The organism is Clostridium sp. C2-6-12 (assembly GCF_009928485.1).
Lineage (GTDB): Bacteria > Bacillota > Clostridia > Clostridiales > Clostridiaceae > Clostridium.
The window spans coordinates 1-115,343 of the sequence record NZ_JAABNP010000002.1 but is presented as its reverse complement, the minus strand read 5'-3'; the positions used below and the strand labels follow the sequence as shown (position 1 = coordinate 115,343).

Below are 115,343 nucleotides of genomic sequence, written 5' to 3'. Positions count from 1 at the left end.
TATGAATTAGGACTTGCAGATATTTATATTGGTAAAGGAGTATTAAGTATAACTCAGGCTAATATAACAGATTTAAGATTAGATGCTACAAAATGCGGCATAGTACATGGAACTGTTGAACAGGTAGATACAGCAACATTATTTAATCAATACCAAACATGGATTGCTGAAAAGAAAACACAATATAATGCAGACATTACAAATTGGACAGTTCAAAAACAAGCAGAATATGAAGCTTGGTTTGATGCAACAACTGCAGCAGATCAATCTGAATTTGATATTTGGTTTGATGGAATTAAAGGTATATTTGAAGGTGACGCCGTTGGAAACTTAACAAATAAGGTTAATTCAATTCCCATATTTCAAACAGATCAAGGTACAGCAAATGCAATAATATTAACTGATTTTGATTTAATTGATGGAAATTCAAAAACTTTTATAGTTGCTTATAATAACAGTGGTGCTGCGACTACTATAAACGGAAAAAATTTATATAAACCAAATACAACTAATTCACCAACATTAACAGCAGGAAAAGCTGTCACAGTCTGGTATAGTACAGCAAATGATTGTTTTTTTATCAAGGCTAGTGCTGAGGGGAATACTATTGCTGCCCATGTACTAGCAGGAGATATTTTTAGCAATGATGTGGATACTGGATTGGTTGGAACTATGCAAAATAATGGAGCAATGACAATTACACCTGCAGCAACTACGAAGACAATACCTCAAGGATATCATAATGGATTAGGAACAGTTGCCACAGATTCAAATTTAATAAGTGCAAATATTAAGGCAAGTAAAACTATATTTGGAGTGAGCGGAAAATCAAGTGTTGTAGAAACATCAGATGGAACTGCAACATCTGAGCAAATGTTAAGCGGCTCAACTGCCTATGTTAATGGTTCTAAAATAACAGGAAATATTGTAAGTAAATCAACAACAAATTATACACCAAGTACTTCAAATCAGATAATTTCAGCAGGACAATATTTATCTGGTGTTCAAACTATTTTCGGAGATTCAAATTTAATCCCAAGTAATATTGTAAGTGGAAAAAGTATATTTGGAATTGCTGGAAATGTTACAATACAAAGTTTAGGAGGAAAAGCCTATTCTAGTGGAGTTTTATATAGCGATTATAATTCATCTGGTTCGTGGTATACATCTGTTACATTACCGTTTACTCCAGCGTTTGTAGTTGCTAGATATAATAATACTAACTATGCATATATAGCAATAAATGCACCATCAATAGTTGGATTAACCAAAGCTGTTGAGTGGAATTCAGTTCCTACATTAGATTCAAGTTCATCATCGGCAACAGTCACGGCTGTAAATCCAGCAACATATCCAAATTATCCAGGGATTAAGATAGTCGGGAATGTAATAACATTTGGGTATCAATCCAGTAATCATTATTATAATTGGATTGCATACGGAAATTAATATAGGAATAGAAAGGATTTGATTGAGTGAAAACATTAGTGATTTATGATAATACAGGATTTATTTATTCTCAAATGGAAGGGTATTATGTGATTCCACAAGGAGGAGTTCAATATTTAGAAATAGAAATTCCAGAGAGAAAAATGTTAGAAAAAATTGATTTAACAGCGAAAATTCATCAACCAATTTTTATTGATATGGAATTAAGCGAAACGGATTTAATAAAGAAAAAAATGGAGGAACAAGAGATAGCAATATTAGAATTAGCTTCAATTGTTGGAGGTACTGAATAATGGTTAGTATATATATTAGAAGAATTAATAATGGATTAATGACTATTGAAGAAGTTCCTATAAAATGGAGAAGTGAAGTTGAAAAAGAATTAGGAATATAAAAATGATATAGGGTAATACATAAGGACTTTTAATTGAAGTCTTTTTTCTTGCCCTTTTTTACTATGAAAAAAGTGGGTGAGGTAATGGATGAGTTAATAAATATGGCACTAAAACAGGGACTAGGATATGGAATGTTTGCTTGTTTATTAGTTTATGTTTTGAAAACTACAGGAGAACGAGAAGTACGATATCAAAATTTATTGGATAAGCTAGCAGAGAAATTTAACTTAGTTGAGAACATTCAAGAAGATGTAAAAGAAATTAAAAAGAAAATAAATGAAAGAAAGTAGGTATACAGATGATAAAAATAGATTGGAAAGCAAGATTTAAAAATAAGGCATTTTGGGTGGCACTAGTAAGTGGAATTGTTGGATTTACACAATTATTTGGAGTTAAAGTATTTCCAGATAATTGGGCAGATATACTTAATACAATCTTAGGAGTGTTAGTTGGACTTGGAATAATAGTAGATACAAGCACTCAAGGCTTGAGTGATAAGAAAGAGGTGTAAGTAAAATATGATAATAGGATTAAGAGGTGGACATTCAGCCAATTGTATTGGAGCTGTAGGGATTGTTAATGAGTATGAGCAAATGCAGGAGTTTTTTAAGCATATTAGTAATGTATTGACTTCATATGGGCATACAGTTATTGACTGTAATAGTAATGGTAGCTCTGCAAATGCAGAATTGAGTGAAGGTGCTGCAAGGGCTAATAATGCTAATGTTGATTTATTTATATCACTACATATGAATGCATTTGATGGTAATGGAAATGGTACAGAAGCACTGGTTAGTTCAGAAAATAGCAAAGCTCTCCCATATGCTAAGAAGTTATGTGAAAATTTTAGTCAATTAGGATTTAAGAATAGAGGAGTGAAATTTGAAAAACTATATGAGATGAATCATGTAGATGCTCCCAATATTATATTTGAGATTTGCTTTTGCGATAGTCAGAAGGATAATGAAATATATAATAAACAGTCATGGGAGCAGTTAGCATATATATTTTGTAACGTAATAGATTCAAAGATACCTTTTAAACCTGTAGATAAAGGCTATGTCGTTACGAACTATTTACCACCCGACTCTGCTTCATATGACGGGGTTAATATAAATAGAGTCTTAGAGTATTTCAAAGGGATTACGTGCTACGTAAGGGGTAATACAAAAGGGGTATGGATTGAAACACAATATTTATCATTGGATAAGTGTGAAGAGTTAAAAAAAACATTAAGTTCATGGTTTTATGAGATTAAGATGTAGAATAATTTTAAAACACCTAAAATTAAAATATGTGTTTTTAAGTGGTATATACATCTGTGTTAAATAGTGAATTGATAAAACAAAAAAATAATGATATACTAAAAAATGATTTATTGTGCCTTTTTTTAACAAAATATATATTTGGAGGATGCGAGTATGAGTACAATCATGGATATAATTGCATCAGAAACAAATGGAAAAAGCTTTAAAACATTTAAGTATAGTTTTGATGGGGTAGATGTACCATCTTTTGATTATGATGATAATAAAGAAATAACTTGGGAAAGATATGGGGAAACAGCACCGCCTAATGGGTCACTAAATTTAAAACCATATGCGGATTGTATAATAAAAGAAAGAACATGTTTTTCGTATTTTTTAGATGGTTCTCGTAGAACTTTTAAAGTAGATGATATTGCTTATAACAATCAAGTATATCCTGTTATTGCAGGACAAGTTGGAATTGGATGTTGCACAAGAATTAATAAAGAAATGAGACCTTTTGCTTTTGAGAGGCGGTTAGCAATAGCACTTCCCAAAATTGCAAATCAGGAAGATTGGCGAAGAAAGGAAATGTTTTTTTCTAACTTAAAGAAAAAGGTTAATATGAATTCAAGGTTGCATGCAAATAAATTAGAGTTGACAGATATTTTATCTTATAACAGTAAAAAGGATGATGGAGAGAAACTGGAGAGTAAAGGAATCGCTGTTATTCAGGATTTAATGATAAGTTGTGAAGTGAATATGGTAAGCAAATTAGTTGCAAATGGCCAAATTAACTATGAGAACTATTTACTAAAAGATGGCTCTTTGGAATATAAAATTGATCATCTTAAGAATGATAGAGATATAAGAAAATTTCAAAGTAATTTTAGATGGGTAGTTGGAGCATCAAAGTCATTCAATCCAGAAAATTGTAAAGATAAAAAAGGAAAAAATAATTCGAATGTTATTGCAGATTTGCCATTGTTTCATAGAACTCCAGTTAATATGTATAGTTCACCTCGTTTAGAAGGAATGAAATATGCAGTATGGTATGTAAGAATTAGGGAAAAAAAATATACAACAAATGCATTTGATGGAGTTTTAAAAATTGAAAAAATTCTTGTTACAGATAATCAAATAAAAAATGGTTTGGATACAGACGAAGTTGATTTAATTACAGCCAATATAATTAATGAGAGAAATCCAGTATGTTATGGTTCGGATTTTAGATGGGCTAATCATATTTATCCAATATATGTAACAGAAAAATTTGCTAAAAGTAAATATTTAAGTAATACAATGTTTTTAAACTTGTTTTAATTTTGGAGGGAATATTTATGGGGAAAGTTATTGGAAAAGTTATTGCTACTGAAAAATTTCCGTCGACTATTGATGATTTTTATTTTTGGACTAAACAGGAAATGATCCTTAATCCATTTGATATAGTAAAAGTTAATCATATAAGAAATAGTGTATCGTATGGTGTTGTCGAAGAAATATCACATATTACAGATACAGCTAACTTTTTAGCAGATTATATATCAAATGATTTCGGTGATGTGGATGCTGTAGAAAATACATATAGAATAGGAATGAATTACGTTAGAGTGAAGGTAATTGGTAATTCTGAAAATATTTATATTCCATTAATTAATAATACACAGGTGCAACTTGCTAATGAGGATGAAGTAGCAGAGGCTTTAGGGTTGAAGAATGTAAAAAATCCAGTTACTTGCGGTTATTTAGAAATGTATAATGGTACAAGTGATTCAGATAAAGTAACATTACCAGTGAAAATGGATTCAAGGTTTCTAATTGGACCAGAGGGAGCTCATCTTAATATTTCAGGTATTTCTGGATTAGCAGCAAAGACATCATATTCTATGTTTTTGTTAAAAGCCATACAAGATAAATGTATTAATGGTGATTTAGAGGATGATGAGGATGTAGCATTTGTATTGTTTAATGTTAAAGGAAAAGATTTATTAGCACTAGATGAGTTTAATGGATTTGATAGCGAAGATGAAAAAGAAGAAACTTTTGAGGTATATAAAAAATTAGGAATGACTCCAGAGCCATTTAAAAATGTAAAATATTATTATCCATATTCTTGTAATAAGATAGGAAACACATATTTATCAAAAGAATGTGTTCAGGATCAAAAGTGCTTAAATAAAGCCTTAATGTATAAATATTCCTATGAAGATGATAAGGAAAATTTGGATCTAATGTTTGCTAGCTTAGATGACCCTACACAATCTATAGATTCGATATTGAATTATATAATATCAAATCAAGGTGGTTTTGGTCGCTTAAATGATTGGGATGATTTTTTAGAAGAAGTTCAAGAAAAGTGTAAAGCAGGTACCCAAGGAGATAAGGAAATCACGGTAGCTAGTTGGAGAAAGTTCAATCGTATTGTTCGAAAATCAATATATAATAACGAAATTTTCGGTACTGTCCACGGTAAAGAAGAGATTCGAATGGGTGAAGCTTTGAAATACATTAAAAAAAATGAAGTGCATGTAATAGATATTGCTAAACTTAATGAAGAAATGCAAGGATTTGTATTTGGAAATACTATTAGAACAATTTATGATTTACAGCTAGGTCAATATAATGAAGAAGAGAATGTTAATCCACCAAAAAAGATTGTTATTTTCATTGATGAATTAAATAAATATGCATCACAAGATACACCTAAAAGCTCTCCTATATTGCGTCAGATATTAGATATTGCAGAGAGAGGACGTTCGTTAGGCATTATATTATTTTCTGCGGAACAATTTAGAAGTGCAATTCATTCAAGGGTAACTGGAAATTGTTCTACACATGCATATGGAAGAACAAACGCAATTGAAATTGCAAAATCAGATTATAAATATGTTCCACAAGTTTATAAAAATATGATGACTCGTCTAAAACAAGGAGAATATATTGTACAAAATCCAGTATTTAGGTCATTATTAAATATTAAATTTCCAAAACCTATTTACAAGCAATATAAATAATATCAAAGAGGTGCTTTAATGGCTAAGATAGGAAAAAATGTAATTGAGAATTTGACAACAGCAATGTATGAGAATAGCTATATAATATATCGTGAATATATACAGAATGCTGCAGATTCAATTGATAAGGCAATTTCACAGGGAATTTTAACTAAAGAAGAAGCTCGTATAGATATTGATATCGAATATAGTAAACATAAAATTTCTATTTATGACAATGCAGTGGGGCTTGGTAAAGATAAATTTAAATGGACGTTGTCTAATATTGCAGATTCAGAAAAAGATAGAAATGAAGATAAAGGTTTTAGAGGAATAGGAAGATTAGGCGGACTTGCATATTGTAATAAATTAATATTTTCTTCGTCTGTCGCTGGTGAAGATGTAAAATCTATTATGGTATGGGATGCAAAATTATTAAGAGAAATTATAAATGATAATAGTAAGAAACCTTCAGCATCAGAACTAGTTGATATGGTAATTACATGCAAAGAGGAAAAGTGTGATAGGGAATTACATTTTTTTGAAGTTGTATTAGATGAAGTTATGGCAGAAAGCAATGAGTTATTAGATGATGAAAAAGTATGTGAATATTTAGAAGCAGTAGCACCAGTGCCATATGCAAATTCATTCATGTATAGATCGAAAATATATGAATATGCAAGAAATGAAGGGTTATCAATAGATGAATATCATGTAGATGTAAATGGAAATCAGTTATTCAAACCGTATACGAATAAATTATATGAAGGCACATTAGATAATAAAACAATGTATGATGAAGTAAGTGATCTTATTATAAAAAAATTTGTTTCCAAAAGTGGTGAGCTTTTAGGATGGATGTGGTTTGCGGTTACTAAGTATGAAAAGCAAATCCCTATTATTAACAAAATGCGAGGTATCAGAATAAGAAAAGAAAACATTCAAGTAGGAAATGAGGAAACATTGTCATATCCTAAATTTTTTAAAGAACCTCGTGGTAATTTTTATTTTATAGGAGAAATAATTGTGGTCCATAATCAATTAATTCCTAATGCTAGAAGGGACTATTTTAATACAAATTCTATATTAAGAGAATTTGAAGAAGCAATTAAGCCGACATTTTATGATGAATTTTATAAAATATATCACTATGCAAGCAGAGTAAAAAGCTCATTTAAGAGAACTGTTGAATATGAAAAGAAAAAACAGGTATTTAATGAAAAAGAAAAAAATGCTGGTTTTATTGATGCGGAAACAAAAGAATCTGCTAAAAAAGAATTAGAAGTTGAAAAAGAAAAAGCGATTAAGGCAAACCGCGAATTAGAATTGAGAAAAAAAGATGCCGAAGTAAGCAAAGTTTTTCAACGCGTATATAAAGAAATAGAAAATCAATATAACGTAAAAGAAGAAGAAAAAGTACCAGAACAAGTAATTAATGATAATGAGAATAGAAAAAATAAAAAATATATGTCACAATCGTTATCGCAATATAGTAGGAAGGAGCAAAAATTAATTAGTAAAGTATATGCAATAATTACTGCAATACTTCCAAAGGATATGTCAGAAATGGTTGTGGCGAAGATACAGGAAGAATTAAGCAAATGAATAGAAAAATTTTACTCATTGAACCAAATTATAAAAATAAATATCCTCCAATGGGCTTGATGAAAATTTCAACTTATTACAAGAAATTGGGAGATAATGTTACTTTTTTTAAGGGGAATTTAAAAGAATTAGTTTTAAATGATACATATGAATCGCTATTAGAACAGTTATATGCCAATAATAATACTATATTTTGGGAAAAATATAAGCCGCAAATTTGTAATTTCATAAGAAGAGGAAACAAAGAATCATTTGATGAAATACCTTTAGTTAGAGAGAATCCAATTATTGTTGAATTACTAAAATATTATAGAAAGTATTTTTATAATAAAGAATATTTTTTGCCAGAAAATAGAAAGTGGGATAGAGTAGGTGTTACAACACTATTTACATTTTATTGGGATATTACAATTGAAACTATAAATTTTGTAAAACAATTATGTAAATCTGAAAATGATGTAATGATAGGTGGAGTTATGGCTTCTATACTTCCGGATAAAGTGGAAGAAGCTACTGGTATTAGACCGTATGTGGGAACATTAAGTACTGCAGGGGTTCTGGATGATAATGATCTAATTATTGATACTTTACCATTGGATTATTCTATTTTAGAAGAAATAGAGTACGAATATCCAGCTAGTAATGCGTATTACGGATATATGACACGTGGATGTGTTAATAAGTGTAAATTTTGTGCTGTTCCTAAGTTAGAACCGGAGTATAAAAGTCATATACCGATTTCAAAGCAAATAAAAATAACAAATGAAAGATTTGGCGAAAAAAAAGATTTATTACTATTAGATAACAATGTTTTAGCATCTTGTGAATTTCATCAAATTATTGATGAAATAAAAAAGGCTGGATTTACTAGAGAAAGTAATTTTATTCCACCTAATATGTTCGAAATTGCAATTAAAAATTTAAAAGATGGATATAATGATAAAGGTTATATTAGAAATGTTGTTAAGCAGTATAGAATGTTGTTGGATAAATATGGGATAAATAAAATGCAACCCATTTACGATTTATTAGATGAAAAAGGATTATTAGAATTTCATACAGCAAAAAAAGAAACAATACTTGAAATTTATGATGAAGTAAAGGATCTGTTTGGTGAATTTTATAATAGAAAATCTAGAAAAAGATTTGTAGATTTTAATCAGGGAATAGATGCAAGATTGATAAATGATGAGAACATGGAAAAACTTTTTGAAATTCCGATTCGTCCAGTACGAATCGCATTTGATAGTTGGAAGCTACATAAAGTTTATGAAAAGGCTGTAAGGACAGCTGTTAAACATGGACATAAAGAGTTATCAAATTATATATTATATAATTTTGAAGACTCTCCAGTTGAATTATACAAGAGATTAAGATTAAATGTTGACCTTTGTGAAGAACTTGGTGCAAATATTTATTCATTTCCAATGAAGTATCATCCAATTGAAGATCCTGATTACTTTAGTAATCGAGACTATATAGGGAAACATTGGAATAGAAAATTTATTAGAACTATACAGGCGATTTTAAACTCTACTAAAGGGAAAGTTGGAAAAGGTCATACATTTTTTTGTAAAGCATTTGGAAATAACGAAAACGAGTTTGAAAAACTTCTTTATATGCCAGAAGCAATGATAATATATAGATTGCATTTCGAAAATAATGGTTTAACAGATAAATGGTGGAGTTGTTTTTCTAATCTTTCAAGTGAAAAATTAGAAATAGTGAAACCTATAATTGAAAAAAATAGTTTCTTAGAAATTGAATCTTTATCAGAGGATAGTGAGATACTACAATTACTTAGTTATTATACAATTAAGCGTGAAGATGCTGAGAGAGAAATGAATAATTAAGAAAATGAAGTTTGAGGGCAATATATTTTATTCTAAATTTTCACTTATTTTAAGTTCCGTTAATGAAACTTAAAATATTAAACAAAAGTTCTAAAAATAGAAATCAAATAAGTTTCAAATTTGGAACTGCATATATTACTTAAGTTTAAATTAATTAATTAGTATCTTGTAACAACAGCAGCAATGAGAAAAGACTAGGAGTTCGCTCTTAGTCTTTTTTTTGATGCCATTCAATGGTATAGCCTATAATATCAGCTATTTGTATAATCTCATTATATCTTAAAGTTTCGTTATTAATTTTTTTGCTTAAATTTTGCATTCCGAAATTAGTACCATTTCTCTTATTAAGTTCTTCTTGAACTTTAGAAATAGTCCAACCAGATTTAACTATATAAGACTTTATGTCTTCTTTAACACCCATGTGATCACCTCAAATTAAATTATATTACAAAGTTTACTATTATTCAAATATAGATAAGATTCAACTTAAAAGTTGAAAAGTATATTGACTTGTTATAAATAAAAGTATATTATTAAACCATAAGGTTGAATAATAATCGTTTTAGAATAATGCTGAGGTGAACAAAAGATGACTAAATATTATATAAAGTTTAGAAATGCAGTAAAAAAAGATAAAAATTTATCATTAGAAGAAGGATATATGTTGGAACTTATCTATGACTACCATAATATATCTGTAGGATATGCTTATCCATCCTACGACGTGTTAATGTCAGATTTAAAAACCAAAAGAAGAGCAAAAGTTTCTAAGTTGCTAAAATCTTTAGTAAATAAAGGTTATATTCAAATTAATAAAGTTGGCAAAAAGAATACATATAAATTGCTTAAATATCTCTTTTTAAGCCAACCAGTAGATAGTAATGGCAATAAACCAATAGATGGACAAGTGCATTATATTGAAGTTACAGAAGATGAAACAAAGGTAATTGATGTTACTGGCTTTACTGAAAAACAAGCTAAAAATCTATTGCAAATTGCAAAAGATAAAGTTGATAAAGTAATTGAAGCATTTAATTATGCAACCGAAAAGGGAGCAGATAATATTTATAAATATACTATATGGGCTATAAATAACATAAATAAATTACAAAATTGCTGTAAACCAATAGATAGCCAAGGCTGGAAGCCTAAGACTAAGTTTGATAATTTTGAACCAAGGCAATATGATTGGAGCTCATTAGAAAATAAATTACTAGGATGGGAATGATAATGGCAAGTAATTAAAAAATATGTTTAATCAATAAGTCTAAGGTCTAAATATTATTAGAAAAGCGAGATAGTTAATATCCCAGCTTTATTATGCAAGGTTATCAACTATCACTGTAGAAATGCTTAAGAGTGCTAAAACAAGTAAAAGTATGCCCATTATACATAGAATTATTAAAAAGTATTTAGTTCTTTTTTCATCACGCATATCATATTGCTTTTTTGTAAAAAATGGTTTGAATATCACTAACAAGAGAGTTTCAACGGATTCGCCCACGTTTTTGGGGTCAGCAAAATATTGTCTTACACCTTCGTGTTGAAATCGAATTAATTTAACCTTGTTAGCACCTAAGTTCTTTACCTTTTGGATTTTAAAAACAACGATTCCTGCTAAAAAAGCCATTATTATCATACCAATAAAAATTCCAGCACAAAAAATTATAGTATCTTCAAAGTGGACTACTGACTCATAACCAAATTCGCTACACAACCAATTTTCGAGCATAATAAAAAATTTTTTCATAGATAGTCACTCCTTATTAATTAAGTCATTTGCTATTTTATATATTTGTTTAGCAAATTCTTCTTTTTCTTCAGATGTCAATTTTTCATCAACAGAAATTTCAGTAATTATCTTTTTAAGTGATGGAATGGCAGTTAACTGCTCAGATGTTGGGGGGACAATTCTATCGTATAACTTAAATAATTCAGGTGGATCAACTTGGTAAAACTCAGCTAAATTAAGTAATACTTGATCAGATGGCGCACTTTCCCCACGTTCTAATGTTGCTAAATATGGTCCAGTTATATATGTTTTTCGAGCAACTTTATATATAGATAATTTTGTCAACTTTCTTATTTCTCTTAATTTCTCACCAGCTTGTTTCCACTTTGTATCCATAATATTTAAGCTCCTTTAAGTAGTTCATTAAAGATCATGTCAATATTAGTATAACTTACTATAAGTTTTTTATTTCTTTTATTAACAAGGGAATGTATACTTTATAAACCACAATTTACATGCGATGATTTTAAGAATAAAAGTATATTTTTTTATTTTCCCATGTTAAAATTAAGACAAAGTAAGAAATAGAAAACTAGATTCATATACATGAATATTTTAAAATCTTACTTTAGATACAATTGCTGAAACAAGCAACAGAATAACTAAAGAAAAAATATATCAAAAGGATGTGTAAATTAATATGGAATATAGAATTTATGAAAGTGACAATGAATATATTTTAGATGTTCTGGAAGATGAAGAAGAAAGATTAAGAGAAGAATTAGGTGGGATAGTATGTTCTAAAATAAAGTATCTATTATATAGATATATATCAGTTAGAGATACTATGGAAAATATAAAATCAAAAATTAAAAAATAAATAAGGTTTAAAAGAGGTCTAGAAATTATCTAGATCTCTTTTTATGTATAATTAATTCAATATTTTTGCATTTAGGAAGTTGGAGATTCAGTTCCTACGTCTGTTAAAATCGCCTTTGCTTTATTAGTAGGCATTGTATATCTTTGATCTAAATATCTAAGTGCAGCACTTAGTTCTCCGTCTGGCCCACCGTATTGAGTTATTAAATATTTAGCCATATTAAGATCTTTACATTTTAAGTTGACTGGATATTCTAAAGTCTTTACATAATACCACATAAAATTCTATTCCTCCCTTTCATAATTTTCCCAAGGCCATGGTTGATTAACCCAAGCTTTAGGTTCTTGTACAAAAGCCGAACCAAAGTTTGTTAATGGTCCATAAGCTTTTTCATAATCGTGAACTAAGCTTGTTAATTTGCAGGATACTTTGTCATAATCTTCTCTTGCATTTTTATCATTAGGAAAATTATCAAGGTATAAATTAAGCTCTATTGCACAAAATTGATAAATTCTTATATTATCTAATAAATCTTTCACACACATAATATATCACCTCTAATATTTACATTTTTTACATTCATGATATGGTCTATAAAGATCTACAAAAATAGTTCCTTTAAGAAAACCTTCCTTACATGAATATAAATTTTCGTATTTTTGAGGTAATATATATGCACGCGCATATTCCATTGATTTATGCATATGATCATGCATGTGTTCATGCATACAATCCTCTTTCATTTTGCAAATAGGCATTTCTTTTGATTCATCCATAGAATTTTCATGTGCTTTACACATACACTCATCGTGTTTGTACATAAGTTTTTGCTCCTTTATTTGTTATTCACTTACAAAGTAATTTATGAAAGATTTCAACAAAATGTGATAATAAAATTATATAAATAAAAATTAAGGAGAACAAATTTTAATATTTAGCTAGTATAAAATTTTAATGCTATCCTTATGAATAATGTTAATAATATATAATTTTTTACGGGAACGCTAAAAGTTACCGTAGTACATAGTTCATGAAGAATACAAAGCGATTTATTTATTACATAAATCTAGATATTACAATAAATAGTATTATTGTAATAACAAACACCCAAATAATTGGATTTGCAAAGTTTACTGTAAAGCCAAATCCATATGCTTTTGGAACAAAAAAATTAGAATCTTCATCATTATAATATATAATGCGACTATGTATTTTTCTATACTCTTTAATCTCTGCATTAGACCATTTCCTTTTATTCATATATTATTCCTCCGATCTTTCATTTGCCTAAGTTTACAATTGCTACTTTATTTGGTTATACGGTTTACTTAATTTTACTTCTAACCTCTTTAACAAATGAAGCTAATACCAATACTTCTTCAAGGTATGAAGTATTTCTTCTTGTTCTGCTGCAAAGGCTCTATTTGTATTTTTAAAGATTCTAAATTTTGCTTAATAAGACATCAATAATTATTAGGTTAGTTTTATTGTATATAATTTTAAATGCTGTAGTCAATTTTCAATATTATTCTTTAACAGAGGGAAATTTAAAAGTAAATATATATTTTCCTATTACAGCATTCAAAAATACTGCGATACTTTTGTTATATTGCCTGATAAGACGAAAGTTTACTGATAATTGAGTGATGAGTATAAAATAATTAACAAATTTATGTTCAAATTAATATGATAATAAAATAAGATATTTCGTTGAAGGAGATTATATATGGGCTACTATGTTAAAGTAGAACCTGATGTGAAGATTTATGTAGAAGACCTTAATGAAGGCGCTGGAAAAACAATTTTATTTATACATGGATGGCCAGGAAGCCATAAATTGTTTGAATATCAATTTGATATATTGCCCAAACTAGGTTATAGATGCATTGGTATAGATACAAGAGGATTTGGAGATTCAGATAAGCCTTACAAAGGTTATAATTTCGATAGGTTGTCAGATGATGTTAGGTATATAATTGATTTGTTAAAGTTAAAAAATATAACACTAGCAGGACATTCAACTGGAGGAGGAATAGCTGTAAGATATATGGCTCGTCATAAAGGTTATGGAGTATCAAAGCTGGCTCTTGCTGCTTCAATAGCTCCAAGTCTTATTAAACGTCCAAATTTTCCTTATGGCTTAGAGAAGGAAGCAGTAGTACAACTAATTAAAGGAACATATAATGATAGACCGAAGATGCTTCAAGATTTTGGAGATATGTTTTTTTATCAACATATTACTGAAGCTTTTTCAAATTGGTTTTTCCAATTGGGATTACAGGCAGCAGGGTGGGCAACTGCAGAAATTGCAAATGCATGGATAAATGAAGTTTTCTTTTCTGATTTAGAGCAAATAAATGTCCCAACACTAATTATTCATGGAATTCATGATAAAGTTGTACCTTTTGAATTAGGAGAAATACAAGAAAAATATATTAAAAATTCCAAGCTTATACCGTTTAAGTTTAGTGGACATGCATCTTTTTATGATGAAAAAGACAGGTTTAACAAAGAACTTATGAAATTCGTTGAAGATACAGATGGTTTTAATAAGGAGTATATTAATATTATACCATAAATTAGAAGTGAAATACAGACTTACAGTTTATGGATTATTCCCTTATAATAGGTTTATTGCTATTTTAAAGGGGGAAACAAAATGAATAAGTACCAAGAAAATAGAAATTTTATGAAATCCCAAATAAGTGACACTGATTATAAATTATCATCAGATATGTCACTTGGGGTTCCACAACCTCAATTTCAGAAAACTATTCCTGAAAATGCAGCAATTATAAACTTACCCGAAATCAATTCTGAAACAGCTCCTAAAGCAGATTTCTTTACCTGCACTTCAAGTAGAATTAGTAGAAGACAGTATTCAGCTGAGCCAATGTCAATATTGGAGTTGTCCTTTCTCTTATGGTGTACACAAGGGGTTAAAAAAGTAATAGGAGGATATCGGAGATATTTAAAAGATGGCTCGGGGAGAAATTATTTACGTCCAATAGCCGTGGCTGGAAATTCATATGAAACATATATTTCTATAACTAATGTTAAAGGGATTCAAAATGGAGTATGGAGATACTTACCATTATCACACCAAATTGTCTTTTTAAAAAGTGTTGAAAATTTGCAAGAAAGAATTTCTGATACATTTACAAATCCAAGTCAAAATCAAAGTTATACAGCTAAAGCTCCAGTTATTTTCTTCTGGGCATGTTCCCCATATAAAGGTGAATGGGCAGGTGGAGCAGCCTCGCATAAAAATATGCTTTTGGAATTAGGTTATATATCTCATCAATTATATTTAGCAGTTGAAGCTTTAGGATGTGGATGCTGTGCAATAGGAGGTTATTATCAGGAAAAAGCAGATGAGCTTATAGGAGTTGATGGCATAGATGAATTTACTGTTTTATGTTCCTCTGTTGGATATGCATTGCCTGAAGAGAGGAATTGGGTGGAAAGGTATCCAGATGCTCGTATAAATCCCGAGTTTTATAAATAAATAGATAGATAAGGAGCTTGATATTTCAATTACTATAGAAGAAAGCTATAAAGAGATACTTATATTTTAAGTTAGGAATGAACAAAATAATAGCAAATTGTAAGATTGGATTATTCTAGAAAATGAACAATTCAATTTTACAATTTATGCTATAATTAATTCGTAATGGTATATTTTTTTGATATCTAGTTTAGGTGTGTAGGGTCATTTTATGAAAATAATATAAAATACACCATTTATATGTTGACACGTGTGACAATTTGCATGGAAAGTAAAATATACAAAAGACAAATTGAACGAAATTATTATAAGTAAGATAATTAAGCTATAAAATTAAAAATTAATATGAAGAGATGAATTGGGTAGATTATAACGTACTAAAATAATCAAAATAGGGAGATAAATATATGCTTAAAGAAATTCAAATGCGTAGAAGCATAAGAAAATATATTGACAAGCAAGTTGAAAATGAAAAAATTACTGAATTACTGGAAAGTGCAAGATTGGCTCTATCAGGTAATAACACACAACCTTGGCATTATATAGTAGTAAAATCTGAAGAAATGAGACGAAAAGTAATGGAGGCTTCTCATAATCAAAAGTGGATGCTAACAGCACCTATTTTTATCGTATGTGTTGCAGATGTGCGTTGCAGAATAAAAGAAGATATAGATGTATATTTAGATGATAAAAGTCCACAAGATGAAGTGAAAAGAATAATTAGAGACACATCAATTTCAGCAGGATACATGTTGCTGGAAGCTACTAATTTAGGTCTTGGAGCTTGCTGGGTTGCAGAGTTTACACAAGAAGAAATTAGACCAGTTTTAAATATACCCCATGATAAATATGTAGTAGGAGTAATAACTGTTGGTTATTCTGACGAAACTCCTAAAGCACGTCCAAGAAAGAAAATTGAAGATATAGTGCATTATGAACTTTGGTAACTTGAATTTGAAATTTTTTTGTGTGAAATTTTAAAATGCTGTAACATGTAATGATGATTTAGCGTAGTAGAAAAGTAATGAAATCATATATTTTACATTCTCGCAAATATGGTATAATTTGTCTGACATGGAATGTATAAATATTTATATGATTTTATACTTGTATTTCAGGAAGGAAGATTTTAAATGAAAAAAATCGCTAATATTGTGTTAACGTGTATGATATGTATACAGATGATCGGTTGCAATAATCAAAATGCAAATTTAAATGACAAATTAGTTGATAATAAAGAGAGTAAAATAAATTCGGTTACTAGCGAAAATTATATAATAAAAGCTGTTGACTACAGTGAAGCATTTAGTGGTATTGAAGGGTGCGCAGTATTTTATAATAATGATAAAAAGGAATATCAAATTTATAATGAAGAAGAATGCAATAAAGAGGTGTCACCCTGTTCCTCATTTAAGATAATTTCAACATTAATCGGTCTCAAGAACGGAGTATTAGCTTCTTCTGACACAAAAAAGAGCTATAACGGAACTAAATATTCTATAGAAGCATGGAATAAAGATTTGAACTTAAAAGAGGCATTTCAAACATCATGTGTTTGGTATTTTAGATCTGTTATAGATAAAGTTGGTCAAGAAACTATGCAAGAGGAACTTAATAAAATTCATTATGGTAACTGTGATATAAGTGAATGGAAAGGTGGAAACATTAATTTATTGCCAGAATTAAATGGTTTTTGGTTAGAATCTTCTTTGAAAATTTCACCTAAAGAACAAGTAGAGGTTTTAACAAATATTTTTAACGGTAAAACTGATTTTTCTAACGAAACTATTGAAACTCTTAAAGAAATAATGTTAGTAGATAAAAATAACAATGTTTACATATACTGTAAAAAATGAACTGGGAGTAAAAATAATGCATGGTTTGTTGGAATGATTGAGAATGGAAGTGAAAGATATTTGTTTTCAGTTCATTTAAGTGGCGGCAAAGGTAATGACATATCTGCACAAAAGGCAAAAGAAATTGCACTTAAAATTATAAGTAAATATTATGAATAAATTTTATTTGTAAGATATAAATGAGGAGGCTATCAATATAAAATTATAGAAAAGTGAAAGTATTATATTTACAAAATATGTTATAATTAATGCATAATACTAAATTAATATACATAAAAAGGAGCATTAAGCAATGTCCGGACAGAGATTTGATTTTCTAGTAGATGATGAAAAGTTTTTAAAAGGTAGAACATTAATTGATTTACCATTTAATGTATGGGAAGTATTTGGAGTTAAAGGTGTTATTGCAGTTAAAACAGTAATAAATGGAGTTGAATTTAAGTTGAATCTTGTGCCAAGAGGAAAGGGAAATTATTCATTTTTTCTTAATAGTGTAATGAAAAAACATTTAAAAATTCAAAAAGGTACTTTATTAAATGTTTCAATAAATATTTTAGATAATAAAGTGAAGGAAGGAGTAGAAGTTGCGAGCAATGAAAAACCTACAAAAACCTACAAAAATCTATCGCAAAATTGACAAGATATCTTATGTTTCAGAGCCTACTAATGTAATGTGTGGTCAAGCATGTGTTGCAATGCTGGCAGGTATAGGTATTGATGAGGTAGCAAAAGTAATGGGGTCAAGAGGTCCTACAACAATAGGACAAATAATAGATGCGTTAGATTATTATAATATTAAGCACTCAGAAAAAAACATTAGATTATCAAAAAGGAATCCTCATTTCTCAGAAATAAGTATTCTCACAGTACATATGCCAACATATACTCACTGGATATTATACTATAAAGGCAAATTTTACGATCCAGAATTTGGCATGTTGGATGAATGCCATTCTGAAGGTAAAATTACATCTTTCCTTGAAATAATTGGATAGATAAGAACGAGTGTAAGAAAATGCTAGTATATATTATTTTGATAAACTCAATTAATTATAATGGTAGAGAATATATTACATCATATTGGAAAAATAAATAAGAGTAAAGTGAGGAATAAAAAATTATGGATATGAGACGAGTTTTATGTGGCTTGGCCAATATAATATTAATAATCGGAATAGTTTCATTGTTGCATTAATTTCGTAAAGGATGAAATAAAGGAAGAGAAATATGGCATTAAATAAATTATTTAACTTGAAAAATATTTATAATAGTAGAATTTCTAATTTAGTTCTCATTATTATTATTATTATTATGATTGTAATATTAGGGAATTGCTTTACAGGATGTGGCACTAAAAATACTAAGGAAATTAAAACAGCTAAAGAAGTAAGTAATAAAGATATGAATGATGTTATAAAAGCAATTAAAGAATCACAAATCGCCTGTTTTACTGAAATTATATATGCTTCGAAAAATGAAGTGATTTTTTATGGACCTAATGGTTTAATTGTTTATAATATAGGAAATAAACAAATTTATAGAGCAATAGACTTAAAATCTATTAATATGAATTATGTTCAAGGTGATACTGTTACTATCTTTAATGTAAATAAAGATGAGAGTAAGATCTTAATGTATAATAATTACGGAGATGATAAAAATATATACTTATATGATATAGAAAAAGATACCTTAGAAAAAACAGATAATAAAAAGTTTACACCTAATGATAATGCATCAAAATATTGTGAACTTGAAAAATTTGATGATGATTATATGATTGCTGGATCTAATTGTGTCCAAATTGATGATAGTAATATATGTTTTTTAATTTATCCTAAGGAATTGGATGGAAATAAAGGAACATCAGGGATGCAGATTGTTATATTAAATAAAGATACAAATAAAGCAGAAAGATATAATGTTTTTAGTTAACATAAAAGGAGAGAGATAAATGTCAAAAGTTGTTATTTTCAATGGTAGTCCAAGAAAGAATGGATATACTTCTAAATTATTAGTACAAGTTGCAAAAGGAGCTGAATCTAAAGGTGCTGAGATTATTGAATTTGATTTAAATGATTCTGGAATTCGTGGATGTCAAGGCTGTTATTATTGCCGTACTCATGACGGATGTGCTGTTAAAGATTATTTGCAGCCAATGTATGAAGCTATTAATGAAGCTGATGCAATTGTATTTGGTTCACCAATCTATTATTATCAAATTACAGGTCAAGCAAGAGTTTGGATAGATCGTACTTTTCCAATGATTGAGATGAGTGGACAAACTATTACACCTAGACATCCAGATAAAAAGTTAATAACTATATTTGTTCAAGGAAGCCCAGATCCTAAGGTAGGAGAAGCAGGTATTAAATTTGCTAATAATATTTTGGAGAAATATGGTTGGAGTTTAGAAGATACTATTCATTACTGTGGAACTAGTAATAATACTGATTTAGAAATGCTAGAGGAGTTGTTTTTGAGAGCATTTAAAGATGGGGAAAATTTGGTTGGATAAATTAAGGGGAGTTAAAGTTGAATATAAAGAATAAACTTGCATTAGCTATATGTATAGTATTTTTATTTAGCACTATTAGTGGTTGCAGAGTAAGCGATAATAAGAAAAATACATATGGAAGCACATATAACGATAATGAAAAGATTGCACAACAATCTGAGAGTCACACACATACAACATATAATATTAGTAATAATTCTAATAATAGTATAGAATTCCAATATGGTGGCTTTTTTGGAGTTGATACAATTTGGATTTTAAAATCAGTAGATGATGAGGAAATTACATTAGATTATGATTCAGATGTTAACAGCGGTGATTTTAAGGCTGTTTTGGTTAATCCAAAAGGAGAAATAGAAAATATATTAGAAGGAACAGATAAAGGCAATAAAACAATAAAGTTAACAAAAGGAGAGTATAGATTTAAACTGGTTGGAAATGATGCTAATGGAAAAGTAAAACTTTCAATTGCTCAAAACAAAAATGTTGAGATAAAAAGTGCATTAAAATAGATAATATACTAAAAATCGCATTATTCATGATTATATGAATTTGCGATTTTTTTAATCAAGTAGAGTCCTTGAAAAGGTAGGCTTTGTTAAAGAGGGTATTTTAAGAGAACGTAGTTATTTAAATGATGGTTGCCATGATATGATAATGTATTCTATCTTAAAGAAAGAATCTTGCTTTAGTCAAAAATAGATTAATATTTTAAAAGAACATTTGTATTGGTTCCTATTGAGGACTTAGACAGTTATCGCTTATGAATAATGGTAAAATTAAAAAACTTGTGAGAATGAAAGAATCTGTTTGGAAAATATTGTTTGACAAGCGAACTTACATTCGATAAAATATACATTAACTGGGTAAGTTAAGTACCATTTACATAATTGTGAGGAAAAATAAACGTAATTAATAGAAGTTATAAAGAAAAAATTATATTATATCAAATCAATGATTTGCAGTATTTCTTGCAATAATTATAAAAGGGAGGATTTTGTATGTTCAGATCAATAATTCAAATTTATACTAAGGGAAGTGATGAAGCTTTTAAGTTTTATAAAAAAGCTTTTGATGCCAAGATTGGATTTCAGGATGTAGACGAAAATGGCACAGTCATTCATAGGGAGCTTGATGTTTGCGGTCAGGCAATCGCAGTAGGTGAAGCTAATGATACTAATCAGTCAGGTGGAAATAGGAGAATTACTGGCAATACCATGCAGTTTTGTCTTCAGTTTGGTGAAGGGCAGGAGGAGAAGGTAAGAAAAGCATATGAAATCCTTGCAGAAAGCAGTGAAATAATTACGCCGTTTGGCGAATTGTTTTTTAGCCCATGCGGTGTGGAGCTAATTGATAAATACGGTGTCTGGTGGTGCCTTTTTGTTTAATATACACATTATAAATAGGAGGGGTAAAAATGAATGAAAAAATTATTTCAAAAGCTGGGAAAATTGTTGAACAAAATACTGGGGAAAGAAGTTATTGCGAATTGTCGCTTATTGATTTAGAGGGTTATCCGACAGTTTCAACCATCACAGCTTCCAAAGCAGATGGAATTAATTGGTTAACGTTCTGTACTGGAATTGGCAGTGATAAAGCTAATAGAATCAGAAAGTGTAATAGGGCAGGAGTTTGTTTTAATTCCGATGAGTATAATATAACACTCGTAGGTACAATTGATATAATTACTGATCCAGATGTGAAAAAAGAAATGTGGTATGGTGGTCTTTCTAATCATTTTAGTGATCCTCAAGATCCTAATTATTGTGTATTACGTTTTAAAACAGAACGCTATAACCTTTTGGTTGACTGGAAGGAAGTTAAGGGAAGATTATAAATATTTATACAAAAGGACATTTCAATTATTATAAAAATTGCAGTTATTAAGTTAACTGCATTTTTTTGACTATTTTTTCTAAGAATATCAAAGTTATGAAGGTTTTTACATAATTTTATAGAATATTATATCAATATGTATTTTTGAGGAGTTTAAGGAAGTATTAATATGAGAGGAATGGGAGGTTTGTTTTAGAGGAATGTAATTATATTACATATTTTTAGAAAAAATAAAAATGAAAAGTATGTAAATAAGCTACCAAAAGATAAACGAAAATATGAGGGGATAGAGGGCGAAAAATGTTAGTATAATATAATTTTTGCCTATAATACTTACTATAATTTATTTAGCTCTTTAGAAATAATATTAAAATAATTTGGTAAAGAATTAATTTAAGTAAAAATTGGAGGGATGAAAATGCTTAAATCTATAAAAGGTAAGTTAATAACATTAATGACATTTTTAATTTTAGCAATGATTTCTTTGGGAATATACTCTATCAATAACTTAAATAAAGTAAACCAAATCTCAACAGATATAACAGAAGACTATATTCCTGGGATAATTCAATCTGGAAATATTAATACAATGACATCTGATTATAGAATTTTAGAATATGAGCATATAATTTCAACAGATAAAAATGAAATGAGTCAAAAAGAAAAAGACATGGAAGCTAAAAATAATCAAATCAGTAAGGAAATGACTTTATATGAAAAAAGTTTTCATAGTTCAGAAGACAAAAAATTGTTTGAAACTTTTAAAGCTGATTGGAATGAATATTTAAAAATACATGAAAAGGTAATAACTCTAAGTAGAGAACTCAAAAGTGAAGAAGCAATGAAAATAATGAATAGTGATTCAAAAAAACTTTTTGATACAGCATCAGATTCATTATTAAAATTAGTTGAGTATGATCAAAAAGTTTCAAATGATTATAGTAAACAAGGAGATGAAACGTACCTAAGAGTTAAATATATATCTATAATTGTAATAATAGCTTTAGCATCTGTTTCAATCATAGTTGCATTTATATTAATAAAACAAATAGTTGACTCATTAAGTAGTATCAAAAAAGAACTTGATGATCTTGCTGAAAGAGGAGGAGATTTAACAAAGGACATTAAAGTTAAATCAAAAGATGAAATCGCAGGGTTAGCAAGCAGTTTAAATAAATTTTTATCTAATTTAAGATATATAATTAAGGGTGTTAATGATAGCACTGAAAATGTAATAACTATAAATAATGATATAAATAATAAAATTAATGAATTATCAAAGAGTATAGAAGAGGTTTCAGCTAATACTGAAAATATAGCCGCTGGAATGGAAGAGACAGCTGCATCTTCTGAAGAAATGTTAGCAACTTCTCATGAAATTGAAAAGGCAGTGTCTGGAATTTCAGATAAAATCCAAGATGGATTAATTTCAGTAGAAGGAATACAAAAAAGTGCTGTTGATGTAAAAAAACAAACGCTTAAATCCCAAGAAACTGCTGAAAATATATTTAGGGAAACACAAAGTAGCCTTGAAAAAGCAATCGACAATTCACAGGTTGTAGCCAGAATTAGTATATTATCTCAATCTATAATAGAAATAGCAGCTCAAACAGATTTATTAGCATTAAATGCAGCCATAGAAGCAGCAAGAGCAGGAGATGCAGGTAGAGGCTTTGCAGTTGTTGCAGAAGAAGTAAGGAAGTTAGCTGAAGAATCTAAGAATATAGTTTCTGAAATTAATAATGTTACTCAAAAGGTTACTGATTCAGTAAAAGATCTATCAGATAATTCATCAAAATTATTAAAATACATTTCAACAAATGTAAATGATGATTATAAATCTATGATTGACGTATCTAATAAATATAACAGTGATGCACAATTTGTAAATAATTTAGTAACTGACTTTAGTGCAACATCAGAAGAACTTCTAGCATCTATACAAGATATACTAAAAACAATAGACCAAGTTACAGAAGCGTCAAATGATGGAGCAGAAGGAACCACACAAATTGCATCTAAAGTAATAGATATAAAAGAAAAAACAAATGCTGTAATTTCTAATGTACAAAATTCAAAAGAAAGCACAAATAAGTTAATTACTGAAATATCAAAATTTAAATTTTAAATATTTTTTATAAGTACAAAATATTAATCCAGTTTTTATAAGATATAATTAGGATAAAAGTATAGAAATAACTCAGTTAAATCTATACTTTTATTTTGCGTTACGAAAGAACCAGTGTCTGATAATGTTCATGGTCACTAATTCTAATGAATATATATGATGACTGTTATTATATGAATCTAATCTTCATAGTTCCATATAAAATAAAAAATTTTATATGGAACTATTTACAAATCGAAACATATAGTATAATATAAATACATAATATCAATTTGATAATATCTAAGTGATAGAAAGTAACTCGTTAGAATAATAAATTATTAATGCAAAATCCAATATATAGAAGTAATATAGAGTATACAAAGGAATATAATTATTTTTGCGATAGAGGTGAAGGTTTTGTGTAAAAAAAAGATTATTAATGATGAAGAAGAATTTTTAAAGCAATATAATCCTGAGATTTTTGATAGGCCAAGTGTTACAAATGATGTAATAATATTTACGACAGATGATATAAAAGAAGAAAATTCACGTAAGGTTCCTAAAAAGGGATTACAGGTGCTGCTTATTAAGAGAGATGATTATCCAGCTAAAGGAAAATGGGCTATTCCAGGAGGATTTGTAAATACTAGCGAAAGTTTGGAAGCTGGAGCAATAAGAAAATTAAAAGAGGAAACAGGAATTGATAATGTTTATATTGAACAATTATATACCTTTGGAGAAGTTAGTAGAGATCCTAGAACACGAGTTATAAGTGTTGGAAATGTAGCTTTAATATCAAAAGATAGAATTAACTTTAATAAAGATGATTCTGTTAAGGAAACTAAATGGTTTTGGATAGAAAAAAAATTAATTAAAACAGAAGATGATGAAAAATATATAGTAAGAAAATACTTATTAATATTTGAAGCTGAAGATATAAAAGTAAATTATGAGGTTACAGAAAAAATTGAAAAAAGTATTTTAAGAAGAAAAGATATTTCTTATAAGTATTTAGAGGATAGTACTGAGGAGTTAGCTTTTGATCATTATGAAATAATTGACTATGCAATTGATAGAATTCGAAATAAAGTTGAATATACACCAATAGCTTTGAATTTACTTCCAAGATTGTTCACAGTTAAAGAACTTCAAAATGTATATGAAGCAATTATGGGAAGAGAAATATTAAATTTTAGAAGAAAAATGGAAAATATGATTGTAGAAACAGATGAAACAATAGAAGGAAAGCCATTTAGACCTGCAAAAGTATTTAAGTTTAATGAAAAATGGGAACATAATTTTTAATTGAGAAAGAGGGGGAGAAAATGATTTATTTAAATGAAGAAAAGGTAGAGGTAAAAAAATTTCCTAATGGTGAGAGCTTAATAAATAGTGAAAATTTGAATATTAAGATGATTGAAGTGAATAAAATAAAATTTAAATTTGAAAATGATGAGGATATTACACATTTGATTTTTTTAAAAGGACATTTAGATGGATTAAATACAAAGTGTAGTTTAGAAATTTTATATATGCCATATAGTAGAATGGATAGAACAGAAGGAATGACTGTGTTTACATTAAAGCATTTGTGCAGATTAATAAATTCCTTAGCATTTGAAGAAGTATTAATTTATGAACCTCATTCAGATGTATGTGTTGCATTGCTTGATAGAGTGAAAATTATAAATATGACAAAAGTTTTGACAGAGAAATTGTTAAGTGAAATTGATGGAAATAAAGATGACTTATACATTATTTATCCAGATGCAGGTGCTGCAAAAAGATATGGAAAGCAAATAAAATATGAGAAAGTATTAACTGCAAACAAAGAAAGGGATTTTAAAACAGGTTATATTAAAAAACTTGAAATTAATGGAGAAGTATCAAGGAAGGAATTTAGAGCTATAATTTCAGATGATTTATGTTCTAAAGGCGGTACATTTATATTAACAGCTCAAAAGCTAAAAGAAATGGGTGCGGTTGAAATATATTTAGTTGTAGCTCATTGTGAAGATACCATATTTGACGGAGATATATTAACAACTGATTTAATTACTAAGGTATATACAACGAATAGTATTTTATCAAAGGAACATGAAAAGTTTGATATTATGAAGGTTATTTAAGTTTAAGAAGAAAATTAATGTTTAAGTTTCCTATGGAATCAATGAATTAGAGAGATAGGAGATTAGAATTATCAATAACTAATTGGTAAAATAAAAGAAAATTGGAGGAGAGTATTATGAATAAATTATTAGTTGTAATAGATTATCAAAAGGATTTTGTTGATGGAGCCTTAGGATTTAAAAAAGCCGAAACTTTAGAAGATGGAATATATAATAAGGTAAAAAAATATTTAGATAATGGCCATAAAGTAGTATTTACCTATGACACTCATTATGAAAATTATTTAGAAACTAGAGAAGGAAAGAGCTTACCAGTACCACACTGTTATATAAATACTGAAGGGTATAAGCTTTATGGTAAGCTAAAGGAATTTGTAGGTGTAGAAAATACTTATCATTATAATAAAGAAGCATTTGGAATTTCACCTAAAGGTATGCTTAAGCTAGTTGATGATATTGGAATGGATATTGATGAAATAGAACTAGTTGGAGTTGTGACAAATATGTGCGTAATAAGCAATGTTGTTACATTTCAAGCTCAATATATAAATGCTGAGTTAAGTGTCGATGGAACTCTTTGCGCAAGCTTTGATGATAGTTTGCATGATAAGGCTTTAGATGTAATTGAAGCTTTAAGTGTTAAGGTTACACGATAAAAAGTGAAATATCCAATATTTCCCAGGGGTCAGTCCCCCTTTTAAGGGAGACTGACCCCTGGGGAGATTTTCCATATCGAGAGGAGAGATATAGATGATAGATCCGTTATTATTAACAGATTTTTATAAAACAATACATCATATGTGTTATGCACCAGGTTTAACAAAGCTGGTAAGTTATTGGACACCTAGAATGTCTAGAAAAGAAAATATGAATAAGGTTGTTATGTTTGGTCTGCAATCTTTTATGAAAAAATACTTAATTGAATATTTTAATGAAAATTTCTTTAAGGTTCCTAAAGAGGAAATTATAAGAGAATATAAAAGAGTGATTTCTAATACATTAGGGAAAATGGCAGCAGACACAGTGCATATAGAAAAACTACATGATTTAGGATATCTTCCAATTCAAATTAAGGCTGTGTCAGAAGGAACAAGAGTTAATATTAAGACTCCAATGATAGAAATTACAAATACTCATGACGAATTTGCTTGGCTTGTAAATTATCTTGAAACCTTTATGAGCTGCAATATATGGCAGCCTATGACAAGCGCTACTATTGCTTATAGATATAGAGAAATAATTGAAAAGTATTTTGATTTAACTGTTGAAAACGGAGATGTTACTAAAGCTTGTGGTGACTTTAGTATGAGAGGTTTTAGCTCAATAGAAAGTGCTGAGGTCAGCAGTGCTGGACATTTACTTTCATTTACTGGAACTGCTACAATTTCATCTATTCTTTATTTAGAAAAATATTATAACTGCAATGTTGAGAACGAAATTGTAGGACTTGGGAATCCATCTACTGAACATAGTGTTATGTGCACTTATGGAACTGATGAGCTTAAAGCATATAAAAGATTAGTTACTGAAATATTCCCAAATGGAATTTTAAGTATTGTTTCTGATACTTATGATTATTGGAATCTTATAACTAATATCCTTCCTATATTAAAAAAAGACATTTTAAATAGAGATGGAAAGATTGTTATTAGAGGGGATAGCGGAGATCCTATTAAAATAATATGTGGAGATAATGAAGCAGAAAAAGATTCTCCAGCCTATAAGGGAACTGTTGAACTTCTTTGGGAGATATTTGGCGGAGAAGTAAATTCAAAAGGATATAAAGTTCTTGATTCCCATATTGGAACAATTTATGGAGATAGCATAACTGTAGAAAGATGTGAAGAAATCTGCAGACAATTAGCTGAAAAAGGCTTTGCAGTAAGCAATTGTGTCTTTGGAATTGGATCATATACTTATCAATATAATACTCGTGATACTTTTGGTTTTGCACTTAAAGCTACTCATGCAGTCATAAATGGAAAAGAAAAGTTTATATTCAAAGATCCAAAAACTGATACAGGAAACTTTAAAAAATCCCAAAAGGGTATGTGTTATGTATATAAAGAGGGGGATGATGTTCTTTATAAGGATGAACTTACTATTAAAGAGCAAGAGGAAAGTACAGATAATTTATTAGAAGTTGTATTTAAGGATGGAAAGTTAATTCGCGATTACTCATTAAAAGAAATTAGAGATAGATTACACTATGGGAAATAGTAACCATTATAAGGTATTTGAATGGAGTATTTACATTTGCCAATTTGAAAATAGAAGGAAGTGAAATAAATGAAAAAAGAATTAAGAGTAGCAGCTGCTCAAGATACATTAAAGTATTTAAAGGATGGCTACTATATTATAGATGAAAAAAGAATAGATATTTCTGCTATTCATAAAAAGTCAGTAGAAGAAAGTATTCTTATTTCTCCAGAGGATGGAGAATTATTAACAGAAAAATATAAAAACTCCTTAAACAATAATCTAGCAAAAATCAAAATATTAAATGTGCCTACAGTAAAGGCTGTATTAGATTTGGTAGGTAAAAACCTTAAAGATATTGGAGTTTTAAATTTTGCAAGTGCTAAAAATCCAGGTGGAGGATTTTTAAATGGAGCATTAGCTCAAGAAGAAAGCATTGCAGTAGGAAGTGGGCTATATGACACTCAAATTAAAAATGAAAAGTATTATTTAGAAAATAGAAACTGCAAAACTATGATGTATACAGATTATATGATTTATTCACCAGAGGTTATATTCATCCGTGATGAATCATTAAAGCTACTGGAAAATCCAGTTACAGCAAATGTAATAACAGCACCGGCTGTAAATTTAGGTCAAGTAATATTAAAAAAAGAAGATACAGAATTAGCAAAAAAAGTTATGAAAATAAGGATGAGAAAAGTACTAGCTCTTTTTGCAGAAAAGAATAATAAAAATTTGATTTTAGGAGCTTATGGTTGTGGTGTATTTAGAAATGATCCAAATCTAATTTCAGATTATTGGAAAGAGTTACTGTATGAAGAAAACTATGCAAGTTATTTTGATAATATAATTTTTGCTGTATTTGATAACTCAAAAGATCAAAATTGCATAAGAGCATTTGAAAAATTAGCAAGATAAAACTCTTATTAATATTAGCTATTACAGAACTGAGGTGAGAATATTGCTTAATGTTGATGAAATCCTTCAAATGAAATATCCGTACCAATTATTTACTGGTGATAAGGAAATAGCTAAAAAAGAACATATTGATCTTCTTAAGATGTTTCATCCAGATTTGCATATGAATTCTGAAAAATATAAAGAAGTTACAAGCAAGATTAATGAATTGTATTCTGAGGCTAGTAAATTATTTGATGATGGCATTTGGATGGAAGATAAAATGATTAAAATGACAAGTTGTGATGGAGAAAAATACACTATGAAATATAATGTTGAGTATTCATTTGAACTTGGAAAATATTATATTGGAAATAAATCAGTTTTATATTTAATTAATAAAGAACATTTAGATTTTGCATTAAATGCATTAAACAAAATTAATAATTTAAGATATGAAGATGAGAGAATGAGCTTAGAATTTAAAAAGTATTTTCCTAAAATACTAAGAAAATTTGAGACAATAAATGAAAAAATAGGGATACTTATAGAAAAAATAGAAGATGCTTATACACTAAGAGATATACTAAAATACTATGAAGGCAAGGTTCCACCAAGACATGTTGTTTGGATATTAAGCAGTATGTACAATATAGCTTGTTTTATGCATTATAATCATCTATCACACAATGGAATAACAATTGATAATTTTTACATTTCCCCATCATTACATTGTGGATTTTTATTTGGAGGATGGTGGTATACAGTTCCTCAAGATGAAAAAATGCTTGGAGCCTCAAGTGAGATTTATAACATAATGTCTCTAGAAATGAAAGCATCAAAAAAAGGAACATACCTCTTAGATTTAGAAGCTATAAGATTAGCAGGAAGAACTCTCCTTGGAGATAAAACTGGAATAAGCCTTATGAATGATTTGGATATTCCTAAACCACTTATTGACTGGGTTAGAGGCGTTCCTGTAAATAATCCTATAGAGGAATATAAGCTTTGGGATAATGTTATTAAACAAAGTTATGGAGAAAGAAAATTTATAGAAATGAATATTGATAAAGAAAAAATATATAAGAAATTATTTGACTACAATGTATGAGCATTTAGGTTACTAATAATAAATGAGTATTAAAATTAATAATATATGAATGTTAAGGAGTGAATAAAATGGGAACTGGAAGATGGGATTCAAGAGCTTGGGATAGTTATGCGGATTCAACAATTAAAGGAAAAGCTACTGTTGATGATGTATTTGTAGCAAGAGGTTTAGATAAAACATTAGATCCATACAAGGTTAACTTTAGGGAAAGTTGTGACAGTGATGATAACCCAAACTCAACACCAATTATTATTGGATTAGATGTAACTGGCTCCATGGGAATGATTGCTGATAATATTGCAAGAGTTGGTTTAGAAAAATTAGCAACTCAAATATATGATAGAAAACCTGTTTCCGATCCACATATTATGTTTATGGGGATCGGAGATGTGAAGTATGATTCAGCTCCTCTTCAAGTAACACAGTTTGAAGCAGACATTAGAATTGCAAAAGAATTAACTAAAATTTATGTCGAACATGGTGGCGGGGGAAATAGTTCTGAAAGTTATACTCTGCCATGGTGGTTTGCTGGAATGCATACAAAATGTGATAATTTCATAAAAAGAGGACAAAAGGGTTATCTATTTACTATAGGTGATGAAGAATGCCCTAAATCAGTTCTTAAAAGTGAAATTAAAAAGGTTTTTGGAGATACTATACAAACAGACAGTATGTCTGCTGAAGATTTATTAAGACTAGTATCTAAGCAATATGAAGTGTTTCATATTGTAATTGAAGAAGGAAATCACATGAGATATCAACCTGATGAAGTTATGAAGTCATGGACAAGTATCTTGGGCCAAAGAGTTCTAAAATTATCAGATTATACAAAACTGCCTGAACTAATTGTATCAACGTTGCAAGTATTAAATGGAGAAAATAAAGATTCAGTTTCTCATAGCTGGGATGGCAGCACAAATTTAGTAATAACAAATGCTATAAAGGATTTAATTCCTAGCTTTAAATCAGATAATGATCTTGTAAAATTCTGATAATAAACCCCTATTATATGTTTTTTATAGTAGGGGTTGTCTTATATAGATACATATAAAAAAATTATAATTTAACTCTCTATCATTAACTATTCATTATGCATTTTTCACCATTAAAATCGTATTAAATTTTACTATCACAACACATTAATTAAAAGACAAGTATATATTGAATATATTAATTTTATAAAAAGGAGATAGAGTAATGAAGCAGGTAAAAGTAGTAATTGGTTCAAATTTTGGCGATGAAGGCAAAGGACTTATGACAGATTATATGTGTTCTGTTAATGAAGATCCAATAGTAATCCGTTATAATTCCTCCGCTCAAGCAGGACATACAGTAGTTACTCCAAATGGGAAAAGGCATGTGTTTGGACATTTTGGATCAGGAAGCTTTCAAGGAGTTCCAACTTTTTTGAGTAAGTATTTTTCAGTAAATCCATTATTATTTTTAAAGGAATATGAGGAGCTAATAAAGATAGGTATTGCGCCAAATACAATAATTGATTTAAATTGTCCTATAGTTTTACCTCAAGATATGCTCATAAATCAAATAATTGAAAGGCATAGAGGAGATGATAGACATGGTAGCTGTGGACTAGGATATAATGAATCAATAATAAGAAATAGAATTGAAAAATACAAAATAACTTGCAAAGATATTATTGATAAAAACTACAAGGATAAACTAAAGATAATAAATGATGAATATATAAAGATTAGGTTAGATGAGTTGAATTTAACTTTATCTAAAGATGAATTAATAAATAAATTATATGATTATAATATAACAAAGCATTTCATTTATGATGTAGAAAATAATTTCATATCTAAAGTACACATAGATTCTATAGAAAATATTATGGAAAACTATAAAATTTTTATATTTGAAGGAGCTCAAGGGTTAATGTTATCTGAGGATCATAAATATTTTCCGCATGTAACACATTCTAAAACAGGTATAAGCAATGTACTAGACTTATTACAAGATGTTAATGATAAGGAATTAGATATTGAAGTAATTTATATTACAAGAAGTTATTTAACAAGGCATGGAGCAGGCCAATTACCACATGAAATTGAAGAAAAGCCATATAAAAGTATTGTTGACCTAACAAATATCCAAAATGAATTTCAAGGAACTCTTAGATTTGCACCATTAGATATAAATTTATTAGCAGAGAATATAGAAAATGATTATATGAAAATTTCATCTAAAAAACTACCTGATCATTTCAAAATAAAAAAGTCTATAGTTATAACTTGCTTGGACCAAATAGATAATGATGACGCGATTTATTATCTAGATAATAAGTTAATGGTAAATAAATCTACTAAGTTTGTAGAAGATATATGTATGAAGATTAATCCCAATAATTGTTATTTGAGTACTGGAAAAACTAGAAACACTATTTTAAAACGTTAAAATGAGTTGATTATTATCTAGTGATAAAAAAATACTGCATTAACAATCCATGTAAATTAAAATATAGTTTTCATGATTTAACAAAGATATTTAGGTTTAGCTAAATACTGTAAAATTATAAGGTTTCATAGTATAATTAGGATAATTTAGTGTTAGGAGATGAAAAGATATGAATAATATGAATACTGGCTGTCCTAAGTGCGGAAGTCATAATGTTAAGATTGTAAGTGATGTAAGCAGCTCTACTAAGGGATTTGGTGTTGGAAAAGGATGTTTAGGTTATATATGTTTTGGCCCAATTGGACTTCTTTGTGGTCTTTTAGGAATGGGAGAAGGTAAGACTAAAACAACAACTTATAGAATGTGTGGAAATTGTGGCGCAAAATTTAGATAAAAAAACAAAAATATGGCTTATTCTTATGAAGCTTGGAGCATTAACCTGTCACCAAATGTACGAAAGAAGCTTTAATTATAAAGGATATCAGTTTCCTGTATGTGCAAGATGTACTGGAATATTTGTTGGAAATATAATAGGTATATTACTTTATATTATGAATATTAAAATTAGTATTATTAAGGGGTTAGGATTAATTTTAATAATGGCTATTGATGGATTACTTCAATTATTTAAGATAAAAGCTTCAACTAATAAAAGAAGATTCATAACAGGGCTTCTTGCAGGCATAGGATATATTTTCATGATAGCAAACATATTTTTATACATAAAGCATCTATAATTTAAGAAGTCTTTTCTTAAAAAAGTAACTTAAATTTAAATATTATAAATAATAAAGTGCAGGTGATATAAATGGAAATAGATATAAGTAAAATTATTGAAACAGGAAGAGAATTCTTAAAACCAAAGTGGCATTTATGGAAAAGGATTAAAAATGATCAAGCAAATGGAATTCAAATACCTATATTGGAAAAAGAATATAATCAAGATAGTATTTTAATTGACTTGGTTCCTATAAGTAATATTACATGTGGAAAAGAAGAATTTATTACTGTTGTTAAAAATAGAAAAAGTAGAAGAAAGTTAATAATAGCTGCACATAAAATGATTGCAATAGATGCTGGTCATGTATGCCAAAATCTTTACTTGGCAGCAGAATCAATCCAATGCGGTTGTTGTGCAATTGGTGCATATGCTCAGGAGAAAATGGATGAATTTTTACAGGTGGATGGTGAGGAAGAATTTACTTTTTACATGGCAACTGTAGGAAAATAAGCACCTATAAAAAGAGCAGCTATGCTGCAATAAAGGAACTTATCGCTTATAAAAAGAGTGGATATGCCCCAATAAGGATTTTATAACCTATATAAAAAGAAGCTATGCACTTATGAAAAGAGTAGCTAAGTTACAATTAGGAAGTTTTCACATATAAAAGGAATGGAAATATAATAATGAAGAACTACTCTACAATGGGAATTTCATTCTAAATTGATGAATTTAATTAATTAGAACCTATATATGATATAATAAATGAAAATTAGAGATTATTAATACAGGTGAGGTAAGAAAATGAATAATTATAAAGATGAAAATTTACATATAATAAGAAAAGCAGAATTAGAAGATTTAGATACTATAGTTAAATTTAATTATAATCTTGCTAAAGAAACAGAAGATAAAGAATTAGATATGGACATATTAACAAAAGGCGTAGAAGCTATTATAAAAGATTCTTCGAAGGGTCAATATTATGTATATGAAATTGATGATAAAGTAGTTGGACAAATTATGCATACCTATGAATGGAGCGATTGGAGAAATGGAATGTTCCTTTGGGTGCAAAGTGTATATGTTGATAGCAGCTATAGAAGAAAAGGTATATTTAAGAAATTATATAATCATGTAAAAAATCTATGTGATAAAGATGACAGTATAGCAGGTATAAGACTTTACGTTGAAAAAGAAAATATTAGTGCAAAAGCTACTTATAAGTCTTTGGGAATGGAAGAGTGTAATTACCATATGTATGAATATGAACAATAAGAGATTTTGCGAAGGAAAATACTGGTAACTAAAATGGATGATAATAAACGTGATTTGATACAAAACTTAGAAAAATTGCACACAACCGAGTTGGGCGTTGAAAGAATTAAAAAGAATCTATGCTTAGATTTGGATGATGTAGTAAACTGGTGTGCTGACAAAATACTAAATTTAAATGCTATAATAATTAGAAGAGGTAAAAACTGGTGCATAACCATAGATAATTTTGAAATAACAGTTAATGCGCATAGTTATACTATTATTACGGCTCATAAGGTAAAAAAATAGAGTGGAATTCTAATATAGAAGGGAAGTGAATTTTAGAGAAAGATAATAAATCTTTCTTTAATAATATTATGGAAAATAATAAAATAATAAGAGATGGACACATTCATTCACCATATTGTCCTCATGGAACAGATGATTCCTTTGAAATGTACGTTGAAAAAGCACTTAAAGAAGGACTAGAAGAAATTACATTTACTGAGCACATGCCTTTCCCAGGATATTTCATGGAAAATAAAGAGTTTTTAGATGAATGTGCTTTATCATTTGAAGCAGCAGAAAAATATTTTGAAGCAATGAAAGATTTAAAACCTAAATATGAAAATAAAATTAAGATAAATACTGGATTAGAAGTGGATTTTGTTGAGGGGTATGAAGATGGAACGAAAAAATTACTTGATTTATATGGCCCTAATTTAGAAGATAGTATATTATCAGTTCATTTTATTAAAATAGATGATAAGTATACGGCTATAGATTGGAAGCCGGGGTTTGAAGAAGCTCTAGAATTACTTGGTTCGGTGGAAGCTATCTATGATAAATATTACGAAACCTTATTAATAGCAATTAAGGCAGATTTAGGGGAGTTTAAGCCAAGGCGTATTGGACATCCTAATTTAATAAGAATTTTTAACAAGTTGTATCCTTTAGAATACAAGAATAATGAATTGTTAGAAGAAATAGTAAAGGAAATAAAAGAAAGAAATTATGAAGTAGATGTAAATACTGCTGGACTTAGAAAGCCTTACTGTGGTGAAATTTATGTTTCAGATATGTTTAAAGAACTTGTAGAAAAATACGGGGTTAAAAAGGTTTATGGCTCAGATTCTCACACTGCAAGTGATGTTGGAAGAGACTTTGATAAAGAATAAGATAAGAAGATGTATATAAATTGAGTTTGACTATGGTCTTAAAAGTGGGTGAGGAAAATGGAATCAGAGGGGAAAGAATTTATTAAAGAAATTACATCATTTATTTTTGTAGAAAACAAACCAGAAAAAGCAGATATTATTTTTGTTCCAGGTGGATCTTGGCCTGAACCAACAGAAAGAGCTGCTGAGCTTTGGATAGAAGGGTATTCACCTTATATTCTACCTTCAGGAAAATACAGTCTAAGCAAAGGCTATTTTCCAGGTTCAAAAGGAAAACAGGAAAAGTATAATAAAAACTACAATACAGAATGGGAATTTATGAAGGATATTGCTCTTTCATATGGAGTTAAAGAAAGTGCAATAATTAGAGAGGATATGGCTGAATGGACTAAGCAAAATGCATTTAATTCAAGAGCGGTTACAGATGAAATGAATTTAAATATAAAAAAGGCAATAATATGTTGTAAGTCATTTCATGCTAGGCGCTGCTTAATGTTTTATGCCTGGGCATATCCAGAAACAAATTTCATTGTATGTCCAGTAGATATTGATGGAATTAATAAATATAACTGGTTTAAAACTGAAGCTGGAATAGAAAATGTTATGGGGGAGTTATCCCGTTTAGGAGGACAATTTAAAAAGGCAATTCCATTTATTATGGATGATATGGATTGCTAAAAGTATCATTATAACAGTTTTATCAATGGAGTTACAATCATATGAAAAGGAGCCTGCTATTAATTAGGCACAAATTTTAAAGGAGTTATAAAGATAGCATGAGATATACATATAAAGATGGAAACTTTAGAAAAGGTGATATACTAATCATCACTGTAGATAGAAGCGTAAATATATATTTAGTAGACAGTAATAATTTTCAACGTTACAAAAATGGCAATAGTTTTGAATATTATAGTAGTAACTCTACTAGCTCACCTTATAATATAACTGTTCCAAGTACAGGGCATTGGTATATTATATTAGATTTAGGCGGTGGAACAGGAATATTAAATTATTCTATAAATGTGCTTAAATAAATGATCAAAAAAGATAATATTAATTGATTTTATGAACTTTTTATATTGACAAAAACTTGAAAAAAGGATTATTATATAGAATAAAATAGTTATATTGTAAATATAAAGGAGTAGATAAAATGGCATATTATTTTAATGAACCATCTCATACTTTTGGAGAATATCTATTAGTTCCTGGTTATTCTTCAACTAACTGTATTCCACAAAATGTTAGTTTAAAAACACCACTTGTTAAATTCAAAAAAGGCGAAGAACCTGAAATTTCTCTTAATATTCCAATGGCTTCTGCAATTATGCAGTCTGTGTCAGATGATAAAATGGCAGTAGCACTTGCAAAAGAAGGAGGAATTTCCTTTATATATGGTTCTCAATCAATTGAAAATGAAGCTGCTATGGTTGCAAAGGTTAAAACTTATAAGTCAGGTTTTGTTACTAGTGCTGCTAATCTTAAGCCAACGTCAACACTTGAAGAGGTAGTAGAATTAAAAGAAAAAACAGGTTATTCAACTATGGCAGTTACAGAAGATGGTACTCCAAACGGAAAACTTCTTGGTATAGTTACTAGTAGAGATTACAGAGTTACTAGAATGGATTTTAATACGCTAGTTTCAGAGTTTATGACACCTTTTGATAAACTTATTTATGCAGATGCAGATATTACTTTAAAGGAAGCAAACAATATTATTTGGGATAAAAAATTAAATATGCTGCCATTAGTGGATAAAAATCAATATTTGAAATATATGGTATTTCGTAAAGACTATTCAGCAAACAAAGAAAATAAAAATGAACTTATTGATAGTCAAAAAAGATATGTTGTAGGTGCTGGTATTAACACAAGAGACTATGAAGAAAGAGTCCCTGCATTAATTGAAGCTGGAGCAGATGTACTTTGTATTGACTCTTCAGAAGGTTTTTCTGAATGGCAAAAGATAACTATTGAATATATACATAAAAACTTTGGAGAAAATATTAAAGTTGGTGCTGGAAATGTGGTAGATAGAGATGGATTCTTATTTTTAGCAGAAGCAGGTGCTGATTTTGTTAAAGTTGGAATAGGTGGAGGCTCTATTTGTATCACTCGAGAACAAAAAGGTATTGGTCGTGGACAAGCTACAGCACTTATTGATGTAGTAAAAGCTAGAGATGAATATTTTGAAAAAACAGGAGTATATGTTCCTGTATGCTCTGATGGAGGTATAGTACATGATTATCATGTAACCTTAGCTTTAGCTATGGGAGCTGATTTTGTAATGCTTGGAAGATATTTCTCTAGATTTGATGAAAGTCCAACTAATAAAGTTAATATAAACGGAAATTATATGAAGGAATATTGGGGAGAAGGATCTAATAGAGCTAGAAACTGGCAAAGGTATGATCTTGGAGGGGATAAGAAATTATCTTTTGAAGAAGGTGTTGATTCATATGTTCCATACGCAGGAAGTTTAAAAGATAATGTTACTATAACCTTAAATAAAGTAAAATCAACAATGTGTAATTGCGGAGCTCTAACAATTCCAGAGTTACAAAAGAATGCAAAAATAACATTAGTTTCATCGACTAGTATAGTTGAAGGAAGTTCGCATGATGTTATTTTAAAGGATAATCGTTATAATATAGTTGAATAATTTTTAATATAGTTTCGTATTAGTTTTAAACTAAAAATATATAAGCTGTCTTATTTTAGTGTATTAAGATAAGGCAGCTTTTTTATAGTTTAAAATGATAGGGAAATCTTCATTGAGTTAGATTAGATAAGTATATCTTTTTTCTGGTAAACAATGGTGTTATAATATAATAGAAATTTTAATAAGATTGATATACATTTATAAGTAAATAATAAGTAACAGGAGGTAAATATGAAAAAAGGATTAGAAGTTACATTGAAACAAATGATACTTATTATTCATAAAGCAATAAATTCTGTAGATACAAGACTTTTTAATCATGGAGAAAAAGTAGCATATATAATGATGAATTTACTAAAGATTGATGGTGGATATAGTAATGAAGAAATGCTAGATATATGTGCTATATCAGTTTTTCATGATATAGGTGCATATAAGGTTGCAGAAAGGGATAAACTTGCCCAAATTGATACATTAGCTCCATTGGATCATGCAGTATATGGAGCCTTATTTATAAAATATTTTTCACCTTTGTCAAGGTGGTATAAAATAGTATTAACCCATCATTTTACCTATAAATATTATATAAATAAGAATATGGAAATCATTAATGAAGAAGGTTTATTACTAAATTTTGCTGATTATATAGATAGGCTTTTTACAAATAAAAAAAGCTTAACTAGAGAAGATATTCAAGGTATGGATGGCTATTACCTAAAAGAACATATTGATTTATTTTTAAAAGCAGATGAAAAATTTAATTTAATAAGTAAGCTCATAGATGGTTCTTATGAAAAAGAATTGCATAGTTTTTTTGAAAGTAAAATATTAACTAGAGAAGAAGTAATAGGTTATAGTAAAATGTTAGCATATTCCATTGATTTTAGAAGTGAAGCAACGGTAAAACATACAATTTTAGTTGAAGCAATAAGTTATCAAATAGGTAAAATAGCTGGACTCGGTGAAGAAACTTTAACTCAAATTAAGGTGGCATCTGTCCTTCATGATATTGGGAAAATAGCAATTCCGGTAGAAATATTAGAAAAACCAGGAAGGCTTACACAAGAAGAATTTGAAATTATGAAAAAGCATTCTATAATTGGTTATAATATTTTAAGTGATTTAAATATAAATGATATAAGAGATATAGGAACACTTCATCATGAAAAAATGGATGGGACAGGTTATCCTTTTGGGATTAAGGGAGAAGAATTGACTACAGAAGCAAGAATCGTAGCTATAGGAGATATAATAAGTGCTTTATTTGGCGCAAGAAGTTATAAAGAAGCATTTGATAAAGAAAAAATAGTTAAAATACTAGAAACTATGATTAAAAGTAATAAAATAGATTCTGAAATAGGGGTTTTATTTATAAATAATTATGATTTTATTATGGAAGAAGCTTTAGAAGAAAGTAATGAGTTAATGGAAATATATTTAAATTTAAATGAGGAATATAGAACAATATTGAAGAAATTTTTATAATGATCTTCATATATCTAATGAAAGAATAATGTTAGTCATTGAAGTAAAGTAGTAAAGAGGTTATATTAAGATGAAAATTTTAATATAATCTCTTTATTTTGGTTTTCTTTAGAAAATCTTTAGATTTATATAAAGAATATCTTTAATTATAAAATATATACTTATAATCGTACTCATGAGTAACAATTGTTTTCTTATTTAAATTTTGGAATTATATGCTTAATATGGTACAATGTATACCGAAATTCAAATTATTTATAAGTTTGTTTACTATATGTAAATAAAAATACATTTTAAATAAAATAAAGTAGTAGTTGATTAATATCATGCTGCTTATAGAGGAGATTATATATGAACATATTAAGCGAAAAATTTATAGGATTTATGTGTGTATTACTTAAAGGACTACTGGTAATTGATTTAATTGCAAGTGTGGGGATAATATTTGCTTCCTTTACGTCTGTTAATTTAAGCACTATTGTGTTTGGTGTTGTGTTATTACTAGCAATAATCTTAGGGTACAAATTAATAGGAAGAAATATGAATTCAAATAATAAGCTTATATTAATTTTAGCAATTGGATTTATTGTTAGGGTATTTTGGTTATTAAATGCAAATAGTATTCCAAATTCAGATTTTAAAACTATGTATGTATGTGCAGGTGATTTTCTTAATGGTGATAAAAGTGCATTTTATGGAACTGGTTATATAGGACGATTTCCTCATTTTACAGTAACTACATTATATATGGCATTAATGAGATACTTATTTCCATTAAGTAATTTATTAGCAATGAAAATAATTAATTTAATTTCAAGTGTTGGCGTTTTACTATTAATATATTTTATTGTTAATGAAGTTTTTAGTAATAAAAAATATGCCTTAGAAGCAACATTGATTGGAGGAATTTTTCCACCATTTATAACTTACACAGGAGTATTTTGCGGGGAAAATATGGCTATGCCATTTTATTTGTTGAGTATTTATATTTTTTTATTAGGAATTAAGCATAAAAGAAGTGTATTATTTATTTTAAGTGGGATGATTTTAGCCTTTGGGAATTTATTTAGAATGATAGCTTTAGTTGTTTTAATAGCTTATTTAGTTTATTTACTTATTAATTATAATGAAAAAATATTAAATAAAGTAAAGCATATGGCTTTTATCGTAGTTCCATATTTGATGGTAATATTTGTTGTGAGTTCTTTACTTCAAAATGCAAAAATTACACAGTATCCATTGTGGCGTGGAAGCGAACCTAAAATAACAAGTGTGTTAAGAGGGACAAATCTAAATAGTTTTGGAACTTGGAATCCAGAAGATGCAAAGCTTGTTGAAGATAATCTTGGAGATTATGATAAAATAGAAAAACTTTGTAAAACTGTAATATTTGAAAGATTAACAACAACTCCTGTTTTAAAGTTAACACAATTATATTTAGTTAAATTTGTACTTCAATGGAGTGTTGGTGATTTATGTGGCTCCTTGTGGACATTGAGGGATGTTGATCAAAGTAATGTCGTACTTCCAATAAACGTAGTTAATATTATTGGAGTTCCAGCATCAGCAGTATTTCAATTTATTTATGCAGTTATAATATTATTAGTATTAATAGGCATGTTTAATAAAAATACAATTTACAAAAACAAGAGTATCAGCTTATTTTTATTGATACTTTGCGGATATGGTGCAACTTATTTAATTACAGAAGGACAACCTAGATATTCTTATATTGCATGTTGGGTGCTGATAATTTTAGCAGTTAATGGATTAGATTTAATTAGGAATAGAAATATAACTCTTAGTTTTGGTAAAAAGATAAAAATAAAAAATATAGAAAATAAATTACCTTCCATTAATGAATAAGTTTAAACCTTTAGTATTTACAGACTAAGAATTTAGTGAAATTGATAGAAACCGCATTTTTGGCGTAAAAAGTTATTAAATGCAAAGAAGTTCCTATTGCAGCATAGCCACACTACTTTTATGGGCACATATTCTGAAGAATATGTATGGTTAAGAATATAAGAATATAGATTATTTAAAGTATAAGGATGTTAAGAAAATGAATTTATATAATGTTTTAATTGTAGAAGATGAAAAAGAAATATGTGATGGAATTGAAATTTATTTAAAAAACCAAGGCTATAATGTTTTTAAAGCTAGTAATGGAGTAGAAGGTCTTGAAATTATAGAAAGAGAAAATTTACATTTAGCCATTGTAGATATAATGATGCCTAAAATGGATGGGACAACAATGGTTATGAAGCTTCGTGAAAAATATGAGTTTCCTGTAATTATGCTTACTGCAAAGTCAGAAGAAATGGATAAGATAATGGGCTTAAATATTGGAGCTGATGATTATGTTACTAAGCCATTTAATCCAATGGAGCTTCTTGCTAGAGTTAACTCTCAGCTTAGAAGATACTCTAAATACTTAAGAATTGTTAACAATTTAGAGGAAAAGGAAAATAATTTTACTATTGGAGGACTTGAATTAAATATAGATACTAAAGAAGTAACCTTAGATGGTGAAGAAGTAAAACTTACTCCAATTGAATTTAAAATATTAGAACTACTTATGAAAAATTCAGGTAAGGTATTTTCAGCTGAAGCAATATATGAGCATGTTTGGAATGAACAAGCTATAAATACTGATACAGTAATGGTTCATGTTAGAAATATAAGAGAAAAAATAGAAATAGATAGAAAGAACCCAAAATATTTAAAGGTGGTGTGGGGAGTTGGATACAAAATTGAACGACAATAAGGAATCCAATGAAGATTTAAATATAAATGAAAGTTTAAATAAAACCGATCATTTAAGGATTAAAACAAAAACAAGTAAAAAAGTATATTCAATTAATTTAATAGGAATAATTATGGCCGTTATTGTTGCTATTTCAATGACAGCACTTTATCCCAAGATAAAGGATGTAGCTACAGTAAAAAATACCATATCTCCTTTTACTAACTATGGTTTTAGTAATATTTTATCTCAATGTACTTTTGTACTTTATACTGAAGCAGATAAAACTGAGCAAGGAAAAAATATAAATCCTAGTGATATTTATTTGATGCCTAAGCTTGAAAGTGAAGATATTGTTGATTATAACTTTTTAACAGATAATTTAAATCATTATTTTAGTGTTTGGAAGCAAGATTGGAATATTGATTTTCAAAATCTTGAATATACATTGTTAGATAAAAACGGGAATATAATTAAATCAAATAATCAAAAGAATCTAAATCAATTAAGTGGTGCTAGTAGTATTAATGAGTTAAGTGATAAATATTTATTTTATGTTACGCTAAGTTTTGATGAGAATGGGCAAATGAATATAAAAAATATTTATGGAGCAGATGAAAATGAAATAAAAAATCAACTATCTCAATTTAATTTGGCAAATATCATAAATAACAGAGGCAGATTTGAAGGTCATTTAATTAGTAATCCAATCAAAAATGTAACTTTTATATATGGTATAAGTAAAGAGCTTAAATATTCTGATAGAATTTCTAATATTGTTGAAATGTCTCAGAGAAATTCATATGAGAATATATCATATATATATGTTCTTATTCTTTCAGGGATAATTGTATTTTTGAGTGCATTAATTCCTTATAAATTTGAAAAGGAGCTCACTTTAAGTAAAGCATTTTTTATGATACCCTTTGAATTTATAGTTATTATTGCTGTAATCTTAATTAGTTCAATGTTTTTTGCTTCCAGTCGAGTTATTTATTACACATTAAATGGGGATTTTGTAAATAAAGTTTTAACTCAAATTGGATTTGATAGAAGTATTGGTGGAATATTAGTTGACTTATTTAATATACTTTATTGGTTTATTTATTGCAGTATAATATTTGCAGCAATTGTATCAATTAAAAATATATTTAATGTTGGAATAATGGGATATTTAAAAGAAAAATTATTTACAGTAAAAATATTTAGAATTTCAAAAAATATATTAAGCAGGGTTTTTAAGGTTTTGGGTAAAATAATTTTCAATGTTATTAATCCAATTAAAAAAGCAATTAAATCTATTGGAAGTATAGATTTAACTGATAAATCTAATAAATTTATAATAAAGATAGTTGCAATAGATGCCGCTGTTATTTTAGCTTTTTTCATTATATGGGCTTTTGGAATATTTATAACATGGTCATTTATAGTTGCTGTTTTTTGGGGGATATTATTAGCGTTAGCCTATTGTACAATTTTGTTTATTGGATTGAGAAAGTATTTTATGGATATAAAAAATAAATTTGAAATTCTTTTAAGCAGAACTAATAAAATTGCAGCAGGAAATCTTGATATAGAAATTGCTGAAGATTTAGGCCTTTTTAATCCAATAAAAGAGCAATTAGTGGAAATCCAAAGTGGGTTTAAAAAAGCAGTAAGTGAAGAGGTTAAAAGTCAAAGGATGAAAACAGAATTAATATCTAATGTTTCTCATGACTTAAAAACACCACTCACTTCAATAATAACTTATGTTGATTTATTAAAAGGTGAGAATATAACTGAAGAAGAAAGAAACGCATATATTAATACCTTAGATAAAAAATCTCAGAGGCTTAAATTTCTAATTGAAGATTTATTTGAAGTCAGCAGGGCAACAAGCGGTAATATTAGTTTAAATTTAGTTAATGTAGATATAGTAGAATTAATGAGACAAACAGAAATAGAATTAGAAGATAAAATAAAAAATGCAAATTTAAAGTTTAGGAATTATTTTCCAGGAAATAAAATTGTTTTAAAGTTAGATAGCCAAAAGACTTATAGAATTTTTGAAAATCTTTTAAATAATGTAGTTAAGTATGCAATGGAAGGTTCAAGAGTATATGTAGACATTGTTGAAAATAATGAAGTTGCGGAAATTACTATTAAAAACATGTCAGCAGAGGAAATTAACTTTGATTCAGAAGATATTGTAGAAAGATTTCAAAGAGGGGATAAATCTAGAAATACAGAAGGATCAGGTCTTGGACTCGCAATTGTTAAAAGCTTTACAGAGGTTCAAGGTGGAACATTCAATGTTGAGGTGGATGGAGATTTATTTAAAGTTATAATAAAATTTAAAAAGAAAAGTTAAGTTTAATATATAAACTAGTTACTACAATTCTAATTTAGAGTAAAAAAACAAGGGGTTAATAGCTATCAATGTAGTTATTAATCCCTTGTTTTTAATTATTATAAAATACATTATCGGCCCATTTTAAAGACTTTAAATAAGCTTTTGAAATTTCATTTGGATCGATTTTAATTTTATCTGCATAATAAATAACTTCGTCCCATTGACCTTTTTCATAACAAATGGCTAATTTTAATATTGAATTTAATGGAGTTTTTTCTTCAAGTAATCCATCTTTTATTTCATCAACCATGCATAAATCATTTACAATAACATTAATAGGACAATTTAAGATTACATCGGATAAAGAAAATAAACCTGTCATATATGCTGAAAACTTTTTGCCTTTATGGATACTCATACTGCATATAAATTCACATAACTTTGCTCTTAGCAATGAAATCCTTATTAATTCATTATGAGTATTAGCCTTTAAGTCATTTAATAAAATTATATATAACCATTTTGCAAGCTCTTGTTTTCCAATATAAGTAATTGCCCTTCTTATAGAACTTACTTTATTTTTTAAGTAGTAAAGCGATGAGTTAATTAATTTCAGTATTTTGTAGGAAATACCTAAATCTTGCATCATTAAGGTTTCTAGCTCGTTGTAGTTGAAGTCCTCCTTACTTATTATGTTAATAATCTTCCAAGCTATATGTTTGTTTACAGGAATACATTTTCTAGATAAGGTTACAGGTTCGCTAAAATAATAACCTTGAAAATATGTATAACCAAGTTCAAAAGCAGTTCGATAATCCTCTTCAGTTTCAACTTTTTCGGCTAGAAATTTTATTTTATTGTTTATATTAGATAATTCTAATATATTTTTTCTATCTTCACCTTTTGTAAGTTTAAAATCTATTTTTACTATGTCTGCAAGTTCTATAAACTTAACATATTTTTCGTGAAATATGAAGTCATCTAAAGCTAACGTAAAACCTTTTTCCTTAAGTTTTTTACAAGCAAGTAGCACTTCATCAGTTGGCTCTATATCTTCGAGAATTTCAATGACCATAGAGCTGCTAGGAAGTATTGTTGCTACTTCTTTTGTTATTAATTCTTCTGTAAAATTGATAAATGCTCTTTTATTATTTGTAATATTATTAATACCAAAGGTGTAAAATGAGTTAGCAATAACATTTAAGGTTGCTCTATTCCCGTCAGTGCTACTATAGAAGTTTTCATAACCATTTCTGTATAATAGTTCGTATCCAACAACATTGTGGCTTCTATCAAAAATTGGCTGTCTTGCAACAAAAATATCCATGTTAACATGTTCCTTTCATTAATCTTTAATTGATATTTTCATATATTCAACGATTAATTCATCTAAACATTCACTTATAATTAATCGTTCTTTTGAATTCTCAACACCCTCAGAATTAATACATACTTCATTTAAGATTATCCTTAGTTCCATAATCAATTTATCTAATTGTTTAATATGTATTGTTCTTAAGTCATGACTGTCTATAAATATTCCACCTTTTATATGAAGTTTATATTTTAAATTGTTGAACCATTTCACTTAGCTTTTGAGAAAGTTCTGCTTGACTTTGTGAAGATTTAGCAACATCAGTAATGGCAAATGTTATTTCATTAACACTTCCTAGAATACCTTCAGTTTCGCTAGCTGATTCTTGTGCAACTGAAGATACATTTTGTATTGCACTGCTTACCTGCATAACAACATCATCTATTTGCTTAGCAGAAGAAGCAAATTTATCAATTATTTGATTAATATATTCAGAATCTTTTTCATACTGAACTCCAGTACTCATAAGAAGTTCGTAAGTAGGCTTTACATTATTGGACATAAATTCAAGTACATCTTGTCCGCTTTTAGAAAGTTTCTCAAAAGCAATTTGAACTTGTGAAACCATATTTTGAATGTTAGTAACAGCTTCGGAGGACTGATCAGCAAGTTTTCTGACTTCATCAGCAACTACAGCAAAACCTTTCCCTTGTTCACCAGCTCTAGCAGCTTCTATAGCAGCATTTAAAGCTAGTAAATTTGTTTGTTCTGCAATGTTTCCAATGGAATCTGCCATAATTTTAACTTCGTTTACAACTTTTGAAGTTTCAATAGCATTTAAAATGTTAGTACGGTTTTCTTCGTAAATAACATTACTTTTTTCAATGTTATTGGAAGCTTTTGATTTTATATCTACAGCACGCTTTTTTATTTCATCTATAGATATTAATGCATTATCTGCTTCTCTTGTAAGTAAATTTGTTGTAGAGCTTATTTCTTCTGTTGAAGCAGTTACTTCTTCAGTAGTAGCACTTAAATCTTGAACACCTTTAGCTATTTGCTCAGTAGATTCACTTACAACTTCCATTTTAGATGAAATCTCTTCTGTTGTTGCAGAAAGCTCTTCGCTTGTAGCACTTATATCACTAGCACTATTCATTATTTCATGTATTAATTTCTGTATATTTTCTTTTGCACTATTTAATGCTTTGGAAAGATTTCCTATTTCATCTTTTGAATTAACAGTTATTGATTTTGTCAAATCTCCTTGCCCAAGAGCATTTGCAAAGGATAAAACTTCATTTACTTGTTTAGAAATCATAATTGAAATTGCGAAACCTAATGTAATAGCTAAAATCAAACCTAGGAGTATAATTGAAGTTGTAGTAATAAGTGAACTTTTGTATGTTGAATTGTTCGTATTATATGCATCATCTGATTGTGAAATATTATTTTGTATTAGATTATCCATATTTTCATATATTTTTTTTCTTGTTTCAGTGATTATATAAAAATTTGCATCAGCAGCATCATAATTATTTGCATCAACCAGTTGGGTTATTTTAGCTATAGTAGAGATATAAATTTCTTTATTTTCTTTTAATTGCAAAAATGCTTTTTGCTCAGAATCAGAAATCATAGTTTTTTCATATGTATCAATTAGCGAATTAGTTGTTTTGACTAATTCTTCTATTTCCTTTTTTACTGCAGCATTTTGATTGTTTTTATTTTCTTGGTAAACAAGTTTTAATAAATCAGAACGAATATCTGCAAAATTTTGTTTTATAGTGGTTAGTGCTTTTAATGAAGCTAAATTATAATCATGCATAGAAATAGCATTAGTATTAATTGTATTCATATTGCGAAGTCCCAGAATTCCTACTAAGCAGATTAATAATGCAATTAAAATAAAAGCTGATATCAGCTTTTGTTTTATTTTCAAATTCTTAAACCAGTTCATACGAGTTGCTCCTTTATTGTTTTTATGTAATTCTTTACAAATATTTATATTATTAATATGTTTTTAAGAAACTTCCTTAGCAATTGTAAATTAAATAAATGATTATATACTTCACCTCCCTATAAAATGTGAAAATGTAAGGAAATATAGTCGAAATATAATGGAGTGATTGAGTGATGTATTTCTTTTGACAGTTATTCTGATAAAATGTATCATAAATATAGACAATATAAATATTTTGTTCTATTATTTACAAAAAAAATTAAATTTATTGGATCTGTAAGCCCAAAATATAGTATATATATAAAATTAAGTATGATTTTTCTGAAAAATACTCCTATTATTTAGAAAAAATATCAAATGTTGGAATCTTCTTTGCTATTATGTTATAATAAATTGTACAAAATATTTATATTGTACAATTTTACGAAGGAGAATGTTTGTTGTGAATGACGATACAAAGATTAAATATTTTACTCAGAAGGAGACAAAGAAACTTTTTGAAGCAATCTATACTTTAAAAAGTAAACATATGATAAGGAACCTAGCCATATTTAGGCTTGCATATAGATGTGGATTAAGGGCTTCTGAAATTGCATTAATAAAATTAGAAGATTATAGCACAACTAAAGGAGAAATCTACTGCAAAAGATTAAAGGGGAGTAGAAATAATACGATTAGGCTTGATGATGAAACAAAAATTGCTTTAGATAAATATATTTTGGAAAATAATATTGTAATGGATATTGAACCCATATTTAAAAGTCAGAAAAATAAACCTATTTCTAGACAAACACTTGATTATTTAATGAAAAAATATTGTGAAATAGCTGAGATAAGTGATAGAAGTAAATATCATTTTCATACACTTAAGCATACTACAGCTGTTCATTTAGCAGAATCAGATATGGATATTAAAGAGTTACAATGGTGGTTAGGACATAAAGCTGTTACAAATACTGAAATTTACTTTCAGTTTACAACAAAGCAGCAAGAAAAAATGTACATAAAACTTTCCGAAAAGAGTGAGATGGTTTAATTATAATAAGACATTAACTTCAAACATTGCGATACAAAATTTATACAAAGATGTTTGAAGTTAGTCTTTTTTATGAGCTATAGTATGCTTGAAGTTTTCTTAATTAATAATGATATAATCATTATTTGCAATGATCTTAAAATGGGTTGTCATTAAAACAAACAATTATTTGATTATTTAATTATATTGATATATTATATGAATAGATTAAAATGTTTTTGGAGGATAGAAATGACTACTACAATTAAGGACATAGCAAAAACACTTGGTATATCACATTCAACAGTTTCTAGAGCTTTAACTGGATCAAAGAATGTAAGTGAAAAAACAAAAGAAGAAATATTAAAAGCAGCAAAGGAACTAAATTATATTCCCAATATGAATGCGAGAAGCTTGAAGTTAGATAAAGCTTATAATATAGGTGTATTTTTTTCAACTATAAGTAATGGTACATCGCCATTTGTATTCCAAACTGTAATTAATAATGTATATAAAAATATAGATAAAAAATATAATGTTATAGTAAAAGGTATAGATACTTATGAAAAAAATACAATAAATTCTAAAAACTATGATGGAATATTGGTAGTAAGCCAAAAGGCAGCTGATGATTATTTTATTGAAGAAATTTTAGAAAAGGAAATTCCTTTAGTGGTGTTAAATAGAAAGGTAGATTTTGACGTTATTAACGTGTTTACTGATGAAAGTATTGGAACTTTTAAAGGGGTTGAAGAATTAATAAAAAATGGACATAAAGATATAGCAATAATTGAAGGTATTCAAAATTTCGATTCAACTAAAATGAGAAGAAAAGGATATTTAGAAGCATTTGAGAAGTATAATATAAAGTTAAATGAAAACTTGGTTGTAAATGGAGACTTTACAGTAAAAGGCGGATATTATCAAGCAAAAAATATAATTGAAAAGGAAGAACCTTTTTCAGCTATATTTGCCTTTAATGATGAAATGGCAACAGGAGCTATAAAGGCACTTATTGAAAAAGGGTTAAAGGTGCCGGAAGATATTTCTATATTAGGTTTTGATGGAAATGAATTTGGTGAATTCCTAAGTCCTACTATTACAACAATAAAAAGACCTATTGGACAAATTGCCGAAGCGGCAATTGACTTGCTTTTTAAATTGATAAATAATAGTGGTAGTATTGATGAAAAGACTATCTATATAGAATCAAAGCTAGAAATAGGTAATTCAATAAAAACATTAAATAAAATAAATTCATAAAAAAATAAAAAAACTATTGCAATTGTTTTCTGAACAATATATAATGTCAATATAAGATAAAAGAACACGTGTGCAATTTTTGCAGATATGTTAATAATAACAACCGTTTCAAGGACTCATGAAATCGTTCTTGAAATATATTTTAAGCAAATAAGAACACGTGTGCAAATCAAACAAGCTCATAATCTTATTATTAATATAATAAGTACATATAATTAAGATTTATTTCAAGGATAAATATGTCCTTGAAATAAATTTTGGCCAAAAAGGAACACGTGTGCAGTGAAGTGTAATTATATATAAAAGGAGAAATAATTATGAATTTAGAAATTAGATATTCAAACCACCCAGATGATTCAAAACATTATGATACAGAAACTTTAAGAAAACATTATTTAGTAGAAAAAGTATTTGTTGCAGATGAAATCAATTTAGTTTACAGTCATAATGATAGAATAATATTTGGAGGAGCAACTCCAATTAAAGAGACTCTAAAACTTGGAGTATGTAAGGAACTAGGTACAGAATACTTCCTAGAAAGAAGAGAACTAGGAGTTATTAATGTAGGTGGCGAAGGAACAATTGTAGTTGATGGAGTGGAATACAACTTAAAATATAGAGATGGATTATATGTTGGACAAGGTGCTAAAAACATTGAATTTACATCTGCTGATGAAAAGAATCCAGCTAAATTTTACATTAATTCAGCACCAGCATTAAAATCTTATCCTACAGTAAAGATAGATTTAGAAAAAGCTAACAAGGTAAAATGCGGTGATGAAGTTAACATGAATAAGAGAACAATTAACCAATATGTTCATCCAGCAGTTTGTGATAGCTGTCAGTTAGTAATGGGGTTAACAATATTAGAACCAGGTAGTGGTTGGAATACAATGCCTGCTCATACTCATGAAAGACGTATGGAAGTTTATTTATACCTTGAAGTTCCAGAAGATCAAGCAGTGATACATTTCATGGGACAAGGTCAAGAAACAAGACATATATTCATGAAGAATGAACAAGCTGTAATTTCACCAAGTTGGTCAATTCATTCAGGTATTGGAACACAAAATTATTCATTTATTTGGGGAATGTGTGGAGAAAACCAAACATTTGATGATATGGATCATATAGCAATAAAAGACTTAAGATAAAAGATTAGAAGTGAGGTTTACAAACATGTCAAATGGTTTAAACAACTTCTCAATGGATTTCTTTTCACTAAAGGGGAAAGTAGCAATAGTTACTGCTGGAAATACTGGTCTTGGACAAGCTTATGCTGTAGCATTAGCAAAAGCTGGTGCAGATTTAGTAATTCCTACTCACGGAAAAGATTGGGATGAAACGAGAAGATTAATTGAAAATGAAGGAAGACAAGTTATCTTTGTTCAAGGTGATTTAACTAACAAAGAAGACAGAGAAAATGTTATAAAGCTTGCAATTCAAGTTTATGGTAAAATAGATATTTTAGTAAACAATGCAGGAACTATAAGAAGAGCACCACTACTTGAATATACAGAAGATGATTGGAATGCTGTAATGGATATTAACTTAAATGCATTATACTTCTTAAGCCAAGAAGTTGCTAAAGTAATGGTTAAGCAAGGATCAGGAAAGATAATAAACATAGCATCAATGTTATCCTTCCAAGGTGGAAAATTTGTACCTCCTTATACAGCAAGTAAACATGGAGTTGCAGGCATAACTAAAGCATTTGCAAATGAACTTGCATGCAAAAATATTCAAATAAATGCTATAGCTCCAGGATATATTAAAACAGCAAATACTGCTCCAATAAGAGCAGATGAAAAAAGAAATGCTGAAATACAAGATAGAATACCAGCAGATAGATGGGCAGATCCTTCTGATTTAATGGGAGCAGTTGTCTTTTTAGCAAGCAAAGCATCAGATTATGTTAATGGACATATATTAGCAGTTGATGGCGGTTGGTTAGTAAGATAGATATAAATCTATTTACAATAAATATGCTTTAATTAAGTTTCTACATTAATAAATGTATAAGTTTTTATAAAGAACCCTACTTTGAAAACACAAATCGACATTTTTAATTATTAATATTATACATTGTAGGAACTTAATTATTTAATGATTTAACTAATATGGAGGAAGTATTATGAAAGATTATGGAAAATGGATGGCAGACTCGATAATTGCAAGAAATACAGATTTAACAAGCTATTGGGCTTATGAATTTGGTTTAACATTAGATGGTATAGCAGAAGTTTGGAAACAAACAAAAGATAGAAAATACTTTGATTATGTTAAAGAATGTATGGATACTTTTGTTCAAGAAGATGGAACAATCAAAGGATATAAAGTTGATGAATATAATATAGATCATTTAAATAATGGAAAGATCTTGTTAACAATATACCAAGAAACAAAAGAAGAAAAATATAAAAAAGCATTACAATTATTAAGAACACAAATAGATAATCATCCAAGAACTAGAGAAGGTGTTTTCTGGCACAAAGAAATTTATCCAGAACAAATATGGCTTGATGGCTTATATATGGGAGCGACTTTCTATGCAAAATATGTAAACGAGTTCGGGGACATTTCAGAATTTGATGATATAGCTAAACAATTTATTATAGCTAGAAATCATTTAATAGATGAAAAAACTGGTCTTTTATATCATGCATACGATGATGCTAGAGTTCAACCTTGGGCTAACAAGGAAACTGGTTTATCAGCGCATTTCTGGAGCAGATCTATGGGATGGTATGTAATGGCTTTAGTTGATACCTTAGAACAATTACCAGAAAACAACAAGCATAGAGCAGAAATATTAAAAATATTTAATGATTGTATAAATGCACTAGTTAAGGTTGCTGATAAAGAAAGTTTTGTTTGGTATCAAGTTTTAGATCAAGGTGATAGAAAAGGTAACTACTTAGAAGCTTCTGGTTCATCAATGATAGCTTATGCAATGTTTAAGGGTATAAGACTGGGATATTTGCCAGAAGAATTAAGAGAATTTGCTAAAGCTTCTTTTAAAGGTTTAATTGATGAATTTATTTTAGAAACTAAGGAAGGCCTAATCAATTTAAATAAAATTTGTTTTGTTGCTGGATTAGGTGGAAAAGATAATAGAGATGGATCATTTACTTATTACATAAGTGAACCAATAGTATGTAATGAACCAAAAGGTCTTGGACCATTTGTTTTAGCAGCGGTTGAAGCAAATTTATTATAAAAATAAAGATTCCATACTTTTATATGGAATCTTCAAATAAAATTGGTGCAATAATTGTAATATTATTTGTAGATTATTTGTTGGAGGGAATTATTAATGAAAAGAAAAGTAACAATTAAGAATATGATAGGTTATGCATCTATCAATTTCTTAGGAAGTGGTGCACAAAAATTAGTGCAATTATACTTAACAATATTCTATACTCAATTATGTGGACTTAGCATTGTGCAAGCTGGTTCAATATTTACTGTAACAAGATTTTTAGATGCTATTTTAAATCCAGTAATGGGATTTGTATCTGATAACTTTGGTAGAACTGCATTAGGGAAGCGTTTTGGTAGAAGAAAGTTCTTCGTATTAATTGGAGCACCTTTATCTATGTTAGTATATCCATTATTGTGGACAACAGGTCATTCATTCATATTCTATTTCGCTGTAAACATGGTTTGGGAAATGATCTTTACAATAATCATAGTTTCTGCAATTGCTTTACCAGCAGAAATGGCACAAACAGCAAGTGATAAAACAAAGCTTGTTGCATCTAAGCAATACTGTGGAACATTTGCACAAACATTAGCAGCAGCTATTCCAGCTCAATTATTTGCAATGTTTGGTGAAAATGAACCAAAATCATTCCTTTTAACTGGAATTATTTATGGTGGTGTAATTGCACTTTCATTACTAGTAGTTTTTGCGTTAACATTTGAACGTGATCCTAAAGACATAGTCTATGATGAAGAAGTACATGGCATAGGACAAGTATTAAAGAAATTACTATTAGACATATCTTCAAGTATAAAAGTTAAATCATTTAGAATACATACAATAATGATGTTATTAATAGGTATATACAAGAATTTAGCTAGTACTGTATTAAGCTTCTATGTTATCTATTGTTTATCACTAAGTAAATCTGCTACAGGTTATCTTTCAGCGTTTTCAACATTAATTTCTTTTGTAACTTTAACATTATTTGTAGCTTTAGCATATAAATATGGTGGACCAAAAACTTTCAGATTTTCAGCAGTTTTAGTAATCATAGGATGTGCAGGATATTTTGGATTAATGTTTTTAAAAGGTTCAGCCTTATTAATTCCAGTTTTAGTAGCAGTACAATTAATCAGCCAAATAGGAAATGCAGGTTGTGATTATATACCAGTATTCCAATTACCATTCATGGCAGATATAGATGAAGCCGTAACAGGTACTAGAAGAGAAGGTATTTTCTCAGGTGTTAATGGTGCTATGTCTAAGATTTCATATGGTATAGAACAATTATTATTAACAGTAGTACTCGCAGCCTTTGGATTTAAAGAAGGTACAGGACAACAACCAGCATCTGCTATTGTAGGAATACAAGTTATGGCTATTGTAGTTCCAATATTATTACTTTTAGCTACCTGGTTCTTCTCTATGAAGTTAAAATTAACTAAAGAAAAACATAAACTTTTAGTTGATGAAGTTAATAGAATAAAAGCTGGTGGAGATAAAAATGCAGTAACACCAGAAGCTAGATTAGCAATTGAAGAATTAACAGGATTTGAATATGAAAATTGCTTTGGTAATAATGATGTATTAGGTGAAATGAAAGTTGCTAATGCATAATATATAAACAATTTTATAAATTAAAATCTTAATATAATCTACACCTCAGAGTTTTCTTTGAGGTGTAGATTGCTATCAGAAAACCAGAATTTGTACACATATAAAAAGAGTAACTGTGCTACAATACGGAACTTTCCTACAATTAGGAACTTAAACTTAGGTAAGAGTGAATGATTGAGGAAAAAAAGCCACTGGTTAACCTAAAGGGGATTAAATCTAAGTTACCCGTTAAATTTTAATTTATATCTAACTTAAAATTAAAATAAATGCGAAATTAATTAAAATAGTATTGAAATAATGGAGGTATATATAATGGATAAATTACAATGGAATGAAGAATTATATGAAAAGATCGAAAGAAAGGTAAACGAAAACATACCTGATTTTAAAGGAAAAACAGAATATAGCATTTTAGATGATAAATATAGACACCTAATAAAAAACATCAAAGAAGAATATTTAACTCATCCAGATGGAATTTATAAAGGCAGTAAAAAAGAATTAAAACAAGACAAAGAGTATACTGGAAAATCTCTAATAAAAAATACTAGAGAAATAGAATTTTATGGGAATGTCATACAAGCAGCTATAGATGAAGCAACTGTTAATGGCGGTGGAAGAGTTATAGTTAAAGGAAGTGAGGATTCAAAAAATCCTAATGTATATTATACTGGAGCTATTAATCTAAAAAGTAACGTAGAATTACATATTGAAGGAAACGCAATTTTAAAATTTGTTAGAAATAAGACTAATGAGTTTTATCCTTTGGTTTATACTAGATGGGAAGGTGTTGAAATGATGAATTTTTCACCTTTCATTTACAGTTATGATGAAAAAAATATTGCAATTACAGGAAAAGGTATATTAGATGGATGTGCTGATGAATTTAACTGGATGCCATGGAAATTTGGGTTTTTTAATGAAGAAGATCAACAAATACAAAGAGAAAGATTGTTTGATTTATGTAAAAACAATGCAGATGTGCGCACAGAAAGAATCTTTAGAGAGGATATATCTACAATAAGACCACCATTTATTCAACCATATAAAACTAAAAATATTTTAATTCAAGATATTACTATTTTAAATTCTCCATTTTGGGAAGTAAATCCTGTTCTTTGTGAAAACATAAAGGTTTCTGGAATAAGAATAGAAACTAATCTTTACAATAATGATGGAGTAGATCCTGAATCATGTAAAGACATAATAATAGAAAATTGTTTCTTCTTAACAGGCGATGATTGTATTGCAATAAAATCAGGAAGAAATAATGATGGAAGAAATATTGGTGTTCCATGTGAAAATATTATTATTAGAAATAATGAATTTAAAGATGGACATGGCGGAGTAACTATTGGAAGTGAAATATCAGGTGGAGTGAATGATGTATTTGCACATGATAATTACTTTGATAGTAAAGAACTAGATTATCCAATTAGATTTAAGACAAATGCTGAAAGAGGCGGAAAGCTTGAAAATATTTTCGTAAAGAATAGTACTGTAAATAAATCAAAAATTTCAGTTATCCATGCAGATTTCTTCTATGAAGAAGGAACAAATGGAAAGCATAAACCTATTTTAAGAAACATTAGATTATCAAATATTAAGACTGTTGAAGGAGAAAGTATTGAAGCAAAATATCCATTATTTTTAAAAGGCTTTGAAGATGCTCAAATTGAAAATATTATAATTGAAGATGCAATATTAAATGGAGTTGAAGGTGAATCAGTTCTTCAAAATATTAAAGGTCTTACATTTAAAAATGTCAGCATAAATGGTATGAAACTAGAAGATATGACTATAGATGTAGATAATGAAATGAAAATTCACAAAGTTTAAAAGTTTGATTAAATATTTATGATATGCATAATTTGGAGAAGTGTGCTATAATTTAATAGTTATGCATATTTTGAGTCAAATGTTAGGGAATAGCTTAAAATATGCTGCACTATATTATATTAGGAGTTGAGATTTAAAAATGATAAAGAATTTAAAAGTGTTTTACAAGGTAACATTGTTATCCTTTGTATTGTTATTACTAACTTTTATTCTTGGGGCATCGGGGTATTACTTTACTAAAAATTCTAACAACAATCTATCAAAAATGTATAATGATCATATGAAAGCCATAAATATAATGGATGATATGAGAATTCAAGCAAGAACTTGTCAATTTGATTTATTAAATATTACTTTGAATAATGGTAATCTTGATGGACAAAAAAAATATCTAGATGAAATGGATAATAAATTAAATGGTATTGAAAAGCAAGTTAATGCATATAAAGCATTAAATTTAAATCAAGAAGAAAAAGATGCTATTGCTAAACTAGAGGGAAATTTGCCAGAATATAAAAAGGTTTGTTTAAAAATAAAAGATATGGCTTCTACTGGGAATGTTAAATCAGAAGAAATTTATGATTATATAAATGCTAATGAGCCAGTATTAGATGGATTTAGAACTGTTGCAAATGCATTGCTTAAAGCTCATTTAGCAAAAGCTGATGATACATACATAAGTACAGAAAGTACTAATAAACAAACTGTTTCAACATTATTATCAATTTTATGTGTAGCTATTATTCTTGGAATAATACTTACAGTTTTAATTGTAAAACCAATTACATCTTCGTTAAAAGCAGCAACTAAGTATTTAGGAATAGTTTCAGAAGGAGATTTTACAACAGAAGTATCACCAGAATTATTAAAAAGTAAAGACGAAGTTGGTGATATGTTAAGAGCTTTAGATAAAATGCAAAAAGCTATAAAGGAAACATTAAAATCTGTAGTTAATGAATCAATTAGTATTGAAAAAATAGTTGGAAATACTGAAAGCAATATGACAAAGCTTACTAATCAAATGCAGGATGTTTCAGCTACAACTGAAGAACTTTCAGCAGGAATGGAAGAAACTTCAGCATCAACACAAGAAATGAATGCTGTATCCACACAAATTCAAAATACAATTCAAATCATTGATTCTAAGGCAAAAGAAAGCGCTTTAACATCAAATGAAATTAGTAATAGAGCTAATGAAATAAAATCCAAAGCAGTTGAATCAAAAAATACTGCTGATGATATATACTTCTCAACTAATAAGAATTTAAGAGAAGCAATAGAAAAATCCAAATCAGTTGAACAAATAAAAACGTTATCTGAAGCTATTCTGCAAATAACGTCTCAAACAAATCTTCTTGCATTAAATGCATCTATAGAAGCGGCTAGAGCAGGAGAAGCAGGTAAAGGCTTTGCAGTAGTTGCTCAAGAAATAGGGAAATTGGCAGAGGATTCAGAAAAAACTGTTAATGAGATACAAGGTGTTACTCAAGTTGTGTTAGAGTCAGTGGAAAATCTTGCTTCAAGCTCTAATGAAATATTAGAATTTATAGATAAACGAGTAAAAAATGATTATAATTCTATGGTTGAAGTAGGAGAAAAATATAATAGGGATGCAGAGGCTATTTATAACTTATCATCTGAATTTAGCAAGGCGACTGAAGAAATTGCAAAGCTTATGAAAAATATTGTTGTGTCCTTAGATGGAATTACAACTGCAACAAGCGAAGGAGCAGAAGGAACTTCAACTATTGCAGAAAAAACAACTAATGTAGTTGAATTAGTTGATGATATAACAAATCAAACATATTCAATAAAGGGAAGTGTGGATGCTCTTACAGAATTTGTATCTAAATTTAAAATCTAATATTACTATATATGAGATAGTAAGAGAGATAAATTAAATAAGTTTTTATATTGACTACCATTTGCTTTGGCAGACGGTAGTTAATTTTTATTGATAAAAGCCCTTCTCAATATTATAATGAATAGATAAACAAAGACATTAAATTATTGTAACAAAGGAATGGAGATAAAAATGAATAAGATTTTTCAAGTTAAGGATTTAGTTTTTTATGAAGAGGATTTTGTAGAAGATATAAAAGATTATGAGGATATAATAGAAATATTACAAGAGTTAAGTCCAGATTTAGATTATGAAACAATACAAATTGCTGGTTCTAATGGTTGTTGTGATAAAACTAAAAAGAATCATTTAGTAGAGATTATTGGATATATTGATGAAGATGACCAGTTTGTAACAAAGGATGAAAGAGATGCTATGGGAATCATGGCAATGAATAAGAAATTTGATTTATTTGTTATAACAGTTCATAAGTGTACTGCATGTGGTAAATGGGTAATTTCTATTCTTGAATAAGAATACTTTTTAATTTCAACTAGATTTTTTTCTAGAAATATATTTATGACAGGCAGTCAAGGGAGGAATTGAAATAGTGATTAAAAACTATAAAAGTGCTAAGAATAATTTTAAAATACTATTAACACTGTTTTTATTGATTTTCCAACTATTTTCTGGAATAGGTTATTCTAATAAAATTGCCTGGGCAGAAGAAACTGAAAATTTATTAGATGAAATTTATATATCTGAAAATAACTATACTGAAGATATGGAAAAAACAGTTGAGCCATACATAAATAGCAGACTTGAACCTGGATACATAGATGGTGATGAAGGAGTAAAGCTTTATTATGAAAAATATAAAGTTGATAATCCAAAAGGTAATATAGTACTATGTCACGGATATACTGAAAATTTAGAAAGATATCATGAATTAATTTATTATTTTATGAAAAATGGATATAATGTGTTTGGAATTGAACATAGAGGTCATGGAAGATCTGGGACACTAGGAATTGCAGATAAAACCCAATTAAATGTTGGGAGTTTTAATCAATATGTTACTGATTTTAAAGTCTTTATGGATGAAGTAGTAATGCCCAATAATGATGGGAAAAAGATGCTTTTATATGGACATTCAATGGGCGGAGCAATTGGAACTAAGTTTTTAGAAGATTATCCAGATTATTTTAATGGAGCAGTTTTAAATGCACCAATGCTTGAAGTTCATACTGGAAATATACCTAAATTTTTAGCGGACATAATTGTCAGTATCCAAGTTGCAATAGGTAATGGTGGAAAATATGTAATTGGTAAAGGGCCATATACTTCACAATATAATCCTGAAAAAATTGGTACAAGCTCAGTTAAGAGATATGATTATAGTCATAATATTACTGATAAAAATAAGGAACTTCAAAGAGGCGGCGCAAGTTATAATTGGACAAGTGAAGCATTTAAAGCAACTAAGGAAATTACTAAAAAAGAAAATGCTTCAAAGGTTGAAATACCTGTGTTGTTATTTCAAGCAGGAAAGGATACTTATGTTAAGCCAGAAGGCCAAAATAAATTTGCTGAAGGTGCAAAGAGCTGTAAAATAATAAAAATAGATGATTCTAGGCATGAAATATATTTAGAAAAAGATGAAATTCAAAAGCCGTATTTAAAACAAGTATTAGATTTTTATGATAAAATTGGTGAATAAAAAAGCTTGCAAAGCATAAAAGATTCTAGTTTCATAAAAAATAATTCTTAAAATATTCATAATATAATAATGTTTTTAATAGAAAAAGCAATTAACAAATAGCAGGTTAAATATTAGTTTAATTTGCTATTTTTTTATGCCAAATTACTACATAGTATATTCGGTATTGGGACAGTATATATTTATAGGATTTAAAAGGTGGTGCAAATAAGTGATAAAAAGATTAAGTGTTTTTATAGTTTTTTTATTGATTATTATTAATATTCCTGTTAATACAAAAGGCAAAGAGGAAAAGGATTACAAAACCGAAATGAAGCAGGATATATTAATTCTTATGATGGCTTATCCAGATTTCATAACAGGAATTGAAAAGAAAAATGATAATGAAGTGTACTTAATTATGAAATCTGGAAAGAAAATACTTTACGATGATAATAAACAAAAGAATTCTGAAGAAAAAATGGTAAATCCTGATCTTCAAGATATGTTAGAACAAAATTATCCACTTGAAAAAAATACAGAACTCTTGGCTAAAGGATTTGATCCAGGAAGAGTTAGGCATTATGGTTTTCTTAATGAAGTTTATGGAAATTCAAAAGGAGCTATAGAAAAAAATCTTGTGAGTTTAAAATATGGATATACAAATTATCAATTTAATGGGAAAAATAAAGCTAATTTGTCTTTAGAGAGTGCTTTAAAAGAAGTTATACCATTAAGTAAAGGTAGAGCTGATATAGGAAGTATACTTTACCCAGCAAGTGGAACTTATAATTATCGAGTTATTTCAGGTACAGGAAGATTAAGTCCTCATTCTTATGGTATTGCTATTGATTTAAAAAGTGATAGAAGGGATTATTGGAAATGGAGTTCAGAAAAACAGGGAAAAGAGAGAATCAATGAGTACCCAAAAGAATTAGTTGAAGCCTTTGAAAAAAATAATTTTGTTTGGGGTGGGAAATGGTGCCATTTTGACATTTTACATTTTGAATATAGACCAGAAATAATATTAAAAGCTAGATATTTCAATAATTTTAATGGTGGGAATTGGTATGAAGGTGTTCCATTAGACGAAAACTCTAAAAAGTATATTGATTTAATTGATAATCAAATTAATTAGAATAAATATTATAGTAAAATGAGAAAATAAACTAAAGTTATATATTAAAATTTAAGGTTTATAGATTTCCACATAAATAATCTAAATACATTTTAAGGAGAATAAATTATGCTGCACTTTAAAAGTAACCACTCAAAACTTATAAAAATAATACTAATAACGTTAATGTTTTCTTTAGTTAATTTTAATAGTGAAAAGATAGTTTTAGGAGATATTAATAAAGATGAAGAAGTTATAAATTTTGTAAACAATATTTTTAAAGTAAAAAGTAAAGCAGCTTTAAATAAAGATTTAGATTCAATACAAACACTTTATGCTACAGATTCAAAACTTGGTCAATGGGCATATGAATATGAAGAAAAAAAGATAAAATATATAAATAACTGGGCAGAAAAACAAGGTATTAATTTTGTTGATATTATTCCTAAAGTTGTAATAAAAAAGTCTAAAATAAATGAAGAAAAATGTTCCTTCAGCGTATTATGTAACACAGAATATAAGTATATTTACCCTGACCAGCCTGAGCAAGTTAATAGTTCAAAGATAGGAACCTATCATTCCCTTCAGCTAACTAAGAAAAATGGCAATTGGATAATAACTAAAGAGTGGTATACAGATCCATTTGCAGATTCACTGAGCTTAGAATCAATTAAAGCAGATGAAATTAAAGAATTCATTAAAACTCAATCACCTAGAGATATATCAAATATTAACGAAAGAAGAAAAGGTGTTATAGAATATGCGCAAAAATTCTGTGGAGCAGCTACAGGAGAAGAATTTAATTTTAAATATAATAATAAATATAGAAATTTTAATTCTGAAGGAGGAGACTGTGCTAATTTTGCTTCACAAATACTTCATGAGGGTGGAAAGTTTAAGGAGACTTCAGGGTGGAACTACGATAAAGGCAGTGTTACAGGTCCATGGGTAAATGCTGGAAAGTTCACTTATTATATGATAAATAGTGGAAGAGCTTCTGTTATAGCAAAAGGTAGTTATGAAAAAGTATATAAGGCTTCATATAAATTACTTCCAGGTGATTTTGTTGCCTATGAAAAAAAAGGAGATATAATGCATGTATCTGTAGTTACTGGTGTAGATTCAAAAGGATATTCACTAGTAACCTGTCACAACACTGATCGTAATAATGTCCCTTGGGATTTAGGATGGAGCGATAAAAAAATACAATTTTGGTTAATTAGAGTCCATTACTAAGTTATTGTGCCTAAAATTAATAATCGAAAAGCTTTATGCTAAAAAATATTACTGATGAGAAATTCTTGTCAGTATTTTTTTGTTTGAATTGTTATAGTATAATATAAAAATATAAGAGTATAAAATCAAATTAAAATTACTCTTAATTTAAATAGGAGGTTCGCAAGAATTGGCTATTAAAAGTTCGTATTCTTGCAAAAAGGGATGAATAAGATGATTTTAAAGAAAAAAGATGGACAAGAAATAGAAGCTAAATTAATTGAATTAGACTTAAGTTATATGGATAAAATAATGGACCTTCAAAAAAATATTTATGAGGGTTTAGCTAATAAAGATTTTTATGCTTGTACTGATAAAGAAGAGTTTGAAGATACCATAAAAGATAATGGTAAAATTATTGGATGTATATCATTAAAAGATAACCAATTAATAGCCATGGGAGTATATATTGAATATGGATATGAAGACCATAATTATGGTTATGATATAAATATTCAAGGAGAAGAACTATTAAAAGTGGGGCAAATTGAATCAACTGTAGTTAAAGAAGATTTTAGGGGAAATAAACTTCAAAAAATAATTTGTGAAATGCTTGAACAAATTGGGAAAGATGCTGGTATGAAATATATGTGTTCTACAGCTGCACCAGATAATACATTTAGTGTAAACACCTTTGAGAAACTTGGGTATAATATTATGGCTGATAAATTGAAATATGGCGGGTTACGACGCTATGTGTTTATGAAAGAAATTAATAAATAAAAGATTAATTAATAAATTTTTAAAAAAAGTATTGATTTATAAATAATTATGCAATATAATGAATCTTGTAAGTGGTAGAACTTACAAGTGAAGAGAAATAAATGTTTTAAAATGTAATTTTATATATGCTATGATGAAGAAAAGTAAATTCAAATGAATGATTTTAAGAGAGCAGATGATGGTGGAATATCTGTATGAGTTCTGAATTGAAGAACACTTCGGAGCAGTTAACCGAAATTAACTAGATTCCTAGATAAAAGTAGACTTAACCGGGTCCATACCGTTAAAAGTGGAGGGTATAAGATTTTATGTTTTGTACTTAATAGAGGTGGGTTTTTTATAAAACCAACAAGGGTGGTACCGCGAAGATATTTCGTCCCTATGCATTATGCATAGGGACTTTTTTGTATATAAAATTATATAGAAAAGCATAAAAATACAGAACTTTTGTAAAAAACAATTGTAAAAATAAGCAATAAATAGAAAAAGGAGTAAGACGCATGGAAAGAATTTATATTAAAGATTTAGTAGTAAATGGGGAAGAAACAGTATTATTAAAGGGATGGGTGCATAAGATTCGTGATCTGTCACAAGTATCCTTTATTATGCTTAGAGATAAGTCTGGAATAATTCAATTAGTTTGCACTAAAGAACAAATTAAAGGATTGAGACTTGAAAATGCAATTGAAGTAAAAGGAATAGTTCGTGAAAATGAAAAAGCTCCAAGAGGAATGGAAATTGAAGTTTCTAGTATTGAAGTTGCAGGTAAGGTTTTCTACGATAAGCTTCCATTTGAAATTCAAAGCTATAAAGACAAGGCAGCACTTGAAACTCAATTAGATTTTAGAACAATAAGTCTTAGAATTCCTAAGAAAAAAGCTATTTTCAAAGTTCAAAATGAAATAGAAACAGCATTTAGAGCATTCTTTAAGAGCAATTATTTTGAAGAAATTCACACACCTAAAATAACTCATTCAGGAACTGAAGGTGGATCAGAAGTGTTTACTGTTAACTACTTTAACAGAAGAGCATTCCTTTCACAAAGTCCACAATTCTGGAAACAAATGATGGTTGGAGCTGGATTTGAAAGAGTTTTTGAAGTAGGTTTTGCATATAGAGCAGAACTTCATAACACATGGAGACACTTAAATGAATATGTGAGTTTAGACGTTGAAATGGGCTTTATTAAAGATGAAACAGAGCTTATGGATATTGAGGAAAAATTCTTAAACTACTTATATAAACACTTAAAAGAAACATGTAGCGAAGAATTAAAAATGTTTAATGTAGAACTTCCAGAACAGTTAACTATTCCAAGAATTCCATTAGCTGAAGCACAAGATATTTTATTAAAAGAATTTAATAAAAAGTCACCAGTTGGAAACATCGATAACGAAGGAGAAGCTCTTTTCCATAAATATATTAAAGAAAAATATAACACTGATTTTGTATTCTTAACAGAATACCCAACAGCAAAAAGACCAATGTATGCTATGGAAAGAGAAGATGATGCAGAAATCACAAAGAGCTTCGATTTAATCTTTAAAGGTGTTGAAATTACAACAGGTGGTCAAAGAATACACGATTATGAAGCGTTAAAAGCTAAAATGGAAAGAATGGGAATAAAGGTAGAGGATTTTGATTTCTACTTAAATACATTCAAATATGGTATGCCACCACATGGAGGATTTGCTATAGGTCTTGAAAGAATAACAATGCAAATTTTAGGACTTGGAAATATAAGAGAGGCTTCTTTATTCCCAAGAGATATGAAGAGATTAACTCCTTAAGTGATAAGTGAGAATCGAAAAGTGAATGTCCAAATTTTATCTTTGGAAACATGAATTTTCCCTGTGGGCATTTTATATTTCGATTTTCGAACTTAGCCAGCAACCAAAGTGCGATAGCTTCCTTATAAGAACATTTGGTAAGTCGAACTTACTCAGCGAGCGAATGCGAGTCGAGTTTCTTTAAAAAACAATTAACAATTGAAGTGCAAAGCTCCTATGGAGTTTGATAAAAATTATATAGTAAGATAATAGCTTTTTATGAAGTTTAAAAAGTTATTAGAGTGATTTAAAAACAGTTTATGAAGACAAAAATTTAATGAGGTGAAAAACATGAAGGTTAGTATTGATGAAGTAAAATATATAGCGCAGCTTTCTAAGTTGAAGTTTTCTGATGAAGAAGCAGCTGCATTTGCAAAGGATTTTGAAAATATTTTAGAGCATTTTCAATATTTAAATGAATTAGATTTAGAAATTAAAGATGATCAAGATTATAAGGCTGAATTAAAGCCAATCGTTAGAAAAGATGAAGTTAAAGTTTTTGAATGTAAAGATTTATTTAGAAACGTTAAAGATATGCAGGATACTTATATTAAAGTACCAAAGATTATTGAATAGGTGGTGATATAGGATGAAAATGAATATTAAGGAAATGGTAGATAAAATTAAAAGTGGAGAATTAACTAGTGAAGCGCTAGTTCAATCATATATTGACGAAATTACTAAAACTGAACCAACAGTTAATGCATTTTTAAGCCTTCAATGTGAAGCTGCTTTAGCTAAAGCAAAAGAAATTGATGCTAAGGTTAGAGCTGGAGAATCTTTAGGAAGGCTTGCAGGTGTTCCAATTGCAATTAAAGACAACATTTGTACTGAAGGAGTAAATACTACTTGTGCATCTAAAATGCTTGAAGATTTTATTCCACCATATGATGCAACTGTAATAAAAAAATTATTAGCTGAAGATGCTATAATCATTGGTAAGACTAACATGGATGAATTTGCAATGGGTTCTTCTAATGAAAATTCAGCATTTAAGAAGACTTTAAATCCAAGAGATACATCAAGAGTTCCAGGTGGGTCATCAGGTGGTTCAGCTGCTGTAGTTGCAGCAAAAATGGCACCAGTATCTTTAGGCTCTGATACAGGTGGATCTATCAGACAACCAGCTGCATTTTGTGGAGTTGTAGGTCTTAAACCAACTTATGGATTAGTATCTAGATTTGGACTTATTGCTTTTGGTTCTTCTTTAGACCAAATTGGACCATTTTCTAATTCAGTTGAAGACAGTGCTTATATTTTAAATATAATTGCTGGTACTGATTTATATGATTCAACAAGTATTAGAGAATTAAAAGAAGTAGATTATACTGCTTCATTAAAAGATGGAGTTAAAGGAATGAAGATTGGAGTTCCTGAAGAATTCTTTGGTGAAGGTTTAGATAAAGAAATAAAAGCATCTGTAAAAAACAGCATAGAAAAATTAAAGGAACTTGGAGCAGAAGTTGAAACTTTCTCATTCCCAATTATGAAAGATGGTTTAGCTGCTTATTATATAATATCATCTGCTGAAGCAAGTACAAACTTAGATAGATACGATGGTATTAGATATGGTTATAGATCTGAAAATTACACAAATGTTGATGAATTAATGGAAAACAGCAGAACTGAAGGTTTTGGACCAGAAGTTAAGAGAAGAATTATGCTTGGAACTTATGCATTAGCATCTGGATACTATGATGCTTATTATAAAAAAGCAGATTCTTTTAGAGAAAAATTAAGACATGATCTTAAAAAGACTTTTGAAAAATATGATTTAATTGTAGGACCAGTTTCTCCAGTATTACCTTTTAAAATTGGTGAAAAAAATTCTGATCCATTATCAATGTACTTAGCTGATATATACACTATTAATGTTAACTTAGCTGGTAACCCAGCTATATCAATTCCATCAGGAAAGAGCCAAGAAGGTTTACCAATAGGAGTTCAATTAATAGGTGACATGCTTAGTGAAGAAAAAATATTCAAAGCTGCATATAGCTTAGAACAAGCTTTGGCTGTTGAATTATAGGAGGGTGAAAAAATGAATTTTGAAACAGTAATAGGACTTGAAATACATGCAGAGTTAAAATCAAAAACTAAGATTTTTTGCTCTTGTTCAACTAAATTTGGAGCAGAACCTAATGCTAATACATGTCCAATTTGTACAGGAGTTCCTGGAACACTTCCAGTACTTAATGAAGAAGTTGTAAATTTAGCTATAAAAGCAGGTACAGCACTTGGTTGTACTATAAATAAGTATAATAAAATGGACAGAAAAAACTATTTCTATCCTGACCTTCCAAAGAACTATCAAACTTCGCAATTTGATTTACCAATTTGTTCTGGAGGTCATGTTGAATTCGAATATGAAGGAAAACCTGTTAATGTTAGATTAAACAGAATTCATATAGAAGAAGATGCTGGAAAGCTTATCCACGTAGAAGGTGAACCAGTTTCATTAATAGATTACAACAGAGTTGGTGTGCCACTAGCAGAAATAGTTACGGAACCAGATATGAGAAGCGTTGGTGAAGCTGTAGCATTTATGAAAAAACTTAAAGCTATTTTAGAATATGGTGAAATTTCAGATTGTCGTATGGAACAAGGTTCTTTAAGATGTGATGCTAATATTTCATTAAGACCAGTAGGACAAAAGGAATATGGTACTAAGGTAGAGCTTAAAAATATCAACTCATTTAGAGAACTTCAAAAGGCTCTAGAAAAAGAAGAAAGAAGACAAAGAGAGCTTTACACTTATGGTGAAGGCCATAAAGTAGTTCAAGAAACTAGAAGATGGGATGCAGCAAAAGGTAAGACAATATCTATGAGAACTAAAGAAGAAGCAGATGATTATAGATATGTTGTTGAACCAGACCTTCCACCAATAATAATATATGATGAACAAATAGAAACAGCTAAGGATTCTTTACCTGAAATGCCAGATGAAAAGAGAGAAAGATTCTTAAAAGCCTATGAACTTACAGAGAAAGAAGTAGAAATCCTAATAGGAGATAAAGCCCTTGCTACCTTCTTTGAAAAAGTAGTTGAACTTGGTGTTAAACCTAAGATTGCTGCAAACTGGATTCTTGGAGATATTTTAAGAATATTAAATGACAAAAAGATTGAATCAGAAGACATGACTATTGAAGCAGAAAATTTTGCAAAGCTTCTTAAAGTTGTTGAAGAAGGAAAGATTAGCAACAATGTTGGTAGAGAAGTTCTTGACGAAATCTTTGATGAAAATAAAGATCCAATGAAAATAATTGAAGAAAAGGGACTTATGCAAATAAGTGGAACTGATGAACTTGAAAAAATAGTTGATGAAGTAATTGCAAATAATCCACAATCAGTAGAGGACTTTAAAGCTGGAAAGACTCAAAGTGCGGGATTCTTAATGGGTCAAGTAATGAAACTTTCAAAAGGTAAAGCAAATCCAAAGATAGCTAAGGAACTTGTAGATAAGAAGCTTGCTGAACTTTAATTTAAGGATGGCAATTCTTATAATCATAAATTAATTAGATATAATATTAGTAAAATGAAATATTTATAAACAATTAAAAAGTAGAGAACATTTGACTTTAAATCAGATATTCTCTACTTTTTAGTATTGAAATAACATATATAATAATTTATAAGTTAATTATAAGTTCGTTAGATTATACTTAAAATATAATTTCTATATTTTAAAAAGTTAAAATAAAAAACTATAAAACAAATTCTTTAATATCTAAATCTTTATGTTCAGATAATTTAATGAAATTTTCCTCTAATAAAATCAAAGGTCTATCTAAATTATTTATATCCATTTGAATTATTTGAGCTTTCTTGTCATTATTTAAAATTACATCTTTTCCTACATAATAGCTAAACATGTGGTGTAAAAATATATTACAATAATTATAATCTAATTTACCAAAGCTTTCTTGTTTAATTATTTCAAGTGCTTCAAAAGGTAATTTCTTTTTTCTATATGATCTATTTGAATTTATAGCATCGAAAACATCAGCAATTCCAATTATTTTTCCAAAAGTTGATATTTTTTCTCCTTCAAGACCTAGAGGATATCCACTTCCATCAACCCTTTCATGATGCATCAATATGCCTTGAGCAACAGACTTATCTAAGAAATTAATTTCTTTAACAATATTATATCCTAATAGTGGATGAGACTTAACTATTTTTAATTCTTCTTCACTTAAGGGATTAGTGTTACTTAAAATTTTAGAATCTATTTGAGTTTTTCCTATATCATGTAAAAGACCAGAATAAGTCAATAATAGAACTCTCTTATCTTCAAGTCCTATCCACTTTCCTAGAAGATTACATAAAACAGCAACATTTATGCTATGTCGATATATAGTATCTGCACCACTGCCATAAAAAACTATATCATTAATTAATGCAGTTAAATTGCCCATTTTATCTTGAAGCTGTTTAGATATTGTTCTAATTTCCTCCATATTATTTGTTTTATAATTACCTAAATTAAAAAATGTTTGATTTAAGCTTGCAGCTATTGAATTAAAGCTCTTTTCTATAATAGAAACAGTATCGGCAACAGTAGTTTTTCTATTATTAGCTTCATTAGGATTTGATTCTTCATCACCGAAAGTTTCAAATGCTGGATTGTAATATTTTTTTGTTTTATACACCACAACTTCATCTAAAGTCTCTTGATTTTGAAGTAATTTTAATAAAGTATCTTCTATCTTTGTATCTTTTTCTATAGTCTTATTTTTACTAATTTCAATAGATTGAGCTATTACCATTCCTAACTTTAGGTCATCTATTTTTACTATTTGTAAATTTTCTTGTAATTTAACAGTTTCTAATACATTATTATTTTCACCCATGTAACCAACTCCAATTTATTATTATTTATACCTAATTAATTTATACCCACATTTTAATTATTCTACATAAATATAAATTATCCTGTTAAAAAAGGGAAGTATTTAGAAGAAAATATCTATAAAAGATAATTAATGTAAAATAAGCAAACTCAGGTGACGCAGTTACAAAGTGGAATAAATATTAAGTAAAGGGAATATTTATATTAATAGGTTGAAACAGGTTAAATTAATATGATGAGGTGGATATTATGAATACACTAAAAGGAAAATTTGAAAATAAAACAAAAACTCGAATAAATATAATTGGTTCGGAGAATGCTGAAAAAAATTACTTAAAAAAACTACTTGTAAAGCAAGATCTATTTAATAAAATTGATTTGAAAAATGATTATGGCTTCTATCGCTTCCCAACTGAATTATTATGCTCATCATGTAAGAATGATTTGGTCAATGTATACTTAGATTTTAAGGAAGAAGAAGAAATTATTAAGGAAGTCAGGGATAATATATTAAAATCAATTTACGAAGCAGCTGTGAAGGAAGAATGGTTAGAAAAAGAGAATAAGGAAAGTCTTGTTGAAAATTTCACGCAAAATTATATCTATGCCTTAGGGAGTTTCTATGAGTCAGCCTTGAATAATTTTTTTGAAAAGAATAATATAAAAGATTTATTTGAAACAGTAAATTTCCAAGGATTATTCTATGAGTTAAAGAGAATTGATTATATTAAAGAGCAAGAAATCTTAGATTGTGAAGACGATTTAATATGGGAAAGATATTTTGAAGAATTCCAAATAAATATGAAGGAACAATATGAAAAATGGAAAAAAAGAATTCTTGAATATTATGATGATCAAATTGAGGGATATGAATTCATTAATGAATATACAGGGGAAGAAAGTAAATATTCTAATGAGGATTTTAATAAATTATGTGAAATTCTATATGGGTCAAATAGTTCATGTGCGTTAATGATTAAGAGAGCATATATTGAAGTACCTTCTAGTAATGAAAAGTATTCAGGAAAGGTCTTTATATATTTGCCAAATGCAAACAAATATGAAAGCGTTACTCAGAAAATTGAAAAACGTATAGGTGAAGATTATAAGGAACTTTTTATAGTTGTAGGTAAATCTTATAAAGACTTTGAACATTCTTATAATTTTAAAGAAAAAATTAATGACATAACTTTAAGTAAAAGAATATTTTATCTTTTAAGCAAATTTAGTACTTATGAAAATCAATTACTCATTGAGGAAATTAAAAGAAAATCAGCTAATATGGAAGATGACTTTTTAGAAATCTTTAAATCAAATATATCAAAAAAATTAGGAATATCTGCAGAGAAAATTACAGTAACTGAAGATTTCAAAGATTTTGATGAAATCTCATTGAAACCATTAAATACAAATGATAATTTTTTAAATCTGTTGGCTAGAATAAAAAAAGAAAGTGAAGAAATTCAAAGTACAATTAAAATAAAATCCTCAAGTAAGGAAAAGGTAATAAATATATCATTAAATCAAGAAAGAATGAGTGTACAAGCTTTAGTGGGCATGCTTTATGAAAGATATAATAGTTATTTAGTTGACTTATGGAATAAGATAATTGAAGGTGAAAAATTAGATAAAGACAATAATAAATATGATTATAGTGAAATACGTTCAATTATTCTTAATAGGAAAGATGATTATAAGGAATATAAGCATATTTCTTGTGAAAATATAAATAGGAAGCAGGAAAATATTATTGATTTTAGTTTAAAAAGTGGAGATTATAATGACAGTAAAAAAATATTAAAAATGCTTGTGAATTATGGATATAATACTGTGGGATTTAACTCTAATGAAAGTAAAATTATTGTTTCAGTTGAAGGTGAAATATCTAAAGAAGATAAAGAAAAGTTAATAAAATCAATAAAAGGAAGACTTGAAGAAAGTGCTGTCAATTATTTTGAAAATGCATTTTTAGTTCATGTATCAGAAAAGAAATTCAATAAAAATAATTTATATAAAGCTTTAGAAGCTGAAAAAAATATAACTATAAATGACTTCTATTTTGCTTTTAAAGAGGTTTTTAGGAGAATAAGTGAAAACATATTAAGATATGAAGTGTTGCTCCAATAGAACTAATAAATCATAAGAATACTTCAAGTTAGTTTATAGAAAACTTATTTAATTGATTAAACTTAAACTCATTCAGTACATACTTTGTACTGAATGAGTTTATATATTAATAGTATAGTATTTCTAAGCTTCAGGTTTGATTTTAAGAACCTTATCAAGATTTTCAAATACATTTTGGTCATAATCTTGATGGAGGGAAACCTCTAAAACGTCATATAATTTTTCTAATTGCTTTATAATTTGGTCCAACACAAAATCATTTTTAACGAGTAGAAACATTTTACTTGTAGAACCATCGCCTATTTGAGCACAAAGTATTCCTTCTAAATTAAAGGCACGTCTTGCAAAAAGTCCAGTAATATGGCTCATTACACCTGAATGGTTTCTAACAACAAGTTCAATAAGATAAAAATTAGTATTAATCATTTATTGCTTCACCGCCTATCATTTCTATGTTTGCTCCACCTGGAGGAACCATTGGAAGAACATTTTCTGTTTCTTCAATTGGAACATTAATTAAATATGGACCATCCTTAGATAATATTTCTTCTAAAGTTTTTAAAGGATCTTCTTCATTTCCTAAATCGCAAGCTGGAATTCCAAAGCCTTCAGCTATAATTTTAAAATTTGGATTCGATATAAAAGAAGATGCTATATAATGCTCATTATAAAATAATTCTTGTTGTTGACGAACTAATCCTAAATGATGATTATTTAATATGAATATTTTTACATTAAGATTCAAATCAGCAAGTGTTGCAAGCTCTTGAACATTCATTAAAATAGACCCATCTCCACTAAAACAAATTATGGTTTTATCTTTATTTGATAATGCTGCTCCTAAAGCAACTGGAAGTCCAAAGCCCATGGTTCCAAGACCGCTTGAGGTCAATAAGGATTTTGGTGTGATAAATGGATATCTTTGTGCAACCCACATTTGATGTTGTCCAACATCTGTAGCAACAATAGTATTTTTAGGTGCTTTACTGCCTATAAAAGGTATTATATTAGCTGGATGTAGCATGTTATCATATGAAGGGAAGGGATACTTCTCTTTAAAAAATTTAATTCTATCAGTCCAGCATTTTCTAGGCTGTGCTTCTATGTGAGGAAGAATAGTATCAATAAAATCATAAATATTGGCAACCATAGAAAGACTACTTGTTTTAACTTTATTTATTTCTGAAGGATCAATATCAATGTGAATAATAGAAGCATTAGGACAAAACTTATCTATATTTCCGGTAGCTCTATCATCAAATCTAACACCTAAAGCTAAAATTAAATCAGCTTCATTAAGTAAGTAATTGGTGAAAGGAGAGCCATGCATTCCCAGCATTCCAAGACTCAAATCATTCTCACAAGGAAAGGCTCCGAGTCCCATAAGACTTAAGGCAACAGGAATATTGCTTTTATTAGCTAAAGCATATAAGCTACTACAGGCATTAGAATTAATAACACCTCCGCCTGCATAAATTACAGGCCTTTTAGAACTATTAATTAATTCAGCCATACAGTAAAGAGTGGAAGTCTTTAAATCTTTTTTTGGTTTAGTAATATTATCTTCTAAAGCCTTAGGAGGAAATTCATCTAATTCAATAACTTGATTTTGAATATTCTTAGGAATATCAATAAGTACTGGACCAGGTCTTCCTTCAACTGCTATTTTGAAAGCTTCGGGAATGACTGTGAAAAGTTCATCTATATTTCTAATTAAAAAATTATGCTTTGTAATAGGTATAGTTAATCCATAAGCATCAACTTCTTGAAAAGCATCAGTTCCAATTGCTGATAAGGGCACTTGACCTGTAATTGCAATTAAAGGAATAGAATCAAGCTTTGCATCTGCAATAGCAGTCAATAAGTTTGTAACTCCAGGGCCAGAGGTTGCAAAGCATACTCCAACTGTATTTGTGCTTCTAGAAATACCTTGTGCAATAAAACCAGCTCCTTGTTCGTGGCGAGCTAATATATGTTTAATTTTACTATTGTAAAGAGCATCATAAAGTGGAAGATTAAACCCACCAGGAATACCAGATATATATTCTACGCCTTGATTTTCTAATAATTTAATTACAATTTCTGAACCTTTATATTTCAAAACAATCACTCCTAACATAAATATTTTAATTTTCAGTAATAAAAAACTCCTCATCCTATATATTAATAGGACGAAGAGGATATCATCGCGGTACCACCTAAATTTGTATAATTAAATACACACTCATTATAATACAGGTTAAAAACCGATATTACTGTCCTTTTAACGGTAGACTATCCGTTTAATTCTACTCTCTGCAAAAGATTTCGATTAAAAACTCAAAGGCTACATTCCATATATATCTCATGAGAATTTACAGCAACCATTCTCTCTCTTCGTTTTAATAATATATGTACTCTTCCTTATCAAAGTTTATACTTTATTAAGTTAAAATAATTATATTAAAAAAAGTTTATAGTTGTCAATGAAAAATGCAAAATATTCAGAAAAATTAAAAAATACTTGCAATAAAATATATATTAATTTATAGTGGCTTTACTTATTATAAATAATGTCGTATATTGTTAATGATATCCAATAATAAGATTATTTGTGAGGGATAAGTGAAATGAATAAATTAGAATTTTTAGGCAGAGGTTCTGGATATAACGTCATAGAAGGAAATACCTGCGGTTATATAAAAATTGATGATACTTTATTATTAATAGATTGTGGAGAAGGAATATTTCAAAAGATAGTAATAAAGAATTTAATTGAAGGAATAAAAAATGTACATGTACTTATTACTCATATGCATTCTGACCATGTAGGTTCACTGGGGAGTTTCGTAGGTTATTGCTATTGGAAGCAAAAGATTAGAACAAATATATATTTTCATGAAAAAGAAAAAATAGCAGCTTTTTTAAAGCTAACTGGTGCTGTTGAAGGAGAAAGTTTTAGTGTATATAATACAAATAATATAAGAATTAATGAACTTAACTTAACTTTAAATGCTTCAATTACAAAGCATGTAAAAACACTTAATACATATTCATTTTTACTAAAATTTGATTATGGAAACAGTATTTTTTACAGTGGAGATACCTATGAAACTAATTTTAATATGATTCCTTTTTTAGCAGAAGGAAATATTGTTTATCATGATACCTGTTTAAATGATGGAGAAGGAAATGTTCATACATCTCTTAGGGTATTAAGTGAATTAGTTCCAAAACAATATAGAAAGCAAGTTTATTGTATTCACATTGATGGTGATAATTTTATTGAAAAGGCTCAAGAGGAAGGCTTTCAAGTTGTTGATTTAGTGTAGTATAATAGATAATTTTAGAAGGTGAAAATATGGATTATAAAATAGATTTACATACTCATACGAATATCTCTGATGGAGCTTCCACACCTAAAAAATTAATAGAAGATGCTGCTTTAGAAAATATAAAAGCCATAGCTTTAACTGATCATGATAATATTGCTGGTATTAAAGAAGCAGCTAAATATGCAAAAGAAAACAATATTGATTTTTTAAGTGGAATAGAAATAAGTTCTTTATATAAAGATGGAAGGATACTTCATATTTTAGGCTTAGGAATTGATATTGAAAATGAAGATTTTTTAGAAGCTTTTTATAATATGAAAAGAGCAAGAGAAGATGGAATAAAACATATATTAATGGAAATTAATAAAAAAGGTATAAATATATCAATTGATGAACTTAAAAGAAATTCCTTAAGTAAATATTTAGATAGATATGATATTTATAGATATTTTATAAAAAATAGTATTTGTAATTCTCCTCAGGAAATTTGGGACAAATATTTAGATCCAATTCCTTATAAAGAAGGAGAACTTATAAAAGTGAAAGATTCTATTAACATAATAAAAAAAGCTGGTGGAGTATCATTTTTAGCACATTACAATAAATCTATTGGCTTTGGCGGACTTAATAATCATAAAATAGAAAAGGAAATAAAGAATTTAATTGATCTAGGCTTAGATGGTGTAGAGAAGTATTATCCCTCCTATACACAAGAAGATTACATCTTTTTAGACTATATTATTAATAAATATAATATGATATATTCTGGAGGAACTGATTATCATGGAGGTAATAGACCTGAAATAAAAATAGGTTCTGGCGAAAATAATAATTTATTTATTTCATATGAAATTTATAAGAATATTATTCAAACAATTAATATTAAAAAAAGCTATAGTTATTAATATTTTTGTGATTTATAGTAAAATTAGACAACAAAGTTGTTTATACTCTAATGATTATGGTGTAAAATAATATAAGGATATAATCGTTTAAGATTGATTTTAATTTTAGGAGAACTTTAATGTTAAATCATAAAGGCACTGTAGTTTTAGACACCAACAACTTTATATTAAGGCCATTTACATTAGAAGATATTCCAGATATGTATTACAATTGGGCACGTGATAAAGAGGTTACAAAATACCTAACCTGGGAAGAGCATTATAGTATGGAAAAAACCAATAAGATAGTTACCTTTTGGGAAAATTCTTATAAGAGTAATGAATATTATAATTGGGCAATTGAAGATAAATCTACAAATAAAGTTATTGGCAGCATTAATCTTATGAACTTAGATAACTATAATGAAAACTGTGAAATAGGATATTGTATAGGTAAAAGCTTTTGGAATCAAGGTGTAATGACAGAAGTATTAAATGAAATTATTAAATTTGCATTTTTAGAATTGAATTTTCAGCGAATTACAGCTAGAAGACATATAGATAACATAGCTTCAGGAATGGTACTTAAGAAATGTAAATTTGCTTATGAAGGTACTTTAAGGAATGTAGTAAAAGATAGCAAAGGTAATTTTGTTGATTGTAAATATTACTCTATATTAAAATCGGAATATTTAAATAATAATGATTAGTTATAATTATTGAAGTAAAAAGCACTTATAGGTATATTGAAAATTTAGTTAAAGAAATAAATTAAGTAAAGGGAGTGGATATTGAATTATATCTGCTCCTTTGTTTATAGGTATATTGATAATTAACATATATTTTGAGTGAAAAATAGTTGATATATACATAATAAACTATTAATGGACATATATCATATACAAGGGAAGTCGAATTTAGTTTATATAATAATTATTATGTAAACTAAACTATGTCAAATTTGGTTGGTTAGTGCATAATCATAATTCCGATTTTAACACTGTAATTTATCAGCATTATCTTTCAATAGAAAAACATATATTGCAGTATGTGTTTCTGAATAATATTATCTAGTAAAGTTAAGAATTAAAAAGTTTAATAATAGTTTTGCGCTTTCATTTTGGATTATGGGCTTCATGTGTTAAAATAAGGAGTATACAATTGATGAAGGAGAAAAAAATAAATGAATATAATTACTTTAGAGAATATAAATAAAAGTTATAGTGAAAAAGTATTATTAAACAATGTATCACTTGGAATTAATGATGGTGATAAAATTGGTTTAATTGGAATAAATGGTGCAGGTAAATCTACCTTTTTAAAAGTTGTATCTGGACGTGAAGAATTTTTTGAAGGTAACATAATAAAAGGTAAAAATGTTAGAATTGAATATTTAGATCAAAATCCTGATTTCGATTTTGAAGCAACAGTTTTAGAACAGGTTTTTAAAGGAGACACTAAAGAAATGCAGCTCCTTAGAAAATATGAAGATTTACTAGAAAGAATCAATTCCTGCAGCTTAGAGGAATTTGAAAATTTAAATAAAGAATTATTAAAGCTTCAAGAACAAATAGATTCTTTAAGCTTATGGGATTTAGAAAGTGAAGCTAAGACAATATTAACTAAGCTTGGAATTAAGAACTTTCATGATAAAGTAGGAAATTTATCTGGAGGTCAAAAAAAGAGAATTGCTCTTGCATGTTCTCTTATAACACCATGCGATCTTTTAATCTTAGATGAGCCTACTAACCATTTGGATTCTGATTCCATTGAATGGCTTGAAGAATTTTTAAATGGAAGAAAAGGCGCACTACTTATGATTACCCATGATAGATATTTTCTAGACAGGGTTACTAATAGGATTATTGAGTTAGATAGAGGTAATCTGTATACTTATCCTGGTAACTATACAGCATTCCTTGAAAAGAAAATCGAAAGACTTGAAACTGAACAGGTTCAAGAAGATAAAAGAAATGCATTAATAAGAAATGAATTAAAATGGGTAAGACGTGGAGCAAAGGCAAGAACAACTAAACAAAAAGCTAGACTTCAAAGATTTGATGAGCTTGTAAGTACTGAAACTATAAGAAGACAAGGCGATGTTGATATTTCTTTTGTTGGTACTAGATTAGGTAAAAAGGTTGTTGAATTATATGATGTTTGCAAAGCTTTTGGTGATAAAACTTTAATTAAGGACTTTAATTACATATTTTTAAGAGAAGACAGAGTTGGTGTTGTTGGTGAAAATGGAGCAGGGAAAACTACTTTAGTTAACTTACTTAGAGGTAAACTTCCTTTAGATAGTGGTACAATTGAAATTGGAGATACTGTTAAGATAGGATGCTTTGCTCAGGACAATACTAATATGGATCCTAAGCTTAGAGTTATTGATTACGTTAAAGAAGGCGGAGAATATATACCTGTAGAAGATGGAACTAAAATAACAGCATCTACTATGTGTGAAAGATTCTTATTTGACAGCACAATGCAATATACTCCAATAGAAAAATTATCTGGTGGAGAAAGAAGAAGACTTCATCTACTTAGAGTACTTATGGAATCACCTAACTTTTTAATCTTAGATGAGCCTACTAATGATTTAGATATTGAAACTTTAAAAATATTAGAAGATTTCTTAGATAAATTTTTAGGTATAGTAATTGTAGTATCCCATGATAGATATTTTTTAGATAGAATATGTAATAAGATTTTCTCATACGAAGGTAACGGATTAATCAAAGAATATAATGGTAACTACAGTGACTTCTTAATTGCTAATGAATTAGAAAAAATCCAAGAAGACGTAAGTGGAACAGAAAATAGAAATAAAGATGACAAATCTAAAGGTTCTAAAGAAAGATCAAAGGATAATAAGCCTAAGTTCACCTTCAAGGAACAAAAGGAATTTGAAACTATAGATGAGGATATATCTAAGTTAGAAGAAAAAATAGAAGCTTTAGATAAAGAAATGGCTAAAAACTCTTCAAATTATGGTAAACTTAATGAATTGATAAAAGAAAAAGAAGCAGCTGAAAAAGAGTTAGAAGAAAAGTATGAAAGATGGGAATACTTAAATGAAATTGCAGCAGCTATTGAAGAATATAAAGCTAATAACTAAATGGTGAAAATGATTAATAAATGATTTTTGTTCTATTAGAAGCTATTACATGAATTACAGTAGTTAATATGAAAGGAGAAAAGGATTATTCTTATGAGAATTTAAGCAATAATCCCTATTGATATGATGGAAGTACATATATTTTTAAAAGGAAAGCCTGAAGCTAAAATATTTAAAGGTGATAGAATAGACATTTTAGATATTAATCTTCAAGGAATTGATTATAAGCAAATAAGATATTTCAGAAAGGGAATTTCTAAATCTGAATATATCAGCGTAAATCTTATAAATAAGATTAAGACAGTAGAATAGCAGTTATGAAAAATGCAGGTGATTTAATTGATTAAACAAATTTTACTAGAAGGCTTTAATAAATGCATAACAAATTCAGTTAGAGTAAATGGAGAACGTGTTTTAAAAAATGATTTAATTAGGGATTTGGATGTGAATGTTGATAAATATAATATAAAATTACGTTCGGTTGTTGTTTCAGAAAGTCTGCTTAGCGAATATTCTTGCAAGCTTGAAATAGATAATGAAACAAAAGACGTTATTGGATCATATTGCAGCTGTGCTGAGTTTGAGAAAAATGAATTTAAAAAGGATAATTATTGCTGTAAGCATTTAGTTGCAACCTTTTATGAATTTTTAAGCAACATTGATCATGATGACGAATTAAGAAATAAAATAACTGAAAATATGGAGCCTAAAAACAAAAAAGTAACTATGAAAAAAAGTAACTATGAAGACCTATTGTCAACCTTAATTGGAGAGCATGATAAAGAAAAACTTAAAATTGATATTACCATAAGCAAAAATAATTGGTCTTCTAAGCTTCAAGCTGATTTTAAAATTGGTCTTAAAAGTAATAAGATGTATATGATTCGTGATATTAATCAATTTTTAGTATCACTTTACAATCGAGTTCCAATAAAATATGGTAAAGATTTTTCATTTGATATAAAGGAACAATGTTTTTCTTATGAAGATAAGAGATTAATTAAATTCCTTAACAACTTAAAAAATCTTGAAACCAGTGATAGAAATTTTAAGCGCCATCAAGACAAGTTAATAGATGGAAAGCTAATAACTATTCCAGATATGATGGTTAAGGAATTTTTAAACATTATTAAAAAGAACAGGATTTACTTAGGAGATGGATTTTTTTATAGAATTTTAGAATCTGAAATAATAGAAGGAGATATTCCTATTCCTTTTTCCTTATCCAATAATGATGATTCTATAATGCTTGAAGCTAGTAATGGAATGCCTGAAGCGTTGACAAGAGATGAAGATGTGTTTTTATGGGGAACAACAATTTATATTCCTTCAATAGAACAATGTGAAAGATTGTCACCATATTTGAAAATCTTTAATACAATGTCTAATGTGTCCTTTAATAAAGAACAAGAAGTTAAAATCTTAAAAGAATTAATACCTTCTCTGCAAAAGCTTACAGATGACTTAAGATTGTCCAGGGATATAAGAAGCAAGGTAATATCAGGTCCAGTGAACTTTAGGTTTTACTTTGATAAAGATAAGGACATAACTTTAATGTTTAAGGTATCTTATGAAGGACATGAATTTAACTATTTTGAAGAATATACAGACAAGGTTATTTATAGAGATACTAATAAGGAATATGAAGTTTTTGGAACACTTAGAAGTCTTGGTTTTGAAGAAGTTAATGGAAAAATGTACTTTTTAAGAGACGATGAAGATGCCTTTAAATTCTTTAAATATGAAGTAGAAAAGCTTCAAAGATATGGAGAAGTCTTTTATTCAGAACGATTTAAGGGAATTAGAGATATTAAAAAGTCTGATTTTAAAGGAGAAGTTAGAAAAGGCAAATTTGATTATTTTGAATTAAAGTTTGAACTTTCCAATATTTCAGACGATGAAATGACTAAGATCTTAAGAAGCTTTAGAGATAATTTAAAATATTATAAATTGGAAAATGGTGAGTTTTTAGATTTAGAAGAAGCAGCTCTTAAGGAAGCTTTAGTACTTATGGATAATTTGCTTTTAGAGGATGAACTTTTAAATAATTCAATTGAATTCCCAATTAATAAAGCTGCTTATTTGGAAGATTATTTAGAAGCTAAAGAGTTAAGGTTTATTAAGAGCTGTGATGAAATTAAAGAGCTTAAGGGAAGGTTAAAGAATATTCAAGATAAAGTATTTCAACCTCCTTATGGGATTCAAGCTACACTTCGTGAATATCAAAGAGAAGGATATAATTGGTTTAGAACTTTAGATTATCTTGGATTTGGAGGAATTCTTGGAGATGAAATGGGACTTGGTAAAACTCTTCAAACAATAACTTTTTTACTTTCAAAGCCAAATTCTAAAACACTTATTATTGCACCAACCTCTTTGATTTACAACTGGAAAAATGAATTTAATAAGTTTGCGCCATCTATGAAAATAGCTATTTCAAATGGAACTCCAGAAGAAAGAGAAGCTTTAATAAAAGATTATAAAGAATATGATGTAATTTTAACTACCTACAACCTTTTAAGACGTGATTTAGAGCTATATGATATGGAATTTGATTATTGTATTTTAGATGAAGCACAAAATATTAAAAATCAAAATTCTCTAAGTGCTCAAGGGGTAAAGGAAATAAAGGCAAGAGGCAGGTTTGCTTTAACAGGAACACCAATAGAAAATTCATTAATGGAGCTTTGGTCCATATTTGACTTTGTAATGCCAGGATATCTATATAATGAACAGAAATTTGTAACAAGATATCATAGAAGGCTTGAAGAAGGACCAGAAATCCTAGAAGAATTAAATAGACTGGTAAAACCATTTATTCTAAGAAGATATAAGAAAAATGTAATTAAAGAACTACCAGATAAAATTGAAAAAAGATTATTAGTACCTATGAGTGATGAGCAAAAAGTAGTATATGAAACTTATTCAAAATATGTTAAGGACTTAATCGAAAAGAAGGTTGAAAATTTTGAATTTACTAAGAGTAAAATAGAAATTTTAGCTTATATAACAAAGCTTCGCCAAATATGTTTAGATCCATCTGTTACAATGGATAATTATTCAGGAACAAGTGGAAAGGTAGAAGCGCTTATTGAACTTTTAGAACAAAGTATAGAAGAAGGACATAAAATACTAGTGTTTTCACAATTCACCTCAGTTCTTAAGAATATAGGAAAAATCCTTAAAGAAAAGGAATTTTTATTTTCATATTTAGATGGTAAAGTTTCCTCTATTAATAGAATGAAAATGGTAGATGAATTTAATAATGGAGAAAACAACATATTTTTAGTTTCCTTAAAAGCTGGTGGTACTGGACTTAATTTAACCAGTGCTGATATAGTAATTCATTTTGATCCATGGTGGAATCCAGCAGTGGAAGATCAAGCTACAGATAGAGCTCACAGAATAGGTCAGCAAAATGTAGTTGAAGTAATTAAACTAATTGCAAGTGGAACAATAGAAGAAAAGATAATACAGCTTCAAGATTCAAAAAGAGAACTAATAGATAAAATCTTAGGTGATGATTTATCAGTCGGAGCCTTTATAAACACATTAAAAGAAGATGAAATTCTAAATTTATTTAATTAACTTAATTAAATAAGTTTAGAAAAGCCATGCGCTTTTCATCCTCAATTGTTCATTGTTAATTGATTAAACGGGGGTAGAATATGAGAGATATAATTTACAATGTTTCGGAATACTTAAGAGAAATTAATACAGTATCAATAATATTAAGACTTGCTTTAGCTACAATCTGTGGAGGAATTCTTGGAGCTGAAAGAGGAAGAAAGAGAAGACCAGCAGGTCTTAGAACACATATTTTAGTATGTATTGGTGCAGCCATGGTCATGATAACCAGCCAATATATGACAGATATATTAAAAATAAATACAGATGCAACAAGAATGGGAGCACAGGTTATAAGTGGAATTGGTTTTCTAGGTGCAGGAACAATTATAGTAGTAGGAAAGAATGAAATTAAAGGTCTTACAACAGCAGCTGGACTTTGGTCTTGTGCTTGTATGGGTCTTGCAATAGGAATTGGTTTTTATGAAGGTGCTATTATATCATGTGTATTCTTAATAGGGGTATTAAATGTACTTCATAAATTTGATTTGTATTCAAGAACTCATTCTAGGATATTAGAGGTATATGCTGAAATTAAGCATATAACTGGTGTTACGAACTTTATGAATAGTATTAAAGCTGATGGAACAAAGATTTCTAATATAGAACTTAAGAAATCAAAAGAGTTTGATAATCATGTTATTGGACTTACAATGACTTTAACATTAGCTGATAAAATTGATCATGCAGAGTATATTTTAAAGCTTCATAGTATTGAAAATGTATTATCTGTTGAAGAAATTGTGTAGTTTTAAAGGCAATAACCACATTGGAGTGCTACGTTCATCCAAAGTGGTTATTGCCTTTTCTCGTTCTGCCATATTAATCTTACTTAAGAATATGAAGTATTATAAAATACTCTTGCTAAATATGGTTAGCTCAAGAGTTACTTTATAAATAAAAGAATATTAATTAAATAATTCGATAATACCAAGTATTATTAGCAATATGCCTGAAATTAATGGTGCATATTTTCCTAAGAAATTACCTAGAACATTATTTCCCATTGTTTCACCAAGCTTAAGTGTAACCATACTTAATATGAATGTAAATATTACAGTGAATTGAATGCTAACTCCTGTTATACTTGCTGCGATTCCAGTACCTAAGTTGTTAAAGGTTAATGCAAATGCTACAAGGATTGCTTCTTTGAGATTAATATCGCCAGAGTTATCTAAATCCGATTTTTCCGCGTACTCAAGCATATCGTTAATATCTTTTAAAGCAAGCTCTTTTGAGCGCATATTATTTTTGAGTTTTGCTTTGCTTTGGATTACAAAATATCCGCCCAAAATAATAATAACACCAGCACCAAAGCTATTTGATATATAATATGGTAAGAAATTTGATATATAGATTCCAACTGTCATAGCTAAAAAAGTACCTGTAGAAGTTATGATTGCTATTATAAGATTTGGAAGTATTCCAATTTTTATTTTCTTTAGGCCATAAGCGGTACCTACAACTAAATTATCTAAATTGGAAGATAAGCTAAACAATAATGCAGATAGAAATAAAGTCATGCATGTATTTTCCTTTTTAGTATTTTAACTTTAATATATGATTGTAAATTTATGTGGTGAAAAAATTTGTGAGCTACTAAGTAATAAATTAATAAAATGGTGAAAAATAATCACCTTTAAATTCTAACAATTAATTTAAAGACAGCAATTGTAAGGTTTTAAATATGAACATTTTCAATTTAAATAATAGAAAGTAAAGCGATGGATAAATGCATCGCTTTATTTTAAAAATAAGTGGGCTGCTGATAATTTTATCTTTCTGAAGCTTCTAAATGAATCATTATTTCTGAGTGATCCAGAGATTTTTTTATATCATTTTCAATATCATCACATATATTGTGTGCATCTTTAATTTTCATGTTTTCAGGAAACACCAAATGTAATTCTATATACCTAACTCGCCCAGACTTTCTTGTTTTAAAGTTATGATAATTACAATAAGCAGCTGAAAATTTATTGATACTATCTTTAATAATTTCAATTTCGTTATTAGATAGGGTAACATCTAAAAGAGGATTGAACGCAGATATTAATAATCCAATGGCTTCCTTTAATATAAATATTGCAACTAAAATTGCTACAACTGGGTCTAAGTAGTATGACTTAGTTATCCAAATAAAGAACAAGCCAACACCAACACCTAATGATGTATAAACATCAGCTTTTAAATGTAAGGCATCAGCCTCAAGGGCTATAGAATCTTCTCTTTTAGCAACTGTGTATAGTTTTCTAGAGACGATGAAATTTATGGCAGCAGAAATAAACATAACTATAAATCCCAGGCTGATTGATTCAACTGTTTCAGGAAATATTATTTTTCTTATGGCTTCAATTATTATCCAAATAGAAGCAGCTAATATAAGAAGAGCTTCAATTACTCCAGAAATATTTTCTACCTTTCCATGTCCATAAGGATGCTTGTCATCAGCAGGCTTATCAGATATTTTTACTGAAATAAATGCTATTATAGCAGCTAATAAATCCATAGTAGAATGCATAGCTTCAGATAATATACTTACGGAACCTGTAACAAGCCCTACAATTAATTTTATAATTATAAGGATGCTGTTTGAAAATAGAGATAATCTTGCGACTTTAACTTTTGCATTCATGTAAAACACCTCCTTAGTTATTAATATAAGCTCTATCACTTGATAAAATATATTAATAATATGATATATTTATATGCAGAAAAAATCATGGTGTGAATACTGATGGATATTGTCAGTTGATAATGATAACTATTAGATTAAAGTATGATAGAAGCTCGGATGTTTTGGAAGTGTAAAGGAAGATGAAAGAAAAAGGCTATTATCCTAGAAATTTTCGTGGTAATATGGGGCGGAAATGAAACAGTATGTAATAAAATTTAGGAAAGATAATAACCTTAAAGAATGCCATAATATAAAAAATGAATTCCAAGAAAAAATTGAGATTAATTGCTAAAGTAAATTTATTTAAATATTATCCGATTATTGGATCATCAGCTGCAGCAGCATTATTGTTATTGCCGTTACTGTTATTATTATTATTATTATTATTATTATTTTGTGTAGAATTAGAATTTCTAGCTTCTTGCAATACTGTTAAGTACTCTTGTTGAGAGGCAATTGTTAGTAATAAACAACCTATACCAACAATGAAATTTCCAAGAACATTTAATTCGTCAGCATTTCTATTCTTTGCAATAGAAATAGTAATCGCATTTGTTAAAATCACCATATCTTCAGGAGTTAAGTTTTCGAAACCTGTCATTACTTACACCTACTTACTGTAACATATAATTAATAAGTATGATGTTTGTTTAAATAATATGAGTATAGGGTGCTAAATAAATATGATATAAAATTTGCTCTTCATAATTGCTATTCAAAATTAATAATATTATATCTTGTAATAAAAAACTAAAATTTTAAATAAGTATTTTAAAAGAAATTTGTTAAATCAATGCTATATTTTCTATTATTTTTATAGAGTATTATTTTTCATATTGGTTAATCTATTACTGCCAAACAAAATTTATTTTAAATTAAGGAGGTAGATAACTATGTCATCACATAATAAAGCTTTAGTTCCAGAGGCAAAAGCAGGTTTAAACAAATTAAAAACTGAAGTGGCTTCAGAAATTGGATTAGAGAATTATGAAAATATTGACAAGGGAAACCTCACTTCAAGACAGAATGGATATGTTGGCGGAATCATGGTAAAACACATGGTTGAAGAATATGAACATGGCCTTGAATAAATAAGAGGTTAAAAAATTCTCCAATAACCATATCTTTTACTAGGGTTAATAAAGGCTGGAAGAACTTATAAGATTTTAATTTAAGTTCTTCTGGCTTTTTATGATTAAATAAATATTTCTATTACTATTTTTCAAGATGATTTATACTTTTTAACATAAATAAAAGCATTTAAAAAGCTAATAATAAGAAATAAAGAAATATATGATTAAAACAGATGTTAATATATGGCATAATTATATATTAATTATAAAAATCTACCAATAAGGATGGTGTCTTTAAATGGAAAATATAATAATTAATACGGTTTTAAAATCCATAGCTGCTTATGTTTTTGCTCTTATTTTAGCGAGAATTATGGGGAGGAAACTAATATCCCAAATGACATTTTTTGATTTTATTGTAGGTGTAAGCATGGGAACATTAATAGCAAATGCAATGACAGATCTATCAAATATATCATCATCTTCTATTACTGCATTAGTAATTATATCAATACTAAGTGTAGGAATCGCTTGGCTAAATATAAAAAGTTTTAATATGAGAAAATTAATAAATTCTGAGCCTGTAACTTTGGTTGAAAATGGAATAATTGTAGAAGAAAACATGAAAAATACTAGAATGACGATAGGTGAGTTAATGATGAAAATGAGAGAAAAAAATGCTTTTAGTTTAACAGATGTGGAATTTGCAATAATGGAAACTGATGGTGAATTATCAGTATTAACTAAGGCAGATAAAAAGCCAGTTACTCCAGCACAAATGAATATTAATGCAACAAGTGAAGGTCTTATGAAAGATGTAATAATAGATGGAAATGTAATGGGAGAAAACTTAAAAAGGGCAGGAGTAGACGAAAAATGGCTTAAAAGTGAATTAGAAAAGCAAAACATATCAGATGTTTCTGAGGTATTTTATGGAGGTATATATGGAAATAGGAAATTACATATATCAAGGAAATCTAATAACAAACACGAACAGCCAGGACAATATGGATTAGAATAGCTTGTAGATGAATTAATTTATTAATCTACAATAGCTGATGGTTCCGCTTAAGAAGCAAAAAAATATGAATATTGTATTTAATAATTATATTTAATAGTTTTAAATATAGGAGAATTAATAATAAGCTAGGTGTAGATGAGAAGTTTCTAAGTCTAACTTATTTGCATGCAAAAAAACTAATAGTGCTAAAATTGATTATCCTTTAATTACAATTTTAGCACTTAAAAATGATGGTTATATAAACATAGCCTTTAGCGGTGTTTGTGATTATCCATTTATATCGTTAGAAGTAGAAGAGTATTTAAATGATGAGAGTATGTCAAATGATGATAAATAATATATAGCTTTATTATTTCTGCTGCTATTACTTATAATTATTTTTCTATGTTATATATGGAAATACTCTGATTAGGCATAGAGATATTCTGGAGAATATTGAAAATGGATATAGTTATTCTCTAGATTTATGCTAAATACTTTTATAGCAATAGCTTAATATTTCACTCATGGCGTTATATAAAAATTTTTTTGTTATAAAAGATATTCCTATGGAGTTAATAATCATACCAATGTTACTTTAAGTTAACTTTTGCTAATAACCATATAATCTCCACAAGTAAGCTGGACAACTTCTGCTTTTAAAGCTTTAGCTATATCTTCAGTTAATTGCTTTTGCTCTTCTAAATTTTGAGCAACTAAGATTAAAGGATTACCATTTTGTGCTCTATCTTTACTTAAAGATATATAGGCTATTATCTCGTAGCCTGTATTATATGAATCTGCACCCATAACATCACCTCTTTTATTTCTTAGGATTAGAGTTCATTATTTTAGAATTCTTTTTTATGCTTTCAAGAAGGGGAATTTTCTTTATAGTTTCAATAAATGCACCCTCATCATAAATAATTGGAACCATTACAATTGCAATTCTACCTGTTTCATAATCACATTTTGTGTAATGATATCTTTTAAGACCTAGAACCCTACAAGTTTCAAAAATTATAGCTTGCCTTTGTCCATTATGATTAAGTATTCTGTTATAATGTTGTTCTTTAGGATAAATAACAGCAGCTAAACCACTATTTTGAACTAATTCTCTAGAAAAATCTGTTCCTAGATGATTTGTTACAAATATGTCATCAACATATAACACAGAGTTTTTTACAGTTATTTTCCCTAGCGTTATATTTGCTATATCCTCAACAGCTTTACCTTTTGAAAATGTTTTTAGCATGTAAAGTGAAATAACTGCAGATATAATTCCGCATAATATATTAATTAAGATATTGGCTTTCGGAATAATATGCATAGTTAGGCTGGTTATAAATGACACTAATAATGAAAAATAATTCCTTGCCTCAAAGGTTTTGGCGATTCCATCAATGTAGGCTTCTCCTCTAAATACATGTTCAACATCATCAAGGGATTGAAGGCTTTCTTTTTCGATTCTCCTTACTTCACGAAATTGCTCAGTAGCAAAAGCAAGAAAGGTAATAGCTTCAAAGTTTTTTTCAAGAAGTGCAGGAATAGCAATAGCGCCTATACCTGAAGATATAAATGCAGTTACCAAATGAATAAGATATCCATTTGGATAGCTAGGATACTGCCTATAATCAACTATAAGAGTAAAATATCTTGCTAAAGTTCCGCAAAGTATTGAAACCACAATAACTATAAGAGAATATTGTGAAAGTATTTCTTCTTTCATTAGAATCCCTCCAATATTTAAATGAACTATAAAATAATAAAGAATGAATACATAATAGTTTTTCGCAAAGGAGAATGGAATTATACATTTTTATCATGCTACCTTATTAGAATCATCATTATCAATGGAACTCCAAGCTTTGCTGATATTATGGTATATAACTTATTAATAGAGGTATATAGATTATTAATGTTTATGAGTAATTTGATATTTGTCTTTAGTATAAAAATTTTATTTGAAATCATATATTTAAATGTAAGTATTTAAGATATGAGGATGTATATGAGTAAATCAAAGAAAAGTAGAGCTCAGGAAGATAATATTATCCAAATAAATAAGAAAAAATGCATTGGATGTACAGCTTGTGCATTTACATGCGCTAAAGAAACTAAGATATCTGTATTAAAAGCAGTTGATAATGGGAAGAGGACAGTAGATCCAAAACAAGTTACCTTTGGGGCTAGTGGCTGTATTTATTGTGGACAATGTACACTTGCATGTCCAACAACAGCTATTAATGTTAGAAATGATTTAGCTTTAGTAAAGGAAGCCTTAAGCAGCGGAAAATATTTAATATTAACAGCAGCTCCAGCAGTGAAAGCAACACTAGGTGAAGAATTTAATCTTCCAATAGGAACATTTGTAGGTGGAAAAATAGCGCCATCTGCTAAAAAGATAGGATTTCAAAATGTTTTTGATACAGATTTTGGAGCTGACATGACAGTTGTAGAAGAAGGAAATGAACTTATAAAAAGAATTGCAAATAAAGAGAATTTACCTATGTTTACTTCTTGCTGCCCTTCTTGGGTACGCTATGCTGAACTTTTTCATCCAGAAATATTAAGTAATATTTCAACCTCAAAGTCACCACAGCAAATGATGGGGGCAAGTATAAAAACATATTTTGCAGATACATATAATGTTTTACCTACTAATATAGTTACAGTATCTGTAAAACCATGCGCTGCTAAAAAATATGAAGCTGAAAGAGAAGAAATGGGGAGAAATGGTTATAAAGATATTGATATAGTTTTAACCATTAGAGAATATGCAGAGCTTTTAAAAGAAAATGGAATAGATATAACAGCAATACCAGATGAAAAAACAGATCAATTTATGGGAGAATATACTGGAGCAGCAGTTATATTTGGAGCAAGTGGAGGTGTTATGCAGGCAACTCTTAGAACATTAACTAATTATTTAAAAGGTGATGTGTCAAAAGTTAAAAATATTAAGTTTGATAAAATAGATGGATATGAAGATATAAAAGAAGCAGCTGTAAACCTTGGAGGACAAAATTATAAGGTTGCAATTGTAAATAGCTTAAAAGAAATTGAAAAATTTTTAACCAGTGGAAAATGGAAAGATTATATATTTATTGAAGTTATGGCATGTCCAGGTGGATGTATAAATGGAGGAGGAACTCCAAGAATAGAAAAGAAATCTCATATTAATGGAGAGTTATGCATAGCCTGTGGTACTTGCATAGAAAATTGTCCAGTTGGAGCTATACAATACAATGCACAAGGAAGAGCGGAAGTTCAAATGGATAAATGTGTTGGATGTCAATTATGTAGCAATATATGCAGAGCTATGGCAATAAAAATGAACTATTATGATAAAGCTTCAAATAAACCTTTAGAAGAAAGTTATGTAAGACTAAGAACGGATGTTTTAAAAAACATTGATAAAAGCTCAACAATAAGAATTTCAGATGAAAATGAAAATCTTCAGAATATGTATAAGAATTATATGGGAGAGCCTGATGGAGAAAAAGCTAATAACGTACTTCACACTAATTATATAGATAGATCATCTCAACTTGAAAATAAGTACAATAGAAAAAGAAAAAAACATTAATTCAAATTATATTATCTGTTCAAGAAATTGAGTAGTTTTTTAAAGGCAATAACCATATTGGAGTGCTCATGTGCACTTCAAGTGGTTATTGCCTTTTTATCATGCTACCTTATGAGAAATATTATTATCAATAACAAATCCAAGCTTTGCTCATATTATGGTATTTATCTTGCTTCTATTTTTCTACGGAAGTGACAGTTACATTGTTAGATGAATCTTTAGTGAAGCGATACCACTTATGGGTTTCTGGTGAAACAAAACTTGTTGTGGTTCCTTTCAAGTTTCCTCGCTTTGCACATTGCTCACTAATAGAATTAAGATCACTCATACTAAATTTTTCTTGATGATAAGGAACGGCTGCTTTAGGATTAACAGAAGCTATGAAATCTCCAAGCATAGTAGCCTCTGGATTTTCTCTATTACTTGTATTGAAGGTAGTTCCATCACCTAAATTATTAGCAGCCATTTGGTAGAACATTAAATCAGGATTAGTTCCTATATAATTATATTTTCTATATTCGGATGGTATTTGCCCACCCCAAATAAGAATAGTAAAGCCTTCTTTTGTAGTTATTTTATAGTTCAATAAAATACAGCCTGTCTCAAAAAATTCAAACCTAAAAGAATCAAATTGTCCATCTTTGTTGAAGTAAATTGAAACAGTTTTAGGGTCTTTAGATATATACTTTCTAGTTGTGTGCTTGCCAAAGAAGGTTTCAAGTGTGAAATCAGGAAATTCAAGTTTATCATTGTTTGAAACACCTTGAACATTATAATTTATACTACCTATTTCATAGACGTAGTTAAAGGAACTTATAGCTGATTCAGGCATTACAACTGGAACACTTGGGTATTTCTTTAGTATATATGGAAAGTCTTGGCTATGATCAAAGTGAGTATGTGTAAATAGTACGTAATCACAACCATCAACAATATCAGCAGCAGTCTTTGTTTTGTCGAGTATGTATTTATTATCTACATTGTGATAATAAGGATCTATAACAATATTTTTGCCATTAGGAAGTTTAATCTCATTGAAAGCATAACCATTCCATTTAATACGTACTGAAGGCATTGAATTTTTATCCCAAGTTGATGTAGCCATATCTTTTTCAAGAATAGCAGAAGCCGCACATTTTTGATTTTTATTAATAGTCTCGTTGGACGAGTTGATTTCTTTTTTCATAGAATAATCCTCCCTAATATTAATAGTCTTTATTTCATGCTATAAATACTAATATGATAATTTTATAATATTACATAAACTACACACCTAAAAATCTATGTGAAAATATTTATAGTGCTAGACTTTTCTGCGATTTTAAATAGTAAAACCCTCTTAATATAATGATATTATGTAAATTACAACAAATACAAAAACATCAATAATTAGGAGGATTTGATTATATGAACAATATATCACAAACTAATGAAAATAAAAATGACGTTATAAAATCTATATTAAGTTTTGTAAAACATTTTAAGGTTATGTCTGCTTTGAAAAAAGCAAACTATGTATAAGGAAAAAGATCCAAGGTTAAAAATATTGATTAACCTTGGATATTTTTATGCAAATAAATTTTATTGAGGCTGAGTCATAGATATTAAAAGTTTCCTTAAAATAGCATCACGTCTTTGGCAAGCAGTTGAATAGCACATATTTTTTAAATAAGAATAAGTTCTAATTGTGTTATTTTTATAAAATACGAAATCAATAAATTTCTTTTCTTCTTCAGTTAATTTATTAAGCGCTAATTTAAGTTCTTCATAATCACAATATTGAAAAAATGAATCTTCTAGGCTAATATCTGGGGAAAGTAACTCTGCTTCAACATCTGCATGAAGACTAAGTGCATCATTGCCATCAGTGGAGTTTCTTATTCTAACTCTTTTGATAAGATCATTTAGATTATTTTTAATTCCATTCATTGCATAGGCAACAAATCTATGCTTTTCTAAATTGTATAAGGAAACACATTTAAAAAGAGTTTCATAGCATTGGTTTTGAATGTCTTGTGTTTCGTATCTGTCTATGAAAGTTCTTTTAGAGAGATTATGTATGAAGGGCTTAAATTCTTCTGCTAATTTTTCTTTTGAAGATTCATCATTATTTTTGCAGTTGGTAACTAGTTGTTCAATGTATTCAAAATTCATAAAAACACCACCCTTTGAGTCAGTTAGCAGTTAACAGTTTACAGTTGTGGAGAACTTGGTGAGAGGAAAGTTTGGGTTAGGTTTGAAATATTATATATATAGGATATATGATAATAGTGTGTATATTCTATATGGAAATAAAAAATATTTTATGAAGGTCGAGATTAGTATAAATAATCTTGGACATGGATAATTTCGAAAAACTATAGTATATAAATAATTTGTATTATATACTATAATTGTTAAATTAGACATCAATATTATTAAGCGTTAGGGTAGAAAGTTAGCGCTATGACCCTATACCAACCTGCATTATGTAAGGTGGTCCAGCTAAAAAAGATAAGGAGATTAGGATAAAATATTAGTTTATCATTCTCTTATTCTTAGGTAAATTAATCACATTTTATTAGGAGCGATTTATATGAAATCTAAAATTATAGGTTTATTTCTTGCCTTTCTGTTAAGTATTTCCCTTACTGCTTGTTCAAATAATACAAGCAGTTCAACTCCAGATAGCAAAAGTGAAAGTACGAAAACTCAGTTAACGTCTAAAGATAATAAGGCTTTAGCATTGGATGCATATAAAGAAGTATTACTAAATAAAGCAGAATTTTTTAGCAATGATAATAATAAAAATGTTTACATAAATGATTTTTTAACTAATAAAGAGATTTATGGAACTGTATTTACATTAAGCCGTTTTACAGTACTTGATATGGATAATGATGAAATACCTGAAGTTGTTCTTGAATTAAAAGTTGACAATCATGTAGAGTTTTACGAAGTTTTGCATTATATGAATGATAAAGTTAATGGAAATATTCAAGTGCAAAGAGGTTTTAGAAATCTTAAAACAGATGGAACAATGAGTTATTCCAATAGTGCATTTAACAATGGATATATGAAATTAAGTTTTGAAGCAAATTCTAGTGAAGCACACATATTAGGTTATCATGATACAGAGAATAAAGATAATGTAGCGACACAAACATACTTTATTGATAATAAACCTGTTACACAAGAAGCATATAATGCGTTTACTAAAGCACAAGAGGAAAAAAAGGATGCGGTTTGGTATAAATTTTCTGAAGGGAATATTGAAGCGGTAATAAATGATTATAAATCTAGTACTAATCCAGAAAACAATAATGATAATCAAAAGACTGAAAAACAGAAATATAAAGAAAAACTAGACAAAATTCAATTAGTTTTTGATGGATTTGACGCTGCTGCTGCTCCTACCAATGATATGTATCAAGAAGAAATTAAAGAACATAAAGAATGGGATGATGAATTAAATAAGATATATGGTATATTAAAAGGTCAATTATCCCAAAGTGATATGAAAAAGCTACAAAATGAAGAAATCCAATGGATAAAGGATAGAGATGCTAAAGCAAAAAAGGATTCAGAAGAAATGGCTGGTGGTTCTATGGAAAAAGTTTTATATGAGGGATCTTTAGTAAAATCAACAAGAGAAAGATGTTACGAATTGGTAGATAAGTATATGAAATAATGTGATTTGCCATTATAATTCTTTCTTAATCAAAGGATAAGGAAGATAAAACAAGACTGAGCTGTAAATTGACAAAATAGATTTTTAAGATATATAATGTAAATATAATTTAAACCGTTGAGTAAGAGTAGTAAATATAAGAGTTTGAATTTTCAGAGAGCTATTGATGGTGAAAATATAGCATTTCAATCTATATTGAATGGACTTATGAGGGCAACTCGAAAGCTTTGCAAGTAGGTGTTGACGGAAATCCTAACCGTTATGATGGAAGCGTATGTTAGTACGTGATAATTGCTTTTTAGGTGGCAAACAGAATAGTAAGCTTCTGTCCTTTTGAGGACAGGAGTTTTTTTATTTTTAAGGAGATGGTTTTATGGAAGATGGTTGGTGGTATCTATAAAAAAATAATAATTAAAGGAGATTTTTTAAATGGAACGTATTTTAACAGGTGATAGAACAACAGGCAGACTACATTTGGGACACTATGTTGGGAGTCTTCAAAACAGAGTAAGGTTACAAAATGAATATGATACCTTCATTATATTAGCAGATGTTCAAGCATTAACTACTCATTTTGAACGACCAGAGTTAATAAATAATAGTATTTACGATGTTGCAATTGACAATTTATCAGTAGGGTTAGAACCAAACAATATAACTATGTTTTTACAATCACAAATAAGTGCAATTGCAGAATTAACAGTATTATATTCAATGCTTGTTTCAGTAAACTCATTACGTCATAATCCAACTATAAAAACAGAAGCTAAACAATATGGATATGATGATTTAAGCTATGGTTTTTTAGGCTATCCTGTAAGTCAAACAGCAGATATAACGTTTTGTAATGCAGATTTAGTTCCAGTTGGTGATGACCAACTTCCACATATAGAGCAATCGAGGAAAATTGTAAGACGGTTTAATGATTTGTATGGTAACGGGAAGGATATTATTAAAGAACCAAAAGCACTATTAAGTAGTAATCCAAGATTAATTGGATTAGATGGAAATGCAAAAATGGGTAAAAGTCTCGGCAATGCAATATTTTTATCAGACACTGTTGAAGAAGTTAATTCAAAAGTAAAGACTGCAACTACAGATGTTAATAGAATAAAAGTAACGGATAAAGGAAATCCTGATATATGTACTGTTAGCAAATATCACCAGGTTTTCAACGAAAGTGAACACAAAAATATCTGTGAAATGTGCAGAAATGCTAATATTGGTTGTGTAGCTTGTAAAAAGCTTTTAGCAGAAATAATCAATTGTCTTATTGCTCCATTCAGAGAAAAACGAGCTTATTATGAGGAGCATAAATCAGAGGTACGTGACATTATACTTACAGGTAGTGAAAAGGCCAATATAGTTGGTAATCAGACTGTTGAAAAAATTAAAATAGCGATGAATATTCATATATAATAAATCTAAATAACTAAATTAAGGCTTACTTTAACTGTAAGCCTTAATTTATGAACAATATTTTGTTTTTTTCACAATCACAGCATAAGAACATTTTACTTATCATTTCAAAATAGTCACGCACTGCGTGACCAATTAAGTTGGACTCATTATAGACTAATAATAAAAGTTGATGATGAAAAAAGAGAAATTTTTATATAGATGAGTGTATCAAAAGTAATTGGAGTACAATGCAGTTAGAAAGACAAATTAACTCCTTTTACTATGAAAGACTATTATCAACTCAAAAAGAAAATATAGATGAAGTTAGAAATGAAATAAAACAATTAGAACCAGAAAGAAACATAAATGATATGGTAAAAGATCCATATATACTAGAATTTCTAAATTTAAAAGAAAACAAAAAATTTCTAGAAAAGGATTTAGAACAAGGTTTAATAGATAATTTACAAGAATTTTTATTAGAGCTAGGAAAGGGTTTTTCATTTGTAGGAAGACAAAGGAGAATACCAGCAGATGGAGAACACTTTTACATAGATTTAGTTTTTTACAATTATCTTCTTAAATGCTTTGTACTAATAGACTTAAAATTAGAGAAATTAACCAATCAAGATATAGGACAAATGGATTTTTCTGTTAGGTATTATGAGAAAGAAATAAAGGGTGAAGATGATAACCCAACAATAGGGATTATATTATGCTCTGAGAAAAATGAAACTATAGTAAAATACTCGATTTTAGAAGAAAGTAAACAAATTTTCGCATCAAAATATATGATTTATATGCCTACAGAAGAAGAATTAAAAAGAGAGATAAATAAAGATAGAGAACTTTTTGAAATTGAGAAAGGGGACTTTAGCTAAAATATTAAATAATGAAATTGTAAAAATAAATATCTTATAAATATGAAAAACACAAGAGAAAATTCAGTTATCTTAGAATTTTCCCCTGTGTTTTTTTGTTTAATTATAAAAAAATAAAATTAATAGATGCTATGCCAGAAAGAGATACTATTCATTACATATGGATAAAGAATGCTTTTACTTGGTGGGGAGCTTAACGCTAATGGGGAAATATTTTTATCTTATGGAAAGCCTCTTACTGCAAAGATGTTAGCCATATTATTTTCAAGACCTTTACAGGATATAAAGCTTGCACTAAAGGTATTATCACGCTTTGAAATGATTGAAATAGCAGCTGATAAGGTGATTAAAATTGTAAACTGGAACAAATATCAAAATGTAGAAGGCATGGAAAAGGTTAGTGAGCAAAATAGAAAAATAGCTGAGGATTTTAGAGAAAAGAAAAAGAATGAGAAAAGAGATAAAGATAAAAATACCAAAAGTGAATCCAAAACGAAGAGGATATAAATCTTAAAGCAATAGAGCTTATGCATTATCATGAAAAAATAACTGGAAAAGTGGGTACCTGCAATTATGTAGCTCTTAGGGCTGCTATTGAAATTTATGGAGAAAAGTGGGTTAAGATGGCTATGGATGTTGGCTTCGAAAGAAACTGTCCAGACATTAAGTATGCTATTGGAATACTGAAAAACTGGAAAAGAGATGGGTATACAGAAAATTTTAAGGAGGTGAAGAAAAATGAGTTTAGAAGCAATGGAAAGGGTAGTTCGCCAGATAAGAATGAATTTGCAGGATTCAAGCCAAAGGAACCACGAAAACTTACAGAAGCAGAAAGAAGGAAAATCGAAGAAAACCTTATATAAGTGTGAAAAATGCTCAGATACAGGATGGATACTCATTCCACAGGAAAATATGCAGCCTCTAGCTGTTGCTTGTGAATGCAAGAAAACAACAAAACTAAAAAATGAGTGGAAGTATTCAGTAATTAATTAAGAAAAATACTAGGAATTAATGAAGGAGATCCGGTTGAAATAGTCAAGGTAAATAATGATGTTGTATTGAGAAAATACAGTGAGGGATGCATATTTTGTGGAAGCGTCAAAAATATAAAAGATTTTAAAAATATGCAAGTTTGCAATGGATGTAGAAGGGCTTTAGGTGAAGTATAAAAAAGACAAGGAAAAAGATTCACGATTATTTTGTAACAACAATTTAGATTTTGAATAAAGTGAGTATATAGATTGTTGTTTATTTACTATTAACACAATGTTAAAAATAATGGTTTAATATTGAAAGAATATAGATAATAATCTATACTATAAATAGATAAACATCTATATAGAAAGGTGTGAGTAATATGGATTATGAGGAAAATGCAAAAAAATTTAGAGCATTATCTGATTCAAGTAGGTTAAAAATATTAGATATCTTATCTTGTGGTGAAAAATGTGCATATGATATTTTAGAAAATTTCGATTTTACTCAACCTACACTTTCACATCATATGAAAGTGCTAAGTGAATGTGGTCTTGTATCGGTTCGAAAAGAAGGGCTTTGGAATTACTACAAATTAAATATTAATAATTGTAATAAGCTCACATTATTTATGATGAGCATGGTAACAGAAACAGAAGATTGTATTTGCAGGGATAAATCAAATTGTACTTGTAAATAAAAATTATAATGTAAAGTAGTTAATGAAATTCAATGGATTAATAAAGTTGATGAAATTTCAAAAGGAAATTTTGCACTTATTAAATGTAAGGCTGAAGAAGTAAGTGGAAAAAATTAGATTAATTTAATTCAATAAATTATAAGGGAGAGATAAAATAGATGAAAACAAAAGTAGCATTTATATGCGTTCATAATTCATGTAGATCACAAATGGCAGAGGCACTAGGAAAACTTTATGGAAGTTCAGTATTTGAAAGCTATTCTGCTGGAACAGAAACAAAACCTCAAATAAATCAAGATGCAGTAAGAATCATAAAGGATTTATATAATATCGATATGAATGAAACACAAAGCTCTAAACTTTTAGCAGATATTCCAACTGTAGATATTGTTATAAAAATGGGATGTAATGTTGTATGCCCATTTTTACCAGCAAAGCACACAGAAGATTGGGGATTAGATGATCCATCTGGCAAAAGCGATGAAGAATTTATTAGAACAGCAAAAATCATAGAAGAAAAGGTAAAAGATCTGGCTAGAAGAATTAGTCATGGTGAAATTAAATTATAGTAAGTAATGAATAATTAAAAAGTCATTGTTCCAAGCAATAATAAAAAATAGAAAGAAGGGGATTTTAATGAGTAACAAATCATCAAGATTATCATTCTTAGACCGATATCTGACATTATGGATATTTGCTGCAATGGCACTAGGAATATTACTTGGATGGGGAGTTCCAGCATTATCAGAGGGGCTTGCAAGTTTATCTATTGGAACAACATCTATACCAATAGCCATAGGGCTGATAGTTATGATGTATCCACCACTTGCAAAAGTAAATTATAAAGAACTTGGAAAAGTATTTAAAAATCCAAAAGTTCTTGGATTATCATTAGTTCAAAATTGGTTTATTGGACCTGCTTTAATGTTTATACTTGCTTTTGTATTTTTGAAATCTGATTCAGAACTTATGACTGGACTTATTCTTATTGGACTAGCTAGGTGTATAGCTATGGTAATTCTTTGGAACAGTTTAGCAGATGGAGATAATGAATATGCAGCAGCATTAGTAGCATTTAATTCAATATTTCAAGTAGTATTTTATTCAGTTTTTGCATATTTCTTTATTACAGTATTACCCCCTATATTTGGACTTACAGGATATGAAGTTCATATTTCCATGGGAGAAGTAGCAACGTCTGTGGCTATTTATCTTGGTATTCCCTTCTTATTAGGAATGCTAACTAGACTTATATTAGAGCCTATGAAAGGAACAGAATGGTATGTAAATAAATTTGTACCTAAGATTAGCCCATTAGCTTTAATAGCTTTGTTATTTACAATTGTTGTAATGTTTATGTTTAAAGGCAAATACATTGTAGAGTTACCTATGGATGTTATTAAAGTAGCAATACCACTTGTAATATATTTTATAGTAATGTTCTCTATATCATTCTATATAAGTTACAAATCAGGTATAAATTATCACCAAACTACTACTTTATCATTTACTGCTGCAAGTAATAACTTCGAATTAGCAACAGCAGTTGCGGTTGCAGTATTTGGAATTGAATCCATGGTAGCCTTTGCGGCTGTAATAGGTCCACTAATAGAAGTACCAGTAATGATAGGTTTAGTAAATGTGGCCTTGTACTGGGGAAGAAAGTATTTTTCATATTCTAAATAAGTATTAAAATTATTCAAAAATAGTAGATAATCATGCTATATATAAACATGATTATCTATTATTTTTTTGACTATAACTTAAGCTAAACTAATAAATACCAACTGTTTTGCTTCTGCGTTCCATTAATACTGTGTCATGCCATATGCCATTATCCATCTTAGCAACCTTTTCTCTTATGCCTATTTCTCTAAAGCCACATTTTTTTTGCAATTCTATACTAGCTGTATTTTCTCTTATTATTCCAGATTGTAATGTCCAGAAATTATTTTCCTCTGATAGTTCAATTAGACTTATCATAAGAGCTTTTCCAACACCTAAACCTCTATACTTTTCACCTATGTAAATGCTCACTTCAGCTACACCTCCATAAACGCATCTACTTGAAGTTGGACTTAGTACTGCAAAGCCAAGTATTTTTCCTTCTGATTTAGCTACTAATCTGCAGGATTTGATATGGCCAGCATTCCAGTCTTCAAAGCTTGGAATTGAATTTTGAAAGGTAGCAATCCCTGTATTAATGCCTTCAAGATAGATTTTTGAAACTTCTTCCCAATCTGAGTCTTTCATTTCTTCAATTTTATAATTCATTAATTTTATACTCCTTTATTTAATTTAATAATTTAGTATTATTTTTAAGTTAGTCAAGCATTTCTAAGTTGTCCTAATTTAGAAGCAACTAGATGAAAATATTTTTACTTCTATCTATTATTTATTACATTTGTTATTTTGATCAGTGATATTGCATGTGAATGGATCATGATTTTTATTAATAGCTTCAATAATAATACTTAATCCACTTAAAGCAGTTAGTTGATCTTCTTTAGGAATATTATCAAAAATGCTTTTAAATTTGGCATCCATTTTATTTTCTATATCTTGAAAAAGACTTAATCCTTTGCTTGTTAAACTTATTAATACACTTCGTCTATCAGTTTCAGATGGAATTCTAACTACAAATTTCTTTTTTACAAGACTATCTACAGTTCTACTCATAGTACTAATATCTAAGCCTAAAATATTAGCTAATTCTTTTAGGGATATGCTTTTGGATCTTCCTATTTCAACTAATGCATGGCATTGTGCTAATGTAACCTCTATGCAACATGACTCTTGCTTGTTTAATAATCCAAGTTTTCTTTCAAGTAATCTTATGGACTCTCTAAAATTTTTACTATTGATTTCGTTCAAAAATATCACTCCTTAAGCAAATAATAACATATTTGATTGTAATATACAACTATTGTATTTACAAAGTATTATTTATTATGATATTGCTAATCAGAACTTGTATTAATATAAGATAAGTATTAAAAATAAAGATTTAAATTTGATAAAAGATTAAAATAGAAAATAAAAAAATGCTTTAAATTATTCTTAATATGACATATAGTTGTCATATTAATCTAAGTATAATAATCTTATCAAATATATGGAGGTTATGAATATGAGGTATGAAGTTGTTAATTTAGAAGAAAAGATAGTTGTAGGAGTTAGTGCTACCACAGGAAATGAAGATCCTAATATGGGAAAAATAATTGGAGGTCTTTGGGAAAAGCTGTATCAAGGTGGTAATAATGAAACAGTAAAAAATAAGGTAAATGAATATGCCATAGGACTTTATTCAGATTATGAAGACAATAAATATTTAGTTACTGTAGGGAATGAGGTATTTAAGGCTGAAAATGAAGGACTTACTATAAAGAAAATTCCAGCAGGGAAATATGCTAAGTTTTCTATTGAAGGACATATGGAAAAAGCAGTTGCAGAAGCCTGGAATGAAATTTGGAAAATGGATTTAGATAGAAGCTATGAAGCAGATTTTGAAGAATATTTAAATTCAGATTATAATAATGCTAAGATTGATATTTATATTTCATTGAAATAATTATTAAGAGATATATGTTCCAATTAAAATTCTACATATACTTTTAGAAATCCTGAAAGGATTTAATCAATACACTGTTAATTGTACATTGTTAATTGGAACATATATATTTAGAAAGGAGTTATGATTTTATGCATGATGTGATGGCAAAGTGTATACTATCTAGTAATAATGGAATGAATATTTATAGAGGGTGTACACATGGATGCATATATTGTGACGCAAGAAGTCTTTGTTATGGAATGGATCATATGTTTGAAGACATTGAGATTAAGGCTAATGTGCTCCAGTTATTAGAGGATGCACTGAAAAGAAAAAGAAAAAAGTGCATGATTGGAACAGGTGCAATGAGTGATCCATATATTCATCTAGATGAAAAACTTCAAAACACAAGAAAGTGTTTAGAGATAATTGATAAATATGGATTTGGATTAGCAATACAAACTAAATCAAATAGAATATTAAGAGATTTGGACTTGCTAAAAAGTATAAATAATAAAGCAAAGTGCGTTGTGCAGATGACCTTAACAACTTATGATGAAGAATTATGCAAAATTATAGAGCCAAATGTTTCTACAACAAAAGAACGCTTTGAAGTTTTAAAAATAATGAGGGATAATAAAATTCCTACAGTAGTTTGGTTAAGTCCAATTTTACCTTATATAAATGATACAGAGGATAATATAAGAGGGATTTTAAATTATTGTATAGAAGCTAAAGTTAAAGGAATTATAGTATTTGCTATTGGGTTAACATTAAGAAATGGAAATAGGGAATATTATTATAAGAATTTAGATATGCATTTTAAAGGTTTAAAAGATAAATATATAAGACAATATGGGAACAGCTACGAAATATTAAGTAAAAATCATGAAAAATTAATTAAAATTATTAGAGAAACCTGTCATAAGAATAATATTATTTGTGATGTAGGAGAAGTTTTTAACTATATGAGAACTTTTGAAGAGAAAAATAATGAAGTTCAAATAGGTTTTGATATATAGAAAATTAAATAATAAAAAAAGAAGCTCATCATTTTAAAATGGGCTTCTTTTTAGTGGAATTAAGCAACAGTATACTTAGTAATTTTTCTTTCAGTAAGATGAGCACTTTCCTTTTGAGTAAGAGCACCAGTTGTTGTCAAAAAGATGTTCTTTGTTATTATTGTGTCCATTAAAGAATTGGCTTCAGCTTCAGTAATAGTAGCTTTAATTCCAGTTATGCTTAAAGTTGATTTTGCACCTTTTTCAGTTAAGAAAACCATTTGTAATACATATTCCATTTAATTTACACCTCCTTCTTTTCAATTAACAATTAAAAGTTAACAATAAACAATTAAGGATGAGATTACTGGGTAATCTCTAAAAAATATTGTGGTTTTTTGAGCTTGTTCATTAAATTGCTAACTTTTGCTTGAATTAAGCCTTGACTAAGTCAGTACTTACTATTAAAGCTACATTTCTGGAATTAGATTCCAAAATACCTTTAATAGCTTCAGCAACATCATAGGCATTTTGAAGATCCACATCATTTCTCAAATTAGAGAAAGATTTTTTACTATATACAGGATCCCCCGTCTTATCAGTACCTTTTTGAACTTCAATAGTCATTGAAGTTCCACTAACAACTTTATTTACAGCCATACTTTTCAACTCCTTTCATTTGATTTTCATTTAGGATATATGTGGGGGAAGGAAAGATTACATATGAAGATGAAAAAACTTATTTCCATGTAAAAAATTTAGTAAACTTCTAAACCCGAGTTTTAAGAAAATTATAAGATATAGTTAAGAATAACTGAATGTTAAAAAATTATAATTGATATATAGCAATTAAAAATAGCAAATGGAAAACTAAAAGGAGAATAAAAAATGAATATTATAAAAAGGTTTGATGAGCACAAAGTACTATTATATTTGACTAATACTTTTCTGTTTACATGGATATTTTGGATTATTTCATTTACTTCAAGTAGTTCGAGTGTGAATGGAATTTTCCGTATAATAGGTTCTTTAATGCCAAGCCTAATGGCTATAATTCTTACGAAATTTTTTTATGGAAGAAGCGGTTTAAGAGATCTGTTCAAAAAGTTAACTTTATGGAGGGTTAATCCTTTTTTTTATGCTTTTATACTTCTTTATTCAATAGCATCGTTTTATATCCCATCATTTATCTGTAATATAGCAGGAGCAGACTATACAATTACTGTTAAAAATCAGATGTTTGGGTTTAATCTTCATAATCCTTTATCTTTAATAGCTTGCCTATTAGTTATTTTGATTTTTGGCGGTCCGCTTGGTGAAGAACTTGGATGGAGAGGATTTGTATTACCAACGCTTCAGAAAAAGTATTCAATATTATTATCTGGCATAATAGTAGGAGCTATTTGGACATGTTGGCATATACCAATGTTTTTATTTCACATTGAAGGATATGATAATTTTGTAATATATCTTCTACAAACTATTTTATTAAGTATTATATATACATGGTTATATAACCATGTAAAGGGAAGTTTATTAATTCCGATTTTATATCACACCATTGATGATTTTATTCCATCTATATGCTTTCCTGAATTTTTGAAAAACTTTAATATGTATTCAATTATTTATTGGATAATACAATTAACAGTTTTACTATTTATTATATATAACATTGCCCCAAAAACATCAAATAAGTTTCAGGAAGGGTAGTTTTTTTAGTAATATTTGTGTAGGTAAATTAAATATGCTATTTAGAAATATATGTTATAATTTATTTGTGCTGGTAATTTGTGGCTGTATAGTCTTAAAATAAGGGGCAAAAGTATGCCAGATCATATTATAAATATTTGGAGGGATTATGGGTATAACATATAATACAAGAAAAGATTTACCAATTGAACACCTGCATAAATTATTTATAGCAGTAGGTTGGTCAGATGGAACCGAAACACCATTTATGTTAGAGAATTTCAATATGCCATTTATTAATTCAACTGTAGTTATTTCAGCATGGGAAAATGGCTGTTTAGTTGGATGTGTAAGGGTCCTTAGTGACAAAATATTTAGATCCGTAATTTATTATTTAGCAGTTTTACCAGAATTCCAAAACAAAGGAATAGGGAAAGAACTTATAAAGAGATGCATTGAACATTTTCCAGATTCAGAGTGGTTAGTTGGAACATTAGAAAAAACTGCAAGTTATTATGAAAAAATCGGGTTTAAAGTTGATCAAGGAGTCTTCTTAAGCATAGCTTCTAAATGGTTTTAAAGAAGTTTATTAAGGAAAAGGTAAAGAAGAACTATTAAGTTAATACATAAGGGGATACTATATGAGTATTATATTTAAAAAAATAAGTGATTTTAATCGAGGAACAATCTTTGAATTATTAAAAGATGCATATTCATTTGATAGCAGATTTGAAGAAAGATGGATTTCTAATTGGGAAGATTGCGATGACTTTTACTTTGATAATTTGATAATTGCAGATAGGTATGGATTTATTACAACTTTAGATGATCAACCTATTGGATTTGTTGGATGGGATCCTAGAAACATGCCAGAGTATGCTGAAATTGGATATAACTGCATTATTTCAAAACACAAAGGCAAAGGTTATGGGAAAATACAACTCCAAGAAGCAGTTAATAGAATATCTCAGAGTCATGTAAAAAAAATCATAGTAACTACAGATGATGTCCTAGTTCCAGCTCAAGGAATGTACGAGAGTGTGGGCTTTAAATTAGACAAGAAGTGGAAAGAGAAAAATGCTGATGATTTTGTTTGTGAGCATATAGATTACGTATTAACAGTTGAAGAAATTATTTAGTTTTTTATAGAATCGCATTTCCAAGAAATTGGATTTGCGATTTTTTAATGAGCAATACTAAATGGAAGTAGGTTATCTGAATTCACTTTAGAAAAAGTAAGGAATTGAAACTGCACATGTGGTTGTTATTCTTATATTTTTTTTGTAAATACACATAATAGAAATGTTAAATATATTATGAACATTAAATATATGGAGGATTACAATGGGAATTTTCAAAAAAATAACCACTCTTTTTGTTATATTTAGAATACCACCGGTTAGACCGGTGGTTCCGGAAAGCTTCTAGCTATGAGTAGAAAAAAACAATACCTCCGATGTAAAATAGTAGTAGGTTTGCCGACCACAACTAAAATACATAGGAGGTGTGTCCAAAATGGACAATAGCAGTTTAGCACATACTAAATGGAATTGCAAATATCACATAGTTTTTGCACCAAAGTTTAGGAGACAAATAATATATGGAAAGATAAAAGCAGATATTGGAGTAATACTTAGGAAATTATGTGATCATAAAGGAGTAGAAATCATAGAGGCAAATGCGTGTAAAGATCATATCCACATGCTTGTAAGTATACCACCTAAATTAAGTGTTTCAGCATTCGTGGGATATCTAAAAGGTAAGAGTTCACTTATGATTTTTGATAGACATGCAAATTTGAAGTACAAGTATGGCAATAGGCAATTTTGGTGCAGAGGATACTATGTTGATACTGTAGGTAGAAATAAAAAGATAATAGAAGAGTATATAAAAAATCAGATACAAGAAGATATAGCATATGAACAAATGAGTTTGAAGGAATATATTGACCCGTTTACGGGTGAGCCAGTAATTAAAGGCAAAAAATAAAGCACCTTTTAGGTGCAGCTAGTAAAGATATGCGGTTGGCAAACCGTTCGGTGTGCGAGTAGCACCGCCAGTAACAAAGCCTTATAGGCGCAGAGCAAGCCACCAGTTTTACTGGTGGTTCTGACTATACTTATAATTATGATCATATATTCATCAACAGGAGATATATCTACAAGTCCAGTTATTGCTAATAGAAGACAATTTAAGGTAGGAGTATTACTTTCTAACGTTAATAATCCATATTTAGCCTCAATTCAAAAAGCTTTAGAAGATATTCAAAGAGAGAATATAGATAAAGTCCAATTTACATTTTATGATGCTAGTGATAATCAAGTTATTCAAGAAACTACTATTAGCAACATACTCCAGGATCGAAATGAAGATTTTTTGTTAGTAAACTTAGTAAATAAAGGAGCAGATTCAGTAAAAAATCTTATTGATAAAGCAAAGCAATATGATATTCCAGTAATCCTTTTTAGTTCAGTACAGCCTGATACAATAGATATTATTAAATCATATAATAAAGCTTTTGTTGTATCAAGAGATGAGAAAGAATCTGGACAGTTAGAAGGAAAACTTGTTGTTGATGCATGGAATAGTGATAAGTCAAATATAGATAAAAATAAAGACGGTATATTACAATATGTTATGTTGCAAGCTTCAAATAATCTGCCAATAGCAGTTACTAGAACAAAAAGTGCTATTTCAACAATTGATAGTGCAGGAATAAGAACAGAAGAACTTGCACTTGTTAATTCTAATTTTGATAAGGAAATTGCTAAAGAATCCATTAAATCATTATTTCTTAGGTATAGTAATAATATAGAAGCAATAATTTCAAATAATGATTCAATGGCAATAGGAGCTATAGAAGCGTTACAAACCTATGGTTATAACATAGGTGATAAATCAAAGAATATAATTGTTGTTGGAATTGATAGAACACAAGAAGCAAAAGATTTAATTGATAAAGGCTTTATGACTGGCACTGTTGGTCATGATCCGAGATCATTAGCTTATACGGCTTACACTGTTGGGCTTAATTTGTATTCTGGAAAGGAGCCTCTGGAGGGTGTAAATTATAAGATTGAGGACAATGGAATTGAAGTACGTATACCTTCTGAAGTTTATAAAAAACAAGTAAAATAATAATGAAGAAATAGAGGAATTTTTAGAAATAATTAAATAAATATGATTTAATAAAATCATTTAAAACACGCTTCATGAGCAAAAGGCTATTAAATATGAGGCGTATTTTATTATTTGAAAATAAAAATTTACATTTTAATAAAAAATATTCCTATTGTTAAATTTAAAACATAGTGATAAAATGTCATTGGGTAGTATCTTAATAGAAGAGTTACACCATTTTTTTGAGCATTAATATTTATATAATACAACTCATATCTATAATGAATGAGATTGAAATTAGGATGTTGTATCACGACGATTACGGAGGTGATACTATTAAAATTGGATTTATTGGTCCTGGGAAGGTAGGCGTTAGTTTAGGTCGCTACTTTACTCATAAGGGATTAATTTTAAGCGGTTTTTATGGAACTAATACAGAAACAACTACAGACGCAGCTGAAATTACTAAATCAAAATTTTATGACAACATTCACGATATTATTAAAGACAGTGATATATTATTTATTACAACACCTGATGACATCATTTCAATTATAGATAAAGAATTATCAAAATTTGATCTAAAAAACAAATCTATTTGCCACGCTAGTGGTTCACTTAAATCAAATGTATTATGTAATGCCAAACAATTTGGAGCATTAGTCTATTCTATACACCCTATATATGCATTTTCAAACAAGAACACAGATTTAAAAGATATGGAAACAATATATTTTTCAATTGAAGGAGATTACTTTGATGTAGAAAATTCTAATTTAGGTCAAGTAATTACAACAATAGGGAATAAATATTTTCTAAGAGATGAGGAATCTTCTTCAACATACCATTTAGCTAATGTATTTGTTTCTAATCTCACTTTATCCTTATTAGACATTGGTACAAGTTACTTAAAGAAACTTGGGATAAATGAAACAGAAGCTTTGCAGGCTATTAAACCTTTGGTTCAAGGAAACATAGAAAGTATTGTTAAAAAGGGATTTGTTAATTCCTTAACAGGCCCAGTTTTAAGAGGTGATATAAGTACTATAGAAAAACACCTTTCTGTTTTGGAAAAGAAAGATGAAGTTTTATATAAGTCGTTATCTTTAAATTTATTAAACCTTGTGGTCAAGAGAGAAGAAAACCTAAGATTTGATAAAAATGAAAGTAAAGCTGATATAAGTAATTTAAATATAAAAGAAAATTCTGTGGAAGATTTAAAAAATGAAAATAGCATTGAAAATTTATTGAGAAATTCAAAAAAACATAAAGAAATCTATAAAATTTTAGGGGGACTAGAGTAGTGAAAAATACAGTAATGACATTTAAACAAGCAAAGACTGAAGGAAAGAAATTAAGTATGCTTACTGCCTATGATTATTCCATGGCAAAAATTATAGATGAAAGCGGAGTTAATGGTATCCTAATTGGAGATTCTCTTGGAATGGTAGTTAAAGGAGAAGAAGATACCTTATCAGTTACTATGGAAGAAGTGATTTATCACACAAAAGCTGTTAAAAGAGGTGCAAAAAATGCACTTGTAGTTAGTGATATGCCATTTTTATCATATCAAGTTTCTATTGAGCAAGCTGTATTAAATGCTGGAAGATTGGTTAAAGAAGGAGGAGCAAGTGCTGTTAAGCTTGAAGGTGGAGCAAATGTTGCAGCTCAAGTTAAGGCAATAGTAGATGCTCAAATTCCTGTTATGGGACATATTGGTTTAACACCTCAATCTGTAAATGCTTTTGGTGGATTTAAAATTCAAGGTAAAAGTGAAGCAGCAGCAAAACAACTTATTAAAGATGCTGTTTTATTAGAAAAGGCTGGAGCTTTTTCAATTGTACTAGAAGGAATTCCAGAAAAGGTAGCAGAGCTTATTACAAAAGCAGTATCAATTCCAACTATCGGAATAGGTGCAGGTAAACATTGCGATGGACAGATTTTAGTATATCAAGATATGTTGGGGATGTTTAGTGATTTTGTTCCTAAGTTTGTTAAGCAATATGCTAATTTAGGCATGATTATGAAAGAAGCTATTGGATCATATGTTAGTGAAGTTCAAGAAGGCGTTTTCCCAGAAGAAAAACATACTTTTAAAATAGATGAAAATGAATTAAAGAAACTATATTAATATTTGAAACGGTATGTATAAAAGCTAATAGATAGAATTCATCAAACCGGAATTTATTGAGTAGGTAAGAAGTAAAAAGTAATTTTTACCTCTTACTTCTTACCTGAAGCTTAACTTAACGTTATATTTTTGAATTTAATTAATTTGAAGTATATCTTAAATTTATTGTTATAAGAAAGAGGGTTAAAAATGTTAGTTAAGGAAATTAAAGAACTTAGAGCATTAGTTAAAGGGTGGAAAAGAGAAGGTCTTTCAGTAGGTTTTGTGCCAACAATGGGAGCATTACATGAAGGTCATGAAAGTCTAGTAAAAAGAGCAGTTGCAGAAAATGATAAGGTAGTAGTAAGCGTATTTGTAAATCCAACACAATTTGGGCCAAATGAAGATTATGAGGCTTATCCAAGAGATATAAATAAGGATTTAAACTTATGTATGAATGCAGGTGCTGCAGTTGTTTTTAATCCAGAACCTAGTGAAATGTATTTTGATAATAAATCAACTAGCGTAAGTGTTTCTAATCTTACAAGTGTACTTTGCGGAGCTAAAAGACCAGGGCATTTTGATGGAGTATGTTTAGTTGTTTCAAAATTATTTAATATAGTAACTCCAGATAGAGCTTACTTTGGGCAAAAAGATGCTCAGCAGGTAGCTGTTTTAAAAAGAATGGTTAGAGATTTAAATATAGATATAGAAATAATTCCATGTCCAATAATTCGTGAAGAAGATGGACTTGCAAAGAGTTCAAGAAATACGTATTTGTCTAAAGAAGAAAGAAAAGCTGCCTTAGTATTAAGCAGAAGTTTAAATTTAGCTAAAGACCTTTTAGATGGTGGAGAAAGGAATTCTGCTAAAATCAAAGAAGCAATGATAGAAGAAATAAATAAGGAACCATTAGCTAAAATTGATTATGTTGAAATAGTTGATAGTGATTCTTTAGAAAATGTTGAAAACATAGAAAAAAGCATTTTAGTTCCTATAGCTGTTTATATAGGAAAAACAAGATTAATTGATAATTTTACTTTTAGTATATTCAGCAATTAAAAGAGCAGCTATGCACTTCTGAAAGGTGCGTCTATGCCACAATTAGGAACTTATCTGCAATGATGAACTTTTGCACAATACGAAATTTTTTCTGAATCAGAAACTTAAATTAGGTAATGTTAAGGTAATAGTGAATAGTAAAAATTATAATAATGGAGCATATTTAGGAGGAGAAACAATGATACTAACAATGTTAAAAGGGAAAATACACAAAGCTACAATAACACAAGCAGAATTAAATTATATGGGAAGCATAACTATTGACAAAACATTAATGGAAGCATCAGGAATAATAGAAAATGAGAAGGTTCAAATAGTTGATATAAACAATGGAGAGAGATTTGAGACATATGTAATCCCTGGAAAGAGAGATTCGGGAGTTATTTGTGTAAATGGTGCGGCTGCAAGACTTGTGCAACCTGGCGATAAAGTTATAATTATTGCTTATGCTCAAATGGAAGAAGATGAAGCTAAAAAATATAAACCAGCTGTTGTATTTGTAAATGATGATAATACAATCAAAGAAATTACTAATTACGAATCTAATGAATAAAATTTGTTTAAATAAAGAGTGAGATATATAAAAATCTCACTCTTTATTTGCATATAATACGAATAAGTACACTTTCTATACGACTTCCTCCAAACTCATCTTCAACTACAAGCTGAAACAAGTCATATCCAGAAAAATTTCTTGTAGGTTTATAGATAATAGTAGATGAGTTTACAAGCAATAATTTTCCGTATTTAGGGTGTGACTCAATTTTTATAAAATTACAAGTATTACAACAGTTTATAACTTTTAAATCTAATAAGATAAATTCATCTGAATAAACATAAAATGGTTTAATTTCCTTAATTTCAATTTTGAAGTTACAAGGATGCACTGTAAATTCACATTCATCTTTACATTTTTCATTACTATCCAAAATAGCACTTCCTTCTATTTTCAATTATAACTCATATTATGCTTTCAAATTAATAATTGTACCATTTTTATATACAAATTAATACAATATTATATATAAAGTGTTAGTCAAGTATATATAGAAATTTTTTGGGAGGCTATTATGAACTTTAATAATGATCCATACGAAGAGGAATACATTGAGAAAATGGGAATGAATGAAAAATATCAAGAAAATGATAGTCAATATGATGATTGTTCATGTTCTGATGATTCAAATATCTACGTGAGCTGTAATTTAAAAGTTGATTTTGATACAAAAAATAGAGTTATTTATTTATGTCCAGGTAAAATTCAATATTTCACAGTTGATGTATTAAAATGTTGTGGTGATGTAACAATCAAATATATTGATGATTGCAAAAAAGATGAGATATGTGGAAATCTAGGTGTATATAAAATAGTTAAGTCAGGAATACTTGTAGAAACTTATTATAAATTAGATAAAAGAAAAAAAGACATTTTAAATTTTATAGCTATTGATAATTGCACTGGAGAATGTTATGAATTTGCTGTAATATTTAGCTGTAATCATTGTTGCTATTGTTAAAAGGTATTTTATATAGATGAGAAACGATTAGATTAATGATCAATAATCGTTTATTGTAACAATTGAAAAAAATGTAGATATAATATTATATAACGATATAAAGTGATTAAATAAAGAAAAAACTATATATAATTATATATGGCTAGATTTAGGAGGAAGGTTATGGAAAGGGAAGAGGTATTCAGCTCAAACGAACTAGATGACAATTTTTTTGAAAGAGATAGACACAGTGATGATTGTAGAAATTGTGAAGATTGTAGAGAATGTAAGATTCATGTACCTCCAATAAAGATAGATTGTGATTTAGATGTAGTTATTGGAAATAAAAATAAGATAATATACGTATGTCCTGGAAAATTACAATATTTCACAGCTTGTGCAGTTTGTTGTACCAGTGGTGAAAAAATTCAAATAGAATATTTAGGCGATAATATAAAATGTATATGTGGAGAAAAACTCATTTGGGGATGTCTTGGATATTATAAAATAGTAAAATCAGGTATAATTTTTATACCACGTCAAAAATTATTTAAATTGCGTCCTGATTGGTTCCCAACAGATATTTTACGCTTCAGAGCAATTGATAACTCAGGTAAAGAAGTTGTATTTGATGTTGTGTTCACTTTTTCTAAATGTGTAGATAATAATTGTAACAGGCATTGTAAATGCGACTAAATGGACAAGAAAATTATATGTAAATGAGAAATTCATGAATTAAATTAAAATTGAGGACATAATAATCAGATGCATTATTATGTCCTCTTTGTGTGTGCCCAGCATGGGCACGTACTAATCGGTGAAAGTCCGTAATGGGGGCTGATAGTGCCAACCATTAGCCTAAGACAAGGGTGTCCATTGTGAGATGGAATCTGAAGGAAGTCGGCGGCAAAGCCTTGGTCTGAGGTACACGAATCACATATGAGGCTTAATTCTGCGGGCAAGTCTGCGCAACAAGGCGAAACCCAATAACTATCCGAAGCGGAATGAGTAAATGTGGCAGATATATGAGGCGAAAGTGCGTGCTCTTACCTGGGGAGATCTGATAGATAAGTACCAAATGAAATAAATTTCTAGGATACAACCTATATAGTGATATATAGCTGAACTATCAGAAGTCAGCAGATGTCATAGTAACTCCGCTAGTCGCGATAGCGGATGAAGGACTGAACATTAGGAGGTTTACAACTTTGGATAAATCAAAGAAACTACAAAGAAAGCAGAAAACTCCATATAGAGACCAATTGATGGAAGTAGAAGTGGAACTTCAAGGTAAATCAAAGGTGCCGAGTAATTCTATGGTTTTACCAAATAGGGAAAGCGTAAACGATGAAGCATTTGATACTAGTAAATTACTTGAAGAAGTCTTAGAAAGAAATAATATGCTTTTAGCACTTAAAAGAGTAATTAGCAATAAAGGTAGTCACGGTGTTGATGGAATGAAGACCGATGAACTTCGTGAGCATATCAAGAAACACTGGGAAACCATTAAAGCTAAAATACTAGAAAATAAATATAATCCGTCACCTGTAAGGAGAAAAGAAATATCTAAACCAGATGGTGGAATTAGA

120 protein-coding genes, 3 pseudogenes and 2 other annotated features (1 of these 125 running past the window's edge) are annotated in these 115,343 nt (G+C 28.5%); of the genes and pseudogenes, 98 read left to right on the top strand and 25 right to left on the bottom strand.

The window, feature by feature from the left end; all coding sequences use genetic code 11:
- From GXK56_RS02155 to GXK56_RS02115, 10 genes are all read left to right on the top strand, one after another.
- A protein-coding gene (locus GXK56_RS02155) for a hypothetical protein (RefSeq protein WP_160684318.1) crosses the window boundary here: on the top strand, positions 1–1,449 show its 3' portion. The gene continues 372 nt to the left of window position 1, outside the view; only the last 1,449 of its 1,821 coding nucleotides appear in the window; its start codon lies off the left edge, out of view; its stop codon occupies positions 1,447–1,449.
- Positions 1,450–1,487: 38 nt separating this feature from the next.
- Complete coding sequence (locus GXK56_RS02150; RefSeq protein ID WP_207710248.1) at positions 1,488–1,742, top strand: hypothetical protein; 255 nt, start codon at positions 1,488–1,490, stop codon at positions 1,740–1,742.
- Positions 1,742–1,843 (top strand): CD1375 family protein, encoded by a 102-nt coding sequence (locus GXK56_RS28485; RefSeq protein ID WP_279283035.1) that lies wholly within the window; start codon positions 1,742–1,744, stop codon positions 1,841–1,843. Before GXK56_RS02150 ends, GXK56_RS28485 begins: the two co-directional genes overlap by 1 nt.
- Positions 1,844–1,927: 84 nt before the next feature.
- Positions 1,928–2,134, top strand: a complete 207-nt coding sequence (locus tag GXK56_RS02145; RefSeq protein WP_160684312.1) for a BhlA/UviB family holin-like peptide — start codon at positions 1,928–1,930, stop codon at positions 2,132–2,134.
- 8 nt (positions 2,135–2,142) lie between these two features.
- Complete coding sequence (locus tag GXK56_RS02140) at positions 2,143–2,355, top strand: phage holin (RefSeq protein ID WP_160684309.1); 213 nt, start codon at positions 2,143–2,145, stop codon at positions 2,353–2,355.
- A 7-nt stretch (positions 2,356–2,362) separates the two neighbouring features.
- Positions 2,363–3,109, top strand: coding sequence for an N-acetylmuramoyl-L-alanine amidase (locus GXK56_RS02135; protein WP_160684306.1), 747 nt, complete (start codon positions 2,363–2,365; stop codon positions 3,107–3,109).
- A 156-nt stretch (positions 3,110–3,265) separates the two neighbouring features.
- Positions 3,266–4,414 carry a hypothetical protein gene (locus GXK56_RS02130; RefSeq protein ID WP_160684303.1) on the top strand — a complete coding sequence of 383 codons (1,149 nt, stop codon included), beginning with the start codon at positions 3,266–3,268 and terminating at the stop codon, positions 4,412–4,414.
- 17 nt (positions 4,415–4,431) lie between these two features.
- Complete coding sequence (locus tag GXK56_RS02125) at positions 4,432–6,105, top strand: ATP-binding protein (protein ID WP_160684301.1); 1,674 nt, start codon at positions 4,432–4,434, stop codon at positions 6,103–6,105.
- 18 nt (positions 6,106–6,123) lie between these two features.
- Positions 6,124–7,689 (top strand): ATP-binding protein, encoded by a 1,566-nt coding sequence (locus tag GXK56_RS02120; RefSeq protein WP_160684298.1) that lies wholly within the window; start codon positions 6,124–6,126, stop codon positions 7,687–7,689.
- A complete protein-coding gene (locus GXK56_RS02115; protein WP_160684295.1) occupies positions 7,686–9,542 on the top strand; it encodes a hypothetical protein in 1,857 nt (618 codons plus the stop codon). Before GXK56_RS02120 ends, GXK56_RS02115 begins: the two co-directional genes overlap by 4 nt.
- A gap of 208 nt (positions 9,543–9,750) precedes the next feature.
- Here the strand turns inward: GXK56_RS02115 and GXK56_RS02110 are convergent, their stop codons facing one another.
- Entirely contained in the window at positions 9,751–9,963 is a 213-nt protein-coding gene (locus tag GXK56_RS02110; RefSeq protein ID WP_160684292.1) for an LLM class flavin-dependent oxidoreductase, read from the bottom strand.
- Positions 9,964–10,131: 168 nt separating this feature from the next.
- On the opposite strand from GXK56_RS02110, the gene GXK56_RS02105 reads away from it, so the two are divergent.
- On the top strand, positions 10,132–10,770 hold the full coding sequence (locus GXK56_RS02105) for a helix-turn-helix domain-containing protein (RefSeq protein WP_160684289.1): 639 nt from the start codon (positions 10,132–10,134) through the stop codon (positions 10,768–10,770).
- Between the two features lie 90 nt (positions 10,771–10,860).
- Here the strand turns inward: GXK56_RS02105 and GXK56_RS02100 are convergent, their stop codons facing one another.
- Both GXK56_RS02100 and GXK56_RS02095 read right to left on the bottom strand, forming a co-directional pair.
- Positions 10,861–11,292 (bottom strand): hypothetical protein, encoded by a 432-nt coding sequence (locus tag GXK56_RS02100; protein WP_160684286.1) that lies wholly within the window; start codon positions 11,290–11,292, stop codon positions 10,861–10,863.
- A 6-nt stretch (positions 11,293–11,298) separates the two neighbouring features.
- Positions 11,299–11,670 (bottom strand): helix-turn-helix transcriptional regulator, encoded by a 372-nt coding sequence (locus tag GXK56_RS02095; RefSeq protein WP_160684283.1) that lies wholly within the window; start codon positions 11,668–11,670, stop codon positions 11,299–11,301.
- Between the two features lie 304 nt (positions 11,671–11,974).
- Between GXK56_RS02095 and GXK56_RS02090 the strand changes: the two genes are divergently transcribed.
- The gene (locus GXK56_RS02090) at positions 11,975–12,154 is read left to right on the top strand and encodes a hypothetical protein (protein WP_160684279.1); all 180 of its coding nucleotides are present in this window, start codon (positions 11,975–11,977) and stop codon (positions 12,152–12,154) included.
- Between the two features lie 86 nt (positions 12,155–12,240).
- On the opposite strand, the pseudogene GXK56_RS02085 reads toward GXK56_RS02090, so the two are convergent.
- The 4 genes and pseudogenes from GXK56_RS02085 to GXK56_RS02070 all read right to left on the bottom strand — a co-directional run.
- Positions 12,241–12,432, bottom strand: a pseudogene (locus GXK56_RS02085) (manganese catalase family protein); the annotation flags it as partial.
- A gap of 6 nt (positions 12,433–12,438) precedes the next feature.
- Positions 12,439–12,699 carry a spore coat protein CotJB gene (locus GXK56_RS02080; protein WP_160684273.1) on the bottom strand — a complete coding sequence of 87 codons (261 nt, stop codon included), beginning with the start codon at positions 12,697–12,699 and terminating at the stop codon, positions 12,439–12,441.
- 12 nt (positions 12,700–12,711) lie between these two features.
- On the bottom strand, positions 12,712–12,870 hold the full coding sequence (locus GXK56_RS28690; RefSeq protein ID WP_160684873.1) for a spore coat associated protein CotJA: 159 nt from the start codon (positions 12,868–12,870) through the stop codon (positions 12,712–12,714).
- Positions 12,871–13,210: 340 nt separating this feature from the next.
- The gene (locus GXK56_RS02070) at positions 13,211–13,414 is read right to left on the bottom strand and encodes a DUF5808 domain-containing protein (protein ID WP_160684270.1); all 204 of its coding nucleotides are present in this window, start codon (positions 13,412–13,414) and stop codon (positions 13,211–13,213) included.
- Between the two features lie 466 nt (positions 13,415–13,880).
- Here GXK56_RS02070 and GXK56_RS02065 point away from each other — a divergent pair, with 466 nt between their 5' ends.
- The 34 genes from GXK56_RS02065 (at position 13,881) to GXK56_RS01910 (ending at position 45,144) form a co-directional block, all read left to right on the top strand.
- Positions 13,881–14,732 carry an alpha/beta hydrolase gene (locus GXK56_RS02065; protein ID WP_160684267.1) on the top strand — a complete coding sequence of 284 codons (852 nt, stop codon included), beginning with the start codon at positions 13,881–13,883 and terminating at the stop codon, positions 14,730–14,732.
- An 81-nt stretch (positions 14,733–14,813) separates the two neighbouring features.
- Positions 14,814–15,662, top strand: a complete 849-nt coding sequence (locus tag GXK56_RS02060; protein WP_160684264.1) for a SagB/ThcOx family dehydrogenase — start codon at positions 14,814–14,816, stop codon at positions 15,660–15,662.
- A 407-nt stretch (positions 15,663–16,069) separates the two neighbouring features.
- The gene (locus GXK56_RS02055; RefSeq protein ID WP_160684261.1) at positions 16,070–16,609 is read left to right on the top strand and encodes a nitroreductase family protein; all 540 of its coding nucleotides are present in this window, start codon (positions 16,070–16,072) and stop codon (positions 16,607–16,609) included.
- A gap of 186 nt (positions 16,610–16,795) precedes the next feature.
- Positions 16,796–17,518, top strand: coding sequence for a penicillin-binding transpeptidase domain-containing protein (locus tag GXK56_RS02050; RefSeq protein ID WP_243155986.1), 723 nt, complete (start codon positions 16,796–16,798; stop codon positions 17,516–17,518).
- Between the two features lie 33 nt (positions 17,519–17,551).
- On the top strand, positions 17,552–17,677 hold the full coding sequence (locus GXK56_RS28480; protein WP_279283034.1) for a hypothetical protein: 126 nt from the start codon (positions 17,552–17,554) through the stop codon (positions 17,675–17,677).
- A gap of 133 nt (positions 17,678–17,810) precedes the next feature.
- Positions 17,811–18,155, top strand: a complete 345-nt coding sequence (locus GXK56_RS28010) for a DUF1905 domain-containing protein (RefSeq protein WP_243155985.1) — start codon at positions 17,811–17,813, stop codon at positions 18,153–18,155.
- The gene (locus GXK56_RS28005) at positions 18,112–18,513 is read left to right on the top strand and encodes a hypothetical protein (protein ID WP_243155984.1); all 402 of its coding nucleotides are present in this window, start codon (positions 18,112–18,114) and stop codon (positions 18,511–18,513) included. The genes GXK56_RS28010 and GXK56_RS28005 overlap by 44 nt, the downstream gene beginning before the upstream one ends.
- A gap of 232 nt (positions 18,514–18,745) precedes the next feature.
- Positions 18,746–19,453: a hypothetical protein gene (locus GXK56_RS02040; protein ID WP_160684258.1), complete on the top strand. Its 708-nt coding sequence runs from the start codon at positions 18,746–18,748 to the stop codon at positions 19,451–19,453.
- Positions 19,454–19,472: 19 nt separating this feature from the next.
- Positions 19,473–20,036, top strand: a complete 564-nt coding sequence (locus GXK56_RS02035; RefSeq protein WP_160684255.1) for a flavodoxin family protein — start codon at positions 19,473–19,475, stop codon at positions 20,034–20,036.
- Positions 20,037–20,053: 17 nt separating this feature from the next.
- Positions 20,054–20,548: a hypothetical protein gene (locus GXK56_RS02030; RefSeq protein ID WP_160684252.1), complete on the top strand. Its 495-nt coding sequence runs from the start codon at positions 20,054–20,056 to the stop codon at positions 20,546–20,548.
- Between the two features lie 489 nt (positions 20,549–21,037).
- Positions 21,038–21,424 (top strand): VOC family protein, encoded by a 387-nt coding sequence (locus GXK56_RS02025; protein WP_160684249.1) that lies wholly within the window; start codon positions 21,038–21,040, stop codon positions 21,422–21,424.
- A 29-nt stretch (positions 21,425–21,453) separates the two neighbouring features.
- Positions 21,454–21,873, top strand: a complete 420-nt coding sequence (locus tag GXK56_RS02020; RefSeq protein WP_160684246.1) for a pyridoxamine 5'-phosphate oxidase family protein — start codon at positions 21,454–21,456, stop codon at positions 21,871–21,873.
- Positions 21,874–22,290: 417 nt separating this feature from the next.
- Complete coding sequence (locus GXK56_RS02015) at positions 22,291–24,000, top strand: methyl-accepting chemotaxis protein (RefSeq protein WP_160684243.1); 1,710 nt, start codon at positions 22,291–22,293, stop codon at positions 23,998–24,000.
- A gap of 399 nt (positions 24,001–24,399) precedes the next feature.
- Positions 24,400–25,287 (top strand): NUDIX domain-containing protein, encoded by an 888-nt coding sequence (locus GXK56_RS02010; protein WP_160684240.1) that lies wholly within the window; start codon positions 24,400–24,402, stop codon positions 25,285–25,287.
- A gap of 20 nt (positions 25,288–25,307) precedes the next feature.
- Entirely contained in the window at positions 25,308–26,111 is an 804-nt protein-coding gene (locus tag GXK56_RS02005; protein WP_160684237.1) for a ribose-phosphate pyrophosphokinase, read from the top strand.
- Positions 26,112–26,227: 116 nt separating this feature from the next.
- Positions 26,228–26,767, top strand: a complete 540-nt coding sequence (locus GXK56_RS02000; RefSeq protein WP_160684234.1) for an isochorismatase family cysteine hydrolase — start codon at positions 26,228–26,230, stop codon at positions 26,765–26,767.
- Between the two features lie 94 nt (positions 26,768–26,861).
- Positions 26,862–28,331, top strand: a complete 1,470-nt coding sequence (locus tag GXK56_RS01995) for a nicotinate phosphoribosyltransferase (protein WP_160684231.1) — start codon at positions 26,862–26,864, stop codon at positions 28,329–28,331.
- 69 nt (positions 28,332–28,400) lie between these two features.
- A complete protein-coding gene (locus GXK56_RS01990; RefSeq protein ID WP_160684228.1) occupies positions 28,401–29,231 on the top strand; it encodes a TIGR02452 family protein in 831 nt (276 codons plus the stop codon).
- A gap of 70 nt (positions 29,232–29,301) precedes the next feature.
- Positions 29,302–30,321 (top strand): hypothetical protein, encoded by a 1,020-nt coding sequence (locus GXK56_RS01985; protein WP_243155983.1) that lies wholly within the window; start codon positions 29,302–29,304, stop codon positions 30,319–30,321.
- A 68-nt stretch (positions 30,322–30,389) separates the two neighbouring features.
- Positions 30,390–31,313, top strand: coding sequence for a hypothetical protein (locus GXK56_RS01980; RefSeq protein ID WP_160684225.1), 924 nt, complete (start codon positions 30,390–30,392; stop codon positions 31,311–31,313).
- 205 nt (positions 31,314–31,518) lie between these two features.
- Positions 31,519–32,739: an adenylosuccinate synthetase gene (locus GXK56_RS01975; protein ID WP_160684222.1), complete on the top strand. Its 1,221-nt coding sequence runs from the start codon at positions 31,519–31,521 to the stop codon at positions 32,737–32,739.
- Positions 32,740–32,908: 169 nt separating this feature from the next.
- On the top strand, positions 32,909–33,133 hold the full coding sequence (locus tag GXK56_RS01970) for a hypothetical protein (RefSeq protein WP_160684219.1): 225 nt from the start codon (positions 32,909–32,911) through the stop codon (positions 33,131–33,133).
- Positions 33,105–33,476 (top strand): DUF2085 domain-containing protein, encoded by a 372-nt coding sequence (locus GXK56_RS01965; RefSeq protein ID WP_347707928.1) that lies wholly within the window; start codon positions 33,105–33,107, stop codon positions 33,474–33,476. The genes GXK56_RS01970 and GXK56_RS01965 overlap by 29 nt, the downstream gene beginning before the upstream one ends.
- A 71-nt stretch (positions 33,477–33,547) precedes the next feature.
- Complete coding sequence (locus GXK56_RS01960) at positions 33,548–33,970, top strand: nitroreductase family protein (protein WP_160684216.1); 423 nt, start codon at positions 33,548–33,550, stop codon at positions 33,968–33,970.
- Positions 33,971–34,264: 294 nt separating this feature from the next.
- Complete coding sequence (locus GXK56_RS01955; RefSeq protein ID WP_160684213.1) at positions 34,265–34,738, top strand: GNAT family N-acetyltransferase; 474 nt, start codon at positions 34,265–34,267, stop codon at positions 34,736–34,738.
- Positions 34,739–34,771: 33 nt separating this feature from the next.
- Entirely contained in the window at positions 34,772–35,026 is a 255-nt protein-coding gene (locus GXK56_RS01950; RefSeq protein WP_160684210.1) for a DUF3781 domain-containing protein, read from the top strand.
- Positions 35,027–35,094: 68 nt separating this feature from the next.
- The gene (gene hisJ / locus GXK56_RS01945; protein ID WP_160684207.1) at positions 35,095–35,895 is read left to right on the top strand and encodes a histidinol-phosphatase HisJ; all 801 of its coding nucleotides are present in this window, start codon (positions 35,095–35,097) and stop codon (positions 35,893–35,895) included.
- Between the two features lie 57 nt (positions 35,896–35,952).
- Positions 35,953–36,573: a YdcF family protein gene (locus GXK56_RS01940; protein WP_160684204.1), complete on the top strand. Its 621-nt coding sequence runs from the start codon at positions 35,953–35,955 to the stop codon at positions 36,571–36,573.
- 98 nt (positions 36,574–36,671) lie between these two features.
- Complete coding sequence (locus GXK56_RS01935) at positions 36,672–36,932, top strand: DUF1883 domain-containing protein (protein WP_160684201.1); 261 nt, start codon at positions 36,672–36,674, stop codon at positions 36,930–36,932.
- A gap of 119 nt (positions 36,933–37,051) precedes the next feature.
- Positions 37,052–38,560, top strand: coding sequence for an IMP dehydrogenase (locus GXK56_RS01930; RefSeq protein ID WP_160684198.1), 1,509 nt, complete (start codon positions 37,052–37,054; stop codon positions 38,558–38,560).
- Between the two features lie 231 nt (positions 38,561–38,791).
- Positions 38,792–40,045: an HD domain-containing phosphohydrolase gene (locus tag GXK56_RS01925; RefSeq protein WP_160684195.1), complete on the top strand. Its 1,254-nt coding sequence runs from the start codon at positions 38,792–38,794 to the stop codon at positions 40,043–40,045.
- A 351-nt stretch (positions 40,046–40,396) separates the two neighbouring features.
- Positions 40,397–41,911, top strand: a complete 1,515-nt coding sequence (locus GXK56_RS01920) for a glycosyltransferase family 39 protein (RefSeq protein WP_160684192.1) — start codon at positions 40,397–40,399, stop codon at positions 41,909–41,911.
- Positions 41,912–42,110: 199 nt separating this feature from the next.
- Positions 42,111–42,815: a response regulator transcription factor gene (locus GXK56_RS01915; protein ID WP_160684189.1), complete on the top strand. Its 705-nt coding sequence runs from the start codon at positions 42,111–42,113 to the stop codon at positions 42,813–42,815.
- Positions 42,790–45,144 carry a HAMP domain-containing sensor histidine kinase gene (locus GXK56_RS01910; protein ID WP_347707927.1) on the top strand — a complete coding sequence of 785 codons (2,355 nt, stop codon included), beginning with the start codon at positions 42,790–42,792 and terminating at the stop codon, positions 45,142–45,144. The genes GXK56_RS01915 and GXK56_RS01910 overlap by 26 nt, the downstream gene beginning before the upstream one ends.
- Before the next feature lie 91 nt (positions 45,145–45,235).
- Here the strand turns inward: GXK56_RS01910 and GXK56_RS01905 are convergent, their stop codons facing one another.
- Genes GXK56_RS01905 through GXK56_RS01895 form a run of 3 tightly spaced genes read right to left on the bottom strand, consistent with a single transcriptional unit; the run spans position 45,236 to position 48,401 of the window.
- Complete coding sequence (locus GXK56_RS01905; protein WP_160684186.1) at positions 45,236–46,453, bottom strand: EAL domain-containing protein; 1,218 nt, start codon at positions 46,451–46,453, stop codon at positions 45,236–45,238.
- 18 nt (positions 46,454–46,471) lie between these two features.
- Complete coding sequence (locus GXK56_RS01900; RefSeq protein ID WP_160684183.1) at positions 46,472–46,714, bottom strand: Spo0E family sporulation regulatory protein-aspartic acid phosphatase; 243 nt, start codon at positions 46,712–46,714, stop codon at positions 46,472–46,474.
- Positions 46,686–48,401 (bottom strand): methyl-accepting chemotaxis protein, encoded by a 1,716-nt coding sequence (locus GXK56_RS01895; RefSeq protein WP_160684180.1) that lies wholly within the window; start codon positions 48,399–48,401, stop codon positions 46,686–46,688. Before GXK56_RS01895 ends, GXK56_RS01900 begins: the two co-directional genes overlap by 29 nt.
- 436 nt (positions 48,402–48,837) lie before the next feature.
- Between GXK56_RS01895 and GXK56_RS01890 the strand changes: the two genes are divergently transcribed.
- From GXK56_RS01890 to gatB, 17 genes are all read left to right on the top strand, one after another.
- Positions 48,838–49,440 carry a tyrosine-type recombinase/integrase gene (locus GXK56_RS01890; protein WP_160684177.1) on the top strand — a complete coding sequence of 201 codons (603 nt, stop codon included), beginning with the start codon at positions 48,838–48,840 and terminating at the stop codon, positions 49,438–49,440.
- 231 nt (positions 49,441–49,671) lie between these two features.
- A complete protein-coding gene (locus GXK56_RS01885) occupies positions 49,672–50,682 on the top strand; it encodes a LacI family DNA-binding transcriptional regulator (protein WP_160684174.1) in 1,011 nt (336 codons plus the stop codon).
- Between the two features lie 317 nt (positions 50,683–50,999).
- The gene (kduI, locus tag GXK56_RS01880; protein ID WP_160684171.1) at positions 51,000–51,836 is read left to right on the top strand and encodes a 5-dehydro-4-deoxy-D-glucuronate isomerase; all 837 of its coding nucleotides are present in this window, start codon (positions 51,000–51,002) and stop codon (positions 51,834–51,836) included.
- A gap of 25 nt (positions 51,837–51,861) precedes the next feature.
- Complete coding sequence (kduD, locus tag GXK56_RS01875) at positions 51,862–52,644, top strand: 2-dehydro-3-deoxy-D-gluconate 5-dehydrogenase KduD (RefSeq protein WP_160684168.1); 783 nt, start codon at positions 51,862–51,864, stop codon at positions 52,642–52,644.
- Positions 52,645–52,816: 172 nt separating this feature from the next.
- A complete protein-coding gene (locus GXK56_RS01870) occupies positions 52,817–53,902 on the top strand; it encodes a glycoside hydrolase family 88 protein (RefSeq protein ID WP_160684165.1) in 1,086 nt (361 codons plus the stop codon).
- A gap of 96 nt (positions 53,903–53,998) precedes the next feature.
- Positions 53,999–55,507, top strand: a complete 1,509-nt coding sequence (locus GXK56_RS01865; protein WP_160684162.1) for an MFS transporter — start codon at positions 53,999–54,001, stop codon at positions 55,505–55,507.
- A 312-nt stretch (positions 55,508–55,819) separates the two neighbouring features.
- On the top strand, positions 55,820–57,346 hold the full coding sequence (locus GXK56_RS01860; protein WP_160684159.1) for a glycoside hydrolase family 28 protein: 1,527 nt from the start codon (positions 55,820–55,822) through the stop codon (positions 57,344–57,346).
- 139 nt (positions 57,347–57,485) lie between these two features.
- Positions 57,486–59,210: a methyl-accepting chemotaxis protein gene (locus tag GXK56_RS01855; protein WP_160684156.1), complete on the top strand. Its 1,725-nt coding sequence runs from the start codon at positions 57,486–57,488 to the stop codon at positions 59,208–59,210.
- Positions 59,211–59,381: 171 nt separating this feature from the next.
- Positions 59,382–59,723 carry a hypothetical protein gene (locus tag GXK56_RS01850; protein ID WP_160684153.1) on the top strand — a complete coding sequence of 114 codons (342 nt, stop codon included), beginning with the start codon at positions 59,382–59,384 and terminating at the stop codon, positions 59,721–59,723.
- A 76-nt stretch (positions 59,724–59,799) separates the two neighbouring features.
- Positions 59,800–60,909 carry an alpha/beta hydrolase gene (locus GXK56_RS01845; RefSeq protein WP_160684150.1) on the top strand — a complete coding sequence of 370 codons (1,110 nt, stop codon included), beginning with the start codon at positions 59,800–59,802 and terminating at the stop codon, positions 60,907–60,909.
- 214 nt (positions 60,910–61,123) lie between these two features.
- The gene (locus GXK56_RS01840; protein ID WP_202127812.1) at positions 61,124–62,026 is read left to right on the top strand and encodes a M15 family metallopeptidase; all 903 of its coding nucleotides are present in this window, start codon (positions 61,124–61,126) and stop codon (positions 62,024–62,026) included.
- A 108-nt stretch (positions 62,027–62,134) separates the two neighbouring features.
- Positions 62,135–63,241, top strand: a complete 1,107-nt coding sequence (locus GXK56_RS01835) for an amidase domain-containing protein (RefSeq protein ID WP_160684144.1) — start codon at positions 62,135–62,137, stop codon at positions 63,239–63,241.
- A 204-nt stretch (positions 63,242–63,445) separates the two neighbouring features.
- On the top strand, positions 63,446–64,003 hold the full coding sequence (locus GXK56_RS01830) for a GNAT family N-acetyltransferase (protein ID WP_160684141.1): 558 nt from the start codon (positions 63,446–63,448) through the stop codon (positions 64,001–64,003).
- Between the two features lie 121 nt (positions 64,004–64,124).
- Positions 64,125–64,387: a binding site (T-box leader), on the top strand.
- A 116-nt stretch (positions 64,388–64,503) separates the two neighbouring features.
- Positions 64,504–65,793: an aspartate--tRNA(Asn) ligase gene (gene aspS / locus GXK56_RS01825; protein WP_160684138.1), complete on the top strand. Its 1,290-nt coding sequence runs from the start codon at positions 64,504–64,506 to the stop codon at positions 65,791–65,793.
- 330 nt (positions 65,794–66,123) lie between these two features.
- The gene (gatC, locus tag GXK56_RS01820) at positions 66,124–66,408 is read left to right on the top strand and encodes an Asp-tRNA(Asn)/Glu-tRNA(Gln) amidotransferase subunit GatC (RefSeq protein ID WP_160684135.1); all 285 of its coding nucleotides are present in this window, start codon (positions 66,124–66,126) and stop codon (positions 66,406–66,408) included.
- Positions 66,409–66,421: 13 nt separating this feature from the next.
- A complete protein-coding gene (gene gatA / locus GXK56_RS01815; RefSeq protein WP_160684132.1) occupies positions 66,422–67,861 on the top strand; it encodes an Asp-tRNA(Asn)/Glu-tRNA(Gln) amidotransferase subunit GatA in 1,440 nt (479 codons plus the stop codon).
- Positions 67,862–67,873: 12 nt separating this feature from the next.
- Positions 67,874–69,313 carry an Asp-tRNA(Asn)/Glu-tRNA(Gln) amidotransferase subunit GatB gene (gene gatB, locus GXK56_RS01810; RefSeq protein ID WP_160684129.1) on the top strand — a complete coding sequence of 480 codons (1,440 nt, stop codon included), beginning with the start codon at positions 67,874–67,876 and terminating at the stop codon, positions 69,311–69,313.
- A 223-nt stretch (positions 69,314–69,536) separates the two neighbouring features.
- Here gatB and GXK56_RS01805 read toward each other — a convergent pair whose 3' ends face one another.
- Positions 69,537–70,685 carry an HD-GYP domain-containing protein gene (locus GXK56_RS01805; protein ID WP_160684126.1) on the bottom strand — a complete coding sequence of 383 codons (1,149 nt, stop codon included), beginning with the start codon at positions 70,683–70,685 and terminating at the stop codon, positions 69,537–69,539.
- A gap of 248 nt (positions 70,686–70,933) precedes the next feature.
- Here GXK56_RS01805 and GXK56_RS01800 point away from each other — a divergent pair, with 248 nt between their 5' ends.
- On the top strand, positions 70,934–72,811 hold the full coding sequence (locus GXK56_RS01800; RefSeq protein WP_160684123.1) for a hypothetical protein: 1,878 nt from the start codon (positions 70,934–70,936) through the stop codon (positions 72,809–72,811).
- A gap of 123 nt (positions 72,812–72,934) precedes the next feature.
- Here GXK56_RS01800 and ilvN read toward each other — a convergent pair whose 3' ends face one another.
- Together ilvN and ilvB are read right to left on the bottom strand one after the other, a co-directional pair.
- A complete protein-coding gene (ilvN, locus tag GXK56_RS01795; protein WP_160684120.1) occupies positions 72,935–73,237 on the bottom strand; it encodes an acetolactate synthase small subunit in 303 nt (100 codons plus the stop codon).
- Positions 73,230–74,912, bottom strand: a complete 1,683-nt coding sequence (ilvB, locus tag GXK56_RS01790) for a biosynthetic-type acetolactate synthase large subunit (RefSeq protein ID WP_160684117.1) — start codon at positions 74,910–74,912, stop codon at positions 73,230–73,232. Before ilvB ends, ilvN begins: the two co-directional genes overlap by 8 nt.
- A 63-nt stretch (positions 74,913–74,975) precedes the next feature.
- Positions 74,976–75,230: a binding site (T-box leader), on the bottom strand.
- 190 nt (positions 75,231–75,420) lie between these two features.
- On the opposite strand from ilvB, the gene GXK56_RS01785 reads away from it, so the two are divergent.
- The 7 genes from GXK56_RS01785 (at position 75,421) to GXK56_RS01755 (ending at position 84,503) form a co-directional block, all read left to right on the top strand.
- Positions 75,421–76,122: an MBL fold metallo-hydrolase gene (locus GXK56_RS01785; protein ID WP_160684114.1), complete on the top strand. Its 702-nt coding sequence runs from the start codon at positions 75,421–75,423 to the stop codon at positions 76,120–76,122.
- A gap of 29 nt (positions 76,123–76,151) precedes the next feature.
- A complete protein-coding gene (locus GXK56_RS01780) occupies positions 76,152–77,030 on the top strand; it encodes a PHP domain-containing protein (protein WP_160684111.1) in 879 nt (292 codons plus the stop codon).
- Positions 77,031–77,149: 119 nt separating this feature from the next.
- Positions 77,150–77,719 carry a GNAT family N-acetyltransferase gene (locus tag GXK56_RS01775; protein WP_202127805.1) on the top strand — a complete coding sequence of 190 codons (570 nt, stop codon included), beginning with the start codon at positions 77,150–77,152 and terminating at the stop codon, positions 77,717–77,719.
- Positions 77,720–78,192: 473 nt separating this feature from the next.
- A complete protein-coding gene (locus tag GXK56_RS01770; RefSeq protein ID WP_160684108.1) occupies positions 78,193–80,127 on the top strand; it encodes an ABC-F family ATP-binding cassette domain-containing protein in 1,935 nt (644 codons plus the stop codon).
- Positions 80,128–80,253: 126 nt separating this feature from the next.
- The gene (locus tag GXK56_RS01765; RefSeq protein ID WP_160684861.1) at positions 80,254–80,439 is read left to right on the top strand and encodes a hypothetical protein; all 186 of its coding nucleotides are present in this window, start codon (positions 80,254–80,256) and stop codon (positions 80,437–80,439) included.
- A 27-nt stretch (positions 80,440–80,466) separates the two neighbouring features.
- Positions 80,467–83,715 carry a DEAD/DEAH box helicase gene (locus GXK56_RS01760; protein ID WP_160684105.1) on the top strand — a complete coding sequence of 1,083 codons (3,249 nt, stop codon included), beginning with the start codon at positions 80,467–80,469 and terminating at the stop codon, positions 83,713–83,715.
- Positions 83,716–83,795: 80 nt separating this feature from the next.
- The gene (locus GXK56_RS01755) at positions 83,796–84,503 is read left to right on the top strand and encodes an MgtC/SapB family protein (protein ID WP_160684102.1); all 708 of its coding nucleotides are present in this window, start codon (positions 83,796–83,798) and stop codon (positions 84,501–84,503) included.
- Between the two features lie 159 nt (positions 84,504–84,662).
- Here GXK56_RS01755 and ytaF read toward each other — a convergent pair whose 3' ends face one another.
- The 3 genes from ytaF to GXK56_RS01740 form a co-directional block, all read right to left on the bottom strand.
- Positions 84,663–85,277 carry a sporulation membrane protein YtaF gene (ytaF, locus tag GXK56_RS01750; protein WP_160684100.1) on the bottom strand — a complete coding sequence of 205 codons (615 nt, stop codon included), beginning with the start codon at positions 85,275–85,277 and terminating at the stop codon, positions 84,663–84,665.
- 251 nt (positions 85,278–85,528) lie between these two features.
- Positions 85,529–86,389 carry a cation diffusion facilitator family transporter gene (locus GXK56_RS01745; protein ID WP_160684097.1) on the bottom strand — a complete coding sequence of 287 codons (861 nt, stop codon included), beginning with the start codon at positions 86,387–86,389 and terminating at the stop codon, positions 85,529–85,531.
- A 352-nt stretch (positions 86,390–86,741) separates the two neighbouring features.
- On the bottom strand, positions 86,742–87,032 hold the full coding sequence (locus GXK56_RS01740; RefSeq protein WP_160684095.1) for a hypothetical protein: 291 nt from the start codon (positions 87,030–87,032) through the stop codon (positions 86,742–86,744).
- A 292-nt stretch (positions 87,033–87,324) separates the two neighbouring features.
- Here GXK56_RS01740 and GXK56_RS01735 point away from each other — a divergent pair, with 292 nt between their 5' ends.
- Together GXK56_RS01735 and GXK56_RS01730 are read left to right on the top strand one after the other, a co-directional pair.
- On the top strand, positions 87,325–87,522 hold the full coding sequence (locus GXK56_RS01735) for an alpha/beta-type small acid-soluble spore protein (protein ID WP_160684092.1): 198 nt from the start codon (positions 87,325–87,327) through the stop codon (positions 87,520–87,522).
- Positions 87,523–87,802: 280 nt separating this feature from the next.
- Positions 87,803–88,525: a DUF421 domain-containing protein gene (locus GXK56_RS01730; protein WP_160684090.1), complete on the top strand. Its 723-nt coding sequence runs from the start codon at positions 87,803–87,805 to the stop codon at positions 88,523–88,525.
- Positions 88,526–89,107: 582 nt separating this feature from the next.
- On the opposite strand, the gene GXK56_RS01725 is transcribed toward GXK56_RS01730, so the two are convergent.
- Entirely contained in the window at positions 89,108–89,314 is a 207-nt protein-coding gene (locus tag GXK56_RS01725; RefSeq protein WP_160684088.1) for a hypothetical protein, read from the bottom strand.
- A gap of 13 nt (positions 89,315–89,327) precedes the next feature.
- The gene (locus GXK56_RS01720) at positions 89,328–90,233 is read right to left on the bottom strand and encodes a YIEGIA family protein (protein WP_160684085.1); all 906 of its coding nucleotides are present in this window, start codon (positions 90,231–90,233) and stop codon (positions 89,328–89,330) included.
- Positions 90,234–90,515: 282 nt separating this feature from the next.
- Between GXK56_RS01720 and GXK56_RS01715 the strand changes: the two genes are divergently transcribed.
- Positions 90,516–92,093, top strand: coding sequence for a [FeFe] hydrogenase, group A (locus tag GXK56_RS01715; protein ID WP_160684083.1), 1,578 nt, complete (start codon positions 90,516–90,518; stop codon positions 92,091–92,093).
- A 175-nt stretch (positions 92,094–92,268) separates the two neighbouring features.
- On the opposite strand, the gene GXK56_RS01710 is transcribed toward GXK56_RS01715, so the two are convergent.
- Complete coding sequence (locus GXK56_RS01710) at positions 92,269–93,279, bottom strand: MBL fold metallo-hydrolase (protein WP_160684080.1); 1,011 nt, start codon at positions 93,277–93,279, stop codon at positions 92,269–92,271.
- Between the two features lie 395 nt (positions 93,280–93,674).
- Positions 93,675–94,247: a sigma-70 family RNA polymerase sigma factor gene (locus GXK56_RS01705; RefSeq protein ID WP_160684077.1), complete on the bottom strand. Its 573-nt coding sequence runs from the start codon at positions 94,245–94,247 to the stop codon at positions 93,675–93,677.
- A 421-nt stretch (positions 94,248–94,668) separates the two neighbouring features.
- On the opposite strand from GXK56_RS01705, the gene GXK56_RS01700 reads away from it, so the two are divergent.
- From GXK56_RS01700 to arsB, 10 genes and pseudogenes are all read left to right on the top strand, one after another.
- Positions 94,669–95,763 carry a lysozyme inhibitor LprI family protein gene (locus tag GXK56_RS01700; RefSeq protein ID WP_160684074.1) on the top strand — a complete coding sequence of 365 codons (1,095 nt, stop codon included), beginning with the start codon at positions 94,669–94,671 and terminating at the stop codon, positions 95,761–95,763.
- A 429-nt stretch (positions 95,764–96,192) separates the two neighbouring features.
- A complete protein-coding gene (trpS, locus tag GXK56_RS01695; RefSeq protein ID WP_160684071.1) occupies positions 96,193–97,182 on the top strand; it encodes a tryptophan--tRNA ligase in 990 nt (329 codons plus the stop codon).
- Positions 97,183–97,412: 230 nt separating this feature from the next.
- On the top strand, positions 97,413–98,045 hold the full coding sequence (locus GXK56_RS01690; protein WP_243155982.1) for a PDDEXK nuclease domain-containing protein: 633 nt from the start codon (positions 97,413–97,415) through the stop codon (positions 98,043–98,045).
- Between the two features lie 95 nt (positions 98,046–98,140).
- Positions 98,141–98,242 (top strand): phage replisome organizer N-terminal domain-containing protein, encoded by a 102-nt coding sequence (locus GXK56_RS28685; RefSeq protein WP_347707926.1) that lies wholly within the window; start codon positions 98,141–98,143, stop codon positions 98,240–98,242.
- The gene (locus tag GXK56_RS28680; RefSeq protein ID WP_347707925.1) at positions 98,217–98,552 is read left to right on the top strand and encodes a phage replisome organizer N-terminal domain-containing protein; all 336 of its coding nucleotides are present in this window, start codon (positions 98,217–98,219) and stop codon (positions 98,550–98,552) included. Before GXK56_RS28685 ends, GXK56_RS28680 begins: the two co-directional genes overlap by 26 nt.
- Before the next feature lie 50 nt (positions 98,553–98,602).
- On the top strand, positions 98,603–98,908 hold the full coding sequence (locus GXK56_RS28675; RefSeq protein WP_347707932.1) for a hypothetical protein: 306 nt from the start codon (positions 98,603–98,605) through the stop codon (positions 98,906–98,908).
- Positions 98,826–99,035, top strand: a pseudogene (locus GXK56_RS28000) (AAA family ATPase); the annotation flags it as partial. The gene GXK56_RS28675 and the pseudogene GXK56_RS28000, both read left to right, overlap by 83 nt.
- Positions 99,036–99,402: 367 nt before the next feature.
- Positions 99,403–99,720, top strand: a complete 318-nt coding sequence (locus GXK56_RS01675; RefSeq protein WP_160684068.1) for a metalloregulator ArsR/SmtB family transcription factor — start codon at positions 99,403–99,405, stop codon at positions 99,718–99,720.
- 158 nt (positions 99,721–99,878) lie between these two features.
- Positions 99,879–100,289, top strand: coding sequence for an arsenate reductase ArsC (locus tag GXK56_RS01670; protein ID WP_160684065.1), 411 nt, complete (start codon positions 99,879–99,881; stop codon positions 100,287–100,289).
- 67 nt (positions 100,290–100,356) lie between these two features.
- Positions 100,357–101,406, top strand: a complete 1,050-nt coding sequence (gene arsB / locus GXK56_RS01665) for an ACR3 family arsenite efflux transporter (protein ID WP_160684062.1) — start codon at positions 100,357–100,359, stop codon at positions 101,404–101,406.
- An 87-nt stretch (positions 101,407–101,493) separates the two neighbouring features.
- On the opposite strand, the gene GXK56_RS01660 is transcribed toward arsB, so the two are convergent.
- On the bottom strand, positions 101,494–101,994 hold the full coding sequence (locus tag GXK56_RS01660) for a GNAT family N-acetyltransferase (RefSeq protein ID WP_160684059.1): 501 nt from the start codon (positions 101,992–101,994) through the stop codon (positions 101,494–101,496).
- Positions 101,995–102,111: 117 nt separating this feature from the next.
- Entirely contained in the window at positions 102,112–102,594 is a 483-nt protein-coding gene (locus GXK56_RS01655; RefSeq protein ID WP_160684056.1) for a MarR family transcriptional regulator, read from the bottom strand.
- Between the two features lie 256 nt (positions 102,595–102,850).
- Here GXK56_RS01655 and GXK56_RS01650 point away from each other — a divergent pair, with 256 nt between their 5' ends.
- Both GXK56_RS01650 and GXK56_RS01645 read left to right on the top strand, forming a co-directional pair.
- Positions 102,851–103,291: a GyrI-like domain-containing protein gene (locus GXK56_RS01650; RefSeq protein WP_160684053.1), complete on the top strand. Its 441-nt coding sequence runs from the start codon at positions 102,851–102,853 to the stop codon at positions 103,289–103,291.
- 131 nt (positions 103,292–103,422) lie between these two features.
- Positions 103,423–104,295, top strand: a complete 873-nt coding sequence (locus tag GXK56_RS01645) for a radical SAM protein (protein ID WP_160684050.1) — start codon at positions 103,423–103,425, stop codon at positions 104,293–104,295.
- Between the two features lie 59 nt (positions 104,296–104,354).
- On the opposite strand, the gene GXK56_RS01640 is transcribed toward GXK56_RS01645, so the two are convergent.
- Both GXK56_RS01640 and GXK56_RS01635 read right to left on the bottom strand, forming a co-directional pair.
- Entirely contained in the window at positions 104,355–104,573 is a 219-nt protein-coding gene (locus tag GXK56_RS01640) for a DUF2922 domain-containing protein (RefSeq protein WP_160684047.1), read from the bottom strand.
- 136 nt (positions 104,574–104,709) lie between these two features.
- Positions 104,710–104,934, bottom strand: coding sequence for a DUF1659 domain-containing protein (locus GXK56_RS01635; RefSeq protein WP_160684044.1), 225 nt, complete (start codon positions 104,932–104,934; stop codon positions 104,710–104,712).
- Positions 104,935–105,162: 228 nt separating this feature from the next.
- On the opposite strand from GXK56_RS01635, the gene GXK56_RS01630 reads away from it, so the two are divergent.
- The 9 genes from GXK56_RS01630 (at position 105,163) to panD (ending at position 112,811) form a co-directional block, all read left to right on the top strand.
- The gene (locus GXK56_RS01630) at positions 105,163–105,987 is read left to right on the top strand and encodes a type II CAAX endopeptidase family protein (protein WP_160684041.1); all 825 of its coding nucleotides are present in this window, start codon (positions 105,163–105,165) and stop codon (positions 105,985–105,987) included.
- Between the two features lie 148 nt (positions 105,988–106,135).
- A complete protein-coding gene (locus GXK56_RS01625; protein WP_160684038.1) occupies positions 106,136–106,546 on the top strand; it encodes a GNAT family N-acetyltransferase in 411 nt (136 codons plus the stop codon).
- A 61-nt stretch (positions 106,547–106,607) separates the two neighbouring features.
- On the top strand, positions 106,608–107,105 hold the full coding sequence (locus GXK56_RS01620; protein ID WP_160684035.1) for a GNAT family N-acetyltransferase: 498 nt from the start codon (positions 106,608–106,610) through the stop codon (positions 107,103–107,105).
- Between the two features lie 376 nt (positions 107,106–107,481).
- Positions 107,482–107,955 carry an IS200/IS605 family transposase gene (gene tnpA, locus GXK56_RS01615; RefSeq protein ID WP_160684032.1) on the top strand — a complete coding sequence of 158 codons (474 nt, stop codon included), beginning with the start codon at positions 107,482–107,484 and terminating at the stop codon, positions 107,953–107,955.
- Between the two features lie 138 nt (positions 107,956–108,093).
- Positions 108,094–109,104: a galactose ABC transporter substrate-binding protein gene (locus tag GXK56_RS01610; protein WP_160684029.1), complete on the top strand. Its 1,011-nt coding sequence runs from the start codon at positions 108,094–108,096 to the stop codon at positions 109,102–109,104.
- A gap of 263 nt (positions 109,105–109,367) precedes the next feature.
- On the top strand, positions 109,368–110,390 hold the full coding sequence (locus GXK56_RS01605; RefSeq protein ID WP_160684026.1) for a Rossmann-like and DUF2520 domain-containing protein: 1,023 nt from the start codon (positions 109,368–109,370) through the stop codon (positions 110,388–110,390).
- On the top strand, positions 110,390–111,217 hold the full coding sequence (gene panB, locus GXK56_RS01600; protein WP_160684023.1) for a 3-methyl-2-oxobutanoate hydroxymethyltransferase: 828 nt from the start codon (positions 110,390–110,392) through the stop codon (positions 111,215–111,217). The genes GXK56_RS01605 and panB overlap by 1 nt, the downstream gene beginning before the upstream one ends.
- Positions 111,218–111,406: 189 nt before the next feature.
- Positions 111,407–112,258, top strand: a complete 852-nt coding sequence (gene panC, locus GXK56_RS01595; protein WP_160684020.1) for a pantoate--beta-alanine ligase — start codon at positions 111,407–111,409, stop codon at positions 112,256–112,258.
- Positions 112,259–112,436: 178 nt separating this feature from the next.
- Entirely contained in the window at positions 112,437–112,811 is a 375-nt protein-coding gene (gene panD, locus GXK56_RS01590; protein WP_160684017.1) for an aspartate 1-decarboxylase, read from the top strand.
- A 43-nt stretch (positions 112,812–112,854) separates the two neighbouring features.
- Here panD and GXK56_RS01585 read toward each other — a convergent pair whose 3' ends face one another.
- A complete protein-coding gene (locus GXK56_RS01585) occupies positions 112,855–113,211 on the bottom strand; it encodes an Ig-like domain-containing protein (protein ID WP_243155981.1) in 357 nt (118 codons plus the stop codon).
- A gap of 117 nt (positions 113,212–113,328) precedes the next feature.
- Here GXK56_RS01585 and GXK56_RS01580 point away from each other — a divergent pair, with 117 nt between their 5' ends.
- The 3 genes and pseudogenes from GXK56_RS01580 to GXK56_RS01570 form a co-directional block, all read left to right on the top strand.
- Positions 113,329–113,775, top strand: coding sequence for a hypothetical protein (locus tag GXK56_RS01580; RefSeq protein ID WP_160684011.1), 447 nt, complete (start codon positions 113,329–113,331; stop codon positions 113,773–113,775).
- A gap of 162 nt (positions 113,776–113,937) precedes the next feature.
- Entirely contained in the window at positions 113,938–114,450 is a 513-nt protein-coding gene (locus GXK56_RS01575) for a hypothetical protein (protein ID WP_160684008.1), read from the top strand.
- Between the two features lie 512 nt (positions 114,451–114,962).
- Positions 114,963–115,343 (top strand): annotated as a pseudogene (locus GXK56_RS01570) (group II intron reverse transcriptase/maturase); the annotation flags it as partial.

What these genes read in the sequence shown, in the direction of transcription:
- GXK56_RS01660 (WP_160684059.1), bottom strand. Translation starts at nt 101,994, where the DNA reads ATGAATTATAAAATTGAAGAAATGAAAGACTCAGATTGGGAAGAAGTT.
- GXK56_RS02070 (WP_160684270.1), bottom strand. Translation starts at nt 13,414, where the DNA reads ATGAATAAAAGGAAATGGTCTAATGCAGAGATTAAAGAGTATAGAAAA.
- GXK56_RS01745 (WP_160684097.1), bottom strand. Translation starts at nt 86,389, where the DNA reads ATGAATGCAAAAGTTAAAGTCGCAAGATTATCTCTATTTTCAAACAGC.
- GXK56_RS01835 (WP_160684144.1), top strand. Translation starts at nt 62,135, where the DNA reads ATGCTGCACTTTAAAAGTAACCACTCAAAACTTATAAAAATAATACTA.
- GXK56_RS02090 (WP_160684279.1), top strand. Translation starts at nt 11,975, where the DNA reads ATGGAATATAGAATTTATGAAAGTGACAATGAATATATTTTAGATGTT.
- GXK56_RS01730 (WP_160684090.1), top strand. Translation starts at nt 87,803, where the DNA reads ATGGAAAATATAATAATTAATACGGTTTTAAAATCCATAGCTGCTTAT.
- GXK56_RS02065 (WP_160684267.1), top strand. Translation starts at nt 13,881, where the DNA reads ATGGGCTACTATGTTAAAGTAGAACCTGATGTGAAGATTTATGTAGAA.
- GXK56_RS02095 (WP_160684283.1), bottom strand. Translation starts at nt 11,670, where the DNA reads ATGGATACAAAGTGGAAACAAGCTGGTGAGAAATTAAGAGAAATAAGA.
- GXK56_RS01610 (WP_160684029.1), top strand. Translation starts at nt 108,094, where the DNA reads ATGATCATATATTCATCAACAGGAGATATATCTACAAGTCCAGTTATT.
- GXK56_RS01975 (WP_160684222.1), top strand. Translation starts at nt 31,519, where the DNA reads ATGAAGCAGGTAAAAGTAGTAATTGGTTCAAATTTTGGCGATGAAGGC.
- GXK56_RS01785 (WP_160684114.1), top strand. Translation starts at nt 75,421, where the DNA reads ATGAATAAATTAGAATTTTTAGGCAGAGGTTCTGGATATAACGTCATA.
- GXK56_RS01705 (WP_160684077.1), bottom strand. Translation starts at nt 94,247, where the DNA reads ATGAATTTTGAATACATTGAACAACTAGTTACCAACTGCAAAAATAAT.
- GXK56_RS01670 (WP_160684065.1), top strand. Translation starts at nt 99,879, where the DNA reads ATGAAAACAAAAGTAGCATTTATATGCGTTCATAATTCATGTAGATCA.
- panC (WP_160684020.1), top strand. Translation starts at nt 111,407, where the DNA reads ATGTTAGTTAAGGAAATTAAAGAACTTAGAGCATTAGTTAAAGGGTGG.
- GXK56_RS01955 (WP_160684213.1), top strand. Translation starts at nt 34,265, where the DNA reads ATGAATAATTATAAAGATGAAAATTTACATATAATAAGAAAAGCAGAA.
- GXK56_RS01735 (WP_160684092.1), top strand. Translation starts at nt 87,325, where the DNA reads ATGTCATCACATAATAAAGCTTTAGTTCCAGAGGCAAAAGCAGGTTTA.
- GXK56_RS01780 (WP_160684111.1), top strand. Translation starts at nt 76,152, where the DNA reads ATGGATTATAAAATAGATTTACATACTCATACGAATATCTCTGATGGA.
- GXK56_RS01960 (WP_160684216.1), top strand. Translation starts at nt 33,548, where the DNA reads ATGGAAATAGATATAAGTAAAATTATTGAAACAGGAAGAGAATTCTTA.
- GXK56_RS02080 (WP_160684273.1), bottom strand. Translation starts at nt 12,699, where the DNA reads ATGTGTGTGAAAGATTTATTAGATAATATAAGAATTTATCAATTTTGT.
- GXK56_RS02060 (WP_160684264.1), top strand. Translation starts at nt 14,814, where the DNA reads ATGAATAAGTACCAAGAAAATAGAAATTTTATGAAATCCCAAATAAGT.
- GXK56_RS02130 (WP_160684303.1), top strand. Translation starts at nt 3,266, where the DNA reads ATGAGTACAATCATGGATATAATTGCATCAGAAACAAATGGAAAAAGC.
- GXK56_RS01930 (WP_160684198.1), top strand. Translation starts at nt 37,052, where the DNA reads ATGGCATATTATTTTAATGAACCATCTCATACTTTTGGAGAATATCTA.
- GXK56_RS02125 (WP_160684301.1), top strand. Translation starts at nt 4,432, where the DNA reads ATGGGGAAAGTTATTGGAAAAGTTATTGCTACTGAAAAATTTCCGTCG.
- GXK56_RS28680 (WP_347707925.1), top strand. Translation starts at nt 98,217, where the DNA reads ATGCTTTTACTTGGTGGGGAGCTTAACGCTAATGGGGAAATATTTTTA.
- GXK56_RS01700 (WP_160684074.1), top strand. Translation starts at nt 94,669, where the DNA reads ATGAAATCTAAAATTATAGGTTTATTTCTTGCCTTTCTGTTAAGTATT.
- GXK56_RS02025 (WP_160684249.1), top strand. Translation starts at nt 21,038, where the DNA reads ATGTTCAGATCAATAATTCAAATTTATACTAAGGGAAGTGATGAAGCT.
- GXK56_RS01770 (WP_160684108.1), top strand. Translation starts at nt 78,193, where the DNA reads ATGAATATAATTACTTTAGAGAATATAAATAAAAGTTATAGTGAAAAA.
- GXK56_RS01940 (WP_160684204.1), top strand. Translation starts at nt 35,953, where the DNA reads ATGGAATCAGAGGGGAAAGAATTTATTAAAGAAATTACATCATTTATT.
- GXK56_RS01805 (WP_160684126.1), bottom strand. Translation starts at nt 70,685, where the DNA reads ATGGGTGAAAATAATAATGTATTAGAAACTGTTAAATTACAAGAAAAT.
- GXK56_RS02115 (WP_160684295.1), top strand. Translation starts at nt 7,686, where the DNA reads ATGAATAGAAAAATTTTACTCATTGAACCAAATTATAAAAATAAATAT.
- GXK56_RS01675 (WP_160684068.1), top strand. Translation starts at nt 99,403, where the DNA reads ATGGATTATGAGGAAAATGCAAAAAAATTTAGAGCATTATCTGATTCA.
- GXK56_RS01950 (WP_160684210.1), top strand. Translation starts at nt 34,772, where the DNA reads ATGGATGATAATAAACGTGATTTGATACAAAACTTAGAAAAATTGCAC.
- GXK56_RS28690 (WP_160684873.1), bottom strand. Translation starts at nt 12,870, where the DNA reads ATGCATGATCATATGCATAAATCAATGGAATATGCGCGTGCATATATA.
- GXK56_RS01775 (WP_202127805.1), top strand. Translation starts at nt 77,150, where the DNA reads ATGTTAAATCATAAAGGCACTGTAGTTTTAGACACCAACAACTTTATA.
- GXK56_RS02020 (WP_160684246.1), top strand. Translation starts at nt 21,454, where the DNA reads ATGAATGAAAAAATTATTTCAAAAGCTGGGAAAATTGTTGAACAAAAT.
- GXK56_RS01645 (WP_160684050.1), top strand. Translation starts at nt 103,423, where the DNA reads ATGCATGATGTGATGGCAAAGTGTATACTATCTAGTAATAATGGAATG.
- GXK56_RS01720 (WP_160684085.1), bottom strand. Translation starts at nt 90,233, where the DNA reads ATGAAAGAAGAAATACTTTCACAATATTCTCTTATAGTTATTGTGGTT.
- GXK56_RS01970 (WP_160684219.1), top strand. Translation starts at nt 32,909, where the DNA reads ATGAATAATATGAATACTGGCTGTCCTAAGTGCGGAAGTCATAATGTT.
- gatA (WP_160684132.1), top strand. Translation starts at nt 66,422, where the DNA reads ATGAAAATGAATATTAAGGAAATGGTAGATAAAATTAAAAGTGGAGAA.
- GXK56_RS01915 (WP_160684189.1), top strand. Translation starts at nt 42,111, where the DNA reads ATGAATTTATATAATGTTTTAATTGTAGAAGATGAAAAAGAAATATGT.
- GXK56_RS01755 (WP_160684102.1), top strand. Translation starts at nt 83,796, where the DNA reads ATGAGAGATATAATTTACAATGTTTCGGAATACTTAAGAGAAATTAAT.
- GXK56_RS28480 (WP_279283034.1), top strand. Translation starts at nt 17,552, where the DNA reads ATGATTGAGAATGGAAGTGAAAGATATTTGTTTTCAGTTCATTTAAGT.
- GXK56_RS02105 (WP_160684289.1), top strand. Translation starts at nt 10,132, where the DNA reads ATGACTAAATATTATATAAAGTTTAGAAATGCAGTAAAAAAAGATAAA.
- GXK56_RS01870 (WP_160684165.1), top strand. Translation starts at nt 52,817, where the DNA reads ATGAAAGATTATGGAAAATGGATGGCAGACTCGATAATTGCAAGAAAT.
- GXK56_RS02005 (WP_160684237.1), top strand. Translation starts at nt 25,308, where the DNA reads ATGATTTATTTAAATGAAGAAAAGGTAGAGGTAAAAAAATTTCCTAAT.
- GXK56_RS01850 (WP_160684153.1), top strand. Translation starts at nt 59,382, where the DNA reads ATGAATAAGATTTTTCAAGTTAAGGATTTAGTTTTTTATGAAGAGGAT.
- GXK56_RS01995 (WP_160684231.1), top strand. Translation starts at nt 26,862, where the DNA reads ATGATAGATCCGTTATTATTAACAGATTTTTATAAAACAATACATCAT.
- GXK56_RS01690 (WP_243155982.1), top strand. Translation starts at nt 97,413, where the DNA reads ATGCAGTTAGAAAGACAAATTAACTCCTTTTACTATGAAAGACTATTA.
- GXK56_RS01890 (WP_160684177.1), top strand. Translation starts at nt 48,838, where the DNA reads ATGTTTGTTGTGAATGACGATACAAAGATTAAATATTTTACTCAGAAG.
- GXK56_RS02035 (WP_160684255.1), top strand. Translation starts at nt 19,473, where the DNA reads ATGTCAAAAGTTGTTATTTTCAATGGTAGTCCAAGAAAGAATGGATAT.
- GXK56_RS02140 (WP_160684309.1), top strand. Translation starts at nt 2,143, where the DNA reads ATGATAAAAATAGATTGGAAAGCAAGATTTAAAAATAAGGCATTTTGG.
- GXK56_RS02040 (WP_160684258.1), top strand. Translation starts at nt 18,746, where the DNA reads ATGGCATTAAATAAATTATTTAACTTGAAAAATATTTATAATAGTAGA.
- GXK56_RS01800 (WP_160684123.1), top strand. Translation starts at nt 70,934, where the DNA reads ATGAATACACTAAAAGGAAAATTTGAAAATAAAACAAAAACTCGAATA.
- GXK56_RS02120 (WP_160684298.1), top strand. Translation starts at nt 6,124, where the DNA reads ATGGCTAAGATAGGAAAAAATGTAATTGAGAATTTGACAACAGCAATG.
- GXK56_RS02000 (WP_160684234.1), top strand. Translation starts at nt 26,228, where the DNA reads ATGAATAAATTATTAGTTGTAATAGATTATCAAAAGGATTTTGTTGAT.
- aspS (WP_160684138.1), top strand. Translation starts at nt 64,504, where the DNA reads ATGGAAAGAATTTATATTAAAGATTTAGTAGTAAATGGGGAAGAAACA.
- GXK56_RS01885 (WP_160684174.1), top strand. Translation starts at nt 49,672, where the DNA reads ATGACTACTACAATTAAGGACATAGCAAAAACACTTGGTATATCACAT.
- GXK56_RS01635 (WP_160684044.1), bottom strand. Translation starts at nt 104,934, where the DNA reads ATGGCTGTAAATAAAGTTGTTAGTGGAACTTCAATGACTATTGAAGTT.
- GXK56_RS02015 (WP_160684243.1), top strand. Translation starts at nt 22,291, where the DNA reads ATGCTTAAATCTATAAAAGGTAAGTTAATAACATTAATGACATTTTTA.
- GXK56_RS01710 (WP_160684080.1), bottom strand. Translation starts at nt 93,279, where the DNA reads ATGAAAAAAGAAATCAACTCGTCCAACGAGACTATTAATAAAAATCAA.
- ytaF (WP_160684100.1), bottom strand. Translation starts at nt 85,277, where the DNA reads ATGACTTTATTTCTATCTGCATTATTGTTTAGCTTATCTTCCAATTTA.
- tnpA (WP_160684032.1), top strand. Translation starts at nt 107,482, where the DNA reads ATGGACAATAGCAGTTTAGCACATACTAAATGGAATTGCAAATATCAC.
- GXK56_RS01860 (WP_160684159.1), top strand. Translation starts at nt 55,820, where the DNA reads ATGGATAAATTACAATGGAATGAAGAATTATATGAAAAGATCGAAAGA.
- GXK56_RS01905 (WP_160684186.1), bottom strand. Translation starts at nt 46,453, where the DNA reads ATGGATATTTTTGTTGCAAGACAGCCAATTTTTGATAGAAGCCACAAT.
- GXK56_RS02100 (WP_160684286.1), bottom strand. Translation starts at nt 11,292, where the DNA reads ATGAAAAAATTTTTTATTATGCTCGAAAATTGGTTGTGTAGCGAATTT.
- GXK56_RS01985 (WP_243155983.1), top strand. Translation starts at nt 29,302, where the DNA reads ATGAAATATCCGTACCAATTATTTACTGGTGATAAGGAAATAGCTAAA.
- GXK56_RS02050 (WP_243155986.1), top strand. Translation starts at nt 16,796, where the DNA reads ATGAAAAAAATCGCTAATATTGTGTTAACGTGTATGATATGTATACAG.
- GXK56_RS01855 (WP_160684156.1), top strand. Translation starts at nt 57,486, where the DNA reads ATGATAAAGAATTTAAAAGTGTTTTACAAGGTAACATTGTTATCCTTT.
- GXK56_RS02135 (WP_160684306.1), top strand. Translation starts at nt 2,363, where the DNA reads ATGATAATAGGATTAAGAGGTGGACATTCAGCCAATTGTATTGGAGCT.
- GXK56_RS01620 (WP_160684035.1), top strand. Translation starts at nt 106,608, where the DNA reads ATGAGTATTATATTTAAAAAAATAAGTGATTTTAATCGAGGAACAATC.
- GXK56_RS01740 (WP_160684095.1), bottom strand. Translation starts at nt 87,032, where the DNA reads ATGACAGGTTTCGAAAACTTAACTCCTGAAGATATGGTGATTTTAACA.
- GXK56_RS01990 (WP_160684228.1), top strand. Translation starts at nt 28,401, where the DNA reads ATGAAAAAAGAATTAAGAGTAGCAGCTGCTCAAGATACATTAAAGTAT.
- GXK56_RS01725 (WP_160684088.1), bottom strand. Translation starts at nt 89,314, where the DNA reads ATGGGTGCAGATTCATATAATACAGGCTACGAGATAATAGCCTATATA.
- GXK56_RS02145 (WP_160684312.1), top strand. Translation starts at nt 1,928, where the DNA reads ATGGATGAGTTAATAAATATGGCACTAAAACAGGGACTAGGATATGGA.
- GXK56_RS01765 (WP_160684861.1), top strand. Translation starts at nt 80,254, where the DNA reads ATGGAAGTACATATATTTTTAAAAGGAAAGCCTGAAGCTAAAATATTT.
- GXK56_RS01630 (WP_160684041.1), top strand. Translation starts at nt 105,163, where the DNA reads ATGAATATTATAAAAAGGTTTGATGAGCACAAAGTACTATTATATTTG.
- GXK56_RS01920 (WP_160684192.1), top strand. Translation starts at nt 40,397, where the DNA reads ATGAACATATTAAGCGAAAAATTTATAGGATTTATGTGTGTATTACTT.
- GXK56_RS01830 (WP_160684141.1), top strand. Translation starts at nt 63,446, where the DNA reads ATGAATAAGATGATTTTAAAGAAAAAAGATGGACAAGAAATAGAAGCT.
- GXK56_RS01715 (WP_160684083.1), top strand. Translation starts at nt 90,516, where the DNA reads ATGAGTAAATCAAAGAAAAGTAGAGCTCAGGAAGATAATATTATCCAA.
- GXK56_RS01925 (WP_160684195.1), top strand. Translation starts at nt 38,792, where the DNA reads ATGAAAAAAGGATTAGAAGTTACATTGAAACAAATGATACTTATTATT.
- kduD (WP_160684168.1), top strand. Translation starts at nt 51,862, where the DNA reads ATGTCAAATGGTTTAAACAACTTCTCAATGGATTTCTTTTCACTAAAG.
- GXK56_RS01650 (WP_160684053.1), top strand. Translation starts at nt 102,851, where the DNA reads ATGAGGTATGAAGTTGTTAATTTAGAAGAAAAGATAGTTGTAGGAGTT.
- GXK56_RS01580 (WP_160684011.1), top strand. Translation starts at nt 113,329, where the DNA reads ATGAACTTTAATAATGATCCATACGAAGAGGAATACATTGAGAAAATG.
- gatB (WP_160684129.1), top strand. Translation starts at nt 67,874, where the DNA reads ATGAATTTTGAAACAGTAATAGGACTTGAAATACATGCAGAGTTAAAA.
- kduI (WP_160684171.1), top strand. Translation starts at nt 51,000, where the DNA reads ATGAATTTAGAAATTAGATATTCAAACCACCCAGATGATTCAAAACAT.
- GXK56_RS01640 (WP_160684047.1), bottom strand. Translation starts at nt 104,573, where the DNA reads ATGGAATATGTATTACAAATGGTTTTCTTAACTGAAAAAGGTGCAAAA.
- gatC (WP_160684135.1), top strand. Translation starts at nt 66,124, where the DNA reads ATGAAGGTTAGTATTGATGAAGTAAAATATATAGCGCAGCTTTCTAAG.
- GXK56_RS01575 (WP_160684008.1), top strand. Translation starts at nt 113,938, where the DNA reads ATGGAAAGGGAAGAGGTATTCAGCTCAAACGAACTAGATGACAATTTT.
- GXK56_RS01895 (WP_160684180.1), bottom strand. Translation starts at nt 48,401, where the DNA reads ATGAACTGGTTTAAGAATTTGAAAATAAAACAAAAGCTGATATCAGCT.
- GXK56_RS02110 (WP_160684292.1), bottom strand. Translation starts at nt 9,963, where the DNA reads ATGGGTGTTAAAGAAGACATAAAGTCTTATATAGTTAAATCTGGTTGG.
- panD (WP_160684017.1), top strand. Translation starts at nt 112,437, where the DNA reads ATGATACTAACAATGTTAAAAGGGAAAATACACAAAGCTACAATAACA.
- GXK56_RS01935 (WP_160684201.1), top strand. Translation starts at nt 36,672, where the DNA reads ATGAGATATACATATAAAGATGGAAACTTTAGAAAAGGTGATATACTA.
- GXK56_RS28485 (WP_279283035.1), top strand. Translation starts at nt 1,742, where the DNA reads ATGGTTAGTATATATATTAGAAGAATTAATAATGGATTAATGACTATT.
- GXK56_RS01625 (WP_160684038.1), top strand. Translation starts at nt 106,136, where the DNA reads ATGGGTATAACATATAATACAAGAAAAGATTTACCAATTGAACACCTG.
- GXK56_RS01865 (WP_160684162.1), top strand. Translation starts at nt 53,999, where the DNA reads ATGAAAAGAAAAGTAACAATTAAGAATATGATAGGTTATGCATCTATC.
- GXK56_RS01605 (WP_160684026.1), top strand. Translation starts at nt 109,368, where the DNA reads ATGAATGAGATTGAAATTAGGATGTTGTATCACGACGATTACGGAGGT.
- ilvN (WP_160684120.1), bottom strand. Translation starts at nt 73,237, where the DNA reads ATGATTAATACTAATTTTTATCTTATTGAACTTGTTGTTAGAAACCAT.
- GXK56_RS02055 (WP_160684261.1), top strand. Translation starts at nt 16,070, where the DNA reads ATGCTTAAAGAAATTCAAATGCGTAGAAGCATAAGAAAATATATTGAC.
- hisJ (WP_160684207.1), top strand. Translation starts at nt 35,095, where the DNA reads ATGGAAAATAATAAAATAATAAGAGATGGACACATTCATTCACCATAT.
- GXK56_RS28010 (WP_243155985.1), top strand. Translation starts at nt 17,811, where the DNA reads ATGTCCGGACAGAGATTTGATTTTCTAGTAGATGATGAAAAGTTTTTA.
- GXK56_RS28005 (WP_243155984.1), top strand. Translation starts at nt 18,112, where the DNA reads ATGAAAAACCTACAAAAACCTACAAAAATCTATCGCAAAATTGACAAG.
- arsB (WP_160684062.1), top strand. Translation starts at nt 100,357, where the DNA reads ATGAGTAACAAATCATCAAGATTATCATTCTTAGACCGATATCTGACA.
- trpS (WP_160684071.1), top strand. Translation starts at nt 96,193, where the DNA reads ATGGAACGTATTTTAACAGGTGATAGAACAACAGGCAGACTACATTTG.
- GXK56_RS01980 (WP_160684225.1), top strand. Translation starts at nt 30,390, where the DNA reads ATGGGAACTGGAAGATGGGATTCAAGAGCTTGGGATAGTTATGCGGAT.